Origin of the sequence: Flavobacterium foetidum (assembly GCF_004634245.1) — a bacterium.
Classification (GTDB): domain Bacteria; phylum Bacteroidota; class Bacteroidia; order Flavobacteriales; family Flavobacteriaceae; genus Flavobacterium; species Flavobacterium foetidum.
Genome location: NZ_SJTF01000001.1, coordinates 1 through 115,343, shown reverse-complemented (window position 1 = coordinate 115,343; position 115,343 = coordinate 1). Strand labels below are relative to the sequence as shown.

Annotated in this window: 91 protein-coding genes and 2 pseudogenes (1 of these 93 running past the window's edge); 41 read left to right on the top strand and 52 right to left on the bottom strand. The window is 35.0% G+C overall.

All coding sequences use genetic code 11. The annotated features are described in order from the left end of the window. Positions 1-2,396, top strand: the 3' portion of a protein-coding gene (locus E0W73_RS00460) for a T9SS type A sorting domain-containing protein (RefSeq protein WP_244248406.1). It extends 379 nt beyond the left edge of the window; 2,396 of the gene's 2,775 nt are visible here — the last part of the coding sequence; the start codon falls outside the window, past its left edge; it ends in the stop codon at positions 2,394-2,396. Between the two features lie 48 nt (positions 2,397-2,444). On the opposite strand, the gene E0W73_RS00455 is transcribed toward E0W73_RS00460, so the two are convergent. Both E0W73_RS00455 and E0W73_RS00450 read right to left on the bottom strand, forming a co-directional pair. After that, positions 2,445-2,735, bottom strand: a complete 291-nt coding sequence (locus tag E0W73_RS00455; RefSeq protein ID WP_135220121.1) for a hypothetical protein — start codon at positions 2,733-2,735, stop codon at positions 2,445-2,447. An 11-nt stretch (positions 2,736-2,746) separates the two neighbouring features. Next, on the bottom strand, positions 2,747-3,460 hold the full coding sequence (locus tag E0W73_RS00450) for a phosphodiester glycosidase family protein (RefSeq protein WP_135220120.1): 714 nt from the start codon (positions 3,458-3,460) through the stop codon (positions 2,747-2,749). A 165-nt stretch (positions 3,461-3,625) separates the two neighbouring features. Here E0W73_RS00450 and E0W73_RS21755 point away from each other — a divergent pair. The 4 genes and pseudogenes from E0W73_RS21755 to E0W73_RS00435 form a co-directional block, all read left to right on the top strand. Next, positions 3,626-3,850 (top strand): annotated as a pseudogene (locus E0W73_RS21755) (ATP-binding cassette domain-containing protein); the annotation flags it as partial. 201 nt (positions 3,851-4,051) lie between these two features. Continuing rightward, positions 4,052-4,501 (top strand): annotated as a pseudogene (locus E0W73_RS21750) (ABC transporter ATP-binding protein); the annotation flags it as partial. Between the two features lie 42 nt (positions 4,502-4,543). Next, positions 4,544-5,308 carry a TIGR02757 family protein gene (locus E0W73_RS00440; protein WP_135220118.1) on the top strand — a complete coding sequence of 255 codons (765 nt, stop codon included), beginning with the start codon at positions 4,544-4,546 and terminating at the stop codon, positions 5,306-5,308. 101 nt (positions 5,309-5,409) lie between these two features. Continuing rightward, the gene (locus E0W73_RS00435; protein ID WP_135220117.1) at positions 5,410-6,756 is read left to right on the top strand and encodes a DEAD/DEAH box helicase; all 1,347 of its coding nucleotides are present in this window, start codon (positions 5,410-5,412) and stop codon (positions 6,754-6,756) included. Between the two features lie 154 nt (positions 6,757-6,910). Here the strand turns inward: E0W73_RS00435 and E0W73_RS00430 are convergent, their stop codons facing one another. After that, on the bottom strand, positions 6,911-8,023 hold the full coding sequence (locus tag E0W73_RS00430) for a lactonase family protein (protein WP_135220116.1): 1,113 nt from the start codon (positions 8,021-8,023) through the stop codon (positions 6,911-6,913). A gap of 252 nt (positions 8,024-8,275) precedes the next feature. Here E0W73_RS00430 and E0W73_RS00425 point away from each other — a divergent pair, with 252 nt between their 5' ends. The 6 genes from E0W73_RS00425 (at position 8,276) to E0W73_RS00400 (ending at position 13,931) form a co-directional block, all read left to right on the top strand. Continuing rightward, positions 8,276-10,204: a vWA domain-containing protein gene (locus E0W73_RS00425; RefSeq protein ID WP_135220115.1), complete on the top strand. Its 1,929-nt coding sequence runs from the start codon at positions 8,276-8,278 to the stop codon at positions 10,202-10,204. A gap of 152 nt (positions 10,205-10,356) precedes the next feature. Beyond that, positions 10,357-11,607 carry a dihydroorotase gene (locus tag E0W73_RS00420; RefSeq protein ID WP_135220114.1) on the top strand — a complete coding sequence of 417 codons (1,251 nt, stop codon included), beginning with the start codon at positions 10,357-10,359 and terminating at the stop codon, positions 11,605-11,607. A gap of 5 nt (positions 11,608-11,612) precedes the next feature. Further along, entirely contained in the window at positions 11,613-11,939 is a 327-nt protein-coding gene (locus E0W73_RS00415; RefSeq protein ID WP_135220113.1) for a hypothetical protein, read from the top strand. Positions 11,940-11,997: 58 nt separating this feature from the next. Next, positions 11,998-12,642: an alpha/beta hydrolase gene (locus E0W73_RS00410; RefSeq protein WP_135220112.1), complete on the top strand. Its 645-nt coding sequence runs from the start codon at positions 11,998-12,000 to the stop codon at positions 12,640-12,642. 35 nt (positions 12,643-12,677) lie between these two features. Then, a complete protein-coding gene (locus E0W73_RS00405; RefSeq protein WP_135220111.1) occupies positions 12,678-13,268 on the top strand; it encodes a hypothetical protein in 591 nt (196 codons plus the stop codon). Between the two features lie 6 nt (positions 13,269-13,274). Then, the gene (locus E0W73_RS00400) at positions 13,275-13,931 is read left to right on the top strand and encodes an outer membrane beta-barrel protein (RefSeq protein WP_135220110.1); all 657 of its coding nucleotides are present in this window, start codon (positions 13,275-13,277) and stop codon (positions 13,929-13,931) included. A gap of 101 nt (positions 13,932-14,032) precedes the next feature. Here the strand turns inward: E0W73_RS00400 and E0W73_RS00395 are convergent, their stop codons facing one another. The 3 genes from E0W73_RS00395 to E0W73_RS00385 are packed head-to-tail and all read right to left on the bottom strand — an operon-like array spanning position 14,033 to position 15,795. Continuing rightward, entirely contained in the window at positions 14,033-14,464 is a 432-nt protein-coding gene (locus tag E0W73_RS00395) for a hypothetical protein (protein WP_244248405.1), read from the bottom strand. Positions 14,465-14,514: 50 nt separating this feature from the next. Continuing rightward, positions 14,515-15,018, bottom strand: a complete 504-nt coding sequence (locus E0W73_RS00390) for a hypothetical protein (RefSeq protein ID WP_135220109.1) — start codon at positions 15,016-15,018, stop codon at positions 14,515-14,517. Between the two features lie 12 nt (positions 15,019-15,030). Further along, a complete protein-coding gene (locus E0W73_RS00385) occupies positions 15,031-15,795 on the bottom strand; it encodes an MBL fold metallo-hydrolase (RefSeq protein ID WP_135220108.1) in 765 nt (254 codons plus the stop codon). A gap of 90 nt (positions 15,796-15,885) precedes the next feature. Here E0W73_RS00385 and E0W73_RS00380 point away from each other — a divergent pair, with 90 nt between their 5' ends. Then, complete coding sequence (locus E0W73_RS00380; protein WP_135220107.1) at positions 15,886-17,346, top strand: TonB-dependent receptor; 1,461 nt, start codon at positions 15,886-15,888, stop codon at positions 17,344-17,346. A gap of 254 nt (positions 17,347-17,600) precedes the next feature. On the opposite strand, the gene bcp is transcribed toward E0W73_RS00380, so the two are convergent. Continuing rightward, positions 17,601-18,053, bottom strand: coding sequence for a thioredoxin-dependent thiol peroxidase (gene bcp, locus E0W73_RS00375; protein ID WP_135220106.1), 453 nt, complete (start codon positions 18,051-18,053; stop codon positions 17,601-17,603). Between the two features lie 268 nt (positions 18,054-18,321). On the opposite strand from bcp, the gene E0W73_RS00370 reads away from it, so the two are divergent. Continuing rightward, a complete protein-coding gene (locus E0W73_RS00370; RefSeq protein WP_135220105.1) occupies positions 18,322-18,969 on the top strand; it encodes an endonuclease III domain-containing protein in 648 nt (215 codons plus the stop codon). Between the two features lie 74 nt (positions 18,970-19,043). Here E0W73_RS00370 and E0W73_RS00365 read toward each other — a convergent pair whose 3' ends face one another. The 9 genes from E0W73_RS00365 to E0W73_RS00330 form a co-directional block, all read right to left on the bottom strand. Continuing rightward, a complete protein-coding gene (locus E0W73_RS00365; protein WP_135220104.1) occupies positions 19,044-20,108 on the bottom strand; it encodes a tetratricopeptide repeat protein in 1,065 nt (354 codons plus the stop codon). 549 nt (positions 20,109-20,657) lie between these two features. Then, positions 20,658-20,801: a hypothetical protein gene (locus E0W73_RS21325; protein WP_162847640.1), complete on the bottom strand. Its 144-nt coding sequence runs from the start codon at positions 20,799-20,801 to the stop codon at positions 20,658-20,660. A gap of 49 nt (positions 20,802-20,850) precedes the next feature. Further along, entirely contained in the window at positions 20,851-21,435 is a 585-nt protein-coding gene (locus E0W73_RS00360) for an RNA polymerase sigma factor (RefSeq protein ID WP_135220103.1), read from the bottom strand. Between the two features lie 306 nt (positions 21,436-21,741). After that, positions 21,742-22,500: a glycoside hydrolase family 16 protein gene (locus tag E0W73_RS00355; protein WP_135220483.1), complete on the bottom strand. Its 759-nt coding sequence runs from the start codon at positions 22,498-22,500 to the stop codon at positions 21,742-21,744. A 75-nt stretch (positions 22,501-22,575) separates the two neighbouring features. Next, entirely contained in the window at positions 22,576-24,237 is a 1,662-nt protein-coding gene (locus tag E0W73_RS00350; RefSeq protein WP_135220102.1) for a family 16 glycosylhydrolase, read from the bottom strand. A 12-nt stretch (positions 24,238-24,249) separates the two neighbouring features. Next, positions 24,250-25,860 (bottom strand): hypothetical protein, encoded by a 1,611-nt coding sequence (locus E0W73_RS00345; protein WP_135220101.1) that lies wholly within the window; start codon positions 25,858-25,860, stop codon positions 24,250-24,252. A 12-nt stretch (positions 25,861-25,872) separates the two neighbouring features. After that, positions 25,873-27,372, bottom strand: coding sequence for a RagB/SusD family nutrient uptake outer membrane protein (locus tag E0W73_RS00340; RefSeq protein ID WP_135220100.1), 1,500 nt, complete (start codon positions 27,370-27,372; stop codon positions 25,873-25,875). 11 nt (positions 27,373-27,383) lie between these two features. Then, a complete protein-coding gene (locus E0W73_RS00335) occupies positions 27,384-30,446 on the bottom strand; it encodes a SusC/RagA family TonB-linked outer membrane protein (RefSeq protein WP_135220099.1) in 3,063 nt (1,020 codons plus the stop codon). 241 nt (positions 30,447-30,687) lie between these two features. Next, positions 30,688-33,417, bottom strand: coding sequence for a helix-turn-helix and ligand-binding sensor domain-containing protein (locus E0W73_RS00330; protein WP_135220098.1), 2,730 nt, complete (start codon positions 33,415-33,417; stop codon positions 30,688-30,690). Between the two features lie 500 nt (positions 33,418-33,917). On the opposite strand from E0W73_RS00330, the gene uvrA reads away from it, so the two are divergent. Continuing rightward, complete coding sequence (gene uvrA, locus E0W73_RS00325; protein ID WP_135220097.1) at positions 33,918-36,713, top strand: excinuclease ABC subunit UvrA; 2,796 nt, start codon at positions 33,918-33,920, stop codon at positions 36,711-36,713. 76 nt (positions 36,714-36,789) lie between these two features. On the opposite strand, the gene E0W73_RS00320 is transcribed toward uvrA, so the two are convergent. From E0W73_RS00320 to E0W73_RS00290, 6 genes are all read right to left on the bottom strand, one after another. Continuing rightward, on the bottom strand, positions 36,790-37,038 hold the full coding sequence (locus E0W73_RS00320) for a hypothetical protein (RefSeq protein ID WP_244248404.1): 249 nt from the start codon (positions 37,036-37,038) through the stop codon (positions 36,790-36,792). 346 nt (positions 37,039-37,384) lie between these two features. Then, on the bottom strand, positions 37,385-38,854 hold the full coding sequence (locus E0W73_RS00315; protein ID WP_135220095.1) for a lipopolysaccharide biosynthesis protein: 1,470 nt from the start codon (positions 38,852-38,854) through the stop codon (positions 37,385-37,387). 32 nt (positions 38,855-38,886) lie between these two features. After that, positions 38,887-40,173: a glycosyltransferase family 4 protein gene (locus E0W73_RS00310; RefSeq protein WP_135220094.1), complete on the bottom strand. Its 1,287-nt coding sequence runs from the start codon at positions 40,171-40,173 to the stop codon at positions 38,887-38,889. Between the two features lie 200 nt (positions 40,174-40,373). Next, the gene (locus E0W73_RS00300; protein WP_135220092.1) at positions 40,374-40,772 is read right to left on the bottom strand and encodes a hypothetical protein; all 399 of its coding nucleotides are present in this window, start codon (positions 40,770-40,772) and stop codon (positions 40,374-40,376) included. Positions 40,773-40,798: 26 nt separating this feature from the next. Further along, positions 40,799-43,240, bottom strand: a complete 2,442-nt coding sequence (locus E0W73_RS00295) for a YfhO family protein (RefSeq protein ID WP_135220091.1) — start codon at positions 43,238-43,240, stop codon at positions 40,799-40,801. 50 nt (positions 43,241-43,290) lie between these two features. Beyond that, the gene (locus E0W73_RS00290) at positions 43,291-43,578 is read right to left on the bottom strand and encodes a DUF4834 family protein (protein ID WP_135220090.1); all 288 of its coding nucleotides are present in this window, start codon (positions 43,576-43,578) and stop codon (positions 43,291-43,293) included. Between the two features lie 124 nt (positions 43,579-43,702). Between E0W73_RS00290 and E0W73_RS00285 the strand changes: the two genes are divergently transcribed. Together E0W73_RS00285 and E0W73_RS00280 are read left to right on the top strand one after the other, a co-directional pair. After that, the gene (locus E0W73_RS00285; RefSeq protein WP_135220089.1) at positions 43,703-44,680 is read left to right on the top strand and encodes a transporter; all 978 of its coding nucleotides are present in this window, start codon (positions 43,703-43,705) and stop codon (positions 44,678-44,680) included. A gap of 53 nt (positions 44,681-44,733) precedes the next feature. Further along, positions 44,734-45,852 carry a GTP cyclohydrolase gene (locus tag E0W73_RS00280; protein WP_135220088.1) on the top strand — a complete coding sequence of 373 codons (1,119 nt, stop codon included), beginning with the start codon at positions 44,734-44,736 and terminating at the stop codon, positions 45,850-45,852. A 104-nt stretch (positions 45,853-45,956) separates the two neighbouring features. Here E0W73_RS00280 and E0W73_RS00275 read toward each other — a convergent pair whose 3' ends face one another. Together E0W73_RS00275 and E0W73_RS00270 are read right to left on the bottom strand one after the other, a co-directional pair. Further along, positions 45,957-46,442, bottom strand: coding sequence for a hypothetical protein (locus tag E0W73_RS00275; protein WP_135220087.1), 486 nt, complete (start codon positions 46,440-46,442; stop codon positions 45,957-45,959). Positions 46,443-46,566: 124 nt separating this feature from the next. Beyond that, positions 46,567-47,826: an aminotransferase class I/II-fold pyridoxal phosphate-dependent enzyme gene (locus E0W73_RS00270; protein ID WP_135220086.1), complete on the bottom strand. Its 1,260-nt coding sequence runs from the start codon at positions 47,824-47,826 to the stop codon at positions 46,567-46,569. A 254-nt stretch (positions 47,827-48,080) separates the two neighbouring features. On the opposite strand from E0W73_RS00270, the gene nirK reads away from it, so the two are divergent. The 3 genes from nirK to E0W73_RS00255 are packed head-to-tail and all read left to right on the top strand — an operon-like array spanning position 48,081 to position 50,932. Beyond that, on the top strand, positions 48,081-49,526 hold the full coding sequence (gene nirK, locus E0W73_RS00265; RefSeq protein WP_135220085.1) for a copper-containing nitrite reductase: 1,446 nt from the start codon (positions 48,081-48,083) through the stop codon (positions 49,524-49,526). A 16-nt stretch (positions 49,527-49,542) separates the two neighbouring features. Continuing rightward, positions 49,543-50,319 (top strand): formylglycine-generating enzyme family protein, encoded by a 777-nt coding sequence (locus tag E0W73_RS00260; RefSeq protein WP_135220084.1) that lies wholly within the window; start codon positions 49,543-49,545, stop codon positions 50,317-50,319. A 16-nt stretch (positions 50,320-50,335) separates the two neighbouring features. Continuing rightward, positions 50,336-50,932, top strand: a complete 597-nt coding sequence (locus E0W73_RS00255; protein WP_135220083.1) for an SCO family protein — start codon at positions 50,336-50,338, stop codon at positions 50,930-50,932. Between the two features lie 314 nt (positions 50,933-51,246). On the opposite strand, the gene E0W73_RS00250 is transcribed toward E0W73_RS00255, so the two are convergent. The 5 genes from E0W73_RS00250 to E0W73_RS00230 form a co-directional block, all read right to left on the bottom strand. Continuing rightward, positions 51,247-52,470 carry a hypothetical protein gene (locus tag E0W73_RS00250; RefSeq protein WP_135220082.1) on the bottom strand — a complete coding sequence of 408 codons (1,224 nt, stop codon included), beginning with the start codon at positions 52,468-52,470 and terminating at the stop codon, positions 51,247-51,249. A 361-nt stretch (positions 52,471-52,831) separates the two neighbouring features. Then, on the bottom strand, positions 52,832-53,566 hold the full coding sequence (gene ric / locus E0W73_RS00245; protein WP_135220081.1) for an iron-sulfur cluster repair di-iron protein: 735 nt from the start codon (positions 53,564-53,566) through the stop codon (positions 52,832-52,834). Positions 53,567-53,589: 23 nt separating this feature from the next. Continuing rightward, positions 53,590-55,824, bottom strand: coding sequence for a nitric-oxide reductase large subunit (locus tag E0W73_RS00240; RefSeq protein ID WP_135220080.1), 2,235 nt, complete (start codon positions 55,822-55,824; stop codon positions 53,590-53,592). A gap of 87 nt (positions 55,825-55,911) precedes the next feature. Continuing rightward, the gene (gene azu, locus E0W73_RS00235) at positions 55,912-56,439 is read right to left on the bottom strand and encodes an azurin (protein WP_135220079.1); all 528 of its coding nucleotides are present in this window, start codon (positions 56,437-56,439) and stop codon (positions 55,912-55,914) included. A gap of 18 nt (positions 56,440-56,457) precedes the next feature. Then, positions 56,458-56,904, bottom strand: a complete 447-nt coding sequence (locus tag E0W73_RS00230; RefSeq protein ID WP_135220078.1) for an RrF2 family transcriptional regulator — start codon at positions 56,902-56,904, stop codon at positions 56,458-56,460. Positions 56,905-57,105: 201 nt separating this feature from the next. Here E0W73_RS00230 and E0W73_RS00225 point away from each other — a divergent pair, with 201 nt between their 5' ends. Next, positions 57,106-57,885 carry an NYN domain-containing protein gene (locus E0W73_RS00225; protein ID WP_135220077.1) on the top strand — a complete coding sequence of 260 codons (780 nt, stop codon included), beginning with the start codon at positions 57,106-57,108 and terminating at the stop codon, positions 57,883-57,885. A gap of 39 nt (positions 57,886-57,924) precedes the next feature. Continuing rightward, positions 57,925-59,439, top strand: a complete 1,515-nt coding sequence (locus E0W73_RS00220) for an FMN-binding glutamate synthase family protein (RefSeq protein WP_135220076.1) — start codon at positions 57,925-57,927, stop codon at positions 59,437-59,439. A 60-nt stretch (positions 59,440-59,499) separates the two neighbouring features. Here E0W73_RS00220 and E0W73_RS00215 read toward each other — a convergent pair whose 3' ends face one another. The 3 genes from E0W73_RS00215 to E0W73_RS00205 all read right to left on the bottom strand — a co-directional run bounded on the left by E0W73_RS00215 (position 59,500) and on the right by E0W73_RS00205 (position 62,179). After that, positions 59,500-59,931, bottom strand: coding sequence for a hypothetical protein (locus E0W73_RS00215; protein WP_135220075.1), 432 nt, complete (start codon positions 59,929-59,931; stop codon positions 59,500-59,502). Positions 59,932-60,187: 256 nt separating this feature from the next. After that, positions 60,188-60,595 carry a hypothetical protein gene (locus E0W73_RS00210; RefSeq protein ID WP_135220074.1) on the bottom strand — a complete coding sequence of 136 codons (408 nt, stop codon included), beginning with the start codon at positions 60,593-60,595 and terminating at the stop codon, positions 60,188-60,190. 405 nt (positions 60,596-61,000) lie between these two features. Then, positions 61,001-62,179: a glycoside hydrolase family 88 protein gene (locus E0W73_RS00205; RefSeq protein WP_135220073.1), complete on the bottom strand. Its 1,179-nt coding sequence runs from the start codon at positions 62,177-62,179 to the stop codon at positions 61,001-61,003. A gap of 121 nt (positions 62,180-62,300) precedes the next feature. Between E0W73_RS00205 and E0W73_RS00200 the strand changes: the two genes are divergently transcribed. From E0W73_RS00200 to E0W73_RS00170, 7 genes are all read left to right on the top strand, one after another. Beyond that, positions 62,301-62,675 carry a ribosomal maturation YjgA family protein gene (locus E0W73_RS00200; protein ID WP_244248403.1) on the top strand — a complete coding sequence of 125 codons (375 nt, stop codon included), beginning with the start codon at positions 62,301-62,303 and terminating at the stop codon, positions 62,673-62,675. Then, positions 62,672-63,250: a non-canonical purine NTP diphosphatase gene (locus tag E0W73_RS00195; RefSeq protein ID WP_135220071.1), complete on the top strand. Its 579-nt coding sequence runs from the start codon at positions 62,672-62,674 to the stop codon at positions 63,248-63,250. The genes E0W73_RS00200 and E0W73_RS00195 overlap by 4 nt, the downstream gene beginning before the upstream one ends. A 204-nt stretch (positions 63,251-63,454) precedes the next feature. Continuing rightward, positions 63,455-65,347 carry a DEAD/DEAH box helicase gene (locus E0W73_RS00190; protein WP_135220070.1) on the top strand — a complete coding sequence of 631 codons (1,893 nt, stop codon included), beginning with the start codon at positions 63,455-63,457 and terminating at the stop codon, positions 65,345-65,347. Positions 65,348-65,552: 205 nt separating this feature from the next. Then, positions 65,553-66,326, top strand: coding sequence for a carboxypeptidase-like regulatory domain-containing protein (locus tag E0W73_RS00185; RefSeq protein ID WP_135220069.1), 774 nt, complete (start codon positions 65,553-65,555; stop codon positions 66,324-66,326). Between the two features lie 1,146 nt (positions 66,327-67,472). Next, positions 67,473-67,718, top strand: a complete 246-nt coding sequence (locus tag E0W73_RS00180; RefSeq protein WP_135220068.1) for a type II toxin-antitoxin system ParD family antitoxin — start codon at positions 67,473-67,475, stop codon at positions 67,716-67,718. After that, complete coding sequence (locus E0W73_RS00175; protein ID WP_135220067.1) at positions 67,718-68,017, top strand: type II toxin-antitoxin system RelE/ParE family toxin; 300 nt, start codon at positions 67,718-67,720, stop codon at positions 68,015-68,017. Before E0W73_RS00180 ends, E0W73_RS00175 begins: the two co-directional genes overlap by 1 nt. 89 nt (positions 68,018-68,106) lie before the next feature. Further along, on the top strand, positions 68,107-68,250 hold the full coding sequence (locus E0W73_RS00170; protein WP_208730520.1) for a cell filamentation protein Fic: 144 nt from the start codon (positions 68,107-68,109) through the stop codon (positions 68,248-68,250). A gap of 100 nt (positions 68,251-68,350) precedes the next feature. On the opposite strand, the gene E0W73_RS00165 is transcribed toward E0W73_RS00170, so the two are convergent. Next, the gene (locus E0W73_RS00165; protein ID WP_135220066.1) at positions 68,351-69,811 is read right to left on the bottom strand and encodes an aminoacyl-histidine dipeptidase; all 1,461 of its coding nucleotides are present in this window, start codon (positions 69,809-69,811) and stop codon (positions 68,351-68,353) included. 190 nt (positions 69,812-70,001) lie between these two features. Here E0W73_RS00165 and E0W73_RS00160 point away from each other — a divergent pair, with 190 nt between their 5' ends. Beyond that, a complete protein-coding gene (locus tag E0W73_RS00160; protein WP_135220065.1) occupies positions 70,002-71,063 on the top strand; it encodes a DUF3810 domain-containing protein in 1,062 nt (353 codons plus the stop codon). 53 nt (positions 71,064-71,116) lie between these two features. On the opposite strand, the gene E0W73_RS00155 is transcribed toward E0W73_RS00160, so the two are convergent. Further along, a complete protein-coding gene (locus E0W73_RS00155) occupies positions 71,117-75,646 on the bottom strand; it encodes a TonB-dependent receptor plug domain-containing protein (protein WP_135220064.1) in 4,530 nt (1,509 codons plus the stop codon). Position 75,647: 1 nt separating this feature from the next. Next, positions 75,648-78,410: a carboxypeptidase-like regulatory domain-containing protein gene (locus E0W73_RS00150; RefSeq protein ID WP_135220063.1), complete on the bottom strand. Its 2,763-nt coding sequence runs from the start codon at positions 78,408-78,410 to the stop codon at positions 75,648-75,650. A gap of 148 nt (positions 78,411-78,558) precedes the next feature. On the opposite strand from E0W73_RS00150, the gene E0W73_RS00145 reads away from it, so the two are divergent. Continuing rightward, positions 78,559-79,053: an RNA polymerase sigma factor gene (locus E0W73_RS00145; protein ID WP_008462500.1), complete on the top strand. Its 495-nt coding sequence runs from the start codon at positions 78,559-78,561 to the stop codon at positions 79,051-79,053. A gap of 9 nt (positions 79,054-79,062) precedes the next feature. Beyond that, positions 79,063-79,695, top strand: coding sequence for a hypothetical protein (locus E0W73_RS00140; RefSeq protein ID WP_135220062.1), 633 nt, complete (start codon positions 79,063-79,065; stop codon positions 79,693-79,695). Between the two features lie 98 nt (positions 79,696-79,793). On the opposite strand, the gene E0W73_RS00135 is transcribed toward E0W73_RS00140, so the two are convergent. Then, positions 79,794-80,603 carry a lysophospholipid acyltransferase family protein gene (locus tag E0W73_RS00135; RefSeq protein ID WP_135220061.1) on the bottom strand — a complete coding sequence of 270 codons (810 nt, stop codon included), beginning with the start codon at positions 80,601-80,603 and terminating at the stop codon, positions 79,794-79,796. Positions 80,604-80,716: 113 nt separating this feature from the next. Beyond that, a complete protein-coding gene (locus tag E0W73_RS00130; RefSeq protein WP_135220060.1) occupies positions 80,717-81,382 on the bottom strand; it encodes an NUDIX hydrolase in 666 nt (221 codons plus the stop codon). A gap of 91 nt (positions 81,383-81,473) precedes the next feature. Here E0W73_RS00130 and E0W73_RS00125 point away from each other — a divergent pair, with 91 nt between their 5' ends. From E0W73_RS00125 to E0W73_RS00110, 4 genes are all read left to right on the top strand, one after another. After that, positions 81,474-81,908 carry a DUF4268 domain-containing protein gene (locus tag E0W73_RS00125; protein ID WP_135220059.1) on the top strand — a complete coding sequence of 145 codons (435 nt, stop codon included), beginning with the start codon at positions 81,474-81,476 and terminating at the stop codon, positions 81,906-81,908. 208 nt (positions 81,909-82,116) lie between these two features. Continuing rightward, on the top strand, positions 82,117-85,371 hold the full coding sequence (locus tag E0W73_RS00120; RefSeq protein ID WP_135220058.1) for a toxin-antitoxin system YwqK family antitoxin: 3,255 nt from the start codon (positions 82,117-82,119) through the stop codon (positions 85,369-85,371). Further along, positions 85,358-87,280, top strand: coding sequence for a DUF3857 domain-containing protein (locus E0W73_RS00115; RefSeq protein WP_162847639.1), 1,923 nt, complete (start codon positions 85,358-85,360; stop codon positions 87,278-87,280). Before E0W73_RS00120 ends, E0W73_RS00115 begins: the two co-directional genes overlap by 14 nt. Further along, the gene (locus E0W73_RS00110; RefSeq protein ID WP_135220056.1) at positions 87,280-89,247 is read left to right on the top strand and encodes a DUF3857 domain-containing protein; all 1,968 of its coding nucleotides are present in this window, start codon (positions 87,280-87,282) and stop codon (positions 89,245-89,247) included. Before E0W73_RS00115 ends, E0W73_RS00110 begins: the two co-directional genes overlap by 1 nt. A gap of 247 nt (positions 89,248-89,494) precedes the next feature. On the opposite strand, the gene E0W73_RS00105 is transcribed toward E0W73_RS00110, so the two are convergent. Genes E0W73_RS00105 through mnmA form a run of 4 tightly spaced genes read right to left on the bottom strand, consistent with a single transcriptional unit; the run spans position 89,495 to position 93,710 of the window. After that, a complete protein-coding gene (locus tag E0W73_RS00105; RefSeq protein ID WP_135220055.1) occupies positions 89,495-89,908 on the bottom strand; it encodes a hypothetical protein in 414 nt (137 codons plus the stop codon). A 15-nt stretch (positions 89,909-89,923) separates the two neighbouring features. After that, entirely contained in the window at positions 89,924-90,868 is a 945-nt protein-coding gene (locus E0W73_RS00100) for an NAD(P)H-dependent flavin oxidoreductase (protein ID WP_135220054.1), read from the bottom strand. 5 nt (positions 90,869-90,873) lie between these two features. Further along, positions 90,874-92,481, bottom strand: coding sequence for a S8 family serine peptidase (locus tag E0W73_RS00095; protein WP_135220053.1), 1,608 nt, complete (start codon positions 92,479-92,481; stop codon positions 90,874-90,876). Positions 92,482-92,525: 44 nt separating this feature from the next. Beyond that, positions 92,526-93,710, bottom strand: a complete 1,185-nt coding sequence (gene mnmA / locus E0W73_RS00090) for a tRNA 2-thiouridine(34) synthase MnmA (RefSeq protein WP_135220052.1) — start codon at positions 93,708-93,710, stop codon at positions 92,526-92,528. 142 nt (positions 93,711-93,852) lie between these two features. On the opposite strand from mnmA, the gene E0W73_RS00085 reads away from it, so the two are divergent. Next, positions 93,853-95,730 carry a PEP/pyruvate-binding domain-containing protein gene (locus E0W73_RS00085; protein ID WP_135220051.1) on the top strand — a complete coding sequence of 626 codons (1,878 nt, stop codon included), beginning with the start codon at positions 93,853-93,855 and terminating at the stop codon, positions 95,728-95,730. Here the strand turns inward: E0W73_RS00085 and E0W73_RS00080 are convergent. The 10 genes from E0W73_RS00080 to guaA all read right to left on the bottom strand — a co-directional run bounded on the left by E0W73_RS00080 (position 95,727) and on the right by guaA (position 110,185). Continuing rightward, the gene (locus E0W73_RS00080; protein WP_135220050.1) at positions 95,727-96,284 is read right to left on the bottom strand and encodes a DUF4956 domain-containing protein; all 558 of its coding nucleotides are present in this window, start codon (positions 96,282-96,284) and stop codon (positions 95,727-95,729) included. The two genes, E0W73_RS00085 and E0W73_RS00080, sit on opposite strands and share 4 nt — an antisense overlap. Before the next feature lie 296 nt (positions 96,285-96,580). Beyond that, positions 96,581-97,306 (bottom strand): toxin-antitoxin system YwqK family antitoxin, encoded by a 726-nt coding sequence (locus E0W73_RS00075; protein ID WP_135220049.1) that lies wholly within the window; start codon positions 97,304-97,306, stop codon positions 96,581-96,583. A gap of 90 nt (positions 97,307-97,396) precedes the next feature. Beyond that, the gene (gene yidC, locus E0W73_RS00070; protein ID WP_135220048.1) at positions 97,397-99,307 is read right to left on the bottom strand and encodes a membrane protein insertase YidC; all 1,911 of its coding nucleotides are present in this window, start codon (positions 99,305-99,307) and stop codon (positions 97,397-97,399) included. Positions 99,308-99,387: 80 nt separating this feature from the next. Next, entirely contained in the window at positions 99,388-101,001 is a 1,614-nt protein-coding gene (locus E0W73_RS00065) for a CTP synthase (protein ID WP_135220047.1), read from the bottom strand. A gap of 222 nt (positions 101,002-101,223) precedes the next feature. Then, positions 101,224-101,454: a DUF3820 family protein gene (locus E0W73_RS00060; RefSeq protein ID WP_135220046.1), complete on the bottom strand. Its 231-nt coding sequence runs from the start codon at positions 101,452-101,454 to the stop codon at positions 101,224-101,226. A 165-nt stretch (positions 101,455-101,619) separates the two neighbouring features. Next, positions 101,620-103,548 (bottom strand): glucosamine-6-phosphate deaminase, encoded by a 1,929-nt coding sequence (nagB, locus tag E0W73_RS00055; protein ID WP_135220045.1) that lies wholly within the window; start codon positions 103,546-103,548, stop codon positions 101,620-101,622. A gap of 448 nt (positions 103,549-103,996) precedes the next feature. Next, positions 103,997-104,398, bottom strand: a complete 402-nt coding sequence (locus E0W73_RS00050) for an OsmC family protein (protein WP_135220044.1) — start codon at positions 104,396-104,398, stop codon at positions 103,997-103,999. Continuing rightward, positions 104,398-106,464 carry a PBP1 and LysM peptidoglycan-binding domain-containing protein gene (locus E0W73_RS00045; RefSeq protein ID WP_135220043.1) on the bottom strand — a complete coding sequence of 689 codons (2,067 nt, stop codon included), beginning with the start codon at positions 106,462-106,464 and terminating at the stop codon, positions 104,398-104,400. Before E0W73_RS00045 ends, E0W73_RS00050 begins: the two co-directional genes overlap by 1 nt. A 92-nt stretch (positions 106,465-106,556) precedes the next feature. Beyond that, entirely contained in the window at positions 106,557-108,461 is a 1,905-nt protein-coding gene (locus E0W73_RS00040) for a LysM peptidoglycan-binding domain-containing protein (RefSeq protein ID WP_135220042.1), read from the bottom strand. A 194-nt stretch (positions 108,462-108,655) separates the two neighbouring features. After that, positions 108,656-110,185 carry a glutamine-hydrolyzing GMP synthase gene (gene guaA, locus E0W73_RS00035; protein WP_135220041.1) on the bottom strand — a complete coding sequence of 510 codons (1,530 nt, stop codon included), beginning with the start codon at positions 110,183-110,185 and terminating at the stop codon, positions 108,656-108,658. A 224-nt stretch (positions 110,186-110,409) separates the two neighbouring features. Between guaA and E0W73_RS00030 the strand changes: the two genes are divergently transcribed. After that, on the top strand, positions 110,410-110,937 hold the full coding sequence (locus E0W73_RS00030; protein ID WP_135220040.1) for a hypothetical protein: 528 nt from the start codon (positions 110,410-110,412) through the stop codon (positions 110,935-110,937). Positions 110,938-111,021: 84 nt separating this feature from the next. Here E0W73_RS00030 and E0W73_RS00025 read toward each other — a convergent pair whose 3' ends face one another. Then, positions 111,022-111,759, bottom strand: coding sequence for a hypothetical protein (locus tag E0W73_RS00025; protein WP_135220039.1), 738 nt, complete (start codon positions 111,757-111,759; stop codon positions 111,022-111,024). Positions 111,760-112,084: 325 nt separating this feature from the next. On the opposite strand from E0W73_RS00025, the gene E0W73_RS00020 reads away from it, so the two are divergent. The 4 genes from E0W73_RS00020 (at position 112,085) to E0W73_RS00005 (ending at position 115,204) form a co-directional block, all read left to right on the top strand. Next, complete coding sequence (locus E0W73_RS00020) at positions 112,085-112,999, top strand: DnaJ C-terminal domain-containing protein (protein WP_135220038.1); 915 nt, start codon at positions 112,085-112,087, stop codon at positions 112,997-112,999. Next, a complete protein-coding gene (locus E0W73_RS00015) occupies positions 112,989-113,294 on the top strand; it encodes a chaperone modulator CbpM (RefSeq protein WP_135220037.1) in 306 nt (101 codons plus the stop codon). The genes E0W73_RS00020 and E0W73_RS00015 overlap by 11 nt, the downstream gene beginning before the upstream one ends. 132 nt (positions 113,295-113,426) lie before the next feature. Then, positions 113,427-113,807 carry a RidA family protein gene (locus tag E0W73_RS00010; protein ID WP_135220036.1) on the top strand — a complete coding sequence of 127 codons (381 nt, stop codon included), beginning with the start codon at positions 113,427-113,429 and terminating at the stop codon, positions 113,805-113,807. Positions 113,808-113,959: 152 nt separating this feature from the next. Then, entirely contained in the window at positions 113,960-115,204 is a 1,245-nt protein-coding gene (locus tag E0W73_RS00005; protein ID WP_135220035.1) for a voltage-gated chloride channel family protein, read from the top strand. Positions 115,205-115,343: the final 139 nt, after the last annotated feature.

The following is a 115,343-nucleotide window of genomic DNA, read 5'->3' as shown; positions in this document are numbered from 1 at the left end:
GTCAGCATTCGTTTTTAGGATTTTTTAATAACGTAGATAGCCCTACTGCGGGAACGTATAGTCCGATTGACATTTCTGTTGACGGAACTCTGGTAATTGACAATTTAATACCAACCATCAGAGCAACCAAAACCGCCGATGCTCGATCTGCTTATTTAAAATTTCAAGCTGTTGCAGATACTGATGTCGTACTTTTGTTTGCCGCAGAAACCTCAGGCACAGAAACAATAAAGAACTTTATCCTAAATGGTTTCGAATTAAACACTCCTAATATTGCATATCAGGCAACCAATCCGAATCCTAAACACAATAACGAACATGTTGAACTCAATTCTGGCAGCAGATTATTAGAATGGACAGCGGCCTCAAATGCAGTTTCGCATAACATCTATTTCGGTACAGATCCCACAGCGGTCGGCAACGCAACCACTTCTTCAGCTGAATTTAAAGGGAACAAACCTTTGGCCAATACTTCTTATCAGTTAAACGGATTATATACGGGCGAAACCTACTATTGGCGTATTGATGAAGTTTTGAATAATGGCGAGGTCGAAAAAGGCACCTTATGGAAATTTCGTCCCGCACAACTCGCATTTCCTGATGCAGAAGGCTACGGCCGTTTTGCTCGAGGAGGACGAGGCGGAAAAGTTGTCGCTGTAACCAATTTGAACGACAGCGGGCCGGGAAGTTTTCGCGAAGCAGTCACCAATGATATCGGTCCGAGAACAATTGTTTTTAATACTTCTGGAATTATTCAATTAAATTCACGTTTGGTGCTAAGCCAGCCATATGTAACGGTTGCAGGACAAACCGCACCTGGAAAAGGAATTACGATACGTGCCGCTCCGTTTGGCGTGACAGGAAATGACGCAGTGGTGCAACATATAAGAGTGAGGCTGGGCGCCGGAGCAACTTTTGACGGTATGGGACTAACAGGTGCAGACCACAGTATTATTGATCACTGCTCCATCAGCTGGACTATTGACGAATCTTTCAGTTCCAGATCTGGTAAAAATATAACATTACAACGAACACTAATTTCGGAAGCTTTAAATGCTGCCAATCATCAAAATTATCCTGCGGGAACAGAACATGGTTACGCCGCTACGATTGGAGGCGATATCGGAAGTTTTCATCATAATCTTTTGGCACACTGCTATGGGCGTAACTGGAGCTTAGGAGGAGGATTAGACGGAAACGGCGCCTACACTGGAAGAATGGATATCACCAATAATGTAGTGTACAATTGGGGAGGCAGAACGACCGACGGCGGAACCAAAGAAGTTAACTTCGTTAATAACTATTACAAACCGGGAGCGGGTTCTAGAATATTTGTTGCGTTCAACCAGCAGAATGAGGGAGTTGGTACGGGTATGCAGCAATGCTATTTCAGCGGAAATGTAATGCCTGGCTATTTTGATGAAACCAATCAGACCATCGGAAGAAAAGCTTCTGGAAACACGGTTTCTTATCAAAACTTTGTCAATACTCCTTTTTTCCCGTCTTATGTCACAACACAAACTGCAAAAAATGCTTATAAAATGGTATTGTCAGATGTGGGATGCACGCAACCAGAATTTGATACTCACGATCAGCGAATTGTGAATGAAACCTTAAACGGAACCTATTCTGCAGTTGGAAGCGTAACCGGAAAACCTGGATTTCCTGACAACGAAGCCGATGTGGGTGGTTTTGAGGATTATCCTGTTATTGTTCGCGATGCCAATTGGGACAGCGATCAGGACGGACTACCGAATTGGTGGGAAACCATTATCGGCACTAATTTAAATTCTGCTATTGGAGATTTCTCAGACTCAAATGCTGACAACGATAATGATGGTTATACTAATCTTGATAATTACCTACAGTGGATGTCATTACCGCATTACGAATCGGCTGACGGAAACAAGATCGACATCAATATCCAGAAACTATCAAAAGGTTTTACCACTGGTGTTTCATATGCACTTTCGAATGTGATAAACGGAAATGCCGTCTTAAACTCAGATATTGTTTCGTTTACGCCTGCCGCTAACGGATTATGTTCATTTGAATTTACTGTAACAGATTCTGAGGGAGCTTCAATGAAAAGAAAAGTAAACATTGTTAGTGGCCAGTCATTGCTAAAAACAGAAGAATTTAAGGAACCTCAAAATTCTTTTAAAGTATGGCCAATGCCTAGCAACGGTTCATTTTCTGTCTTTGCCGACAACGAAGATTTTGATACTGCCGACCTTAAAATCTATGATATTTCTGGAAAAGAAATTTTGAAACAAAAAATCAAAACAAAAACCCAGGAAAATATTCAGTTACACTCAAAAGGAGTTTTCTTAATTAAAGTCATCAATCCTCAAACCAAAAAATCGGAGTATGTGAAGAAGATAATTATCCAGTAAATTTGCCCCAACAAATTTCGAAAGGCGGTGCATTTTTGAACCGCCTTTTTATTTCTTTTGAAAAAAATAAGTGTAAATCCACGTCAGTGTAAACGACGGTATAATATCTGTTATAGGAAGGATTTCTTCAATGAAGGTCAAAATACTAGCTGCCTTTCCCACTCTTCCTTTATACATTCTTGTCATTATAAAAGCAGCGATTGGAGCCCATATTATGTCTGCAAAATCCCCAAAAATAGTGATGGCAGAAGTAGCCATTCCGATTCCGTCCAAAATTAACCCTATGATTAATTTTGACATTTTATCATCATCTTCAACAATTGTTTCTTCTGTTTTCATCGTTTGATTTTTTATCGTTTTCTTGTTACTGCAAATAGCACACCAAAATTTCCATCGGTCTCTTCCCAGTTTTGAGAAGGCACATATGCTCTCGAAACAAATCCATCAAGATACAAGGCATTTTTACAGCCTAATTCTTTAAAATAACTGGCAAAATCATAAAAATTTATTTCCTTTTTAGACAAAACAAAAACTACTTTTCCATCTGGCAGAATTCCGACTCCGTTTCGAATATTCACATTCGAAGAACCTTCCTTAAATTCGGGATGAATTTTTCCGTCAATTACCAACATTGGACCCGATTGTGTCGCATATTCTACTTTTCCATCATTCGCAAAGTCTTCCGTTTTGCATATTTTAGGGACATTACTTGTCGTTAAGTAAAATACGCCATTCGGTTTCAAATAAAAATTACCCGCAGCACTAGAGGTATCCAGAGATGTCAAAGTCTTTCTCTTTTCGATGTAAAGCCCTTGCGGAGCGCTTTTTTTATTATACATTCCCGCATTCATAGCAAAATCCAAAGTCAGATTTTTGCTTTCCAGCCAAACTTTCAAATTCTGAATACTTGCAAAATTCTTTCCTTTCTCATTTTTCCAATACATTTTTAAATCCTGTTTTTTAGGATTAACTGTGTAAACCACAAAAGCATTTTTATCATATTTTGCTGCGTTGGTAAAAAGCAACAAAACAGCGATTAGAAACAGTGCGATTTTGAATTTCATCTGAAAAAAATTTCTATAAATTTAGAATAAAAATGGATTGCTAAATTACATGTTACCATCTTAAAATTTCATATTAACAAGCTTTTGCCTTATTCTTAAAATTCTGCTGCAAGCCGTTTTTAAATCCGCATAATCTTTGTTTCTTTGTAAAAACAGTTTCAAGAAATGATACAGGCAAAAAACATACATAAATTCTACGACAAGCTTGAGGTCTTAAAGGGAGTCGACTTACATATCAAAAAAGGAGAAATTGTTTCTATTGTAGGCGCTTCAGGTGCCGGAAAAACAACATTATTGCATATTTTGGGAACTTTGGACAAACCTGAAAGCAATGCGTCATCTTCATTACTTATCAATGGCGAAAATGTATTAAAATTGCAAGATGTCGAAATTGACAATTCTAAAGAGGAAAGAAATTTTAAAATCGTAAGCTGGACAGTTTCTGTTTACCTTATCGTGTTGCTTGTCTTTATCGTGTTTTTTAAAATCAAATTTCAAGAAGTAATTCGAGGAATCAGCATTTTTCCTTTGGTTTTGCCTCTTATCTTAGCTTTGGTTTACATACTGCGTTATTTTAAAAAGAAAAGCAATCAGGACAAAATTCTATCCAATTTTAGAAACCTGCATCTCGGATTCATTTTTCAGTTTCACCAGTTGCTACCCGAATTCACAGCGCTGGAAAATGTCTGCATACCTGCTTTTGCTGCCAATAAGCCAAAGGCAGAAACCGAAGCAGAAGCAAAAAGATTATTGAAATACCTGGGATTAGGACATCGAATCAATCATAAACCAAGTGAACTTTCAGGTGGAGAACAACAGCGTGTTGCCGTGGCGAGGGCTTTGATCAACAAGCCAGATGTTATTTTTGCCGACGAACCCTCTGGAAATCTTGACACTCATTCTGCAGAAAATTTGCATCAATTATTCTTTAAATTGCGAGATGAATTCGGTCAGACATTCGTAATCGTAACTCATAACGAAGAATTAGCCAATATGGCTGATAGAAAACTTGTTATGGTTGATGGCCAAATCAGTAATTAGTAGCTAGATTATACTATCTCCTGTATTTCCGATAAATAAAACATGAATCAAAAGGAACTCAAAGAATTTCTTGACGAAAAAGTCATTCAATATAATAATCAGGATTTTATAGAAAGTGATCCTGTGCAGATTCCGCATCTTTTTACTCAAAAAGAAGATATTGAAATTGCCGGTTTTTTAAGCGCGTCGATTGCTTGGGGAAATCGTAAAATGATCATTAAGAATTCGCATAAAATGATGGAATTAATGGGCAATACGCCGTATGATTTTGTCATGTCGCATTCTGATGAAGATTTGGCAAGACTGGAAACATTTGTCCACAGAACTTTCAACGGACATGATTTTGCAGGTTTTATAAAAGGCTTGCAGCACATTTACAAAAACCATAACGGACTTGAAGCTGTATTTGCTAAAAATCAAGAAAAAGACAGTTTGCAGAAAAGCATCAGTGAATTCAAAAAGATATTTTTCGAAATCGATCATTTGACCAGAACTCAAAAACACATTTCAGATCCGCTAAACAATTCCGCAGCAAAAAGAATCAACATGTACCTGCGTTGGATGGTACGTCAAGACGCAAAAGGAGTCGATTTGGGAATCTGGAAAACTATTTCGCCTGCTGTTTTATCTTGTCCGTTGGATGTACATTCTGGCAATGTAGCCCGTAAACTGGGAATTTTAGAACGAAAACAAAATGATGCAAAAGCATTAAACGAATTAGATAAAAAACTTCGTGAAATGGATGCTTCAGATCCTGTAAAATATGATTTTGCTTTGTTTGGGCTAGGGGTTTTTGAAGGGTTTTAGATTTGAAAATCAAACAATTATACAATTAATTCATGAGATGATTCGAAAATTCTGGTTATCTAACCATCATTTTAACGTACATTTGCAAAAAAATTACGCAAATGAGCACTTTCGAAAAATTCAATCTTCCAAAATCATTACAAAAAGCAGTTGACGAATTAGGATTTGTTACGCCTACTCCTATTCAAGAAAAATCTTTTTCTGTAATCATGTCTGGACGTGATATGATGGGAATTGCGCAAACGGGAACCGGTAAAACATTTGCTTATTTATTACCTCTTTTAAAGCTTTATAAATTTACACATACTAATACGCCAAAAATCGTAATTCTGGTTCCAACACGCGAATTAGTAGTTCAAGTTGTAGAAGAAGTCGAAAAACTGACCAAATACATGTCGGTTAAAACACTGGGAATTTATGGTGGTGTAAACATCAATACACAAAAAAAAGCGGTTTACGAAGGTGTGGATATTTTGGTAGGAACTCCTGGTCGTGTAATGGATTTAGCGCTTGACGCTGTGGTTCGTTTTGATGAAACTCAAAAACTAGTTATAGACGAGTTTGACGAAATGCTGAATTTAGGTTTCAGACCCCAGCTTACTTCTATTTTTGCAATGATGAAGACCAAACGTCAAAACATTTTGTTCTCTGCAACAATGACAGATGAAGTTGATGATCTTTTAAATGATTATTTTGATTTTCCTGAAGAAGTTACATTGGCTCCATCAGGAACACCGCTAGAAAAAATTACGCAGCTTACATATAACGTTCCGAATTTCAATACAAAAGTGAATCTTCTGAAACATTTATTGGAAAACGACGAAAGCATGAGCCGTATTTTGGTTTTTGTAAACAACAAAAAGATTTCAGATATGCTTTTCAATCGTATTGATGATCTTTTTGAAGGGCAATTTGGTGTTATTCACTCCAACAAATCTCAAAATTATCGTTTGAGCACGATGGCTGAATTTCAGGAAGGAAATCTTCGCGGCTTGATTACAACCGACGTAATGGCAAGAGGTTTGGATATTTCCAATATTACGCATGTAATCAACTTTGAATTTCCAGACGAACCAGAATTGTACATGCACAGAATTGGTCGTACAGGTCGTGCGGACGCAACGGGAACTGCCATCAGTTTTGTTTCTCCAAGAGAAGAGGAATACAAAATAGAAACAGAACTACTAATGGATCAGGAACTTGAAATTGCTGATTTTCCAGAAGAAGTTGAAATCTCAGACAAATTAATCGAACCTGAAAAAGACAAATTGCCAAGAAAGTTTTTAATGAAAAAACCAAAACTGGAAGGTGAAGGCGCTTTTCACGAAAAATCTAAAAAGAACCAGAAAGTCAACCTGGGTGGTCCTTCAAAAACGAAAAAGAAAACTCATGGTTCTGTAAATAGAAATATGCTGAAGACCAGAAATGAGAAGAAGAAGAAAAAATAACTTTTTTTTTAGGTTCTGAGGTTCTGAGGTTCTGAGGTTCTGAGGTTCCTTATCTCACTTAAAAAAAGTGTAAAGATTCATTTTGAATCTTTACACTTTTTTTAACTTAGAAGCTTAGTATCTTAGCACCTTAGAACCTTAGCAACTACACCAGCTATATTTTCGTAAACAAAAGCCCGACTGGAGAGCACAATTCAATCTTTTTACCGGTATCGGTTAGTTTTCCGGTAATTTTATCTCTTTTGAAAATAATTACGTCGTTTGTGTATTGATGTCCGACCACAAGAAAATTCCCGGTTGGGTCGATGGCGAAATCTCTAGGGCCTTTTCCTAAAGTGCTTACCTGTTCTACTTTTTCGAGATTTCCCGCTTTTCCGATTTTAAAAACCGAAATCATATTAACATCTCCACGATCAGAGGCGTATAAGAAGTTTCCATCAGGCGAAATTTTAATCGCGGCAGCACTGGTTGCTCCTTTAAAACCTTCTGGCAATATACTAACTTCTGAAATTTCTTTTAAGCTACCGCTTTTATCGTAGGCAAAAGTCGTAAGTGTTGCGTCTAACTCCTGAATCAAATAAACATATTTTCCGTCTTTGCTGAAAGTAAGATGTCTTGGTCCGCTTCCAGATTTTACTTGCACGCTTTCTTTTAAAGTCAAAATTTCATTTTTAGAATTCGGATTGTATTTATAAATAAAAATTTTGTCCTCTCCTAAATCATTCACCAACACAAATTTCTTATCGGGTGTAAAGAGTACCATATGAACATGGGCTTTTTCCTGACGAGCGGCATTAGGACCTTTTCCTTCATGTTGTATTAACTGCTGGACTGTAGTAATGCTGCCATTGGCTTTTTTCTTAAAAACAGCAATGCTACCTCCTGAATAATTGGCTACGATTACATTTTTATCATCATTAATAAGATGGCAAGGGTCGGCGCCAAGGGACTCATTCGTATTTAAAAAATTAAGTTTTCCCGATTTAGAATCGTAGCCAAATGCGCTTATTGCACTCTTGGTTCCGTTTTCATTGACAGCATAAATAAATTTATTATCTGCTGAAACCGACAAATAACTCGGGCTGATAATATTTTGTGTTGAATTTTTCTGTTTAAACGAACCTGAATCGGCATTAAACTCGTAAACGTAAATTCCGTTGCTTTGACAGGTATTGGTGTACGTTCCTATCAGCAAATTAAACTTCTGCTGCCCTTGGAGATTCATGCAGGCTAAAGCTGTAAAAAACAGCGTATTTAATTTCTTCATAATTTTTTGTTTTTTGAATCAGCTAAAATACACATTAAAACATTTTCATCGTTACAACTCAAAATAGAAAAGTTACATTTTAAAAATATTGGTTATTAACTTAATAGATTGTTTTTATAGAACACGGTTTGCCGCACAACTCAATACCTGTATTACTTATGTGATAAAACAATTACACATTCAATTAAAATTTGTATTTTTGACGAGCATCTTCGCGAAAAACAAAACGTAACGAAGTAAATCAAAGCCGGAATGCATTTTAAACACCCTGAGATTTTATACTTTCTGTTTTTATTGATTGTACCAATTTTGGTTCATTTATTTCAATTAAGACGTTTTAAAACTTCCTATTTTACCAATGTTCGCTTTTTAAAAGAGCTAGCCATCCAGACTAGAAAAAGTTCAAAAATTAAAAAACGACTTTTACTGGCCACACGTTTATTGTTGCTTACAGTGGTAATTATTGCTTTTGCACAGCCTTTTTTTGAAGCCAAGGACAGTAAAAATGCCTCAAACGAAATGTATATTGTATTAGACAATTCTTTCAGCATGCAGGCAAAAGGCAAAAAAGGAGAATTACTGAAACGCGCTGTTCAGGAATTACTAGAAAATACTCCTGAAAATATGCAGTTTTCACTTTTAACCAATACCGAAAACTTTTGGAATACCGATATTAAATCTGTCAAAAGCGCTCTTCAAAACCTGAAATACAGCGCTACACCTTTTGAACTTTCGTCGATTGCCGCTAAAATCAAAGCTCATAAATCGGCTCATAAAAAGGATATCGTAATTATTAGTGATGCCATCGGATTAAAAGAAAACGACATTAAAAACATTGATTTTGATGAAAGTCCGTATTTTATAGTTCCCGAAGCCGAACAAAAAAACAATATTTCTATCGACAGTGTTTATATTGTTCAGACCTTAGAAAATTTTTACGAAATCGGTATTGATTTATCGGCGTATGGCGAAGATTTCAAACCCGTTTCGACTGCTTTATACAATCAGAACAAACTAATTGCCAAGACGATTATTAATTTTGATTCGAAGAAAAAGAAAATAAACTTCACTATTCCAAAAGAAGCATTTCACGGTTATGCCGCCATTGAAGATAATGGGCTGACATACGATAACAAATTGTTTTTCAGCATTTCTAAAAACAAAAAAACAAATGTAATCAGCATTGGTGAACCTGAAAAAAGTAGCTTCTTATCAAGAATTTATACTCCTTCTGAATTTAATTACCACAATTATCCAATTGGCGCACTGGATTACAATAGCTTAGAAAAACAAAACACCATTATTTTAAACGAGCTAATTGAAATTCCGCAAGCATTGCAGACCACTTTAAAAGCATTTATTTCTAAAGGTGGGAATCTGGCGGTTATTCCTTCAGAGAAAAGTTCGATTTCAAACCTAAATACTTTTTTAGGGAATTTTGGGAAAATTCAGTTTAAAAACTTAGAAACGAATCCAAAACAGATTACAAAAATCAACTTTGATCATCCTTTGTTTTCGGGAGTTTTTGAAAATAAGATTAGCAATTTCCAATATCCCAAAACAAATTCATCATTTGCTGTCGCTAGTCCGTATCCGGCAGTTTTATCTTATGAAGACCAAAGCGCTTTTGTAACTTCTATCCAAAATCCGGTTTCGGGAATTACCCTATTTACAGCACCAATTAATACGGCGAATTCAAATTTTCAGCAGTCACCACTAATTGTGCCACTGTTTTATAAAATTGGACAAAGCAATCAGAAAACCGGAGTAAATGCCCTAACAATAGGAAACAACGTTCCTTATTTTGCCGATGTTTTATTGACAAAAGATGCTATTTTAGAAGTAAAAGGAACCGAAGATTCTTTCATTCCGATTCAGCAGATTATGAATAATAAAGTCAAACTAACCTTTAATGATTTTCCAGAAACGGCAGGAAATTATGGGATTTTTGACAAAAAAGAAGTGGTAGAAAATGTCAGCTTCAATTACAAAAGAACCGAGAGTGATTTAAGCCAAGCCAACACAAAAATAATTTCAGATTTTAAAACAGCCGATACGATTTCGACCATATTTAATACGCTGCAAACTGAGCGCACAGACAGCCAAATTTGGAAATGGTTTGTTATCTTTGCACTGTTATTTTTAGCATTAGAAATGGCGATTATAAAATTTGTAAAATGATTTTTTTTACCATTAAGACATTAAGACTAGTAAGCTTTATTTTATGAACTTACATTTTGATGTTTTAGAGAATTAAGTTTCTTTATTAACTTAATTTCTTAATCGCAGTAAATAAAAACATTTAATGTTTTAATAAAATAAATATTCAAAATATGAAAATAATCATCAAGAGCGCCAAAATTATCGACTCGAAAAGTCCGTTTCACAATCAGACTGTTGATCTTTTAATTGCAGATGGTTTAATAGAAAAAATAGGAATTTCTCTTCCAAACGACGATGCTGAAGTAGTGCGATTCGACGACCTTCATGTTTCTCAAGGTTGGTTTGATAGTAGTGTTTCTCTTGGAGAGCCAGGTTACGAAGATAGAGAAACCATAGCAAACGGACTGAATGTTGCCGCAAAAAGCGGTTTTACAGCTATTGCGTTACAACCAAATTCATTACCTATCATTGACAATCAATCTCAGGTAAATTTCGTAAAAAATAAAGCAAATGGTTTTGCTACAGAAATTTTCCCGATTGGAGCTTTAACAAAAGCTAGCGAAGGAAAAGATATGGCAGAGCTTTTTGACATGAAAAATTCTGGAGCGATTGCTTTTGGAGATTATAACAAAAGCATTGACAACGCCAATATTTTGAAAATTGCTTTGCAATATGTTCAGGATTTTGATGGATTGGTGATTGCTTATTCGCAAGACCCGAACATCAAAGGAAATGGCGTGGCAAATGAAGGAATTGTATCTACTAGATTAGGCTTAAAAGGAATTCCGAATCTCGCCGAAGAATTGCAAATCTCGAGAAACTTGTTTTTATTAGAATATACAGGCGGAAAACTTCATATTCCGACTATTTCTACCGCAAAATCAGTTGAATTGATTAGGGAAGCCAAAGCTAAAGGCTTGCACGTTACTTGCAGTGCATCGGTACATCATTTGGTTCTAACAGATGAAAAACTGGATGGTTTTGATACTCGTTTTAAAGTTACGCCTCCGTTGCGAACTGAAGTTGACAGACAGGCTCTTTTAAACGGAGTTGCTGACGGAACTATCGACACCATTACTTCAGACCATAACCCGATAGATATCGAATTCAAGAAAATGGAATTTGACACTGCCAAAAATGGAACAATTGGATTAGAAAGCGCTTTTGGAGCTCTATTGACCGTTCTACCGCTAGAAACTGTTGTTGCAAAACTAATTTCAGGAAGAACTATTTTTGGTCTTGAAAGCCATACAATCGAAGAAGGTGCAAAAGCAAATTTGACACTTTTTACACCAGAGCATAAATCAACTTTTACAAAAGAAAACATCCTTTCAAAATCTAAAAATTCAGCTTTTTTAGGAACAGAAATTAAAGGTTCTGTATATGGAATTTTCAACCAAAATCAACTTGTTACAAAATAATAAAAATGAACAATACAGTCGAAGAAGGAAAATCAATTGCAATTACCAGCTATATTCTAATCATTGGCGTATTGATTGCCATGAGCATGAACTCTGAGGATAAAAATAGTTTTGCCTCTTTTCATATTCGTCAGGCCGCAGGATTATCCCTTACTTTTATTTCGTTAGCGTTAATTGTGAGTCCATTTGACAGCTTTTATATTACTTTTCCAATGTGGATTTGTATGTCTGTACTTTGGGCTTACGGAATTTTCAGTGCCATTCAGGGCCAAACCAGGCCAATGCCATTAGTTGGCGGATTGTATCAAAAATGGCTAAAATCTGTTGGATAAACGAACTTAAACTCCAAAACTGAACACCAAAAAAAACTGAACACTGAACACTAAAAAAATGAATCTCTCTTTAGAATATAAAATAAAAGAACCAAAAGTAATTTTAGATAAAAATCCATTATTGCTTTTATTGCACGGATACGGAAGCAATGAAGCCGATTTATTCTCATTCGCTTCAGAACTTCCTGACCATTACTACATTATTTCTGCTAGAGCTCCTTACGATTTGCAATACGGAGCATATGCTTGGTACGCAATCAACTTTGACGCAGACCAGAATAAATTTTCAGACAACGAACAAGCCAAAACTTCGAGAGATTTAATTGCTTCTTTTATTGATGAATTAATTGCTAATTATCCAATTGATGCCAATAATGTTACTTTAATCGGATTCAGTCAAGGAGCTATTTTAAGCTATGCAACAGCACTTTCTTATCCTGAAAAAATTCAGCGAGTGGTGGCAATGAGCGGTTATTTCAATGAAGAAATCATCAAAGAAGGCTTTGAAAATAATGATTTTAAAAACCTAAAAATATTCGCTTCCCACGGAACTGTAGATCAAGTCATTCCGATTGAATGGGCAAGGAAAACTCCAGCAATTTTAGAAAAATTAAACATCCCTGTCACTTATAAAGAATATCCTGTAGGACATGGTGTTGCTCCGCAGAATTTCTTTGATTTTAAGAATTGGTTGAATAATTAACCTTTTAACATTTTTCCAACTTACATATCGAATTTATGAAACTATTAATTTCTTCTTTTTTACTTTTATGTACATCATTTTGTTTTTCTCAAACTTATTATGGCCAAATAGTTACCAACCAAAATGATACCTTAAGCGTCCAGATTTTAATCAAAGGAAATATGATTTTTAAAAATAATAAAATTTTATCTCTTCAAGAAAAAATCACTGTTATAAAAGATGGCACTTCAAAAGAGTACTTTCCAAAAGATTTAAAATCTTTTAAAATTAAGATGGAGAATAAAAAAGTTGTTACATACGACAATATTAATGATAGCATTTTTGGGGAAAGATGGTATTCTAATAAAGTAAAACTATATTACACTTTAATAAAAGTAGAAACTAGACAAAGTCCATATTTTGCAATAAATCGTGTTTTCGTAATAAAAAAACCAAATGCGGAAAAATTAACATATTTGATTCCAAATGGGCTAAGCAGACTTATAACCCAGAAAGAAATGTTAGAAAAATTTTCAGATTGTAAAACATTACATGATAAGATAGCTGCTGATGAAATCAAAATTACAAACGAAGAAAAGTTGATTAATTTTATTATTGACTACGAAAAAACTTGCTTTACTAATTAATTCCATATGAATAAAAAATTACTCCTACTATTTTTCTTTATAATACAATCTGCATTCTCCCAACAATTTGAATTTGGCGTAAATTTAAGTTATGGTTTTACTAATATCGCAAACTCTAGAATAAGCGAAGGTAGAGCTGTCATAGGCGATGCACTTTGGAATATAAATGAAGGAATTTCTGTTTTGTACTACTTTAGCGACCCTAAGGCATCTGCCGCAAATGGAATTCATTTTGAATTTACCAATAGTAAAAGAGGGTCAAAAAGCGAAACAACTAATGGAGAATATAGTTTTAAAGCAAAATCTCTAAATTTAAATTATAGAAGGTCTGGTACTTTAGGTAATAATTTCAGGATTTATGCAGATATGGGATTTGGTTATAATTTTATCGACAATGTCAATATTTATAAGGGAAATATCGATGAGCTGACAGCTTTTGAAAAAGTAAATCAAAATTTAACAATAAAAAATAATGAGATAACTTTTGTTTTTGCTTTGGGTGCTGATAAAGTTATTTTAAAAGATAAATTTGTTGTATTTTTTGAAGTCAACGGTGATGCTGGTATAACAAAAATTAATGAAAATTCAGGATCATACAGAACTCAATCTTTTGGACTTTCAACTGGAATAAGATATATAGTAAAAACAACGAAAACTTACTAAATATACTATTCTTACAGGAGTATTGTAAAAGAATAAGATTTAAAAATTAAACCTTTAAATCTTTTTCTTTATTTTTATTATTTTTATTTTTCAAATTACTTTTATTCTCCAGTATAAACTATCTTTCCACCTTTTTTCAGAACATAACCTTTCCAAGGAATTAATTGCCAATCACCATTAACCCAAGAATCACCTTCAGATTTTCTTTCCAGAATGATGGATTCTTTTTGAGTATCTAAGAAAAGTTCTGCTTTATCTCCGTCAAAAATCACATAGGAAACAGTAGTATATGTTTTTCCATCTTGAGCATGATTGAGTCTCGTGCTATTTTCAAAAACTCTAATACACTCTTTTCTCAAAACCGACCAAGTATATCCAGCAGAAGCTTTACAGCCGTGAGAATCAGAATCTCCTCCGACAACCATTTCTTCCTTGGGCTCTTTTGGAACACTATTTTCTTTTCTTTCCTGCGAAAATTTTTTCGCACAAGAAAATGTACTGGCAATAATCAAAAACAAAAACATCTTTTTCATAATCCTAATAGTTTTAAATTGAGCAAAAAAAAATAGGATTTAAAAAAATCCTATTTTTGATATAACCAAGTTTGATTTACTTCAAAGGTAATATTATCGTCGTTATCAACAAAGTATTTTAACAAGACTTCTCCCCAAAGTTCACCATTACTATAATCTGCAATAATCCATCTGTGGTTCAGAATTTTTACTTTATTGATGATAAATTTGTTTGGTCCAATCTGATCTTGTCCTGTATAAGGATTTCCTTTTGGATTTGAATTTAAGTCTAATAATTTTTCAGTTACGACCGGAATCAGTTTTTCATATAAAATTACTTTTCCTCCAGAAGCACTGTTGTCAAAATAGTTCTGCGCATTTTCGTTATGCTCTAAAGAGAAATAATCGGCTTCGGATAATTTTACTTTTACCAGATTGATACTGTCTCTTAACTTTTTGGTGGTTTTTTCGTATCTGTTCTGCTCAAATTTCACTTCCTGACTGTAAAACATATAAGTAAAAAGATTCATTAATACAGCCAAAATCAGAAGATAAAGCATTAGGGATTTTTTCATTTTTGTGTATAATTAAATTGTAATTTCTAAATTATCATAGGCCAAGAAAACATTTTCGGGAAGCTGTTTCTGCACTTCTTCATGAAATCCTAGTACATGGCTGATATGTGTCAAATAAGCTTTTTGAGGTTTTACTAGTTCAATAAAATCCAATGCCTCCTGAAGGTTAAAATGAGTGTCGTGCGGTTCTACGCGCAATGCATTTACAACCAACACTTTAAGATTCTTGAGCTTATCAACTTCGGTCAAATCGATGGTCTTGACATCTGTCAGATACGCAAAATCATCAATTCTGTAACCAAAAACCTGTAAATCGCCATGCATTGCATTAATTGGAACAGCAAGTTTATCACCGATCTCAAAAGGCTTGTTATTACGGACTTCTATCGTTTTAACACTTGGAGCGCCAGGATATTTATTTACGGTTTCAAATACATAGTCAAAGCGTTTTCGTAAATTATCCAAGACACGTTTGTGGCCGTAAATCGGAATTTCGCCTTGTCTGAAATTAAAAGGACGGATGTCGTCTAAACCGGCAGTATGGTCAGAATGTTCGTGAGTAAACAGAATCGCATCGAGTTTTCTGCAACCGCAAGAAAGCATCTGCTGCCTGAAATCGGGGCCGCAGTCTATTACATACGAATGCTCGCCCCAGGTAATCCAAATGGATACACGGAGTCTTTTATCCTTAGCATCAGTACTATTACAAACAGGATGGTCAATTCCAATAATCGGAATGCCTTGAGAAGTGCCGGTCCCTAAAAAATAGATCTTCAATTGGAGTTAATTTTTTTACAAAAATAGGATTATTTCTCTTTCATTAGAAGCCTAATTTGCTAACTTTGTAACAAATCTATTTAAAATAAAATGGGTACAGAAATAAAACTCAAAGGTGACAGAGTCATCGAACAGATTCCTTCTATAAAAGACAAAGCGTTACGCATTAATTTAAACGAGAATATTTACGGAACATTTGCTGAAATTGGCGCTGGACAAGAGACAGTTAGACATTTTTTCAGATCCGGAGGTTCCTCAGGAACTATTGCAAAAGCGATGTCTGCCTATGACAAAGATTTTAGTGACGCGGTTTATGGAGTAGAAAGCGATGGAAGATATGTAACCGAAGAGCGATTAAAAAAAATGCTTACCCACGAAGGCCAGATCATCGAAGAGCGTCTGAGCAGAGAAAAACACCCTACGAAACTTTTCTTCAGTTACGCCAATACGGTAGCTACAATAGATTTTGCCAAACAATTTAAAGGACACGGCTGGGTCGGAATCCGCTACCAGATTGAGCCTGACGAAGCTTATAACGAAATTATCCTTCACATCCGTTTTAAGGAAACTGATGCAAGACTGCAACAAGAAACACTTGGAATCTTAGGAGTTAACCTAATTTACGGTGCTTTTTACAAATACAACGACCCAAAACGACTACTTCGTTATCTATATGATCATTTAGATAAAGATCAATTAGAAATCGATACCATTAACTTTTCGGGACCCCGTTTTGCCGATGTTGACAATCGTTTAATGAGTCTCCAACTCGTTAAAAACGGAATGACAGATGCGGTAATGTTTAATCCAGAAGGAAAAAACATTCTTCCCGCTGCGATTCTTTATAAAAAGAACCTTTTGGCATTGAGAGGAAGTTTCCGCCCAGTAACGAAAGTAAATATGGACATGTATGAGAAATCATTAAATATGTTCCTCAAAGAAAATAAGGTTGAAAAAAACAATACACTTGTAATTTTTGAAATCACGCTTTCAAATTTACGTTCGGATGGCGAAATTGATGAACGTGACTTTATGGACAGAGCAGAATTACTTTGTTCGCTTGGACAGACCGTAATGATTTCGAATTTCCAAGAGTATTATAAAGTTGTTGAATACTTTGCCAATTATACTAAAGCCCGCATGGGATTGGCAATGGGAGTAAACAACCTGGTTGACATATTTGACGAAAAGTACTACCGCCATCTAAGCGGAGGAATTCTTGAGGCATTCGGAAAATTATTCTACAGAGACATGAAGGTTTTCTTATATCCAATGCTTGACGAAGACGGTGTATTAATGAATTCAAACAACTTAAAAGTTCATCCAAGAATGAAAGAATTATACAAATTCTTTAAGTTTAATGGAAAAGTTGTCGACATTGAAGATTATGATCCGAATATTTTAACCGTTTTCTCTCGCGAAGTTTTAAAAATGATCAATCAAGGAAAATCTGGCTGGGAACCAATGTTGCCATCGGGTGTTTCAGAACTTATAAAAGAACATCATCTTTTTGGATATCATCCGCAAAAGGAGTTAGAACAAAATGCATAGTAAAAAAAGTCCCTAAAGAAAGGGACTTTTTTTTGCTAAAAGTTCTTTGTTTCAGGTTTCTACGGAAATTAAAATTTAACCGCAAAAGAACGCCAAGACATCCGCAAGTTTCGCAAAGTTTATATTGACCAAGCTTTGCGAACTTTGCATTTTTAAGTAAAAAAACAAAATCTAGCGTGCCTTGCGGTTAAACTACACAAGGATTTCAACCTGAAACCTGAAACTTGAAACTTGAAACTTGAAACAAAAAAGCTCTATTTCAAAATCTGCGAAGCATGTTCTTTTGTTTTTACTTTCTCAATAACCTCATCAATGATTCCTTTTTCGTCGATTACGAAAGTTGTTCTATGAATCCCGTCGTATTCTTTTCCCATAAACTTTTTTGGCCCCCAGACTCCAAAAGCGTTGATTACCGATTTATCCTCATCTGCAATCAAAGGAAATGGAAATTCGTATTTATCTTTAAATTTCGATTGAGCTTTCTGGCTATCAGCACTTACGCCTAAAAGCTCATAGTTATTGGCTTTAAAACGCTCAAAATTATCACGAAGATCACAAGCTTCTGCTGTGCACCCTGGAGTACTTGCTTTTGGATAAAAGAAAACTACTAACTTTTTTCCAGCATAATCAGCTAATTCGTGTTTTTTTCCATCCTGATCGGTCCCTGAAAAATTGGGCGCCTTATCTCCCATTTTTAATGTTGTCATATTTTATTTTAGATTTAGATTACATCAAAGATAACTCATTCCCCTTAACACTTTACTCATAACTTTTAACTCTCAGCTTTTTTTGCCCCGGATTGAAGTGAAAACCCCGAAATTATGGTGGTCGTTATTTTTTGCATTTAAAAAGCGACCAACGGAAGCTCTTTTAAATGCTTAAAAATAAAACCGCCATAATGAGGAGTTGAAACGGAAAGCCGGATTAGGCACATCATAAAAATTATAGTATTTTTACAGGGTTAAATCTACGTAAATGAATAAAGAAGCTCGTGTACAATTTGTCATCGATACCTTAAAAGAACTCTACCCTACTATCCCTGTTCCGCTAGACCATAAAGATCCTTATACACTCTTAATTGCTGTTTTGCTCTCTGCTCAATGCACAGATGTTCGCGTCAATCAAATAACGCCCTTGTTGTTTGCAAAAGCTGATAATCCTTACGATATGGTTAAGATGTCGGTAGAAGAGATTAAGGAAATCATACGTCCGTGCGGCTTGTCTCCAATGAAATCAAAAGGCATTTACGGCTTGTCTGAAATTCTGATTGAAAAGCACAATGGCGAGGTACCGCAGAGTTTTGAGGCTCTCGAAGCGCTTCCTGCGGTTGGGCATAAAACAGCAAGCGTCGTGATGTCGCAGGCTTTTGGAGTTCCCGCTTTTCCTGTTGATACCCATATCCACAGGCTAATGCACAGATGGAATTTATCAAACGGAAAAAGCGTCGCACAGACTGAAAAAGATGCTAAAAGACTATTTCCAAGAGAATTATGGAACGACCTTCATCTTCAGATTATCTGGTACGGACGAGAATATTCTCCCGCAAGAGGCTGGAGCTTAGAAAAAGATGTTATTACCAGAACTGTCGGCAAAAAATCACTCATTGAATCGATGAGCAAATAGTGATTCATAAAAAAAATCCGTTTACAAAGCCTGTAAACGGATTTTTTTATGAAAAAACTTAGGGCAAAATCAAATTACATTCCCGCTTTCAGGGCATTGTATTCACTTGTCATATCAAGAGAGCGGTAAACTCCTAAGAGTGTTTTGGTAGCGTCTGCATTTTTAGGCTCAATGGCTAGGGCTTTTTTAAGATACGGAATAGTGCTTCGTGCAATATCGTCTTTGCGGGCATTCAGTTTATCGTATTTCTGCATTTCTGAAGGAGAAGTTCCTAAAGACGAAATCTCATCCATTACATCTTTTTTGAGTTGCAATTTAAGATAAGCCATGCTTATGTATGCGTCAAGATAATCTGGATTTAGCTCAAAAACATAGTTATAAAGGGCTTCTGCTTTAGAATACTCTTTTTTCTCTACATAAGAATAGGCTAGATTATTATTAACCTCTAATTTTTTTGAAGGAACCGATTCTGTTCTTGGCTTTTCATAAAGCCCTTGCTGAATTGCAGATTCTCTTGCTTTTGGCGAAATAAAGATATCTTCTTCTTTGGTCTTCTTGTTTGTGGCATAGTACAAAACTCCTTTACCTGAGTAATTAAGTTTTTTTAGAGCTTCGTAATATTTGATAGCCGAATCAAAATCTTTCGCGTTTATCGACGAAGATGCGGCATTAAAAAGATTTAACGTATCTTTTTTATCAAACAGATATACTTTATAGCTTTTTTCTGCGCTTTCTTTGAATTTACCAGCATTAAAATCGGCCATTGCGCCGTTTACCAAGCTTGATTTCATTTCTTTTAAAGCGGCATTGGCTTTTACAGTAAATTTAAATTTGCCTGATTCGTTCTCATATAAAAATACATCCTGATAACATTGTGAAGCCATTGTAAAATTGTTGGCTGCGTCTATATTTTTTACAGCCAAGTCTTTTAAAACATTTCCTTTTAAAAAGAAATAATCGGATTTATCTTCGTTGGAAGCGTTGAGGATAAGATATTCTGTTTTATTTAAAAGCGCCAAAGATTCTTGGCTTTTTCCTTTATCAAATAGTGATTGCGCCTCTTTGATTTGGTCTTTTTGGGCAAATGCACCCATATTGACCAAAAACAGGCAAGCTAGCATTTTAATATTCTCTTTCATTTTTCGGTTAAGTTTTTGGTGTTAAATGATTTTCTGGTTTGTTGAGGCCTGGCGCAGCAAAATGATTTTAACATCATCATGAGCCATTGCGATTGTGGCAAAATATTCTCTGGTCCAGATATTTTCTGCGCAAATCAGATGTGTAGTAAACTTAACAGAATGAATTCGGGTAGTTTTTCTTCATAAATTATTGGTTATTGGTTAAACACTCTATTGTTTTTAATAAATTTTATTTTTAGTAATCAACTCGAGAAATAGCAAAAAAAAGTACAGTCAAAACGCATTCTTACTGCATAAAAAACTACTTTTTAACTAAAATAAGATTAATTATCAAATAAAAATAAAAAATCAAACAAAATATTAAATTTTAACAAAAAACAACCAAAAACAAAGTAATTTCCTTATAAAATTCTAAACATTAGTTCTTATGCCTAAGATTAATTCAAAAAAAAAACTCACTGCTTGTATTTGCATACTAGCAGTGAGTCTTTCAACCAAAAACGACCATTTTGGTTTTTTTGATAAACATCCGACAATATAGTGGGCTGTTTAATTAGCTATAATCTCAAAACTTTTTTCATTAACTTTCACTACCGTAAGGGCTTGTGAATAGTTTAATAAAAAAGAAACGACTTCTTTTTTGGGTTTAAGATCTTTAGAAGCTAATGCTTTTTTTGAGTAAATTTTCGCCATACTATCAAATGTTTTATAGTAGTATAACGGACTAATTATCAAAATAGTATTAGTTGGTTAAAATAATTTGATGTTTGTCTATTATTTTTCTCAAATTCATTAGTGCGTAGCGCATTCTCCCTAATGCAGTATTGATGCTTACGCCGGTAAGTTCTGAGATTTCTTTAAAACTCATATCCTGATACATACGCATAACCACAACTTCTTTCTGATCATCAGGAAGTTCTTCAATCAGTTTTTTTAGATCAAGCTCTACCTGATCTACAATCATTTTGCTTTCAATCGTAAGCGCATCATCAGACATTACAGAAAAAATCGAAAACTCTTCTGTTTCTCTGTACATCGGCATTTTTTTAGTTTTACGAAAATGATCGACGATTAAATTGTGCGAAATACGCATAACCCATGGAAGGAATTTGCCTTCTTCGTTATAAGAATTGCTTTTTAAAGTTTTGATTACTTTAATAAAAGTGTCTTGAAAAATATCATTTGAAATATCTCTATCAGCAATCTTCGAATATATAAATCCATATATCTTAGACTCATGCCTTTTTATTAATGTTGCCAGAGCAGCTTCGTTGCCGTCAACATAATTTTTTACTAATAGAGCGTCTGGAATATGCAGATCAGCCATAATACTACTTTTTAGTTTTATTTTAAAATTGGAGTAATTTTTATAAAAAGTAGTTTTATTATATAGGCGTTTCTTTTTTTGAGTTATGTTAATATTGTGACCAAATTTAACAAATATTTATTTTAAAAAGCAAATAAAATCAATAATAATTAGCAGTAAATCATTAATTAATAAAAAATAAACTTAAAATTTACATTGAAAATCAGGTCTTTGATGTTGATTGCTAGTAGAAAAAACAGATGTAATTAACTTACGTTCAACCTAAGCCCTTACATCTGTTAGTTTCTGAATTTAAATTACAAATTTTTATTGATATACGCGAACATAATCTATGTAATATTTTTGAGGCAATACTTTATCGTCTACATCCGGACCTCCAAAATTGCCTCCAATCGCCAAATTTAGTATAATGTAAAAAGGTTTGTCAAATGGCCAAGTGTTTTCGTTTTTCGTTTCTGGATTAAATGTGTAGACCAATTGTTTATCTACAAAAAAATCAATTTTGTCTTTGTCCCATTCAATTGCATAAACATGATACCCTTCTTCGATATTTGGAAAAGGAGTTCGTTTAGTATTGATGGTATTTCCGTGGCTATCTTGGGTATGAAGGGTTGTATAGACCATATGGGGGTCACGCCCTATATATTCTAAAATATCAATTTCACCTGTTTTCGGCCATTTTACCTCATCTATGTTGGCTCCCAACATCCAGAAAGCCGGCCACAAACCATGACCTACCGGCAGTTTGGCTTTTGCCTCGATTCTGCCATACAAAAATTCCTTTTTGCCTTTTGTGGTTATTTTTGTAGAGGTATATTTTTCACCTTCCTTACGAGCTTCGATAATTAATTTCCCGTCTTTAAATTCGTGGTTGTTTTTGGTATATATCTGTCTTTCATTATTTCCCCAGCCGCATAAATCTGGGCAGCCATCTCCTAATTCGTGGTTCCAAAACGATTCATTCAATGTTTTTTTATTAAAATTTTCTTCCCAAACCAGCTTTCGTTTTTGCTGTGCAATGCCCAGACTGCTGCTCAATAGTAGTAGTAAAATTATTTTTTTCATCATGCTAAAATTGCTAAATCAAGAAGGCCAGCCTAAACTGACCTTCTATCATTAAAATTACTAATTAAATCCAACCTATTGATAAACACGTACATAATCAATCTCCATTGTAGACTGAGTAAAGGCGCTATCAATATTACCTCCCATATTACCTCCCATAGCAATATTCAGAATTAAGAAAAAGTCGCTGTTAAAAGGTAAGGATCCATCGTTTTGAAGCGAATGGATTAATGTGTCGTCGACATAAATTTTGATAGATTCTGCACTCCAGATTGTTTTATACACATGAAATTCTGTCGATACATTTGGTATCGTTTTCGAAGCAGTATTTGCATTTCCTCCCGAACGCCCTGGGTAATGAAAAGTTCCATGTACTAAGTTCTGACTGTTTCCAACATGCTCCATGATATCAATTTCACCACAAGCAGGCCACTCTTTTACAGCATAATTCTGTCCAAGCATCCAGATTGCTGGCCAAGTTCCTCCGCCAGAAGGCAATTTGGCACGAACCTCAACTTTTCCATACGTAAAAGAATATTTTCCATCTGATTTTAATCTTGCCGATGAATAATCTGCACCGCCCGAAGCTTCTTTTTTGGCTGTGATTTTCAAGAATCCTCCCTGAACTACAATATTTGAGGCCAAATTGGTATAATTCTGTTTTTCATTATTACCCCATCCGTTATTGCCTCTTCCTAAATCATAGGTCCATTTTGTGGCATCAGGAGCTCCATCAGTATTAAATTCATCAGCCCATACTAAATTGGTATAGTCAGTACTCGGATTTTGGTTTGGAGGAGTCGTACTAAAAATATGATACCACGCCAATGCCGGATTACCGCCCATAACGGCTCTTACGACCATTCTTGTCGCTGTGATTGAAAGGATTTCGTAAGAACTTTGCCCGATGTAATAGCCCATAAAGCCACCGTCAGAGAAATTCATTGTAGTTCCTCTAGTTTGTTCAGCATGTTTAGGATTTGCCATTACAACAGATTCTGAAGGGCTTAACGAAACATTTTTAATACCTCCTGGATTATAAGCCACACACATATCTTCGGACAAGCTTGTACCCGCAACACTAGCAAAATCTTTATTGAAGAAAGTTGCGCCTCCATTATCTAATTGGAATTTCAACTGATCTCCGTCTAAAGAGAAAGTCAATACATTTTCGTATAAACAGCTGCTGTTTGGCGAAGCCGCTTTTTCAAAAGCTCCTGCTTGGTAATAGTTGGCATAGAAATTTTTCTCAGCATCTCCATCGTTTTGTCCTACGCCCAAATGCCCAGGTTCTCCAGCGGCCCAATACCATTTTTTTGAAGTTCCGCCCGTTAATAACTGAACTGCCTGATCATCGCTGAAATCACTCTGAACCTCAACGTCAATTGTTGTATTGGCAGACACACCTCCTCTACCAAAAGCAATTACTGTAACCGTATAGGTATTTACTCCCGTTTTAGTAAATCGTTTGGTGATTTTTCCGTTAGGAGCGTTATCAGAACTGCCGTCTGCATACACATATTTGTATGAAATTGCATTTTCTGCCGCTGCCGTAAACTTTACTGATCCTGAGCCGTCTCCGTAAGGAGCGTCGGCTGTTTTACCCACTATTTCGGCAGTTACCTTAAGTTCTGAAGGTGCGTCTATTGATCCGAATGTATAATCATCTTTTTGACAACCCGCCATCAAGAGAATCGTAAATAGGGATGCTATTTTTATAATTAATTTTCTGCTCATGATTTCTTGTTTTTAGTTGGATTGTTTTATGTCATCAAAATAATACGTTTCGCCCAATCCAGATTTTCCAAAATCCGGAAATAAGATCACTCTGTCGTATTTAATGCTTGCATTAAAAGAAGCTGCACTTGTAAGGTCGAATGTCAAGACTTCCCAAGCATTAGCAGTCGTGGTTAGCGCTTGCACTTCCATATTGACACTTGGATTTCCGTTTCCGTCTTTAGGAGAAGTCGAAAGTTCCATTTTATACAATATTGCCGCTCCTGCTTTTGGAGACCATACTGTCACTTTAATTTTAGTTCCTTTTGATCCATCGAATGGACTATCAAGGTTTAAACTTGCTCCAGCCCAAGTCTCTGCTCCTGACTTTTTATCCAATTTAACTACTTTATTAGAGACATTAATTCCCGTTTTATTAACATTCGCAACTACCGAAGCATCAACATTTCCGAATCCGCCCCAAGCATAATTTAGTGTTGTAGATTCAAAATCAATTGGCAGTGTAATGGCCTCAGCCGGAGTTTTATAGAAATAAATATTATCGATAAACACAGTTCCGCCCGCCCAAGGTGTTCCAACAAATTTTAGTTGGAATAAATCTGCTACTGTTAATCCTTGGCTTGTAAATGCAGAAATCGGAATATCAATACTCGTCCATTGATTTGCTGTTAAGTCTCTAACAACCGGTTTTTCTCCATTTGTTTTACTGATTAATGAAGTCTCGATTTTTTGCAAATCTGGCGTCCAAACATCCATATGGAAATACTCCATTCCAGAAACGTCAATTGTTACATTGTCTGCTAAAGCAATTCCTTGGTAGCTCAACTTGATATAATTCAACATTTTGTCTCCGTTTAAGTCAAATTCTGCCCAACTGCTTCCTTGCCCTGCTTGTCCCCAATCTGGGAAATAGTTTGTTCCGGCAACATTGGTATATTTAGTTCCGTAAATCGAAATCACATCTCCTGCCTGTCTGTTTGGAGGCGTTGGAGCAGATGATGAAGGAGCAACCACAAGTTTAGCCGTAACTTCCTGAATATGTTCTGTTGTTTTTATAGCCGCACTTTTTGAAACTACACGAATGGTATAAACACCCGCTTCCTGGTAAGTATATGAAACCGATTCACCGTTGTTTGCCGATACAGGATCAGGTTTTCCGGCTTCTCCAAAATAAACATCATAAAACAAGGCAAAATCTGCTGTAGCTTTCACAGTTATTTTTTTAGAAACCGATAAGTCATTTGTAACTATAACTTCAAGATTTTCAGGAGCTCTAAAAGAAACCACCACTTCTTTTTCTACTTCAGTAGTTTTACCGTTCAATCCCATCGCGATGATTTTTGACTTGTAAACTCCTTCCTTGTAAATATGAGAAACTGAAGAGCCTACACCAAAATAATCAGAATCTGGGCTTCCGTCACCATAGCTTATTTTGTATTGTGTTGCACCTTCGCCTTTTGGCAAAAAAGTAACTTTTCCTGTATTGTCCTGCGTTACAGTTATCAGAGCAGTAATGTTTTCAGGAGCGGCGATATTGTCCAAATCAACTTCGCCCGTATCGTTTGAGCAGGCTATTAAAAGCGCAAAAACGAAAATATGTATAATAAAATGTATCTTTTTCATAATTGATGTTTTTTAGTATCCTGGGTTTTGTGCCCAATTTCCGTTAGCAAACTGAATTTCTTCAATAGGAAGCGGAAATAATTCGTTCTTATTTGCTTTAAAACCCGGAATTTTTCCAGCAGCTTTACCAGTTCTTACCAAGTCAAAGAAACGATGACCTTCTCCTAAAAGCTCCACTCTTCTTTCATTCAGAATATCTTCTGTCAAAGTTGTTGAGACTGTTGTCACATCATGATTCATATCTCCAAAAGCACGTCTTCTTACTAAATTCAGGTATTCTTTTGCTTTTGTATCGCTTATACCGCCTCTATTGTAAGCTTCTGCCGCCATTAATAAAACATCAGCATAACGAATAGCTCTGTAATTGTTTGGATTTGTTAAGTTTAAATCACCTTGAGCCGCAGAACTTCTTTTTCTTGGAAGGTATTTTCTGTTGAAAAAGCCTGTATCTTCATTTCCTTTTCCGAACGTAACACCGTTTCCGTTGTCATAAGATGCATTAGCAAGCGCCCATGCGTTAATATCCAAAATAGCTACATCTTTACGTTTATCACCTGCTTCAAAAGCCGCAGCTGCTTCGGCAGTAGGAATATTAAAACTGTATCCTGAAGAAAAAAGAGGACCAGAATAATTTCTGATTCCGTTAAAACCAACTGCTACGTTCCCTTCACTACACTGAAGACATCCAAAACCTGCTCCCTCAACATCTGTATATTGTATTTCGAAAACAGATTCTGCTCCATTTTCACCTGCTTCTTCAAACATTGCATTGTAATCTGTTACCAAGCTGTATTTTCCTGATGTAATGACAGCATCAAGAGCTGTTGCGGCTTGGGCAAATTTTCCTTGAAACAAATAAGCTTTTCCTAACAAGGCAAGAGCAGCTCCTCTAGTGACTCTTCCTTTCTGAGATGCATCTGGAGATAGATTAGCAGCCGCAAAAGTCAAATCTGCTTCTATCGATGCATAGACATCTGCAACATAAGAGCGGCCGATAATTTTTTCATCCCCGATTTTAAATCTTGCATCTCCCTTCATTGGAATACCGCCGAACCATTTTACTAACTCAAACTGATAGTAAGCTCTTAAAAAACGAGCTTCAGCGATAATCTGGTTTTTTCCAGTAAAATCTGTTTTGTCTTTAAATTCTAAAATGTAATTAGCTCTTTGCACTCCGGCAAACATCCAATTCCAAATGTCTCTCAAATTGCTGTTTACTGGTGTATGAATCATATCGTCGATTTGCTGAAAACCGATTACATCTGTCGGGCTCTCGCCTCCGCAAAGTGTATTGTCTGAAGCAATTTCGCCCAAAAGCACATTCACATACGAAGACTGAAGCAAATCGTAAGCGGCTATCAAAGCATTGTCATATTCTTCTTTTGAATTGAAATAATTTTCGGAATCAATAGAATATTCTGGTTTAGGATCCACAAACTCGTCTGAACAAGAGATGCTCAAGGTCGAGAACAGTGTTAGCGTTATAATGGTGGTAAGGAAATATTTTTTCATTTTAACTCAAATTAAAAATTAATGTTTAAACCCAGCAAATACGTTCTAGGAATCGGATAAAAACCGTAATCGATTCCCGCTCCAATTGGAGACTGAGAAACGTTGTCGCGGTTACCCGGACCAAAAGATGCTCCAGGATCAAAACCTTTATACTTCGTAAACGTGTAAAGATTGTTTACTCCTGCATAAAGTCTCAATTTTGTAATTCCTACTTTTTGAGAAACATTGGAATTAAGTGTATATCCAAGCTGGATATTCTGAATTCTGACATACGAAGCATCTTCTATAAAATAATCTGAGAAAACATTGTTGGCTGTTGCGCCCGTTGTAACTCTTGGCGTTGTTGTAGAAGTTCCCTCGCCTGTCCATCTGTCTAAAACATAATCAAGGCGATTGGCATCCGAAAGTGTTCTTTCGTAGTTACGCGCCATATCATTTCCAATAGATGCAAATGTAAATACAGCAAAATCAAGTGCTTTGTAATTTAGCTGAATATTGAATCCCATTGTGGCATCTGGAATTGGTTTTCCGATATCTGTTCTGTCGTTAGAATTGATGACACCGTCTCCATTAACATCTACATAGCGGATATCCCCAGGCGCCGCATTGGCTCCTAATGCAATCTGAGAAGGATGCGCATCGATTTCTGCCTGATTCTGGAAAATTCCATCAGTTTTGTATCCATAGAAATAGCCTATTGGTTTCCCTACTTCCATTCTAGAAGGAGCTGGCTGACCTACACCAAAAGCACCACCTTCTATAAATCCTGTTCCGTTATTAACCTCTGTAACTTCATTTTTAAGCAAAGTCACATTGTAACCCACGCTTATATTGAAAGAATCTGAAAGTTTTTCTTTGTAATCAATAGCAAATTCAAATCCTGAATTCTTAACTGTTCCTGCATTTAAAGTCGGGGCGCTTGCTCCAGGAGCTCCTGTACCGTTTATTCCAGAAACTGGAATATTCGGAATCAATAAATCTTTTCTTTTGTCTACGAAATAATCGGCAACGATAGAAACTTTATCATTTAAAAGTTTTAAATCTAATCCGACATCAAATTTCTGTGCTTCTTCCCATTTCAAATCAGGATTTGGCACTTGACCCATTGCGACACCATTGCCCAATGTTCCGTTAAAAACATAGGTTGCTTCGCCATTAAGTAAACCCAAATAACCATAATTCGGAATCTGGTCGTTTCCTAAAGTACCATAACTCGCTCTGAATTTTAAGAAATTAATGAATTTAGGCTCTCCAAAAAAGCTTTCGTCAGAAACTACCCATCCGGCAGTAAAGGAAGGAAAATAACCCACTTTATTACCCGGACCGAATCTGGTAGAAGCGTCACGTCTTAACATGGCAGAAAGCAAATAACGGCCTTTGTAATCGTATTGAAGTCTTCCAAAATAAGAAAGTCTTCTTTGATCATACACATAAGAACTGTTGGTAAGTGTTTCTGAAATTCCTTTTGTTAACGAAATGTCGGCATTCTCCCAAGTATTATTCGGCACATCAAATCCAGTTGCCGAAAGTCCGTTACCCCATTGTTTGTAAATAGTGGTTCCAATAGTTCCCGTAATATTGTGGCTTTCAGCAATTTTTGCATTATAAGTCCCGAAAAGGTCAAATGAATAATCATTATCATTTACTGCTTTTTGTGTTACGGAACTTCTTTGAACATCAAATACTTTTCCGCCGTAACTGATTTGTTTTGAAAAATCTTTAGACTCGCTATTTGCGGTATTAAATCCAATAGAAGCTGACAAAGTAAATCCTTTAAAGATTTTATAATCTAAGCCAAAATTTCCATTCAGCTTTTTATAATTGTAGTCGTTGTAAGTATTCGCAATCTGCGCTAACGGATTGATAATCTCAGTTCCCAATCCAGTTGTGCTTGGCACCAAAGTGTAATTTCCATCTTCATCGTACGGCTTTAAAGTAGCTGGAACGTTTAACGCATTAAAAAGAACCGATCCTAAACCATTTTCATTTAAAGTATTTCTGGTAAAATAGGTGTAAATAACATTGGTTTTTAATTTGAATTTATCGCTCAAATCTGCTCCAAGAGCAATTCTGGCAGTATTTCTTAAAAAACCAGATTTGTCTCCTCCAACAATTCCTTCTTGATCTAAGTGAGAACCACTTATGGAATAGGTAATTTTTTCAGAACCTCCAGATATGGTAAGATCGTTATTAATAATCGGCGCCATTTGAAAAACTTCATCCTGCCAATTCGTTCCGTTTCCTAAACCATTCACATTTGGATAAGGCAATGCTCTTCCTCCATTTGCATAACTCTCATTCAATAAAAGTGCGTATTCTGTAGCTTTCAGAGTCGGAAGTTTACGTGAAGTTTCCTGAAAACCTGCATAGCTATTAAAAGAAACTCTGGTTTTTGAATTCTTTTTTCCCATTTTGGTAGTAACCAGAATAATACCGTTTGCTCCGATGGTTCCATAAATAGCGGCTTGCGCATCTTTAAGAACAGTAATGCTTTCTATATCATTAGGATTCAAAATCCCCAAATCTCCCACATAGCCATCAATAATAACGGTTGGTCTGTTTTCTCCATTTGTGGCAACACCACGAATACGGATGTCAAGTGGCGCACCCGGCGCACCAGATTGTGTAGTAACGTTAACACCGGAAATAGTTCCTTGAAGCGCCTGCTCAATTCTAGCTGGCTTTAAAACATCGATGGTTTTGCTGTCTAAAACTGCAACTGCTCCGGTTACCTCTCTTTTTTTCTGAGTTCCGTAACCAATAACCACTACTTCTTCAAGAGATTTTGCGTCCTCGCTTAGCTTAACAGTTATTCTGTTTCCAGAAACTGTTGCTTCTTGCGTTCGAAAACCAATGTAACTGAATACAAGGACTGTTCCGTTTGAAACATCCGTTAGTTTAAAAGATCCGTCAAAGTCAGTGGTTGTGCTTTTCGACGAAGTTTTAACTTTTACGTTTACCCCCGGTAACGCTAGACCTGAGGCGTCTAATACTGTTCCGCTCACATCAAGATTCTGCGCAAAGGCAAAAGATGTAAACAGCAACAGTACTGTTAGTAATAATCTAGATTTCATAATTAGTTAGTTTTTATTGAAGTCTAAAATTATTTTTTCTATTTAAGAATACTGCAAAATTAACCTCAACAAAAAACATACATCATAAAAAATAATCACTAAAATTTCATATATCACAAAAACAAGCCTTTAAAAACAAGAAAAGCCAAATGTTAATTTTATTAACGTTTTGAGTTAAAACATCGTTAAAAACAAAAATGTTGTGGTAATGTATAGGTGCATTCAGTCGATTTGCGGCAAACTATACAGTTAGAATATATTCGGTAAGACCATTTTCGTGCTTTAAATCCATCTTTTTTCTGAGGCGGTATCTTTTTATCTCAACACTTCTTACTGAAATGTTAAATAAAGGCGCAATCTCTTTTGAGGAAAGGTTTAAGCGCAGATAAGCACATAAGCGTAAATCGTTTGGTGTTAAGAGCGGATGTAATTGTTTTATTCGTTTCAGGAAATCTTTGTCGGCACTGTCAAAAGCTTCCTTAAAAATCTTCCAAGAATCTTCTTCACTGATATTATCGTTAATCGTCCTAATAACCGATTTGATATCTTTATTATCATCTTGAGAAGTTTTCTTCAAATCTTCTTTAATAATAGCCAGAAGTTCATTTTTGCTATTCAAGCTCATTGTCGAAACAGCCAATTCACGATTCTTATTATCGACATCCTGGGATAGTTGTTCATTTCGAAGCATCATCAGCTGACGTTCGTTTTCTAGTTCCTGAATTTCCAATAGCAAATTGTTTTCTTCGATCAATTTGGCTTCTTGTCTTCTATAAAAATTCTGATAAGCTCTATTTATAAAATAACCTGCCGTAATCATTAATAAAAAATAAATCAGCCACGCCAAATTCGTGAAATACCAAGGTTTTAAGACTACAAAAGAATAAACTGCCGTATTCTGCAGAATTGTGTTTGCATACCTCGCTCTTACCTTGAAAGTATATTTGCCTGGCGAAAGATTTTTAAAATTTATGGTCGCTTTGTTGCTCCATTCACTCCATTCGTTTTGGTAGCCTTCGAGCAGATATTGGTATTCAGAATTGATATATTTATTGTACTCTGGCACTGTATAGCTTAAAGTAATGTTATTTTGAGTAGATTTAAAACTGCCTTCGCTTTTAAGATCGACATTGTGCATACTTTCATTTTGCTTGTTTACAGCGATATCGGTAATCAAAACGCTATAATTCTTAAAACTTAAGTCGTCAATGTTTAAGGTATAATAACCATCTGTTGTACCTATTAGATAAGTAGATTTTGAAATCTGGGTAATATTTTCATAACCCAGCATCGAATTGGTGAGCGAAGACGGAATCGGAATGATATTCTGCTTCAGCTCACTGCTTAATTTGCTTGCAGAGAAATAATGGATATAGTTTTTAGAAAAAAGCCAGATTTTATTTGAATTGTCTACAATTAATTTGCCCGAAGTATATTCATCTTTTTCGAAAATAGAACTCAGTGTTTTGTCTTTTTCAAATTGTTTCGTCTGCTTGTTAAGCTTAAAAATCCCTCCTTTAAAAGCATAATAAATCGAATTATTGAATTTGGTCAAACTTGCATTATTTCCTTTTCGAGGTTCCTTATAGGTAAAATAACCATTGGTCTTTGTTAGTTCATGATTTGCTTTAAGCCTAAAAATACCTTTGTATTCATGACTTACATAAATACTCAGATCATCATCTATTTCAAAAAAACGTGAAGAATAGTCAAAGCCTTTGATCTTGTTTCGAAATACCCAATTTCCGTCTCTTTTTTCTAAAACCGAAAGACCATAATAATTCCCCTGTAAAAGCAGGTTTTTTGAATTTGGAACCGGCTCCAATTTCCATGTTCCTGAACCCGAAAATATATTTTTTGCCGTACTTCCATTTACGATAAAAGTCCCCGAATCATGTCCGCAGAAAACCATATTATCGTAAACAAATAAAGACCAAACCTGTCCTTTGGTACCGGTGATAAATTTAAAATCTTCATTGCTTTGCGTTTTTTTGCAAAATAACCCCTGATTGCTTCCAATATAAAGCATATCATTAAAAACAACAGAAGCATACACAGTTCCCAAGGCTCCCGTATCGTCGGTAAAACTGTGTACAGGAGATTGCACATTGATGCAATTTATTCCGTTATCCAAACCTGCCCATAAGTTTTGATCTTTATCTTCAAAAAGAGATAAAACAGTATTATTGCTCAAGCCTTTGCTTTGCGAAATATGATATTTGACTTTCCCTTTGTCCGATAATATGTAGACTCCGTTTGAAACCGTTCCTAAAGCAAAACTTCCGTCTTTTAGAATCTGACTACTATATACAAAACTCGATTTTAGGGCTTGGTCTGCATCTGTAGCAAAACGGCTTAAAGTATTTCCAATCAAAGTGTACATTCCGTCGAGCTGCGTCTGAATCAGTAAGCCTTCTGCAATCGGAAAAACATTTACAATCGTAAATTTCTTAAGTATCGGATGATTGGAAATCAATTTTGCCTTACCGCTTTCAATTTCAAAAAGACCTTCTTTGATGGTTTGAAAATAAATGGCATTTTTTGCGGCAAAAGATTTTATAACGCCATTTTTAGGAGCGACTATCTTGAATTTTCCCGTTTTGGTATCATAAATATAAATCCGGTTCAGGGACTGAAAAAGAACCCATTGATCATAGTGCAGAATATTCCAAAACTGCTCATCGTCAAGAATCTTATCTTTGATTTTGTCGCTGAGCGAAGTATATTTTAATTTTCCGGCCGCATTTCGCATCCAGTAGCCAAAATTCATATAACATCCAGTGTAAACTTTTGTTCCGATTACCTTCACAGAGCGAATTATCGTTTCATTTGGAGCTGGATATAATTGCCAATTAGTGCCGTTGTATTCTAAAAGTCCCTCATCATTGGCAAAATAAAGATAATTATGATCATCCTGCGAAATCATCCAATTCTGATTTCCCGCTCCGTAAGCGGCAGATGTATATTTCATAATAGGCGGAAACTCCTGTGAAAACAGCAGTAGTGAGAAAAAATAAAAAACGAAGGAAAATTTAGTTTTCAAAAATGGTCGTTGAATTAATTTAGTACTAAAACAGTCCTAAAATAATTCATTTTATAAAGAAAAAACAATTTTTTAATAAAAAATATGCCGATTCACAAATTGAAAAAGCTAGAAATCTCAATTGCGATTAATACAGCCAAAGGTTTAAATTAACCCGTTGGGTGTAATAAAAAATAAAAGCATTTTAACACATAGAAGCATAGTTTTTTGTGCCGAAAAAAGAAAATGGAACAAACAAGTTTCCACACATAGCCAAACTATGTGCATTTAGACTAGTGAAACGTCTTTTTTAAGTTTAGTTAAACTATGTTTCTATGTGTTGAAAATAATTTCACCCAACGAGTTTAAATTAGTTAAAATTTGGAACATTCTCCTTAACAAAACTCAATTCAAAATTGATTACTTTTGTAAAAATTGACTTTTTTTTTATGCAAATTGACCTTTCTACAATAGATCCTAAATCAAATATAATTATTAAAGGAGCACAAGTACATAATCTAAAAAATGTAGATGTTGTGATTCCGCGTAACAAACTGGTGGTTATTACAGGTCTTTCGGGATCAGGAAAATCCAGTTTGGCTTTTGACACTTTGTATGCCGAAGGACAGCGTCGTTATGTAGAAAGCTTGTCTTCCTATGCTCGTCAGTTTTTAGGACGTTTAGACAAACCAAAAGTTGAATACATAAAAGGAATAGCGCCCGCAATTGCCATTGAGCAGAAAGTAAATACCACAAATGCTCGTTCTACGGTCGGAACTTCAACAGAAATTTACGATTACATCAAACTTTTATATGCCAGAATCGGAAGGACATATTCGCCAATTTCGGGTCAAGAGGTTAAAAAAAACACAGTTACAGATGTAGTTTCAGATGTAAAAACATTGCCTATAGACAGCAAATGGCTTTTGCTTTCTCCAATTCACCTAGAAGAAGGAAGACAGCTTGAAGATAAATTAAAAATACTTTTGCAGCAGGGATTTGCTCGTGTTCTGATTGACAATGAAATGATTCGTTTAGACGAATTTACGCCGCAAGATATTCATCAGCTTGACAACAAAGACATTTTGTTGGTAATTGACAGAATTGTGGTCAAAGAAGAAGAGGAATTTTACAACCGTCTTTCTGATGCTGTGCAAACCGCATTTTTTGAAGGAAAAGGAGTTTGTTTCCTGCAGGAATTAAATGGCGAAAAAAGGTTTTCTTATTCTAACAATTTTGAACTTGACGGAATAACATTTCTTGAACCCAATGTTCACTTGTTCAGTTTCAACAATCCTTACGGCGCTTGTCCTGTTTGTGAAGGCTACGGAAACATTATAGGCATAGATGCAGATTTAGTAGTTCCGAATACTGCATTATCTGTTTTTGAAAGCGCGATTTATCCGTGGCGAGGCGACAGCATGAGCTGGTACAAAGATGAATTGGTCAAACATGCCTATAAATTTGATTTCCCAATCCATAAACCTTATTTCCAGCTTACTGAAGAACAAAAAGACTTGATTTGGACAGGAAATAAGTATTTTCAAGGCTTGAATGATTTTTTTAAGGAATTAGAAGAGAAAAATTACAAAATACAAAACCGCGTTATGCTTTCGCGTTACCGCGGCAAAACAAAATGCCATGCGTGCAAAGGCAAACGACTTCGAGAAGAAGCATCTTACGTGAAAATAAATGGTAAAACGGTCTCTGATTTGGTCGATTTGCCGATCAAGCATTTGGTGACTTTTTTCAAAAATATCGAATTAAATGTTTACGAACAGCAAATTGCCAAACGTTTAATGGTTGAAATCAATAACCGTTTGTCTTTTCTAACAGAAGTTGGTTTGGATTACCTAACATTAAATCGTAATTCGGCTACACTTTCTGGGGGAGAATCGCAACGCATCAACCTAGCCACTTCTTTGGGAAGCAGCTTGGTTGGATCTATGTATATTTTAGACGAGCCGAGCATCGGGCTTCACCCTAAAGATTCTGAAAGGTTGATTAAAGTGTTGCTTTCACTTCGCGACTTGGGCAATACCGTTATAGTAGTAGAGCACGATGAAGACATAATGAAAGCTGCCGATATGATTATCGATATCGGTCCCGAGGCAGGAACTTTTGGCGGAAAACTGGTAGCTCAGGGAACTTATGACGAAATTTTAAAATCGGATTCACTTACTTCGCAGTATTTGAATGGAAATTTAGAAATTTCAGTTCCTAAGAAAAGACGAAAATTCAAAAATCATATCGATATTATTGGCGCAAGAGAAAACAACCTTAAAAATGTCGATGTTACTTTTCCATTAGATGTATTAACTGTCGTAACTGGAGTTTCTGGAAGCGGTAAAAGTACGCTGATCAAAAAAATCCTTTTCCCGGCTATGCAGAAAAAGCTTGAAAGTGCTGCAGAAAAAGCGGGTCAGTTTACCGAGCTTAAAGGTTCGTTTTCGCAGATCAAGCATATAGAATACGTAGATCAGAATCCGATTGGCAGAAGTTCGCGTTCTAATCCTGTGACCTATATAAAAGCCTACGACGATATTCGTGATTTATATGCCAAAGAAAAATTATCAAAAATAAGAGGCTATCAAGCCAAACATTTTTCTTTTAATGTTGATGGAGGCAGATGCGAAACTTGTAAAGGAGAAGGCTCTATAAATGTCGAAATGGTCTTTATGGCAGACGTTTCGCTTCCTTGCGAAACTTGCGGAGGCAAACGTTTCAAAAAAGAGATTTTAGAAGTAACTTTTGACAACCAAAACATCAATGACGTCCTTACGATGACTATTGATGACGCCATAGCTTTTTTCGAAAAGAACAAACAAACAAAGATTACACAGAAATTACAGCCTCTTCAGGATGTTGGCTTAGGTTATGTACAACTGGGGCAATCTTCTTCTACCCTTTCGGGTGGAGAGGCGCAGCGTATTAAACTCGCTTCTTTTCTTGTAAAAGGTGCCACAAAAGACAAGGCACTGTTTGTTTTTGATGAACCTACAACTGGACTTCATTTCCATGATATCAAAAAGCTTTTAGCTTCTTTTGACGCCTTGATCGAAAAAGGCCATTCCATCATTGTCATCGAACACAATCTCGATTTAATCAAATGTGCCGACTGGATTATCGACTTAGGACCAGAAGGCGGTGAAAATGGAGGTCATTTACTTGCAGAAGGAACACCAGAAGATGTAGCCAAATCAAAAGAATCTGTGACAGGAATTTATTTGAAAGATAAGTTATGAGTAATCTCTAACTAAAAGCAAATAAAAAGGCCGTAATTCATAAAATTACGGCCTTTTTTCCAAAGTGCTATTTCTATCAAGCTACAAGACATCTTTCTTCAAAAGGAATGCCTTCTTCATCAATAGCTACTAAAACCTTTTTTTGTTTTGAAGCCTCAAAAGTTAAATACAGCCAGGCAAATGACCATAATCCGAGAGTCAAACAAAAAATCATGAAATTTAAACTGTGGTTGACCACTTTTCCGCCTTTAGAAAGTACGGCAAAAAGCAGTTCATCATTTCGTTCTTCGAGCGTAAATCCATTACGAACCTTGTTAGATATCATCTTAGAAAATATCTGCATACTTTGTTCCTGGTTAAGTTGATTGCTTTTCATAATAATTATTCTCCTAAATTAATCTAGTTCCTTACGTATTGATTAAAACGTAATTTCATGCAAAATTATTTGATTAAAAAAAATACAAAATACCTTCGCTTAGGCATTTTCTTAGCATATATTTAGGCGATTAATCTAAACACTGCTAAATTTTCAGACTAAAGTTAATTTTAATATAATTAATTACAAAATATTTACCTGTTAAATTTTAAAATTTAATCACTCATAACCAATTACTTAACCATAATCAATTATAAAATGTTGTAAGAAACAGTACTTTAACCAAGAGAATCGGCTATATTTTGATTTTCATCTTTTTTAGCAGCGAATCAATTACATTATTGATATCTGATGAAATTTTAAATCGGTAATTCAGATACACATAAGTTATGGTAACTAAAACTGATTTTAAGGCAATGCTTATTAATTGGAAAAAAGGAAATTCCCAAAAATAGAACAATAAAAACAGCACAAAAGTGAGCACTAATGAATGAATAGTCTGCTTTGAAAACGGATATAAATCGAGTTTTTTAACAACAAACAGCAGTTTTGCCAAACTGTATAAGGTAATAGATAAAAGTGTGGCAAATGCTGAACCAAAAATTCCCCAATAAGGTATGAAAATCATATTTAAAACTACAGTCAAAACAACCAGCATAAGACCTAAATACAATACCATACGGTAATATTTTGTATTAAAGATAATAGCATTATTATTTCCTAAAATCAAATCAAAATATTTAGAAAGCCCAATCATAAATACAACTGGAATTCCTCCGCTATATTCTTTTGGAACCAATTCGTACAACTGATCGATGTTTACAAAGATACAAAGCATTACAAATCCGCCCACAATTTGCAGATTGATAGACGTTTTTTTGTACAACTGATTCAATTCATTATGTTTGTTTTCGTGCATCAGTTTAGCAGTAATAGGATATACAATTTGATGCATCGCACGGCTAGGAACCGATATCACTAAGGCAATATAAGTCGCAACAGAATAGAAGGCAATATTGTCAATAATCATATATTGATTCAAAATCATTTTATCTCCGTCTAAAAGTAAATTAGCAACACTTCCCGACAAAATTATATAAAAGGAATATACCAATACATCTTTTGTATTTTCAGGTTTTGTAAACTGAAACACAGGCTTCTTAATGTTAAATGCATAAAACATCGTAACTAAAAATGCTAATAAATACAATCCCGCAGTTGCGTATACAAATCCTTCAACGCTAAGAATGTTATAGTAAACCGCTATCAGTAAAAATAAAGAGAACAATCGTAAACCTATTTCCTTAATAAAATTACCAAAAACCGAATGCATATGAACGCGAGCCCAGGCATAAAAAATTTCAAAATAAGCCATCGTTAAACCTATAAAAGGGATTAGCCAAACATAACTTTTAACAATCGCATTCTTTTTTGATAAAAAGAACAAAATCTCATCATAGAAACAAAGCCCTATTAACAGCAGGGGAATTATTAATAGAATCGGAAATAAAACTGTAAAAGATAAAAACCGAGATTTTTCATCTTCTGTTTTATATTGAGAATAGAATTTTACTAGTGTATTTTGCATTCCGATAGCAAACAACGGCATGATGACATTTGCACTGGAAGTAATGTAGTTCGTTAAACCATAAAAAGTGGATCCAAGAAAAATCGGATATAAATAAAGTGTATTAATGGCTCCGATACCAAAACCAATATATGTAATTACAGTATTTTTAAAAGACTGATTTAAGACAATACCCATTTCTTGAGTTTAGATGTATAATTTTAAATTGATTATTTCTTAATCAGCTGTGCTAACTGTTTGGTCAGGTTTTTTCGCGAATATTGCTGTAAACCAACTCCATGTGCTTGCAGTTTACCTTCCAGATACTGATTAAAAAAGCCCAAAATTACGCTTTTTAATTTCCCTTTTTCAGAATAATCAAAAAATACTCCGGTGTTGGTCTCCGTAACAATGTCTGCAAAATCGGAACCGTTCGGGCCTATGGCAATGATAGGACGGTTTGAGACCATATATTCAAATAATTTCCCCGGAATAATACTTTTAGTGTCCTCAGAATTTATTTCGATTAAAAGCAATACCTGCGATTTTCTTTGATGAGCCACAGCCTCTTTATGAGAGACATATCCTAAAAGATTCAGATAATCATTTAATTCAAATTCTTTTATCGAATCTAGAACTTCCTGACTTACGGCACCAATTAATTTAATTTCTAAATGAGACTTGAAATCGGGAGTTTCATTTAGGATTTCAGTCAAAACTTCCCATAAAATATGCGGATTTCGATCTGATAAAAAGGAACCGATATGCGCTAAGGTAAATTTACTGTCTAAAATCTGTTTTTCAACACTTTCTACATCATAACCGTTTGTAATTACTGTAATAGGTTTGTTTGTAATCGTCTCAAATTCAGTTTTTGTCGTTTTGCTGGTAACGATAATTTCGTCGGCAGCGTTCAAAACTGTATACTCTAATTTTTTGTGTTTTTTCTCGGCATAAGAAGATAAACGAAGTGCTTTATGATAACCGATTGTTGTCCATGGATCGCGAAAATCGGCAAACCATTTTACACCTAATTTTTGCTGCAGTTCCAAACCGATTAAGTGAAGACTGTGCGGCGGCCCTGAAGTAACAATCGTATCAATGTTATTTTCTTTGATATATTTTTGAAGATAAGCAACAGATGGCTTTACCCAAAAAACACGTGCATCTGGAATAAAAAGATTTCCTCGAACCCACAGAAAAGCCTTATCCAGAAATGTCTGTTTTTTCTTTTGCGGAAAAATTCCTGAACTGATTTTCTTGGTTTTATTTTTCGAAAAAACCGATGCTAGTTGGTACGGTTCCCAAATTTTATTTTTTAGAACAATTACTTTATCTGAAATTTCGCTTACCAATCCCTCGTCGACAATGGGATAAGTTGGGTTTTCTGGAACATAAACAATGGGTTGAACATCAAATTCTGGCAGGTATTTTACAAATTTCAGCCAACGCTGTACTCCCGGTCCACCCGCGGGCGGAAAATAATAGGTAATTATTAAAAGTTTTTTTTGTTCCAAGAAAAATAAGGTTTAGTATTTAAGGATATAATAACAAATAAAAATATTTTGATTGATTTTTAATCGAGATTTCATTTATTTTTTTCAACGTATAAGAAACTTCAATAAGTATCATTAATCGTTCTAGTCTTTCTAAATGTGAAAGCGACTTCATTTCAGCAATACGTTCTTTTTCACTTATCTCAAATTCAACATCTACATTATTCATTCAATGAGTTATCAATTTTAAATTCTAATTTATTGCTTGTGAGTTTGAAAATCCTAATTTTTCTTTTCATTTCACCACCCCAAAATTTATTCTTAAGTATGTAAACCGAATCTGAAATTTTTTCCCATGTTCCCTCTACAACTTCATATTCAATCGGAGGGGTTCCACACCAACCACTTTGCTGAATTTTTAGTTTTCCTCCCTCTAAAAGCTGAAAGGACAATTTAGATTTGTCAAATTTTCTTTTTGTTCTATAAAATGAAATATTTCTTTCTCCTTTTTCAAAAGTCCATATTTTGTTTAATAAAATATTTTCAGGAAAATTAAAACTCCACAAAGGAATACAGAACACAAATACAAAAACAATTATTTTTCTATTCGAAAATTTCATTTAATAATTTCTGATTAATATTTTTTTTAGGACTTAATCTTTGAAGCGTTTTTTCTATTCTCAAAATAAACTCCACCAACCAAAAGAACTAACATTCCAATCGAACTAATCAAGGTAATAGTTCCTCCTGTTTTAATAACCTTAGGCTCAAATTTAAATTCAATTGTATGTTTTCCGCCTGGAATTTCCATTGCTCTCAAAACGTAATCTACAGGAAAATGATCTTTTAATTCTCCATCGATGTAAGCGTTCCATCCATTCTTATAATAGATTTCAGAAAAAACAGCTAACGCATCTTTTGTAGTATTAGATTTGTATTTGATATAGTTTGGCTTGTAAACTTCTACTGCAATTGTACCTGTCGTATCCCACTGTTTTTTCATTCTGGCATTTCTAAATTTGCCTTCGTGCTCACGAACATTAAAAACAGCTGTTTTTTTAGTATCCAAACTATTCAATGCTTTCATTACATCATCTGGTTTATTTACCAGTTTTACAGAACTCACAAACCAAGCATTTCCGTTTGCATCCGGATTTATGATAGGCGTAGGAGTTCCTGTACTATCTGTCTGAATCACATACTTAACATTTAACATATTAAGCACTTCAAAATTATTTTTAGCAATTTGATAATCAAAAAGTTGCTGCATTCTTCTTGGTTTTGCAGCATGGTAACCACCAATCGAATTATGAAAATAAGAAGCACGCGCGCTAGACATATTGCCATTTAGCTCAAAAACCCTGTAAATCGATTTATCTTCGAGAATTTTTGAGTCGGCTCCGCTTTCTTGAAACGGTGCCGCGATTTGAGCTGGACTAACAAAATCTTTGGCAGATACATATTTTTTATCTACAAAAAACAAATCAAAAATCATGAGCAAACCAACAATGATAAGAGTAGTTGTTTGTGCAAATGTCTTTTTTATAAAAAACCACAAAACCACAAAAGTTACCACAATCAAAAATCCTGAACGCAATAAATCTGCGTAATACATTGTTACGCGGTCTTCTTTCAGAACATCAACAAAGTCAGGACCGTAGCTTTCTAAAAAGTAATTGTCGTTAACTCCTGTAAAATGGAAAAATCCTTTAGCAATCACCAAAATCACAATAACTCCCATTCCAAAAACTCCTGTCTGCACAAGCGCTTTCTGTTGCAATTTAGGCTCGTCTTTTGCTTTAAAAAACGACTGAATACCCATAACTGCCAAAACAGGGAAACATAATTCAAGGATAACCTGAATTGAGGAAACCGCTCTGAATTTATCGTACATTGGAACATAGTCGATAAAAAAGTCGGTTAATAAAGAGAAATTTTTTCCCCACGAAAGAACAAGCGAAAATAAAGCTCCAGCGAGAAAAACATATTTTATTTTTCTATCATCAATAAACAAAGCCAGAACGGCTAAAAAGAATACCACCACACCAATATATGCTGGCGCTGCAACAATAGGCTGATCTCCCCAATAAGTTGGCATTGCCGATACGAAATTTTCAGCATCTGAAGACGGAACTTGATGTGCAATCATAAATTGGTACATACTGCTGTCTGTGCCTACATTTTCGTGATTAGAACCTCCAAAAAGCCTTGGAGCAATCAGATTGAAGCTTTCGGCAATTCCGTAACTGTATTCAGTGATGTACTCTCGACTTAAAGCATTTTCGTTCTCTTTCTTGCTTCCATCAGGATTATAGGTTAATTCGCTGTTGCTGCGTGTACTAAATTTTGCATATTCGCTTGTTGCTAACAAATTTCCTGCATTAGATCCAATAGCAAAAATCCCAGCAGCAAGTAAAACTCCCGTTGCAATTAAAAGAGGCTTGTATTGTTTTTCCTTAATGAAAGTAAAGGCGAAATACCCAGAAAGTATCAATAAGAAAATCAATAAGTAATAAGTCATCTGGAAGTGGTTTGCATTAATTTCTAATGCCACTGCAAACATGGTGAGCAACCCTCCCCAGACGTATTTTTTTTGAAAGACGAGTATAAATCCGGCAATTACCAAAGGCATATAAGCAATAGCGTGAGCTTTTGCGTTATGTCCAACTCCTAAAATAATGATTAAATAAGTTGAAAAACCAAAAGCAATTGCTCCAATAAAAGCTTTTAGAGGGTCTGTTTTTAAAACCAATAACAAACCGTAAAAACCTAGGAAATATAAAAATAAGTAATCTGCAGGACGAGGAAGAAAACGCAGTACATCATCTATTTTTCCAACAAAATCATATGGATAATTTGCACCAAGCTGATAGGTTGGCATACCACCAAAAGCAGAGTTTGTCCAATAAGGCTCTTCATGTTCTACAGCTCTAAAGTCATTCTGCTCCTTTGCCATGCCGGTGTATTGAGCGATATCTGACTGGAAAATTTGTTTTCCTTGCAGAACTGGATAAAAATAAATTAACGAAACTAGAATAAAGCCCATGACAACAAGGGCATGCGGATAGAACTTATTAAGTATTTTCAATTTTTGGCTGGTTTGGGTTAAATGATGAATCCTAAAATCAGGATGCAAATCTAATCTATTTCTTCGTAATCAACATAATCCCCCACTTTTTTGGTCTCGCGTGGATTTTTGGCATTTGCTGTATTAATGATGATTTCGTCATTGTTGTTATTACGGGTGCTTTGCCACATATTATCTTGTCTGTACTGTTGTTGCTGTCTCTGAAAACTTTCGTTTGCATTTTCTACCGCCTTTTTAACCAACACTGGCAAAAAGATTCTCGCTAAAAATTTGAAAATATAATAAAAGGCAATCAAGCCAATTATCCATCTTAAACCTGTAAATGATGCTTCTTGCATAATTATATAATTTTTGTCAAAATTAATAAATCCGTTGTTTAAAAATAAAATATCAATCTTAAATAAATAATAAAATATGTACATTTGAAATGCGTTATTAGATTTTAATCCCAAAAAAATATTTATGTTAAAAATTAAAAACTTACTTGCCCCGGTACTTTTTTTTATTCCACAACTTTTTTTTGCGCAATATACCGATGTGATCAACTCTAATCGTCCTGGCGAAACGATGTCGGCTTTTGGAGTTGGAAAAAATGTGATTCAGGCCGAATTTGGAGTTTACGGCATTAAGGAAAAACATGATTTGCTAGATTATGACGCCAGCGGTCTCGGTACCGATTTAACAATTCGTTACGGTGCATTCTTTGAAAAACTAGAGTTTATACTGGATCTGCAGTATCAAAGGGAAAAATTTGACACACCCTATACAAGCTACGAAAAAAACAATTTCAGACAGACCGTTTTAGGAGCAAAATACCTTATTTACGACCCCTTCAGAAATTACAAAAGAGCCAAAAACATTTACAGCTGGAAAGCCAATTATACTTTTGACTGGCATTCCTTGATTCCAGCAGTATCTATATTTGCAGGAGCAAACTTCACAGCAGCAGACAATCCGTATTATTTTTCAAACGAAGGAGCTATATCGCCAAAGGTTGTGTTAGTTACCCAAAACCTTTTTGGAGGCGGAAAATGGGTTTTTGTAACCAATATTATTGCAGATTACATTACAACAGACTACCCAAGTTACGGATATGTATTAACTTTGACCCATGGATTTAACGACAGATGGTCGGGCTTTATTGAAAATCAAGGATATAAAAGCGATTTTTACAGTGACGCTATTGTTCGAGGCGGTGCGGCTTACCTGCTTAGTCCAAACATGCAGATTGATGCCTCTATAAGCACCAATTTCAAAAACACTCCGTCTGTTTTATATGGAGGAGTTGGCGTTTCCTGGCGTTACGACGGCTGGTATAAGGAAAAACAAAGCCAAGTAAAAGCTGAAGAAAAAGCCAAAAAGAACAAAGATAACGAAATGGAGCGACGCGAAACGGACTATCAGGAACAAGAAAGAAAACGAAAATCTAAATACGAATAATATTAACCCCATTTCTTCCAAGAAATTAGAAGACATCTTACACTTCAATCTTAATGATTACAATTAAAGAAGCCAAAAGCAAAAAAGAATTAACCGAATATATTAAATTCCCTTTTTCACTATATAAGGATAATCCGTATTGGGTACCTCCAATAATTGCTGACGAATTAGAGTCTTTTGATAAAACCAAAAACCCTGCATTTGACAATGCTGAGGCTTATTTTTACTTAGCGTACCGCGACAATAAAATCGTAGGGCGCATTACGGCTATTATTAATTGGTCTGAAGTTAATAATCAGCACAAAAGAAAGGTTCGTTTTGGCTGGTTTGATGTAATCGATGATATCGAAGTAACAAAAGCATTGCTCGAAAAGGTTTTTGAACTGGGAAGAAAACACAATCTAGAGCATGCAGAAGGCCCAATGGGATTCTCAAATCTAGATAAAGTCGGAGTATTAACCGAAGGTTATGACCAAGTCGGCACTATGATTACGTGGTACAATCATCCGTATTACGTTACGCATCTTGAGCAATTAGGCTTTGTAGTCGAAAAGCAATATATCGAAAGCATCTTTCCTTTCTCGAATGTAAAACCAGAATTTTTCCAGAAAGCACAGGCATTAATCAAAAAGCGTTATGGCTTAAGAGCGCTTACTTTTACCAAAACAAAAGACATTATGCCTCATGTGGATAAAATGTTTGATTTGTTTAATGAATCTTATGCCAAACTCGCTTCTTTTGTAGCAATTTCTGATATACAAAAAGAATACTTCAAAAAGAAATACATCAGTTTTATAAACCCGGAGTATATTAAGTTTGTGGTTGATGAAAATGATAAATTAATCGCTTTCAGCATCGTAATGCCAAGTTTTACCGAAGCTTTACAGAAAATCAAAGGAAAATTGTTTCCGTTTGGATTTCTTCATTTGCTTAAAGCAAAAAAACACAGCAAGGATGTTGTTTTTTACTTAATCGGAATTCAGCCTGAGTATCAGAATAAGGGTGTCACAGCAATTATATTTGATGAATATTATAAGACTTTCTCAGAAAAAGGAATTCGAAACTGCATCAGAACTCCCGAGTTGTTAGAAAACAATGCGATTCACTTGCTTTGGAAAAACTTTGACCCTATTATTCACTGCCAAAGAAAAACTTATCTGAAGAATCTTTAATGCTATAGTATTCGGCCAGCATTTTTTTAGTGCTTAGTCTCATTACATAAAAAAAAATCCATTCGCCCCCAAACGAATGGATTTTTTATAAAGGCAAAATTGAATTATTCTACCTTGCAATCTACTTTTGTTAAAGTATTTTTCTGATCAAATTTTAATTTTGATTTATCTTTAAAAGTCACTTTATCATTAGAAGCAATTACATCTCCAGATCCTTCAATAAGCATGCCATCTTTTTGCAGAAAAGCTACTTCTCTTACCGACGAAACACCCTCAGAGGAAAATGTATAATCTCCAATTAGCGTATCACCTTTCATATTTCCAATAAGGGTTCCTTCATTTTTATCTTTCCCTGTTAAATCATAACGCAGTTTCCCGTTTACTTCTTGATGTGAATTTACATTAAAACTCAGTTCGATAACATTTCCATTAGCTCTCCAAGCATAACACTGATCTCCTGCAGGCTCCAAAATCTCTGCCTCTTTTGGCGGATTTGGTGTAATTTGAATCGGCTCTGTCGTGGTTGTTTCCTTTTTACATGATGTAAAAATCGACAAAGCAATTACTGTTAGGGTTAGTACTTTTTTCATATTTTTTTCATTTTATTTTGTTGATTATGAAATAAAGTTACTTCAAATAAAAAAAATCCATTCGTAAAAAGAATGGATTTTTTTTACATAATTCCCACTTTTGGAAATTTATTTTGATTAGGAATTACGAAACATCAACTGTAGTTTTTTCTGCAATTTCTTTGTAAGTTCCGTTTACTAATTTTTCTCTGATAGCCTCAAAAGCAGCTAGAGTTTCTTCGATATCTGCCAAGGTATGTGAAGCCGTTGGAATCATTCTCAATAAAATAATTCCTTTTGGAATAACCGGGTATACCACAATAGAAAGGAAGATTCCGTAATTTTCTCTTAAATCGTTCACCATTACCATTGCCTCAGGAATACTTCCTTCTAAGTAAACTGGCGTAATGCATGTATTGGTATCTCCGATATTGAATCCTTTTTCTTTTAATCCGTTTTGCAGTGCATTTACGTTTTCCCAAAGCTTGTCTTTGATCTCTGAAGAATTACGCAAAAGCTCCAAACGTTTTAATGAGCCAATTGTCTGAATCATAGGCAACGCTTTTGCAAACATCTGAGAACGCAAATTATATTTTAAATAATCGATTACTGATTTATCTGCAGCTACGAAAGCACCGATATTGGCCATTGATTTTGCAAAAGTAGAAAAGTAAACATCAATATCATCTTGAACCCCCTGTTCTTCTCCTGCTCCCGCTCCTGTTTTACCAAGAGTTCCAAAACCGTGAGCATCATCAACTAATAATCTGAAGTTGTACTTTTTCTTTAAGGCTGCGATTTCTTTAAGTTTACCTTGTTGACCTCGCATTCCGAATACTCCTTCGGTAATGAATAAGATTCCGCCTCCAGTTTCCTCAGCCATTTTTGTAGCTCTCTGAAGGTTTTTCTCCATACTTTCAAGATCATTATGTTTGTAGGTAAAACGTTTACCCATATGCAAACGAACACCATCAATGATACAAGCATGCGAATCTACGTCGTAAACAATAATATCGTTTTTAGTAACCAAAGCATCAATAATAGATACCATTCCTTGATAACCGAAATTCAATAAATAAGCAGACTCTTTCATTACAAAAGATGCCAGTTCGTTTTCTAACTGCTCATGATACGTAGTGTGACCAGACATCATACGCGCACCCATTGGGTAAGCCGCCCCAAATTGAGCTGCCGCATCAGTATCTGCTTTACGAACTTCTGGATGATTTGCCAACCCTAAATAGTCATTTAAACTCCAGTTTAAGATGTTTTTTCCGTGAAACTGCATTCTAGGACCTAATTCTCCTTCCAGTTTTGGAAAAACATAATACCCCTCTGCCTGCGAAGCCCATTTCCCTAAAGGTCCTTTATTTTCTTGAATTCTTTCGAATAAATCTTTTACCATAATATAGTTGTAGTAATAATTTTAATGTAAACAGCGTGCAAAAATAATCATTATTATTCTAAAATTCAGACCCTCATTTATTTTTATTAAAAAATATTCAGGCATGTATTGCCAGCTCTGTAAATTGAGTTTTTCTTAGCCTTAAAATTAAATTTAAAAGAATAATAAAAATCGAATCATGACTTTTATCATAATAAAAGACAAATTAGTCTTTTATTTTTGAATCAAAATAAACTAAATAAAACCAATGGATTATGAACAAGAAAAACATTATTCCGACAAAAATGCTTTTTTTTATAGCTGTGCTTTTTATGACACTTTTTTTAGCAAGCTGCAAAAAAGATGAAGCTGTAAATTATACAGATATTACAACTGATGGCGAAATGAACGCAGAACTTACTGCACCACCTTTTGTACCTAAGCCAGTTGGCGACCGAAAAGCCATGAAGCTCAAACTCAATATGGAAATTAAAGAACAGGAAGGCACCATGACTGATGGCGTAAAATATACGTACTGGACATTTGGCGGTTCTGTTCCAGGTAGTTTCATCAGAACTCGAGTGGGTGACGAAGTAGAATTTCATCTCAAAAATCATCCCGATAATAAACTGCCACACAATATCGATTTGCACGCTGTAACAGGACCAGGCGGAGGAGCGACTTCTTCTCTTGTGGCACCGGGACATGAAAAAGTATTCAGTTTTAAAGTAATCAATCCCGGGTTATATGTGTACCACTGCGCTACTGCTCCTGTCGGAATGCATATTGCCAACGGTATGTACGGATTGATTTTGGTGGAACCAGAAGGCGGGCTTCCGCCTGTAGACAAGGAATATTATGTAATGCAAGGCGATTTTTACACTCAAGGTGAATACGGCGCAAAAGGTCTTCAGCCGTTTGACATGAACAAAGCGGTTAAGGAAACTCCTGATTATGTAGTATTTAATGGAAAAGTAGGCTCTTTGACCAACGGAAACGAACTGACTGCTAAGGTCGGAGAAACAGTACGCTTATTTGTGGGTAACGGAGGACCTAATTTGGTTTCTTCTTTCCACGTAATTGGTGAAATATTCGACAATGTACATGTTGAAGGCGGCAGTACAATCAATAAAAATGTTCAGACCACTTTGATTCCGGCAGGAGGAGCAGCAATTGTAGATTTTAAAGTTGAAACTCCTGGAACTTTTATTCTGGTTGATCACTCAATTTTTAGAGCATTTAATAAAGGTGCGTTAGGAATGCTGAAAGTGGAAGGCAATGAAAATAAAAACATTTATTCTGGAACAATCCAAGAAGGCATTTATCTGCCAGAGGGAGGAACAATCCAGAAAATGCCAGGAAATTCGACAGCAAAAGCCACTGTGCCCAAAAGAACACTTAATGAAAAGATTAAAATTGGTAAAGAAATTTTCGGAACCACTTGTTTTGCTTGCCATCAATCTGAAGGACAAGGAATTCCGAGTACCTTCCCTCCTTTGGCAAAATCAGATTACTTAAATGCCGATTCTAAACGTGCCATCAAAACTATTTTACACGGCTTAACCGGAGAGATTACAGTAAACGGCAAAAAATACAACAACGTTATGCCTGCTCAGAATTTATCTGATGACGAAATTGCAAACGTTTTAACTTATATATACAGCAGCTGGGGCAATAACAAAACAGAAATTACGCCTGAAATGGTCAAAGCTTTACGATAACAGCAATTTTTTCAGTATGAAAAAAAACATTTTCATCTTTACTTTTTTCCTTGTGTCTGCTGGAATACTGCAGGCGCAGGAAGCTGGAATGGTTCACGTAAAAGAGGGTTCGTTTGTCCCTCTTTACGGGGCCTCCTCCAAAAGACCTGTTTTTGTGCCTTCTTTTTATTTGGATATTTACCCCGTTACAAATAGTGATTTTCTAAAATTCGTTAAAAAAAATCCGGAGTACAGCAAATCTAGAATCAAAAGGATTTTTGCAGAAAAGAGTTATTTGTCATACTGGAAAAGCGATTATGATTTGGGAACTGCCCATCCGAAATCGCCTGTTACCAGCGTGTCTTGGTTTGCCGCTAAAAAATATTGCGAATGCCAAGGAAAACGTTTAGCAACAATGGATGAATGGGAATATGCTGCGATGGCAGATGAAAAAAGAACAGATGCCCGAACCAAAAAAGAATTTAACGAATATATTTTGTCTTGGTATGAAAAATCCAAAACCTACGAAAACCCAATCGGACAGACTTTTAAAAATTACTGGGGGATTTATGATATGCACGGCCTGATTTGGGAATGGACAGCAGACTTCAACAGTATTTTTCTGTCGGGAGAATCCAGAAAAGATAAAAGTACTGATAAAAACTTATTCTGCGGAAGCGCTTCAGTAAACGCAACCGATTTAATGGATTATGCGGCTTTTATGCGCTACGCTTTTAGAGGCAGTCTCAAAGCGCAGTATTCTACACGAAATCTTGGTTTTAGATGCGCAAGCTCGACAAAACCTAAAATCTAATTTAAACGAATTAACAATGAAAAAAATACTGATCGTTTTTTCTCTTTTATTCTCGCTATACAGTTGCAAGAACAACGATAAGAAAGAAATCAAACCAGAAAGCAAAAAAGAAATCAGCGATTTATCAATTTACAATCTGCCTTCTAAATGGACAACACAAGATGGAAAAAATATTGAATTAAAAGATTTTAAAGGCAATGTTTTAGTGATGGTAATGATTTACACCAGCTGCAAAGCGGCTTGCCCAAGATTAGTAGCCGATATGCGCGATATTGAATCTAAACTTGATAAAAACACCAAACGAAACGTAAAACTGATTTTGGTGAGTATCGACCCTAAAACCGACACGCCCGAAAGGCTCAAAACTTTTGCAATTGAAAATCATATGAATCAGGAACCGTGGACTTTCCTGCGTTCTACAGAAGAAAATACTCGTGAATTTGCCGCAGTTTTAGCCGTTAATTATAAAAAGATTTCGCCAATAGATTTTTCGCATTCAAATATTATAAGTGTTTTTAATGAGGAAGGAGAATTGGTGTTTCAACAGGAAGGTTTAGGTGTTAATAATGAAAAAACGATAGAAACAATAAATCAGGAAGCAGGAAAAATTTAGTTTTAATTTTTTTATTAGTTGAAAACAAGAGCAGATTTATGATAAAATCGGCTCTTGTTTTATTTATATAAGAAGCCAAGTTAAGCTTCGGAGAAGCGAAATATTTATAGAAAAATCTAAGGCATCTACATAGAAAGCTCCAGCGGAGCGAAATATTTATCAGGTTAACAAATTATAATCCTAATATGATTGTATAAATATATCGCTCCGCTGGAGCTTTTTATCTTCGTCAAACGTTTTCTATAAATATTCCGCTTCTCCGAAGCTTTACAATATCTTCATCCCTCTGCTATAAATATGCCGTTCGCGGAGACTTACTTACTATCACAATATGATTTTCGTTTAATTATTGAACTCATTATCAAAACCAATCCCAAGACCAAAAGAATACTAAATATCAAAATACTCTGAAAATATCCTGGAACACTTCCTTCTGCAAAAAAGAAAAACCATCCTTGTACAAATAACAAAACTTCCGTGAGGATATATCCTAAAATAAAACACTTCACTCCTATTTTTAGTGTTGAAGAATGAGCAGAAATCATTTTGTTCTGAAGCAGAATTCCAAACAAAAATCCGGTTATGATTCCTAAGGTGGTCAAGTGAATAAAACCAATTACAAAATTCCGTATTTGATGAGAAACCTCAGCAAGATCTGGAAAAAAAGTAAGTAATTGGATTGCGACCTTCAGCAATAAAGAACACAAAGCCAAACCGTAGACTTTTTTGGTGGTTTTGTCTAAAGTGCTTTTGAAATAATGAATTTGCGACTGGAGCATTTGATAAAAATAAATAAAAGCTCCTAACTGAATTAAAACGCCCAATGCATTGCTATAGCTTAGAATACTATTCTGTACGAACCACCGTACGGGAAAACAAACCGTTAAGAGCGTGGAAATAATCATCAAAAGATAAAATTTCTTAAACTTTAATGCGTCTATCTTATCATGGAATTGTTTTATAAACAAGGCTAAAATGGCCAATATAAACCAGCCATTGAATTGAAAATGCAGAAAAAACTGAATGGCAATCTGGTAAAAAGCGCTTTGTTTGCCTAACGTACTCACAGCTGGCCCGAGACACCAAACACCTAACGTCGATAAAATCAGAAACAGAATCGAAACCAATAAAAGCCTTTGCGATGATGCGTCATCTCTTGAACTGTCTCTCCAAACCAAACGACAAAAGACGTAACTCAGTAAAATATGCAGGGTTGAAAAGATAATCGAAAACAAAGCATATCCCTGAATCGGAAAAGCAATCATCATTCCGATTACCGAAAACTCCGTCAGCCAAAACAACCGATTATAGATAGGTTTCTGTCTTTTTCCTTCTGGAATAAAAAAATGAACGATCAAAACATACACAATCATATACACCCAACCTAACATGGCTACGTGCGAATGCGCATGAAGCATGAAGCTGTAGTTTAGAAAATCTAACGGAAAGAGATACATAAACCGCATCACTAATCCAAAAACGCAGGCAATCAGAAAGTTAAAAAAACAGCAGAGTATCCAGGCTTTTTGAGAATTCATATTGTGCAATTTTAAACATATAAAATTAGATAAAACCATATAAGTAATATAAGTTCATTTCAGCAAAACGTATAATTTCTTTTATACTTATATGGTTTAAAAACTTAACTATATGTTTTTTACTTTTTGAGCAAAACTTATCATTTCTTACATTACTTATATGGTTTTAAAACGTAAATATGTTTTTACTTTTTGAGGCAAAACGTATAATTTCTTATATCACTTATATGGTTTAAAACTCAACTATATGTTTTTACTTTTTGAGCAAAACTTATCATTTCTTATATCACTTATATGGTTTAAAACTTAACTATATGTTTTTTACTTTTTGAGCAAAACTCATTGTTAAAACAATAAAGATTTATTGTTCTACTTCAACAAATTCCTTTTCGAGTAGAACAGCTTTTGGAAACAAGATATTATTCTCTAAATGAATGTGTTTGTGCAAATCTGCTTCAAACTCTCTGAGCATTGCAAAAGTGACCCTGTACGTAGTGCACGCATCTGCTGGTGGTGTGTAATTATTGGTCAACTCGGCAATTTCTCTAAAGCGTTCCCCTTCATTATCATGCTCGTGCATCATCATTGCAATGGGGTTAGAAACAGTTCCGAAAGAAGGCTGGTGCAAGATTCCATCAGTTTCTTTGGTTTTTGTCATTCTTTTCACAAAAGGAAACAAAACCAATTCTTCTTTCTTCATGTGTTGCGCCAATTCTCCGGCACAACCTGTAAACAATTCATTAATCCTAAACAATTCAGGATGATTGGCTCCGTGAACTTTGCAGAGTTTATCTAGAAAAGCCAGCAATGTCTGTGTTTTTTCTTCTACATATCTGTGATGAGTTTTCTCTATATAATCTGCCAGCAAATCTAGAGGCCATGAATTAAAATCGATGCTTCCATTGTTTTCAGATTGTACCACCTGAAGCACATTTTCCAGTAAAACATCCGCATCAATATGCTGTTTTTCACAAACTTCGTTTACAGTGCGATTTCCTTTGCAGCAAAAGTCAATTTTATATTTAGAAAAAACAGCGGCTGTCCTAAAATCTTCTGCCACAAATGATCCTATTGTTTTGTTTTTTAAGTTTTCCATGATAATCAATATTAAATTTGTTTTTATTTTTTGTTTTTTAATGTCAGTTCAAATACAAACCAAGCCATTGTAATAAATCCGATTCCGAAGATTGAATCTCCAATTGCACGAAGCCATTTTAAAGTGACCATGGCAGGCTGCTGCATTAATTCTGATGAACGCGCATACCACATTCCGTGATTGATGCTTTCAATTGCTTGCCAAACTCCGATTGGAAGCAGACTTAAAATCGCCATCAGAAATAAACCAATATTTAAAGACCAGAAAGTGATTTTAAGCAGTCTGGTATTCCAGCTTACATTACGGTATAAACTTCTCAGCACAAAAAGCACCAAGCCAATTCCGAGCATTCCGTAAACTCCAAACAAAGCAGTATGTCCGTGTAAAGGCGTTGTATTTAAACCTTGCACATAATACAATGCAATTGGCGGATTAATAATGAATCCGAAGATTCCAGCACCGAGGAAATTCCAAAAAGCCACAGCAATCATAAAGTAAATCGGCCATTTGTAATCGGCAATCCATTGCGTTGCTTTTGAGATTTTATAGTTTTGATAGGCTTCAAATCCTATTAAAGTCAGCGGCACCACCTCTAAAGCGCTAAATGTTGCTCCCAAAGCCATAATAGCTGTTGGCGTTCCTGAGAAATACAAGTGATGAAAGGTCCCTAAAATACCTCCAAACATGAAAATAATGGTAGCAAAAAGCACATTTAAAGTCGCTGTTTTCGTTTTTAATAGCCCTAAACGAACGAATAAGAACGCAATGACAACGGTTGCAAACACTTCAAAGAATCCTTCAACCCAAAGGTGAACTACCCACCATCTCCAATATTCTGCAATTGCTAAATTGGTTTGTCTTCCCCACATCAGTCCGGCTCCGTAGAACATTGCAATTGCAGAACAAGAGACTAGGAACAAAATAATGAGGTTTTTCTCTTCGGTTTTTTTCTTTAAAACCGGAAGCAGCGGGCGAACCATTAACGCCAACCATAAAAACAGTCCTACGAGAAGGAAAATCTGCCAGAAACGACCTAAATCGACGTACTCATAACCTTGATGCCCGAACCAAAAGTTTTGAACCAGATTTAGTTTCTGCATTACGCCAAACCATTGCCCAAGCATTGAACCTAAGACAATAGTCAATAAAGCAATAAATAAGAAATTGATGCCAAAACATTGAAATTTAGGATCTTTTCCAGAAACAGCCGGAGCAATATACAATCCTGTCGCCAGCCAAGCGGTTGCAATCCAGAAAATCGCTAATTGTGTGTGCCATGTACGCGTTACAGCATACGGAAGTATTTTATCAATCGGAAATCCGTATAAACCATTTCCTTCTACTCCGTAATGCGCAGTTATGATTCCGAAGACCATTTGCAGAACCATCAGCAAGCTCACGATCCAAAAATATTTGGTCACCAATCCCATTGATTTTGTTTTGCCTTGCTTGATAAGCGGATCTTCTTTCGGCAACGGAAACTCTTCGTCCTCGCCAGATTTAGCGTGATAAAACACCAAGATTCCAACACTTAAAATCAATAGAATAATACTTACTCCCGACCATGCCAAAAGTTCTGTAGTTGCGGTATTCCCAACCAATTCATCTGATGGCCAATTGTGTGTATAGGAAATGTCTGCATCAGGACGATTGGTTACCGTTGCCCAAGTTGCCCAGAAGAAAAAAGCATTCATTTTATGCATTCTTTCCACATCTGTAATCGAGTTTTTCGGAATGGCGTATTCTTCTCTCAATTTATCAAATTGAGGATCATCTGTAAAAAGACCACTGTAGTATTCGCTCAAATTTTCTATTGCGGTAACTCGGTTTTCAGAAATCGTCAAAATGCCTGTATCTGCATTGTAACGATTGGCTCGAAGGTCTTTCTGCAAACGAATTTTTAGCGCCGATTGCTTTTCGTCATCAAGTTCTTCATATCTTTTATTAAAATCCTTCTTAGCGTAAATATCCAGTATAAAAAGCGCCTCTCTGTGCAGCCAGTCTGCTGTCCAATCGGGAGCCACATAAGCGCCATGTCCCCAGATAGAACCTACTTCTTGACCACCAATGCTTTGCCAGATATTCTGTCCGTCTTTTATCTCATCTTCTGAAAAAATAACTTTCCCCGAATCCGAAACAATTTCTTTGGGTACAGGCGGTGCCTGCTGGTAAATTTCATACCCATAATAACCAAGAACCGCAAAAGAGACAATCATCACTAATGCAAAGACTATCCATAATTTTTTTTCTCTTTTCATCTTTACTTATTATTCAATAAAAGACAATTTTATCTTTTATTAGTTTTTAAAAAAACTCCAATCCTGAGATTAGAGTTTTTGCTATTTTTACTCCACAATCAAAACACCTTTCATCATGGCAACGTGGCCTGGGAAAGAACATACAAACGGATAAGATCCTTTTTTATCAATTGTAAATTCGATAGTATCTTCTTCGCCTCCACCTAATAATTTAGTGTGAGCAATAATTGAGGCTTTTTCAGATTCCGGAATATAATCAGTTGCTTTGGCATCATTTGCTTTTAAAGCGAAGGCTGTTTGGTCTGTTCCTTCTTGCAAGATTACTAAATTATGCCCCATTGCTTCTTTCGGAATTTTTCCAACATGTTTCAATGTCAGTTTAATCGGTTTTCCGGCAACTGCTTTTAGCTCATTGGTGTTGAACTGCATTTGGTCGTTTCCTTCAATAACTAAAACATTTTCTGCTGTTGATGTAACTGGTGCCGCCTCTCCTTCTGTAGACGTTTCTGTTGTATCTGCTGGCTCTCCAACTTGTCCAGATTCTTTTTTTCCACATGAAGTAATTGTTAGAAATCCCATTAGGATCAATGCAGCAATTTTGGTTTGTGTATTCATTTTTGATATGTATTTAATTTAATTTGTATTCAATGTTTTAAGAAAAAAATCTCCTGATTTTACGCCAAGAGCCAACTGCTCTAAAGTTGTTTTGGAAAGCATTTCTAAAAGCAGACCGCGTATTTTTTTAAATTCGAAGTGAACAGGACAAGGATGTTCTTCTGAGCATTCTTTTAACCCAATGCCGCAACCTCTATAAATCTTGTCGCCATCGATTGCATCTACTATCTGAATCAGTTTTATAGTTTTTAATGCTTCTGCAGAAACTTCAAAACCTCCTCCTACTCCTTTTGCAGAATGAATGATTCCGTTCTTGGTCAGGATTTGCATAATTTTGGCCGTAAAAGGTTCGGGCGAATCGATTTCTTTCGCCACATCTTTTATGCCGACCCGAATTCCTTTAGAGGATTTCGTCGCAATAAAAATAGAGGCTCTAATTCCATATTCACACGCTTTAGAAAACATACACCAGTTGATTAATTTGATACAAATGTATTTCTTTTTTCTATAAAAGACAAATTTATCTTTAATTAAATTTTACAACCATTCTACTTATTTATAATGAAAATAATTAATGCATCCTTAATCACTTATTCATCATTCAATTCTTATAAAAACCAATTTTAATTCTAACTTTGAGATTACCTAATTTTTAATAGCTACAAAATGCCGTTGACCAACTCTAGAGATTTAAAACTGGCCGTTCTGATAGATGCCGATAATGTACCTTACAGCAATGTAAAGGGAATGATGGAGGAAATTGCTAAACTCGGAACGCCTACCACAAAACGAATTTATGCCGATTGGACAAAACCTAACGCCAACGGCTGGAAAGGAGTTCTGCTTGAACATGCCATTACACCTATACAACAATACAGTTATACCGTTGGAAAAAATTCGTCAGATTCTGCCTTAATTATTGACGCTATGGATTTGCTTTATTCGGGAAAACTCGATGGATTCTGCATTGTATCCAGCGACAGCGATTTTACCCGCTTGGCTGTTCGACTGAGAGAATCGGGAATGAAAGTAATTGGCATTGGTGAAAAGAAGACACCAAACTCTTTTATAGCTGCCTGCGACCGATTTATTTACCTTGAGGTGCTGGATGGCGCAATTCAGAAGAAAAAACCGAAAGTTACTGCTGCAGATACTAAGAAACCTGTCGAGAAACCAGCTGAAAAAGCACTTCACAAAGTAGACAAACAAACAATCGAGCTTATCGAAGCAACAATTGAAGATATTGAAGATGATGATGGCTGGGCATTCTTAGGCGATGTCGGAAACCTTATTGTAAAGAAAAAACCTGAATTTGACCCCCGAAATTACGGCTATTCTAAACTTACGCCAATGCTAAAATCATTGACCGATATTCTCGAAATAGATGAAAGAGAGTCAGACAAAAAAGGAATCAAGCACGTTTATGTGCGTTTACGATTCAACTAAATTATCGCATTTATTACCTATCAAATTTGTTCTAAAAACATGAGAAAAAAATTCTTTATTTACGGATTCTTATTGTTTCTAATTGTTCTTACAATTTATTATTACACCAATCGGGGCTTTCTATTGGTAATTATCCTGCCAATATTATTGGTTGTAGGGTTGTATAATGCTTCACAAAAAAAACATGCTATATTAAGAAACTTCCCAGTTTTGGGCTATTTCAGATATTTATTTGAAATGATTGCACCAGAAATTCAGCAATATTTTATTGAAAGATCTACCGACGGAAAACCATTTTCTAGAAATCAGCGTTCTTTGGTTTATCAACGAGCCAAAAATATTGACTCAAGCACTCCTTTCGGAACACAACTAAACTTAAATACCGAGAATTACGAAGGAATAAAACATTCTATATTTCCGGCAAAAGTAAATGAGGAGCTGCCACGTGTCATTGTTGGCGGAAAAGACTGCAAACAACCTTATTCTGCTTCCTTATTTAATGTTTCTGCAATGAGTTTCGGTTCCTTGAGCGAGCACGCCGTTCGCGCCATCAATATTGGTGCAAAAAAAGGAAATTTCTACCAAAATACGGGAGAAGGAGGCTTAACCGATTTTCATCTTGAAGGAGGCGGCGATATTACTTGGCAGATTGGTACTGGCTATTTTGGCTGCCGTGATGCCGAAGGAAATTTCAGCCCAGAGAAGTTTTCCGAAAAAGCAAATCTTCCAAACGTAAAAATGATTGAAATCAAGCTGTCTCAAGGTGCAAAACCAGGTCACGGAGGTGTGCTTCCGGCCGCAAAAAATACCGAACAGATTGCAAAAATAAGAGGTGTTGTGCCTCATACCATGATTCTTTCCCCTCCTGGTCATCATGCTTTTTCTGATGCAAAGGGACTCATTCATTTCATTAAGCAATTACGTGACTTGTCCAACGGAAAGCCAATCGGATTTAAATTGTGCATTGGAAATACTGCCGAGTTTGAAGCAATCTGCCAAGAAATGATCAATGAAGACACTTATCCTGATTTTATTACCGTTGACGGTGCCGAAGGCGGAACCGGCGCGGCTCCTCTTGAATTTGCCGATGGTGTCGGAATGCCTTTTGAACCTGCCTTAATTTTTGTCAACAAGACTTTGGTTAGACTAGGAATAAGAGATAAAATGCGAATCATTGGAAGCGGTAAAATTATCTCTGGTTATTCTATTTTACATGCTGTAGCGCTTGGAGCCGATATGTGCAACAGCGCAAGAGGATTTATGTTCTCCTTAGGATGTATTCAAGCATTGCGCTGTCATAATAATGAATGCCCAACTGGAGTTGCCACCCAAAACAAGATGCTTATGAAAGGTCTTGTCGTAACAGACAAATCGGACCGCGTGTATCATTTCCATAAAAATACGCTTCATGCCGCAAACGAACTTTTGGCCGCTGCAGGTAAAAGCAGTTTTGCAGATGTCGATATCAATATATTTATGCGTGGAGACGAATTTGCCAATTTGTCTGATAGTTATTTCCCAGATAATCTGAAAAACGTCACTCAGTTTTCTTAAAAAAAAAGCCTCTTTAGATTTTAAAAAGAGGCTTTTTTTTAAGTGTAATTTTATACCATATTAAAGTTTTGCAGTTTCTTTATTTTCTTCCTTAGCTCCTTCTAAAACAGCTAATTCTTGTTTGTCTACTAATTGCTTGGCAAGAATGACATTATTGTAGGCCAAAAAATAAACATCAAAACTTACTCCTTCATCGATTAATTCTGCTGAAATCTGATTGTTTTTTATCATTTCTTTCAGCAAATCAGGAAAAGATTCCTTATAAGCTTGTTTGTTGGCATCGTTTTCTTCGAGATTTGTCTCAATTCTGATTTCGATTTTGTTGTCGTTTAAAAAAGCTTTGGCTGCCGTACTTGTGATTCCGTGACCTTTTATCGAAGACGAATTGTTGTAATTGCTAACATGCTCCTGAATTTTCTGTTTGGTATTTTTGCAGCTCACCAAGAATAATGCAAAAGCAAATGCAAATGCGATTTGGGTAATTTTTTTCATAAATTTTTGGTTTTTAGGTTACTTTTTAACTCAAACATAATAAACTTATAAGATAAAAACAATAATAATTCACAAAAAACACGATATAAATATTTGAATTTAAAACAATTAGAGGCACAAAAACTTAAAAAATGTAAGAATCATAACGTATGTTTTGTAGCAAAAAAATGTTCCGAAAAGCAAAAAGCCTCACTAATGCAAATCAGTGAGACTTTTTTAAATGTAAGAATATTTTTTCTGTCTGTTTTACAGCCAATTATTCTTTTAAATGTTCTGAAACAGTTTCTTTGGTGACAATTTCTTTTATAAAAACAGTATTATCGGCAGCCAAATAATATAAATCAAACCGAACGCCTTCATTTACCAATTCCTTGAAGGCTGGATTTTTAAGATTCAGTTCTTTCATCACATCTGGAAAAACTTTTTCGGCTTCTTTTTTATTTGCCTCATTTTGTTCCAAATCGGTTTCAAAACGAAGTTCAATTTTATTATCCTTTAGATATCCTCTTGCAGTTGTCAGCGTAACATGTGGCGCTTTAAAACCTGAAGCGCCAGCATTATAAGCCGGAACAAATTCTTGAAGTTTCTGTTTGGTGTTTTTGCAGCTTGTCATCAATACTATAATTGAAACTGCAAAAAAGATTTTGATAAGTTTTCTGCTCATTTCTTACTGTTTTATAATTGAAAATGTTTTCTAAAATTACTTCTTTTTTTTTATATCTGAATTAAAAAATCATATCGAAAATTCAACAAAATTAAGAAAGACCTAAAGACGAAACATATTTCTAGACTACCATCGCTACAGCTATTTTGCTTCTAAAAAGCTTATAAAGAAGAGTTGCGTTTTTGCAGCACTTTCTTTTTACAACTAACCCGTTGGGTGTAATTAAAAAATAAAAGCATTTTAACACATAGAAGCATAGTTTCTTGTGCCGAAAAAAGAAAATGGAACAAACAAGTTTCCACACATAGCTAAACTATGGGCATTTAGACTAGTGAAACGCCTTTTTTAAGTTTAGTTAAACTATGTTTCTATGTGTTGAAAATAATTTCACCCAACGAGTTACAACTATTTTATTTTGTGAAGCCTTAAAAGCGCTTCAAGATAATAGTAATCGGCATAATTTATTGAGCAGTCTATTTCGCTTCCGGCAGGTTTATGTCCGGTTGAATGGAGTAAAAATGCAGAATTAACATCACGGCTCTGGTAGTTCTCTGAAAGAGAGACAATCATTTTTTTCGATTTTTGCAGATACTCACTTTTACGTTTTTTGTCTTTCGTATAAGAACTTAATTCTAAAAGTGCCGAAGAAACTATCGCGGCAGCCGATGCGTCTCTTGGTTCATTCGGAATATTGGGAGCATTGAAATCCCAATACGGAACCAAATCTTCTGTCGTCAATCTATCTAGATAAACTCTTGTCAATTTATGAGCAAAATCTAAAAACTTAGGATCTTTTGTTTCTCGATAAACCATTGTAAATCCGTAAATAGCCCAAGCCTGCCCGCGCGCCCACATGCTTTCATCGCTGTAGCCTTGAGCCGTCTGTCCCTTTATTTTTTTTCCAGTTTCAAAATCGTAAATCAGAACATGATAAGAAGTATAGTCCGGTCTAAAATGATTCTTCATCGTTGTTTCGGCATGTTTTACTGCAATATCGTAAAGTTTTTTACTGCCTCCATTTTTAGAAGCCCAAAAAAGCAGTTCCAGATTCATCATATTATCAATAATAGTGTTATGACCGCCAAATTTATTATGAGGCCAAGACTGTATTGTGCCCACTTTCGGATTAAAAAGCGTTGCCAAAGTATCGGCTGTTTTAAGAATAACCTCTTTGTACTGTTTGTTTTTTGTCAAACGATATCCGTTTCCGAAGCTGTTAAAAACCTGAAAGCCCAAATCGTGATCTGCAGCTTTTGTGACAGACAAGGGCGTCAAGAAACGAGTAAATTTATCGGCTTCTTTTTCCCATTTCTTATCTTTTGTCGCTTCAAATAAATACCATAACTCTCCAGGCCAGAAACCGCTAGTCCAGTCCTTGTAATTTACGAATTTCCATTGCAAACTTCCGTTGGGAATTGTTCTAGGAGAAGTGCCGTCGTTTGGAATAACTTCTAATGTTTTTGAGGCCTGAGTTGCACAATAATCAATTTGCTTTTGAACATTAAACGTTTTTTCTTTTTGCGAATGGCCTTTATTTGTCGCCAAAAGCAAAGCAACAAATGGAATAAAAAATCTTGCAATCATGTGGTTATTTTTTTGTTTAGATAGTTGTTAAGATGATAAATTTATGAAATAAAGTAAACCTATCTGATTCTTTGTATTTTTACACTACCAAAAATGCATTAATTTTCTAATTCAACTCATCTTGAAGAAATCCAGAATCCAATATTTCATTTTTTTTGTACTGACTATTTTTACTGGCGTTCTCTCAAGAAAAATTTCATTCGTGCCATTATGGATTGGAGATTTCCTTTATGCCATCATGATTTATTTATTTGTTCGGATTATATTTCCAGCAAAAAATGTTTTGTCTGTAATACTACTTTCGCTTTTAATCTGTTATAGTATTGAGTTTTTGCAACTTTATCAGGACGCATGGATTATCGAATTAAGGCAGACACTTTTTGGACGTTACGTTTTAGGCCAAGGCTTTTTATGGTGTGATATACTGGCTTACACATTTGGAATCTTATGCATTTCCCTTATCGAAAAAATCACCTTAAAATATAAAAGAAAATGAAACTCGTTTTTGCATCAAACAATAAAAATAAAATAGCCGAAATTCAAAGTATGCTTCCCGCAAGTATTCAGATATTAAGTCTCGAAGAAATAGGCTGTCATGAAGATATTCCCGAAACGGCAGAAACTATTGAAGGAAATGCAATCCTGAAAGCCGATTATGTAACTCAGAAATATGGCTATGACTGTTTTGCAGACGACACCGGACTAGAAGTAACGGCACTAAATGGAGAACCGGGTGTTTACTCCGCAAGATATGCAGGCGAACAGAAAAATGCCGATGATAATATGGACAAGCTTCTACAAGCATTGCAAAATGAAGAAAATCGCAGCGCCCAGTTCAAGACCGTTATTGCTTTAAACCTAGATGGAAAAAATTTTTTATTTACCGGAATTGCGAAGGGAAAAATCATAACCGAAAAAAAAGGAACAAATGGTTTTGGATACGACCCCGTTTTTCAGCCAGAAAATTTCGCCGAAACCTTTGCACAACTGCCTTTAGAAACAAAAAATAAAATTGGTCATCGCGGAAAAGCTGTCAAGCAACTAATTGATTTTCTGAATAGCACAAAATAATTGTTTAAAATACAACAATTTAGGGATGATTTTTTAGATTTTGCGACGTTTTTTTTGTTTAATTTATGACGATTGTGCAAAAAATGATTTTAATAAAAACGTAACTTTTTGATAATCAAATCACAACAAATATATAATTATTAAATAAGCATTAGTTTATCTGAATAATTAACAGTAATTTTGCACCCTATTTTAAAAATACATATGAACAAATTTGAACAATTAGGATTGAATGAATCGTTACTGAAGGCGATTTTAGATCTAGGATTTGAAAATCCGTCAGAGGTACAGGAAAAGGCGATTCCCCTATTATTGGAAAAAGACACGGATATGGTTGCGTTGGCTCAGACAGGGACAGGGAAAACGGCAGCTTTCGGTTTTCCGTTAATCCAAAAAATTGATGCTGACAACAGAAATACACAGGCATTAGTTTTATCGCCAACACGCGAGTTATGTTTACAGATTACTAACGAACTTAAAAACTACTCAAAATACGAAAAAGGTATTAATGTGGTAGCAGTTTACGGAGGAGCTAGTATAACAGAACAAGCAAGAGAAGTAAAAAGAGGAGCACAAATTATTGTGGCAACTCCAGGAAGAATGCAAGACATGATTAACAGAGGTTTGGTAAACATTAAAAACATAGATTACTGTGTTCTTGATGAGGCCGACGAAATGTTAAACATGGGATTTTATGATGATATCGTATCAATCTTATCAGATACTCCAGACGAAAAAAGCACTTGGTTGTTTTCTGCAACTATGCCGCAAGAGGTTGCTAGAATTGCAAAACAATTCATGAGCGCCCCATTAGAAATTACTGTAGGAACAAAAAATTCTGGTTCTTCTACGGTTTCTCACGAATTTTATCTAGTAAATGCTCGTGACCGTTACGAAGCTCTAAAACGTTTAGCAGATGCTAACCCAGATATTTTCTCTGTGGTTTTCTGTCGAACCAAAAGAGACACACAAGCTATTGCTGAGAAATTAATCGAAGATGGGTACAGCGCGGCTGCATTGCATGGAGATTTATCTCAGGCGCAGCGCGACGGTGTAATGAAATCTTTCCGCGGACGACAAATCCAAATGCTTGTGGCTACAGACGTAGCTGCACGTGGTATTGATGTTGATAACGTAACTCACGTTGTAAACTACCAATTGCCTGATGAAATCGAGACTTACAACCACCGTTCTGGTCGTACTGGTAGAGCTGGAAAACTAGGGACTTCTATCGTAATCGTTACAAAAAGCGAATTGCGTAAAATTTCCTCTATCGAGAGAATCATCAAACAAAAATTCCAAGAAAAATCTATTCCATCAGGAATTGAAATCTGCGAAATTCAGCTATTGCATTTAGCTAACAAGATTAAAGACACTGAGGTTGATCACGAAATTGACAACTATTTACCAGCGATCAATAATGTTCTGGAAGATTTATCTAAAGAAGAATTGATTAAGAAAATGGTTTCAGTAGAATTTAACCGTTTTATTACTTATTACAAAAAGAACAGAGATATCTCTACTCAATCTGCTGGCGACAGACGTGAAAGAGGCGATTCTGAAGGAAGAGAATTCAACAATAACGGCGCTGTTCGTTACTTTGTAAACATCGGTTCAAGAGACAACTTCGACTGGATGTCATTAAAAGATTACCTAAAAGAAACTTTAGACCTAGGACGCGACGACGTTTTCAAAGTTGATGTAAAAGAAGGCTTCTCATTCTTCAACACAGATCCGCAACATACAGACAAAGTAATGGATATTTTAAACAACGTTCAATTAGAAGGACGTCGTATTAATGTTGAAATTTCTAAAAATGACGGCGGAGGAAGACGCGACCACAACAACCGTGGCGGAAGACGTGATTCTTCTAGAAGAGACGGAAACTTTGCTCCTAGACGCGAAGGCGGTTTTAGAAGCGACAGAAATTCTGGTTCTAAAGAAGGAGGTTTTAGAGGAGACAGAAACTCGTCTTCTAGAAGAGAAGGCGGTTTTAGAAACTCATCTTCGAGAAACGAAGGAGGTTCTGAAAGAAGCTCAAGACGTTCTGAAAACTTCGGAGATAGCCCAAGACCAAGAAGATCTAGAAGAGATTAACAATCTTAATTTCTTAAAGTACAAAATCCCAAAATCCAAACATACTTGGAAATTGGGATTTTTTTATACAATGCATTAAATTTCTTAAAGGAGCTTTGCAATTCAAACAATACGAGTTGGCCATTGTTAATTTTCTTATAATTAAATTCCAAGACTACGAGATATTTAATCCCGATTTACTACTTTTAGAGCTTTAAATCAGGATATGAAATATTTCGCAGTTTTCTTTTTTATACTTCTAGCAAACATGGGCTTTTCGCAAGAAACGCAGCCAAGTGTTCCTCAAAGAGTTTCGGGTTATATTATTAACGACAACAGTAAACAGCCTCTTTCTGGTGTAAACATCATTAACACCAATAAAGTGCGTGGTGCTAAATCTGATGAAAAAGGATACTTTGAAATAGATGTTCAGGTCAATGACACGCTTCATTTCTCTATTTTAGGCTTTCAATCGCTGAGAATCAGGGTAACCAATGACTGGATAAAAAACAAAGTGACCAGAATTCAGCTTACCGAAAAAGCAATTGCGCTTGAAGAAGTCGTAATCGCGCCATTTAGCTTAACCGGTTATCTGGAAATTGATTCTAAACTGATTCCGACAAAAGAAAACTACCGATACAGCATTTCTGGACTTACACAAGGATATGAAGCCGGAGAATATGCTCCAAATGCTTTTGGAAAAGTCCTCGGCTCTATTTTCAACCCCGCCGATATGCTTTATAATTTCTTTGGAAAAAATGGAAAAGAGCTCAAGAAATTAAAAGAGATGAAAAAAGACGATACGGTTCGTACGCTTTTAGAATCAAAATACGATCGCGAAACCGTGGCAGTCTTGTTAGGAATAACAAAAGATGAAATTCCTGAAATCATGCATCGCTGCAATTATTCTGATGCTTTTATTCAATCAGCAAACGACCTTCAGATCATGGATGCCATCAGCGCTTGTTACGAACAATACAAGGTCTTGAAACGAAATTAAAGCATCCAAATTCTTTATTAATAGAAACTAAATTAATAATCCCTGATTACTAAAAGTGGTCAGGGATTTTGAATTTTATATAATGTTTAAAAAAACTGACTTAGTTTATAATGTTTTTACCAAAAGTATTCAACTAATAAAAAGTCATTTTGATTATTTTGTAATAAAAATATTATTTTATATTTGTTCCAAAATGCGCTACACAATAGCGACTACTTTGTAGCGACTATATATACAAAAGGGTGGTAATTTTACAGCTAAAAGGCTAAAATTTAATTAATAAAACATGAAAATTGTAACTTAAAATAGTTCTTTTTAATTGTATATATTGTAACAATTTTTGTTTTTTTATTTGGAGGTTCTGTTTATGATGAAATAATTAAACATTCAAACACATATGGTGAAAATTTTAATAATGCATAATCCCAGTCTGCGTGTAGCGCGAAAATGTCACCAGCAATATTAACAGAAAAGAACTTTAAAATTATGATTTCGGAAATTCTAGACATATTAGCTAATCTTAGCTTATTGCCCAATAAAGAGAATAAAACGGGAAATTCTGAAAAAAATATTTTGCTTTTTATTTGTTATTGTATTTCCGAAATTTGTCTCATTTTTTCAATTCCAGAATTTAACGAAATCAGGTCAAATGAAAATTCATACTTAATTCTAAGTTTAATAATTGTTGTTTCTTTATTGTTAGCTTTAATTGGAGTTAAATTGACAAGAAAACTAAATCTATATGAGCAACAAACTTTTCCAAAATTCTTAACTTTATTAGTTTCTCTATTTCTTTTTTTTACGCTTTCAATATGTTTAATATTCAATAAATTCTTTTAGAAGAAAATGAATTTAACGACAAAGTAGAAACGGAAAATTGAAACTAAATTAAGAAATAAGTACAAAAAAAACTGCTGGTAAAAGTCACTACAACGGATTTGGGCAATTGGCTTAATGCAAACATGGTTTTATATTTGGTATGATTTACTTCGTCCGTTCGCTGTCGCTCGGGTGGCAAAACGAAGAATAGGCTTAATTTAATCCCAAACTGTGTGTAATGCGAGAACGTTTGCAGTAACTTTTACGCAAAAAACGAGAAAAACTTGAATCTAATACCAACTATTGGTATCTTTGATATAAAAAATTATGGCACGAAATACATCAATATTATTAGGCGAATATTTTGAAAATTTTATCAATGAACAGATTGCCACAGGAAAGTATAGTTCTGTTAGCGAAGTAGTTAGAACTGCTTTAAGGATATTTGAACAAGAAGAATTAAAAACAAAATCTCTAATCAATGAATTAAAAATTGGAGAAAAAAGTGCTAAAGTGAGAAATTTTGACCGCAATAAAAATCTTGAAATGCTTAAAGCTAATTTTCAAAAATAATGACAGAGTACATAATTAGTGAAAAGGCATTGGAAGATATTAACAACATTTGGGTTTATACTGCGGAAAATTGGTCTGTTGCGCAAGCAGATAGATATTACAACTTAATTCTTGACGAAATTGAATACATAGCACAGAATTTTGAAATGGCTCGAGACTTCGGAAAAATTAGAAAATCTTATAAATATTCAAAAGTAAAATCACATTTAATTTTCTTCAAAAAAGACAAAAAAAATGAAATTGAGATTGTGAGAGTTTTACATGAAAGAATGGATATCCAAAATAGATTAACTGAATAAATAAAAAAAGCTACTGCTAACAGCTACTACAACGGATTTCGGCAATAGGCATAGGGCAATTCGTTGACAAAATTTTTTATTTACAATCAATGGACAGAAGTCCGATTAATGACTTAGAATTAAGAACTTTATTACAAGAGAATCTAACAGATGATGTTAACAATACGGAAATTATCTTTAAAGGAATTAAACAGTCCTATTATTATGAAGGCTACGAAAAAGATGCAGCATAAAATTTAAAAAATGCCTTTTGTTACCAGGAAATCAGATATTCAGCCACAATCTTAGTTTTCAGTCTCAAAAGAAACTGAAAACCATGACTGACAACTGGGACTATTTCGATGGTATATTCGAAAGAATTTCCAATAAAAATTTCCAGAATTTCTGAGAAGAAACAATACTCGCTCTTTCATCTGGAGAATGTGCGCCGTGAATTGTTGGTCCAAAAGAAATCATATCCATTTCAGGATAATTGGTTCCTAAAATGCCGCATTCTAAGCCAGCATGACAAGCTACCACTTTTGGTTTTTCGTTGTTTTGTTTTTCATATATTCCAACCAAAGTATCCAAAATCTCAGAATTTACATTTGGCGTCCATCCTGGGTACGAACCAGAAAGTTCCACTTCGCAACCCACAAGTTCAAAAGTAGAACGCAGCGCATTTGCCAAATCAAATTTTGAAGATTCTACCGAAGAACGAGTCAAACATCCTACTGAAATTTCGCCGTCTTTTATAATTACTCTAGCAATATTGTTTGACGTTTCAACCAAATCGGCCATATCGGCACTCATTCTATAAACACCATTATGAGCAGCATAAATGGCTCTGATGATTCCTTCCTGAACACCTAAATCCATCACACTTTCAGGAAGATCGCTTTTTACGATTTCGATAACTAGATTTGGCTCTGTAGTTTTAAATTCGGCTTTGATATCGTTGATTATTTCCTGCATATCAAAAAGATACGCTTCGTCAAACATTTCAGAAATAATGACTTTTGCAACACTTTCTCTCGGAATTGCATTTCGCAAACTTCCTCCATTTATTTCGGCAATTTGCAGTCCAAAATTTTCAAAACCGTCAAAAAGTAGACGATTCATGATTTTATTTGCATTTCCTAAACCTTTATGAATATCCATTCCTGAATGCCCTCCGTTCAAACCTTTTACAGTAATAGTATATCCAACAGAGCCTTCTGGAACCTCTTCGGCATTGTAGCTTCGAGTTGCAGTTACATCTATCCCACCTGCGCATCCAATATCGATTTCATCATCTTCTTCTGTATCCAGATTCAATAAAATCTGACCTTGTAGAATGCCTCCTTTAAGGTTTAATGCCCCCGTCATTCCTGTTTCTTCGTCGATTGTAAACAAGGCTTCTATTGCTGGATGCGGAATATCTTTGCTTTCCAAGATTGCCATAATTGCGGCCACCCCTAACCCGTTATCGGCACCAAGCGTTGTTCCGCGAGCACGAACCCAGTCGCCATCGACATACATATCAATTCCCTGTGTATCGAAGTCAAAAACCGTATCTGCATTTTTTTGGTGCACCATGTCCAAATGTCCTTGCATTACAATAGGCTTACGGTTTTCCATTCCTGGAGTAGCTGGTTTTCTGATGATTACATTTCTGATTTCATCTTCAAAAGTTTCTAAACCTAAACTGTTTCCGAAGTTTTTCATAAACTCAATTACACGCTCTTCTTTTTTTGAAGGACGCGGAACAGCATTCAAATCTGCAAATTTATTCCAAAGTGCTTTTGGCTCCAGATTTCTTATTTCTTGACTCATTATATTTTTGTTTGACGTTTAACAATTAAGAGCTTCAAAGTTACAAAGTTTAAACACTTTTTTGCGACGAATTTCACAAATTAGCGCAAATTATAATGGTTCCAAAGTTCTATCTAATTAATCAATTAGTGAAAATTCGTGCAATTTGTGGCTAACTTCTTTTTATATTTACTTATCCAAAAAAATTACTGTGAAATCAAAATACATTTTACCCTTATTTCTTTTAGTACAAATCATTTTTTATAAAATACTTCCGTTTTTTCCAGATTTTGTCGAAGGCTTTTACAGCAATAATTTGTTTGTGAGAATTTCTCATTTTTCTAGAACTGTATTGGGCAAAATTCCGTTTTCGGTTGGCGACTGCATTTACGCTATTTTAATCTTATCCATAATCAGCTGGTTTTGGAGCATAAGAAAAACTTGGAAAACAGATTGGAAAAATCATTTGTTAAAAATCTTAGGCAAAATTTCTGTTTTTTATTTTTTCTTTCATCTGTTATGGGCTTTCAACTACTATCGCATACCTCTTTATCAAAAAATGGAAATTAAAAGAGAATATACTGATGCCGACCTATTAGCTTTTACGAAAAGACTTATTACAAGGACCAACGAAATTCAGTTTAAAATCACAAAAGACAAAAGCCAAAAAATCAGTTTGCCGTATTCTCAGAAAGAAGTTTTTAAGTTGAATTTAAACGGGTACAATAATTTAGCTAAAAAGCATTCTTATTTTTCATATGAAACCTTAAACGTTAAAAAATCATTGTTCAGTGTGCCATTGACTTATATGGGTTTTGGAGGTTATTTAAATCCGTTTACCAATGAAGCTCAGGTAAACGGCTTATTGCCTATGTACTCGTTTCCGCTTACTACTTCTCATGAAATGGCGCATCAGATTGGTTTTGCAAGTGAGAACGAATGCAATTTTATAGGCGTTTTGGCTTGTGTACAAAACGATAATTTATATTTTCAGTATTCTGGATATAGTTTTGCCTTGCGTTATTGTCTGGGCATCTGGAAATTTAAAAATGAGAAAGTCTTCGAGGTTTTAAAAAAACAAGTAAATCCAGGAATTCTCAAAAATTATCAGGAAAGTCAGGATTTCTGGAATAAATACGACACTTTTATTGATAAAGGTTTTCATTTTCTGTACGACAATTTCTTAAAATCGAATAATCAAAAAGACGGAATGGAAAGCTACAGCAAGTTTATAGACTTGATGATCAATTATTATCGAGAAAAAGAATTTTGATTATTCAAAAAAGAAATGCCTGACAGATTGCAGAAATCCATCAGGCAGTTTTTTTACGGAATCACCTCTACTTCTATTCCGGAATCCCAATTTTTGCGCTCTCTTTCATAATACAAATAAGCAGAAGAAGCAATTCCTTTGTATTTACCAGGAACAATGGCTTTAAAATCTATGTTTATTTTTCGCTTTTCGTTTGCATTGAGTTTTCTGAAATACAACACCAATTCATTGCCAAAAATCTCATAATAATCTGCGGCATTTTTTTCAACCAATTCTTTAAGTTGCCAAGGTTCCGGAGTCAAACCTCCTGGAATCCCGATTCTCACAATCGGATTTGAAACCTCGTTATTTTCTGTATTTTCTACCTCGATTTCAACACGAGCTGTTTCACTCATTTTGATTTTATCAGACCTTGTTTTTGTTTTTAAAATCAAACTGCATTTTTTTGAATTATCTGGCGTAAAAGTCTGATACTGCACAGCAAACAAATAAGGAACACTTTCTGAGGCTGATTGAAACGAAAAATTGTTTTTTCCCGGGCTAACTTTGAGATTCTTTAGCATTACATTCCCATTTAGGTCTTTCTGCGTTAAATCGATCAGTTCGTTGTTCAGATACAGTGTTGCTTTTTCATCAACTTTAGTATTTACATTGATTTTGGTAAATTCAGCGATTAGTTTCAGAGTCAGTGCCGTTGCCTGTGTAGAGCCAAATCCGTAGCTGCTTTTATTGGTCTGCAGATAATCTAGAATTTCTGAAAATTCTTTGGTAATCTCTTTTTCTTTTAAAATTGCAAGTCCGTATAGTGCGGCTATTTCAATATTCATCGATTTTCCGCGGCTGTAGACTACAGATTGTTCTGCTTCTAAATCTATTATGCCTTTCTTGCTGACTTCTACTTTTATCAAAGCCATCAATTTTTTATACTGATCGATTTTTTTAAGATTAAAAGAAGCAAGAGCTGTCAAAGTTAAACGGTACAAATCATTACTTTTTAAGGCTTCTCGCAAAGCGGCCTGATATTGTTTTTCTAAATCAATACCACCAATTTCAGATAACACATAAACGATATACGCGTTATTGACTTCATATTTTACTCCAGAAAAACCATATTTCGCATGATTCATTTTAAATCCTCCTTTTTCATCTTTTCTTGAATTCATCCACTCTAAAGTGCGATTTATCATTTCCTGATCTACATTAACAAACTCTTTCATCTCATAAAACTGCATTAAGCCATAGGCTGTAAGAGCTTCATTTCCGGGATTTCCACCATACCATTCAAAACCTCCGCCTCTGGACTCGTAATTCTTTAGTTTTTTATAACCGTTCTCCAAAAACTTCATTGCTTTTGCCTTAAACTCTGGCGAAACATTTTTGAGCTTTGACAACTGCATGACCATAATATTTGGATAATTGGAAGATGAAACCTGCTCAAAACAGCCATAAGGCTCACGAATCATGCTTTCTAGACCATCAAAAATGAAAGAAAACGGATTATAGAATAATTTAAAGCTTCCCTCAATACTAGTTACTAAAGGATCGGTAACCAAAAAATCTACAGTTTGGGATTTTGAACCTGAGATGTCAATATTCTTTGGAAAACCTTTAGGATAGACATCTATAACCTTTTTTATTTTGGCTCGATAATTTTCTCCGCTAATTGTAATTTCTAAAGGCTGATTTTTTCCAATTTTATCAGTAGAAAGCGGTATAAAAACCGTTCTTGATTCATTTTCCTTCAGCTCAATCGAATTTTGAAAATCGATTTTCTCATCGTTAAATAAAGCGCTGTTCTCTAATTTTACATTTTCATCAGAATTGTTTTTAAGCCAAAGCGGTATCATTACGATGTCTTCTTGCGAAACGTAAACAGGCACTTTTACATCGGTCTGAATGATGTCTTTTACTACATAAACAGCTTCTGCTTTACCAAGATCCCCTTTATAGGAAGTTCCCTCAGCCAAAATTTTAAAGGAAGTATTTTCATCAGAATTGTAAAACTCAAAAGTTGCTTTACCGTTGTTATTGGTCTGAATTACAGCGTTCCAATAAAGACAGCTTCTAAAATCGGTTTTTTCCTCGGCAATTACAGTTTTGTAGTTAGGAACATAAAAATCGTCTGCTTCATTTAGTTTTCTTCCATTCGTTTTATTGATATACTGAAATACATAACGGTAATTTTTACCTAACAGAATTTTTCTTAAATAGTAATTGTTTTTTGTGGTAACTACAATCACGCCATTTACAGCTGCAGAACCATAAATAGAAGTCGCATTTGCATCTTTTAAGATAGTTATCGATTGTATCATATCGGTGGGCAAACTTCCAAAAACAGAAGCATTTTCATTGTCTGCATACGGAATTCCGTCAATAACGACTAAAGGTTGTCCTCCAGACCTGCTGCCGTAAATAGAACTCAAACCTCTAATCACGATTTTATCCGTTCCTGCGACCTGTCCCGATGATGGTGAAATCTGAATTCCGGCCGCCCTGCCACTAAGGCTGTTTGAAATTTCCTGTCCAGACACACGAACAATTGCTCCCGTAAGCGAACTCCTTTTTACAGAGCCGTAACCCGCAACGACCAGAACATCTTGAAGCGAATTATTATCAGAATCCAAAGAGACGGAGTTCCCTTTTATATTGCCTTTTTCTTTTTTGCTCTCTTTTTGTTCAATGTACGGATATTCAATATTTGGCGAAGAAAAATTTGAAAGCGTATCTCGCATCACTGCAAACTCTTCTTGGTTGGTGATGGAATTTTTGATACTATAGTTTCGGTTGTTTTTTCCTTCTGCCGCCAGCATGGCTAAACTTAAAAAATTGACTTTTCTAAATTCAAAGTAACCGCTTGAATTGCTTTTGGTCTCATATACTTTTTCTTGATCTGTAAAAAGAAGCACTTTTACGGAAACCGGTTTCCCTTTATGATTTAAGACAAAACCTTGAATCGAATTGATTTTTTCTGGTCGTATTTTTTGGGCCAATCCAAAGAGATTTTGAAGATTATCCTGATTGTATTTTCTCCAGCCATGTGTATTCAAAAGCAAATCTATCGCCTTTTCTCTGTCTTCTTGTTTCTTATTTTCATCAAAATAATATCTTGGCTCATGTATAGTGCCTTTCAATTCAGCCCCCAATAACAGCCACGATAAAATATTATCTTGTTTGTCATCTATATAAGTGATAAGCTTCGCATCTACCACAGACACAGAAAGACTAGATGCTATCGGATTATTATTTTTATCTTTTGTAAAAATAGAAACCTGTACTTTTTCTCTTGGCAGATAATTTTGTTTGTCTGTTTTAATTTCAATCTTAAGTCCATCCTGATAATTTAAAAAAACAAGTCTTTCTGCCACAATTTTATCTGCAACCAACAGCGAAAAAGACTGAATTCCGACTGGAAGGTCTTTTGTTTTAATTTCAACAGAATTCCAACCCTGTTTTAAACTCACCTTATTCGTTTTATGAATTTTAGCTGTATTGCGAACCAAAACTTTTGCATCTGTTGCAAACGGAGCATAGACATTCAGCGAAACGCTTTCGGTTTGCTTTTTTGCATTAATGGCGAAAACATTTTTTTGAGCCTCTGGCAAAGCTATTTTTTCCTTTGACAGAAAAGGCGAGGTTACGACAGCAAAATATTTTTTATCTGGAGCAGTTTTTAGAAATGCATTTCCCATTCCGTCGTGGTCGCTCTTAAAATCTGCTATTCTGTTTCCGTCTTCATCTTCAATAAATCCAGCGACATCCATAGGAAGCCCAAATTCATTCTTAGCAATATAAAACAAGGAAGAAGTTTCGTTTTCTACCAAATAACCACTTTCCGGCAAAAATTGCAGGTCGATAAAATTCAGATTAATCGGAATAGAACGTGTTACCGATTCTTTAAAATTATCATAATCCAGCATGACATTCAGAATTCCGTCGTTTGATTTTAAATCTTCTGGAAGCTTAAAACGGATTACTGCTTTTCCTAAATCGTCTGTTTTTCCGCCTACTGCCGAGTCGATTTTTTTTCCTTCAAGAAAAACATCATATTTAAAATTATAATTTTTAATGGGCTGGCTTTCGAGATTTTTAAGTTCAAAATCGGCTTCACAGATTTCTCCGCTGCCGTAAGCTTTTTTCTTAAAATCTAAAGTCATCAAGATTCTCGGTGCAACTACTTTCTGAACAAAAAATGTTTTCTGAAAAACTGCATCAGACAAATTTGCCTGCATTTTCGTATAAGCAATTATTTTGTAAAGTCCCGAAGCTTTATCTTCTGGAATAAAATACGATCCAGAAACAGCTCCATTTTCTATAGCATACATCTGGCTTGCTATTTTTTTATCGCTACTATCCACTATATCTACATACACATATTCACTTAACGAGCTCGGGCTGTTATCGCTTTCCGTCACAAAAGCTCTAAAATAAACAATGTCTCCGGGTACATACAACACATTGTTAAGCTGCAAATAAACTTTTTCTGTGATTGATTTTTTATAAACCGCATTCCAATCTGATTCAGCATTTTGAGAGAATAAAACTTGAAAAGCCAGTAAAAACAGAAAGTATATTTTTTTCATCATCTTAAAATTTAAATGTTAAAGAAGAACCAAAGCTTCGCATCATTGGAGCGTTAAAATAATCCAGTCCGTTGGTTTCTATTGAATTAAACATAGCATTTAGACCAAAGGCCGTTTTGCTTTTGGCTACAACAAAAACATTGTTTACAAAAAATGAAATTATAAACTCCGATTTTTTGTCTGTGCGATTGTAACCGCTTTTATAGGATAACTTTAACGAATTGAGTCTGAAATAAGTCGCATCTTCAATAGCATCTTCGTCTACTCCTCCTATACCGTATCGGGTCCATAGGTTTTGATTAACGGGCTGATTGACATCATAAAACGAAACTGCCTTGGTATTTACAGCTCCCGATTGTGTGATGCCTTCAAAAATGTAATTGGTGGTGTTTCGTTGTTCGCCTGTCAGTTCCGATTTTCCGTAATAATTTAAAGTCTGCTGGGTTCCATTCCAAACTTTGCCGCCTTCGCTCCAGTCAAAGCCGAGATATAGCGAAAAATGTCTGTATTGGAACGTATTGGAAAAGCCAACCACAAAATCAGGATTTGGATTTCCTAAAATTTTAGGTTCTAGATTCTTTACAGGAAAACCCTCCGCATCAATAATAATATTTTGATTAGCGTCTCTCCCATAACTGTTTCCGACAATTACTCCCAGAGGCTGTCCGACGATATAATTTTTATTTACATCAGCAAAACCCGCAAAAGAAATCCTGCTCTGGTTATTATGAATTGCCGTTACCTCGTTTCTGTAATAAGTGAAATTAAGATTAAAATTGTATCTGAAATTCCTATTATAATACGACAGATTTTCTATAATGAATTCTACTCCTCTTTGTTTATAATCTACATTTGGAGACCAGCTGACAGCATTTGCAGCATAAAGAGGCACATAAAGATTTTCGACTTTTTTGAAATTGTAGTTCAAATACAAATTCCAGCTGCTGCTGATTCGGTAATTCAGGTCAAAATTGATGCTGTTTTCATTTATTGTAAGGGCATCTTTCTGCGTAATGAGTTCAAGATTATTCTGAAGCTGATTAAACTGATCCAAACGATATTGCAGCGAGTTAAAATTAAGATTGTTGTTTTGCAGCGACGGCTCTGTTTTGGTATAACGATTGGTGATGGTAAACGTAAAATCTTCGTTAAAAAGTCTTCTTAATTCTGCCGAAACAAAGTAACTGGGCATAAACCCATTTTTTACGGTCGAAGAATAATTCAAATCTGTGCTGGCTCTCACAATCATTTCGTTATTATAAAAAGGCGCATTTTCGATAAGAAATGAGCCATTTACATTAAAAAAAGCCTCAAATCTATGTTGCGAAATATCGAAATGAGTTTGTGCCAGAGCATTTTTTGGAAAATTCTCTAGCGAATTATATCCGCTGAAAAAATTTCTTTCTAAATCTCTGTTTTGATACCGTAAATCAAGTTTAGATTCGATATATTTTGAATAAGCAAACTCGTATTTAAAAACATCTGAAACCAAGAAGTTTCTAAATTTTTCTATTCTCTGATTGAAATTGGGCTCAGTAATTACAGCAGTATAAAACGGCTGTCCGTTTTCATTTTCAACATTCGAAGACTGAAAACCGGTATTGGCAATATTAGAAACTCTGCCTTTATTGAATTTATGATTGAAATTGAAAGAAATAGTTCGACTTTTATTCTTATCGAGATTATACTGCGTAAGATAGTACGGATTATTTTCAAAATCCGAATAACTGCGCTGTACCCCATTGCTTAGAACTGATAGTTTATTATCAAAATGTATTGGCGTCACGGCATTTGAAAAAACAACCTTGTTTATCCCAAAATTTGCGTTTGAGAAATTGTTTTCAAAATCATTGTAAGTCAACAAAGTTTCAATTTTACTGTTGTTAGAAACTGTTCTAAAATACTTTAAAGAAGTTGTGCTTTCATTGTTTCTCGTATTTGGAATCGTAATGTTTCCTGTTTTGTATGAAAAGTTTAACTTCAGATAATTTCCTTTTCTGTTTTCAATCTGTCCCGTAAAAGCGATTTTGTTATCTTGAGAATTTCTAAAAAAACGATTTGGATTATAAAGCTGTAATGGAGCTGAGCTTAAAGAAGATCTGTTCTCTATGTTTCCCTGAGGATAATATGCTGAACTATTTGAAGAATACTGCAAGGAATTGACATTTGGTCCCCAACTGAAAATCTCATTAGTTTCAGGCGATTGATAAGCCAAATCTCCGTTTATGCTGCGCCCTTGTGCATATAATGACTGATATTTTGGAAGACGCATAGGAACAGAAACCGAATATTCATGATAAATTTCAAATGATAATCTATCGTAATCGTATTTATCCTTCAGCTCATAAAGTCCATCATTCTTTCTGTTGATTCGGGAGATGTTTTCATTTTGAAAATAAGAATTGAGATTAAAATTAAAATGCCCAGATGGTTTAGAAACTTTGGCCGAATCGGCAGTTTTTTCAAGTTTTTTGATATAATCGTTGCTTATTAGCTCTTTTACAGCCAGCTCGTCTTCCTGAAAAGTCTGATTGCTGATTTTGATGATTTTCGTTTTCATGCCCACAAAAGAAATCTGGAGCTGCTCTCCTTTTCTCACTTCGATGGAATAATTTCCGTCAAAATCTGATGTCGTACAGCGTTGCGTATTCAGTACACAGATAGTTGCACCTGGAATCGGAAAACCATTTTCGTTCACATTACCCTTATAAATAGATTGAGAAAAACCAATCGCAGATGTAAAAAGAAATAGTAGTAGCTTTTTCATAAACTGTGTTTTTATTTATAGAGGAACTTTACGGACAAAAGGTTGGGAAGAAAAAGAAAAAAAATCAGAAAACGGATAAAGTCAAAAAAATATTTTTTTTTTATTTTTGATATGTAACAAAACCCATATTACAGATACTAATCCCTATATGAGCGAAAATCTAGAACAGTCATTTGTTGCGCAATTACAGGCTAATCAGAATATAATCCACAAAATTTGTAGGTTGTATACTGCCGGCGAAGATGCTCACAAAGATTTGTTTCAGGAAATTACCATTCAGTTATGGAAAGCTTATCCAAAATTTAGGGGCGATAGCAAATTTTCGACTTGGACATACCGCGTCGCCTTAAATACCGCAATTACACTATACCGAAAAACCAAAAGGACCATTTCTACCGTAGATTATGAAAATCACCAGCATTTTGTAAAAGATGTAGATTACAATTACGAAGAAGAGGAACAGATTAAACTAATGTACAAAGCTGTTTATCAACTAAATGACATCGAAAAAGCTTTGGTTTTTATGTACTTGGAAGACAAGGATTATCAGGAAATTGCAGAGACTCTGGGAATTAGCGAAGTGAATGCAAGGGTAAAAATGAACAGAATTAAAGGGAAACTTAAAAAAATACTAAATCCCTAAAAAATATTTATGAAAGAACTGGATTTATTAAAAAAAGACTGGAAAAAGAACTCGGATTCTTTTGAGCAAATTTCTGAGAAGGAAATCTACAAAATGATTCATAAAAAATCATCTTCTATTGTAAAATGGATTTTGATCATCAGCATTTTGGAGATTTCATTGTCGACTTTTTCTAATCTTTTCATCAATACTGATGAAGTTTTACAAAAAGCGAATCACCCTGAAATTGTTACAATTCTTGAATTTTTAACGTACTTTAATTATATAGTCGCATTTGTTTTTGTAGTCTTGTTTTATAAAAACTACAAAACAATTTCGACCACAATTGCCACCAAATCTCTCATGAGTTCTATTTTAAGAACCAGAAAAACAGTACAATATTATGTTTGGTATAATCTCGGAATGATTGTGATTACTTCTATCTTAAGTTTCTTTATCGTTTTTCTATACAACCCTGATATGGAGTTTTTAAGAGAACGATTAGCCGCCAATGGCACGGCAATGTTTCTTACTTTCGGAATTCTTATTTTGGTAATTGCTGGGTTCTTCGGTTTGTTCTGGTGTTTCTACAGATTGATTTACGGAACACTTTTGAGAAGGTTGTATGCTAATTATAAAGAACTTAAGAAAATTGATTTTTAAGTTGCAAAGTTTCAGAGGTACAAAGTTTCAAAGTTTTCTCATCAAACCTGAAACTTGAAACTTGAAACCTAAAACCTGAAACAAAATAATAAAAAACCTTAATAATCCCACTTTCTCATTTGGTTAAGTTCTTCCTGCGCTTTGATTTCTTCTGCGGGAATTACTTTTAAGAATGAAGGATGCTGCTCGATTGCGTATTCTACTTTTTCTACAATCTGCTCAATAGTATCATTTTCATAATCGATATCAAGAGGCTCTTTGATAATAAAAGACTGTAGGATGTTTTTCTTTTTCATTCGAAGTCCCTTTTTATCAAAAGAACGACGGAAACCGTCAATAACAATCGGAATTACGATTGGTCTATGCTGCTTGATAATATGCGCTGTTCCTTTGCGGACAGGCTTAAAAGATTTTGTAGTTCCTTGCGGAAAAGTGATTACCCAGCCATCTGCCAGGGCGATTTTGATATTTTCTGTGTCGTTTGGATTTATCTCGCGTTTTTCGGTTACATCGACACCTTTTGCACGCCAGGTACGCTCTACCGTAATGGCTCCTACATAAGCTAAAATTCGAGGCAACAATCCAGCTTGCATTGTCTCTTTTGCCGCAACGTAATAAATGTTCATCTTAGGTTGCCAAAGATAACCGATATTCTTAATAGTATCCTGACGTCCTGATAAACTTGCGTTAAACACGTGAAACATTGCTACAACATCAGCAAAATAAGTCTGATGGTTGGATATAAACAAGACATTGGTATCCGGCAACGTTTTAATGATCTCAGAACCTTCGATCTGCAATTCGTTAAAACCCCTGTATCTTCTATGGGTCATGGCTCCCAGAATTCTGATCAACCATTTCTTGATGAATAATATATGTCCAAAAGGATTTCGTTTAAACAATCCCATAACTATTTTGTCTTATTTTTTGTTAGGTTCGCAAACATACAAAAATTATTCTTTAAGGAATCTTTCTTAACATTTTCCTCCAATTTACTGCTATTCAAAAGAATATCAAATTGTTAATTTTTCAAGTTTTGCTTATTTTCCGCGAAAGCGAGTTGCAGAACATCACGCAGTTCGCTTAAAATCATTGCCGTTGCGCCCCACACTATATGATTCTGGATACTAAAAGCCGGAACTAAAACACCAGAAGCATAAGAGGTTGACAATTCGGTTTCTATCATAATTTCATCATCCAGAAAAACATTCAGAGGCAGTTCTATAATATTGGCCACTTCGCGCAAATCGGGAAAAAAAGTAAGTTCGTTTTCTGCAATTCCTAAAAAAGGATGCACCAAAAAATTACTTGGCGGAATATACATCGGCGTAAAAGGCTTTACAATTTGTATAAGTTCGGGAGCAACTCCAATTTCTTCATGAGTTTCGCGCAGTGCCGTCGCTTCAAAATTAAAATCGTCTTCCTCATATTTACCGCCCGGAAAAGCAATCTGCGCAGAATGTATTCCTTTATAAGTATTTCTAACAATAAGTACTAGATTTGTTTCTCCGTTTTTAGGATAAAAAAGCATCATTACAGCCGCCTTTCTCGCATTCAGGTCTTCAACAACAAGATTTCTCAAGGATTCAATACGTTCCTTTGGCGCCATTTTAAGATGAGACTCAACGGCCGGCAATGCTGTCTCAATTATATTAGGAACATACTTTAAAAAGGCTTGAAAATTCATAATCAAAGTTTATTTTTGTACTTTCAAATAAAATATAAATATACTTTAGAAATCGCGGTGTCGCAAATTTTCTAAAATTAAAACCATAAAAATGTACAGCAGAGAAGAATCGCAAAGAATAAAAAGAGAATTTTGGGTATCATTTGCCGAAAAATATCCACGCAAATGGGTTCTTTATGATACCAAAATAAAAGATTTTTCTTTTAAGTTTTTTGTAGACAATAAAAAAGCTCAGGTTTTGATTGATATTGAACACAGAAGCGAAGAAAAAAGAATGGCCTATTTTGAAAAACTCGAATCGCTGCGAAATATTCTTGAGGAAGAATATATAAAAGACTTAGTTTTTGAGAAAAATTTTACACTCGAAAGCGGCAAGACAATCAGTCGAATTTGGGTCGAAAAATTAGGTGTTGGCTTTAGCAACAGGAATAACTGGGATGCTATTTTTGATTTCTTTTTTGAAAAAATGAATGCTCTTGAGATATTTTATTTAGAATATGACGAATTCATAAAAGACATTGAATAAACTGGTTAAAATTTACCTCAACTACGCAGTTATTTGATTAGCAATTAATTACATAAAAACCACAACAATAATAATACAATAAAACCTACAGAATAATGATAATTTTGCAAGGTATCTTATAATATACAAAAAAATTAATAAAGAAATACCTATAGCAGGCATAGATTTCGTATAAATTTCTATATTTGAAAAAACCTAAATCTGTGCAATGAAAAAAATTTTACTTGTGTTTTTTTTAGTTTCATTTTCAAAAAACTACTCACAAACTGATTATGCTTTCGTTTACAATAACGATTCAATCATCAAAAAAGGTATTACGCTTCACAACAATAAAAAATACGACGAAGCGATTAAAGAATACCAAAAAATCAGCACAATAGATCCCAAATATCTAACTGCACAGTACGAAATAGCCTTGTCGCTGAGCGCACAAGAAAAAAAAGCCGAACTTAAAAAGTTTCTCGAAGATTTATACAACAAAGGCAAAATGGCCGAAAATCCAGAGCTTTATCAGGTGTACGGAATTTTCTTAAGCAACGAAAAAGAATATGAGGCTTCAGAGAAAATCTTTACAGAAGGCAACAAATATTTAAGTAATTCTTCTTCTTTCCAATATAATCTGGCTTTGCTTTACGTTCGTAAAGGCGAAACCCAAAAAGCTGTAAACATTCTAAAAAATATTGTTACAAACAATCCAAATCACGCTTCATCTCATTATTTGTTGGGTATTTGTGCATTCGAAAACGGTAAAATCACAGAAGGTACTCTTGCCTTAATGAGCTATTTAGTGCTTGCTCCTACGGGACAATACGCCAATCAGGCAATTGTGCAGCTAAATGCTAATTACGGTCAGGAGTATATCGCAGAAAATAAACTGGTTTTCTCTAAATCGGGAGACAACTTTGAAGAAATAGAAACCATTCTTAGAAACCAGTTACCGCTTAAAAAAGTCTACAAAATCAAATCGACCATCGACGATAAAATCACACGCCAAATGCAGGCGGTGGCAGAATATGCGGTAGAACACAAAATGGGAGATGGTTTTTTTGAGACTACTTATATTCCGTGGGTAAAACAAATGGTTGAAAAAAACCAGCTTGAAGCTTTTTCGTATTACAGCCTTCTTTCTATGGAAGAACAGTTATCGAAAGAATTAAACAAACAAAAAAAGAAAATCCTCTCTTTTGTTAGCGATTACCTGCAGGCCGATTTCTGGTCAGAATTTGGAAAAAGAAAACTTGACCTGTTTGGCCAGACAGAAGAAGTAATTGTTTCTATAGACAACGAAAGACCTTATATAATTGGAAAACAAGTAAATAAATTATTTGAAGGAAGATGCAAATATCTAAATTCGTTTGGAAATTTAGCTGGCGACCTGAACTTTAAGAATGGCAAACTTGATGGACAACAGAAATACTTTGATGACAAAGGAAGGCTAACTGAGGAAAAATTCTTTACAGACGGAAAACTAAACGGCACAAGAACAACTTACTATGAAAATGGAAATATTTCTATAGTTGAGAATTACAAGAACGACATCTTGGACGGGATTAGCACTTCTTACTATCCAAACGGCGGTAAAAACTGCGAAGCCAATTTTACAAATGGAGAAAAAAACGGAACGCTGATCTGCTTGTTCGAAAATGGAAACAAAAAAAGAGAAGCACAATTTACTGCCAATAAACTCAATGGAAAATATACAGTTTACAATGAGGCAGGAGACATTACAGAGACCTATAACTGCGTACACGATAATATTGACGGCCCATACACCGAATACTATGACGGAAAAACACTAAAAGCAGAAGCGGTTTACAAAAACGGAAACATAGACGGCTCTTACAAATCGTATTATCCGAATAAATCCTTAAAAAAGGAAAACACTTATGTTGGCGGTAAAATCAAGACTTCAATTGAATATGCAGAAAATGGCAAAAAAATATACGAGACCTTGTATAATGAGAAAGAAGAGATAGAAACCTATTATTGTTTTGACGTTAATGGAAATAAGTATTTTGAAGAAAAATACAAATCTGGTGAATTAAAATCTGGAATTCAGTTTACGTCTGCAGCTCCGAAAGGAACTGACGTAAATTTGTCTAAAAAAGGTTTTGAAGTAAAAAACTACGATGGGTCTCTCAAAATTTCTGGAGCTTTCGAAAAAGGCAAAAAAACAGGAGAATGGAACTATTTATATCCTTCGGGAACTACAAGACTTAAAGAACTCTATAAAAATGGCCTAGCAAACGGAATTTCTAAAAACTACGAGGAAAACGGAAATCTTTCCAGCATTTATAATCTGACTGATGGCGATCTGAACGGACTTTACGAAGTGTATTCAGATAACAAGATAAGCCAGATTTATCATTACGATAAAGGGCAGCAAAATGGTCCGTTTACTACTTTTTACTCTGACGGAAAAATCAGTACAGAGGGTGTTATAGTAGATAATGAAGTAAACAACAACAAAATTACGTATACACAAAATGGAAAAATTTCGCGTATCGATTATTACATTGCTGGCTACTCAACCTCTGCTAAAACTTATAACACTGAAGAAAAATTAGAAAACGAAATCGATTATAAAAACAAAAACGGACAATTTCCAATTTCTTTCAACAAAGGAGCTTATACGAAAAACTACAGCTATAAAAATGGTGTTTTAGACGGTAAAATCATAACATTTGACAAGTTTAAAACTAAAATATCAGAAACTGAATATTTCAATGGATTGCTTCATAATTCACACAAAAAATACGGCCCAACAGGAGCCATCCTTACAGAAAACAATTATTACACTGGTAAATTAAACGGATTGAACAAATACTACGATTACGTAGGGAACTTAAAATTGAGTTTAGAATATACATTTGGCGTAGAAAACGGAAAAACTATTCGCTATTACAACAACAATACGAAACTTTCTGAGACCAACTATGTGAATGATGTAAAAGACGGAAGTACAACTTTCTATAATCAGAAAGGTGAACCAGTACTGATTGTAGGATATGAAAATGGTGTCGCTAAATTCTACATCAAGAAAAACAAAACTGGAGAATTGACAGAGAAGGTTATGATTGAAAACCAGACGGCACAGATTTCTTCTTTATATCCTAACGGAAAAACTGCAATCCAATTTAAAGTGGAAAAAGGAAACATGGAAGGTAAATTTATAATCTATAACCTTGAAGGTAAGCCCGATTTTGAAAGCTCATATGCCGCCAATGTTCTTCACGGCGATCGTATTGAATATTACCCAAGTGGAAAAATTTATAAAAAAGAACATTTTAACCATAACGAATACGACGGTAAACAGGAATATTTCAAAGAAAATGGACAATTATGGGCGAGCATTTCGTTTAAGAATGATGAGCTCCATGGCGATTCACTGATTTACAATGCAGGAAAACTTATAGAAACTAGAAAATATGATTCAGATGAATTGGTTGATGTCATCAGGTAAACAAACACTTTTATTGCTTTTTTTTGTTTTAAGTTCAATTTCAGTTTCGGCACAAAAATCATTTCAGGATATAAAAAACTTATATCCTGATTATAATGAAATCATACTTGATAATTCAGAATCGTACGATATCACTATTGAGAATAATGCCTTAAAAGTTATTCAGGATAATCATTATGAAGCGATGATCCTGACGCCAAACGGTATTATCAACAATAAAGAATCGTTTTCTTACTCTGACCTTATCCGTCTTAAAAGTTATGATGCATACACATTGCTGAATGAAAACGGAAAAGACAAAAAACTAAAAGTTACACAATCGCTAGAGAAACAATCGCAGCAAAGTTCTATCTTTTACAACGACGTAAAAGAACGTCAGCTAATTTTTCCGAGCATGGAGCCGGGAGCTGTAAAAGTGTACAATTACCAGACACAATTTATAGATCCGCACCTGCTTCATAAATTTATATTTGGCAGTCATATGCCAATACAAAATGCGGCCCTTGAAGTAAAAACAGACAAAAATGTAGTGATCGATTACAAGATTTTTAACGATCCGAACAATACGATAGCTTTTTCTAAAACAGAAAAAAAAGGAAAATGGGTTTACAGATGGGCCGTGACCGAAAGCAAGCCAATAAAATATGAAGCCGGTGCTCCAGGATATTTGTACCAAGTGCCTCACATTGATTTTTACATTAAGGAGTATAAAGCCAATAACAAAACGGTTCCGGTTTTAGGAGATGTTGCCGAACTTTTTAATTATTACAAGCAATTCGTAAAAGATTTAAATAAAACCGAAGATGCAGAGTTAAAAGCACTTGCCCTAGAACTCACAAAAGATAAAACTACAGAAGAAGAAAAGGTAAAAAGCATTTTTTACTGGGTAAAACAAAATATCAAATATATTGCTTTTGAGAATGGTTATGAAGGATTTATACCTCGCGAAGCTAGTTTGGTTTTTCATAGAAAATTCGGAGACTGTAAAGACATGGCAAGCATTATTACCTGTATGTCGCAATATGCTGGTATAAAAAACGTAACCCTTGCCTGGATTGGCACGCGCAGTATTCCGTATACGTACAAGGATCTTGCGACACCTGCTGTTGACAATCATATGATTGCTATATTAAAAAAAGACAACGATTATGTGTTTCTCGATGGCACAGATAAAGAAACACGTTACGGAATTCCAACTGCTTTTATTCAAGGAAAAGAAGTGTTATTCAGCGAAAACGACCAATACAAAATTTATCCAGTGCCGATTGTTCCTGCCTCTGAAAACAAGGTCAAAGAAAATGTGAATCTAAGCATTTCGGGAACCAAGCTATTAGGGTCTGCAAAAATGGAAAGAACGGGCTACAACCGCAGCCACATCTTGATGCAGATTGGCGACGCATCAAACAAAGCGCGTCAGGAAATGATTAAGTCATTGGTTTTGAAAGGGAATAACAAATTTAACCTTGTTGATTTTAAAGAAGCCAACATCACCGATAAAGAACTTCCGTATGTGGTAGATTATAATTTTGAACTCGACAGCTACATTGTAAATGTGGACAAAGAAATTTATGTCAATTTGTTTTTGGATAAATTTTTCGAAAAGGCTACTTTGGAAAAAGACAGAATTGCCCAATTTGAATATGAATATTTAACTGAGTTTTCGACGCAATATAATTTAAAGATTCCCGAGAAATATTCTATAAAATATCTTCCAAAGAATTTTGAGCTTAATAATGATTATATGAATGCCAAATTTTCGTATGAGCTCAAAAACAATATTTTGTCTTTAAACGTAGATTTATCTCAGAAAAAATTATTGCTCAACAAGCCTGATTTTGAGCCTTGGAATGAAACAATCAAAAAATTAAAGACCAACTATAACGAAACTATAATCTTACAAGAAAAATAATGAAAAAACAATTATTCAAAACGCTCTTAACCTTTGTCATCTTGCTCTGCACTTCGGTGTCTTTTGCGCAGGACTACAGTTTCAAAAATTATGAATGGTCTTCTGAAACCAAAGTAGATGTTCCGAAGAATTACGAAAACGAGAAAGAAGTTATCTTAAATCGAACCGTAAAAATTGAATTGGTTGTAGATAAAAACACCTCTGGACAGTATCGTTTAATTCACGAAAAAAAATACATCAATTCTGATGATGCAATTGAGCGAAACAATAAAATTTATATTCCGTTCGGAGATCAGGCGAACATCTTAGTTACTAGAGCTCGCGTTATCCTGAAAAACGGAAAAGTAATTACGCTTGACAAAAAAGATATCAAAGAAGAAGTAGATCAGGAAAAAGGAGTTAAATACAACTTTTTTGCTGTAAATGGTCTTGAAAAAGGTGCTGTAATCGAAAAATTATATGTTTTTGAAGAACTTCCGAATTTAAAAGGAAATACCATCAAAATGCAAGACGAATATCCTATTGTGGAGTACAATTTTGCCTTGATTGCTCCAGAGCATCTTATTTTTAAAACCAAATCTTATAATGGTTTGAGCGAGCCGGTTTTAGACGACAAAACATTGGAGCATAAAAAAGTGTTGTCTATTGTAGAAAAAGACATTCCTGCCCTAAAAGATGACGAAGCTTACTCAAACTGGGATGTTAAGCTAAAACTTTTCCGATATAAACTAGATGCCAATTTAATTACTGGCGCCAAAAATCTAAACAATTTTAAGGAATACGCCACTAACACATACGAGCTGGTTAATCCAATATTAGACAAAAAACAAGAAAAAGCTCTGGCTTCTTTCTGCGGCAGTATTCCGCAATCTAAAGATGTTCAGGAACAGATTTGGAACATCGAAAACAAGATCAAAAAAACAATTATTTACGATCAATACATTGATTCTAAAGCTTCTTTAAGCGAAGTAATTTCGTCTAAACAAGCCAATAGCCCAGATATTGTTAAACTGTATATTGCTGTTTTCAAATATTTTAAAATAGAACACAATCTTGTATTTACCTCAAGTCGCTATAAAATTCCTTTTGATAAAGATTTTGAAAGCCACGAAAATTTAAGTGAGTTTTTGTTTTATTTTCCAGCCATTAAAAAATATATTACGCCCACAGAAATCGAATACCGTTTACCGCTTTTCCCTAATTTCTTAGGTAATAATAACGGCCTTTTCATCAAAGAAAAAGTTTTTGCAGGAGTTTCAATGGGTATCGGAGAAATCAATTTTATCGAGATTCCGGGAACCGAAATCACGCACGATTATATGGATATCACAGTTGATTTTACCAAAGATATCGAAAATCCGCTAGTGAGCAGCAAAATGACTTATGGAGGGTATTCTGGAATGAATTTCCAGCCATTAAAAGATTTTGTTTCGGCCGAACAGTACAAAACCATGCTGAAATCAATCTCTGAAAATTACACGCTTCAAAACGAGTATAAGACACTTTCTACAGAAAATGATGGTACTGAGTTTATCGGCAAAAAACCATATATAATGAATCTGACTTTTGATGGAAAAGAAATGATTCAGAAAGCCGGAAACAATTATTTATTTTCTGTAGGCCAGACTATCGGTCGTCAAATGGAATTTTATCAGGAAAACAAACGTATGCTTCCGATCGAAATTGATTATCCGCATTACTACACTAGAAAAATCAAAATTTTGCTTCCTGAAGGTGCAACAATCAAAAATTTAGACAAGTTTGTAATGGACTTCAAAACAGACCTAAACGGTAAAACCGAAGCAGCTTTTACGAGCAACTACAAGCAGAACAAAAACGAAGTGGTAATTGAAAATACAGAATTTTACAATATCATCAATTATCCATTATCGAGTTTTGACCAATATAAGGCAGTAATTAATGCAGCTGCCGATTTTAATAAAATTGTGGTAATTGTGACACAATAAAAATTTATTAATTCCTATCAATAAAATAAAATTCCAATAATAAAATTCAAATTCCAAATCTTTGATAGGTTTGGAATTTGTTTTTTATGAAAATAGGGACTGATAAATTTAAACTAAAAAATTCCAAATTCCAAAAAGCTAGACTGCACCCAAAAAGTTTGGAATTTGGAATTTTATTATTGGAATTTGGTTTTTGGAATTTGGAATTTTATTATTGGAATTTTATTATTGGAATTTGCTTTAGTTTTTAAACCATAAAAATATTATACACAATAATATGATCGCTGTAATTAATATAAAGCTGTTTTCGATAATCCTGTTTTTTTCGGGTAATTATCGATAATTTACAGTCTCTTCCATCATTATCTTTACAGATAAAAGAATAGACGATATCTGTATCATTTTCTTCTCTTTCGATATAATCTAGAATATTAAAAAGCTGTAGTTCCTGAGAGTAAACCACTATTCTATGTTTGTCTGTATCTAAAACAACAGAAAGGTTCACGAGATCTAAGTTAGACCATTCACCCCACTTTCCTCTTTCATTTTTTTCTAAAACGCTAAAACCTGAAGCTTTAAAACGATAGGATTGCGAATGAGCTTTTTGATGTCCGAAATTCAGACAAAACAATATAAATAGTATGCGGATAAAATAAATCATATTTCGTTAAAGCGATTAAAATTCAAATGAAGTCTTTTCTTTCTGAGCAGTTTCAAAGTCAGACATCATTTCTTGAATAATTTTGTCTACGGGCAGAATTTCGTGAATCAATCCTGAAATCTGGCCTATTTCTAATTCTCCCTCCTCCAAGTCACCTTCAAACATTCCTTTTTTGGCTCTAGCCCTGCCTAAAAGCTGTACAAGATCTTCCTTAGAAGGACATTTTTCATACAAAGCTTGCACATCATCAAAAAACTTATTTTTGACCAATCTTACGGGAGCTAACTCTTTCAATGTCAATTGCGTGCCTCCTTCTTTAGTATTAACTATCAGCTCTTTAAAATTATTGTGCGCCGATGATTCTACAGAAGCAGCAAAACGGCTTCCCAACTGCACTCCATCAGCTCCTAAAATCATTGCGGCTAGCATTCCTCTTCCTGTGGCAATACCTCCTGCGGCGATAAGCGGTATTTTTATTTTTTCTTTAACCATTGGAATCAGCGTCAGTGTTGTCGTTTCTTCGCGTCCGTTGTGTCCTCCTGCTTCAAAACCTTCAGCTACTACCGCATCAACACCCGCTTGCTGCGCTTTAAGCGCAAAAATACTGCTGCTGACAACATGCACAACCGTTATTCCTTTTTCTTTTAAAAATGAAGTCCAGGTTTTTGGATTTCCTGCTGAAGTAAAAACTATTGTAACGCCCTCTTCTACCACGATGTTCATGATTTCTTCAATATTAGGATACAACATCGGAATATTGACACCAAAAGGTTTATTGGTAGCTTTTTTGCATTTTTGAATATGTTCTCTTAAAACTTCAGGATACATCGATCCGGCTCCTATTAAGCCCAATCCTCCCGCATTACTTACTGCAGAAGCGAGCTTATAACCGCTGTTCCAAATCATTCCTCCTTGAATAATTGGATATTTTATATTGAAAAGCTGTGTGATTTTATTCATCAAAATTATTGTTTGATTATTTTGCCGCTTTTGTGCAGATTGTCGGAATCAAAAGTATAAAAATAGAGTCCGCTTTGAAGAGATTGCAAAGAGATGTCTGGTTCTATTGCAGTAATCTGTTTCTCAAGCATCTTCTGTCCTAAAACAGAATAAATAGCAACCATTGCTGTACTATTTTCATTTAGAAAAGAAAAAGAAACATTGGTTTTTACCGGATTCGGATACACAGAAAATGCTGTTTCTGCAATAAAAGAATCGACGTTCAATGCGGTTCCGAAATTTGGGATTCCGTATCCGTAATTGTTATTCGGCGTAGTGTATTTGTCAGAAGAAGACAAAATCATCTGTCTAATTTCTTTATTGGTTTTATTTGGATAAGCTTGCCATAAACAAGCCGCCATTCCTGCCATAATCGGACATGAAAACGAAGTTCCGTTTGCTCTGCCAATAGTTCCATTTTCATCAGAAACGACTGCTGCTACGCCTTGCGCCATAACATCTGGTTTTATTCTGCCGTCGTAGCTAGGTCCGATTGAACTTGAACTGGCTCTTACTTTAGACGCATTAACAGCACCGATTGCCAACACCGAAACAGCATCTGCAGGCGAGCCTATGTGTTTTTCGACTTGCGTTCCTTCATTTCCTGCTGAGGCCAAAACCAATATTCCTTTACTAAAAGCGATTTCGGCACCGCGAGAAATAAAAGTCGTGATTCCGTTCATATCGCTATAGGCATGATCATAATTTGGATTATCTCTTTGCAGAAAATATCCTAATGAGGTAGTAATAATATCAGCACCTAAGGCATCTGCTTTTTCTGCGGCTTCAACCCAAAGCGTTTCTTCTAACGGAACCTCCTCAGCATCAATTTCTGTGATAAAAAGATAATAGGACGCATTTGGAGCCGTTCCTACTAATGCGTTTTCTTTGTAACCGCCCATTGTAGAAAGAACTAAGGTTCCGTGATCATCTCCTGCATAGAAATTTGCGTTTCTCGTGGTATAATCATAACCTCCTAAAATTCGGTTATTATTTCTCAGGTTTTCAAATGGCTGCGCTGTATTTACGCCTGGAAAGCCAGCATCTAAAACCGCAATAATTTTGCCGTCTCCAGTATAATTCTGCTGATGCAGCACTTGACCATTCAGCATCTGAATCTGATTTGCAGAATTTCCATAAGAATAATCAATCGTTGTTTTTAACTTGTCATGAGCCTGATTAGTAGCCATTTCTAAAACTCTCTTTCCCGTAGTATTTAAAGTTTTATTGGCAAACTCAATTCTAGAAACAAAAGCTAACGATTTTAAAGCATTAATATTGGTCTGAGTTCCTTGAACATGAAGTGCATTCAGCCATTTTGATTGTGCTTTTACGATAATTCCTGTGCTTGAAGCAATCTGATTTACATACGAAGTTTCCAGAGGGGCATCCGTAAAATCTAAGGCTATATTTTGATTCGTTCTGCGATCTAAAGCTTTTTGCGTAAGCTCGCTTAGCGGATTGTCGTAAAAAGCTTGCGCATTAGGCTTTCCGTTAAAATAAACCCACGCATCTTCTTGTGAAAATACTGCAAACGAAAGAAGTAATAAAAGAAAAGTAAGGTTACATCTCATTAATTTATACCTTTTAAGGATTTAGTCCCAAATAAAGTATAAAGCTAAGAAATTACTCCCGAACCAACTAATTCATTTTTTAGATACCAAGCAACAAATTGTCCTTCTGTAATAGCCGACTGAGGTTCTTCAAACTCAACATACATTCCGTTTTCAAACTGGTGTAAAACCGCTTTCTGCAAAGGCTGGCGGTAACGAATTCTGGCCATTACTTCCATCCTTTCTCCTGGTTTCAATGTCAAATCTTCACGAATCCAGTGCACCTCAGATTTTTCTACAAACAAAGCTTTTTTAAACAATCCAGGATGATTGCTGCTCAAGCCGGTATAAATGGTATTGGTCTCCACATCTGTTGCTATTACAAATAATGGATCTGTTGTACCTCCTACATTTAACCCTTTTCGCTGTCCAACAGTAAAATAATGTGCTCCCTGATGTTTACCGACTACTTTTCCCATTGTTGGAGCGTAATTCAGTTTTTGAGCTGCTGCTTTTAATTCCTCTTCTAATGAAAGTCCGTCGGATTCTCTATCAAAAATCGGATCGTTTTTATCAATCTGAACAATCTGGCCGTCTTTGGGCTGCAATTTTTGCTGCAGAAATTCAGGCAAACGTACTTTACCGATAAAACATAATCCTTGCGAATCTTTCTTCTCGGCAGTTACCAATTCCATTTCTGCCGCTATTTCACGCACTTCTGGTTTGGTCAAAGCGCCAATTGGAAACAATGCTTTTGAAAGCTGTTCCTGAGACAATTGACATAAAAAATATGATTGATCTTTGTTGACGTCATTTCCTGCAAGCAACTGATAAACGGTTTTTCCGTCAACTTCAATTTCGCTTTTCTGGCAATAATGTCCTGTTGCAACGTAATCTGCACCCAGACTCAATGCGATTTTCATAAAAACATCAAATTTGATTTCGCGGTTACAAAGCACATCAGGATTAGGAGTTCTTCCTTTTTCATATTCGTTGAACATGTAATCAACGATTCTTTCTTTGTATTCTTCGCTCAAATCAACGGTCTGAAACGGTATGCCAAGCTTTTCGGCTACCAATAAAGCATCATTGCTGTCTTCCAGCCATGGGCATTCATTAGAAATTGTAACCGAATCATCGTGCCAGTTTTTCATAAAAAGACCTATCACTTCGTAACCTTGCTGCTGTAATAAATAAGCTGCAACACTAGAATCTACTCCGCCAGAAAGTCCAACTACTACTCGTTTCATTTTGAAATTATTAATTTTTACAAGGGTGCAAAGGTAAACCAAATTATAGAAAATCACATTACTGTTTTGATTAGTTTAAGTAATGCCTCAGTAAATAAAACTTATTTCTTTTTTGAGTACATTTAATCATCACAAATCAGATATGAAAAAGTACATTTCGATACTATTGTTTTTGTTTGCATTAAGTGCTTTAAATGCGCAGCGTTTTTCGGCCTCATTAGACAGTTACCAAGCCTATAAAGCCTTTAGAGGAAAACCTTTGTCGGATAAATTTTCGAATATTGAATCTGTAAAATTGGTTTATGATTTGAGAACCCGAAAAATGTACTATTTCAACAGCAAACTCTTTGCGCTTCACTTTGATTTTGCAGTTAATTACCTAAATTACCCCGATGATTTAGAAGCTTTTAACAACAAAAACTACAGCAACACCTCTAAAAACCGTGATTTTTTACTCGGGAATTTGAACCATATTAAGGGAACAGATAAATGGATTTTTGAACTCGCCGCTTCCGATCATATGCCGATTGAACTCATTGAGCGTTTTTATAATTTGGTAATCCAATCAACATTTATTGGGAAAGATCTTAAATTCTATCTGAACAATCCCGAAAAGATGGAATGGTTTCAACAGGATAAATTTAAAATTCCCTGCGTAAAATCTGATTATATTTTTGATGAATTGAAATATCAGGAAGTCGTTTCGGGAACGAATGTCGGAATTTTGAAGAAATACAAAATCAAAGACTTAGAAACAACAAAACCAAATCCTGATGAAATTGTTGTTTTGGACGGAACTCCAGATATTCTGCCCAACGTAAGAGGAATTATCGTAAATGAACTGCAGACTCCCTTAAGCCATTTGGTGCTTCTTGGCAAGAATAGAAAAATTCCGATTATGGCTTATACCGATGTCGAAAAAGATAAAAACATCAAACAGCTTCTTTCTAAAAAAGTAGAATTAAAAATTGCAGTTGATACTTTCTACATCAAAGAAACAACAAAAAAAATTAGCATAAAATCGGCTGGCAAGAAGAAAAAACTACTAATAGATAATAGTGTAACGGAATTGATTAATTTATCTCAAATTCCTAAAAATGGCGTAAACTACATTGGTTCTAAAGCACAGAATATGGCATACTTGATTGCGGTCGCAAAAGAAATTCCGTTTAAAGTTCCAGAAAATGCACATGCCATTCCGTTTTTCTTTTACACACAGCATATTCAGAAAACATCAATTTCTCCATTAATTGCCGAACTTTTAGCTTTTCCAAAAAAAGATTCTACAGCTTGGATCAATAGCCAACTGAAAAAGATTAGAGAGGCCATTAAAAAAGAACCTATCAATCCTGAATTGATTTCCAAATTAAATCTTGCTTTTAAAGATGCTAAATTCAAGAACTTCAGGTTTCGTTCTTCGACCAATGCCGAAGATTTAAACGATTTTAACGGTGCAGGATTATACGATTCTAAGACTGGGATTGTAGGAGATTCTATTAAAACTTTTGAAAAAGCAATCAAACAAGTTTGGGCTAGTGTGTGGAATGAAGCTTCGTACAACGAAAGAGAACTTTTTGGCATCGATCAGCAACATATTGCCATGGGCGTTTTGGTTCATCGCTCTTTTCCTGATGAATTGGCTAATGGCGTTGTTATTACCAAAAATATTTTTAGAGCAAACTTCCCCGGAATAACTGTAAATATTCAAAAAGGAGAAAACTCTGTTGTAAAACCAGAAAAAGGTGAAATCTGCGAGCAATTTGTGGCCTATCATTTTGAGGACAGAAAAGACGACCAGGATTTTGAAATTGATTATACTTCTAACTCCAATTTAAACGACAACGAGCCTTTATTGAGCAGAAAAGAAATGAGTAACTTATTTAATGTCAGCAAAAAAATTGAAGAAAAAATGCATCGTTACTGGCGAAAAAATCAAAATCAACCAGTAGATATTGAGTTTAAAATTGTAAGCGAAAAAAGAGATTTATATATCAAACAGGTTCGTCCGTTTAACGATTAATAGAAAACCAATAAATCTATTTCGTTAGTTGCCGTATTGATTAGCACAATTCTAAAATCAAATTCTTCTATCTTAATTTTTTCTTGAATTGATTTACGAATGTATACAGAATTTAAGGCAAAGTTATCGTCTAGCGGAATTTTTACATCAACAGAATTCAGGTATTTTGAGGCTTTTTTATTGACAATAATCGAGGCAATGATATAAAAACCGATTATTATGGTTTGAAAGAAAAGCAACAGCTCAATCTTTTCAAACGGATACATAATATCTAAAATAGATAATGTTATTGTCGCAAAAAGAAAAATTATGGCATTTACGGTAAAAGATTGCGTTCGAAAACGAAGTATCGAAAAAATAGCAAACAACCCAAACCCTATTCCTACTCCTATTTCGATTTTCGTAAACAAATAACAGAGCGAAAAAGTACAAAGGCCAACAATAACCATCAATGGATTTATAGTTTCGTTATCTTTTCTGTTGGAGAAAAAATACAAAACCAGAATTGAAAAAAACAAAAGCAAAAATCGTCCTAAAAGTTCGTTTATATCCATTGGTCAGAATAAATTGGCTACTCAAATGTAAAAAAATATTCCTTTTCCTATTTTTATTTTTTTATGACTACACGCTAGATGAACTAATAATTACTAAAACGTATTAATGACACGGATAAAACATATTTACTTCGTAAAAACGCAGATTCAAACGGATTTTATCTCTAAATTTTATACAGATTAATACAAAATCCGTTTTGATCCGTGTCTTCGCGTTAGCGAATCTGTATCATCCGCGTGCTATTTTCAAAATTAAGCAAGAGTAGTGCATAGTCATAATAAAGTTTGGCCTAACATTATTTTTTAGGTGCAGGTCCTTTCTCAGAAGCTTTATTGGTATTTTTAGGATCACTCATATTGACCTCTTTTGTCAATTTGCCTTTTTGGTAAAACTGCCAGATTCCGGCTTTTTTTCCCTTAACAAACTTTCCTTTAGAAGCGATTGTTCCGTCAGAATCATAAAAGACCGCATCGCCGTCGTATTCATTGTTCTTATACACCGCTTGCTCAAGTAATGTTCCGTCTTGTCCTATTTTTTTATACGGCCCCTCTTTCATGCCTTTTACAAAATTCATTTCTTCGGCAACTTTTGCATTCGGATAATAAATAATTTTCGCTCCGTGCAAAACTCCGTTCTTATAATTTTCAACGCTCATCAAAACTTTCGAAGCTTTATGGTAATATTTCCATTCTCCTTCTCTTGCTTTTCCGATTTCTTTGCCTTCGCTCACTATGTTTTTATTCTGATCGTAAAAAATAGTGTACGAACTTCCGTCATTTGCACTAAAATCACGTGTAGCAATTACATCTCCTTTTTTGGTATCGTCAAAAAATTTAAAAATACCTGTTTCTTTTCCGTGGCTGAAAGTTCCTTCGTAGCGCGGACGTTTAGATTCGGCATAAGTTCCTTTCCAAAGTCCGTCCTTTTTCCCTTCAGCATCGACTTTGTTCAAAGCAGTCTGAGCATTCAAAAATAACGTTTGAATAAAGATCAATCCCAGTATGATTTTTTTAGATATCATAAAATTATGTTTTTAAGCTTAACGAAAATCTGAATCGTAAATTATAATGGTATAAAAAAATCCCGATAAATCGAGATTTTTTTATGAAGATTATTTTTTTCTGTTCTGAGCTTTTTTAGCCGCTTCCTGCTGCTCCATAACTTCCTGAAGACGTTGTTGGAATTTACTTGGCTTTTTAGGCTCTCTTTGTTTGTTTTCTTGAATCTGAGCGTGAATTTTCTCGCTGTCAACAATGTAATTTTTGATTACAAACATAATTCCGATTGTAATTAAGTTCGAAATAAAGTTATACAAACTTAATCCAGCACCATAATTATTAAAGAAAAGCAACATCATTAATGGTGAAACATAAATCATGATTTTCATCATTTTTGCCATATCCGGCATACCTTCCTGTTGTGGCGCTGCCATTTGCTGATCTCCAGATGTCATTTTCATGTAGAAGAAAATCGCAATTGCCGCCAAAATCGGAAACAAACTGATATGGTCTCCATAAACAGGAATACTGAACGGCAACTTCACTACAGAGTCAAAAGATGATAAATCGTCTGCCCAAAGGAATCCTTTTTGTCTTAACTCAAAAGCCGCAGGGAAAAACTGGAACGATGCATACATAAACGGAAGTTGAATCAATGCCGGGATACATCCTGCCATCGGGTTTACTCCCGCTTTATTGTACAATTTCATTGTCTCCTGTTGTTTCTTCATTGGGTCTTTTTTGTATTTCTCTCCCAACTCTGCAATATCAGGTCTTAAAACTTTCATTTTAGCCTGAGACAGGAACGATTTATAGGTAATCGGCGACATAGCCAATTTGATGATAATTGTAAAGATGATGATTGCGATTCCTAATGAAAGTCCGATTGTAGAACTTAAAAATGCAAATAACGGAACGAAAATCAGCTTGTTGATCCATCCAAAAATTCCCCATCCTAATGGAATGATTTTTTGGAAATTTTTATCGTATGTTTTTAAGACTTTATAATCTGCAGGACCAAAGTACCATTGCATTTTATAATCAATTTCGCCATTACTAAATGCTAAAGGAACATTCGCTTTAAATTGCTTAGTAAAAACAGTATCGATTTTTTCGTCGTTAACTAGATTAACCGACTCTATTTTTGCATTTTCAAATGGCTTTTCTGTTCGCAAAATAGAAGTAAAAAAGTGCTGTTTATAAGCTAAAAAGCTCACTTTGTCAACGCTTTCTTCTTCATGTTTACCTAAACCTGCATAATTGATTTTACCATCTTCATGCTCATAATAGATTTCGGCGTATCGATTTTCATACGAAACACTTTTTTCGTTTCTGTAAGTTTTCAAATCCCACTGCAAATCAATTGGTTTAGCACCATTCAGAACCTTATTCAACCCTTGAGAACGAATGTCAAAACCAACTAAGTAATCGTTTGGCTTAAGGATGTATTTATACTCTAAAAATTCGTTGGCACCCGCTTTCAGACGCATAGACAAAACCTGATCTGCACCAATTTTTTCTAAAGTTGGCTCAAAATACAAATCTTTAGAATTTAATGTTCTGTTGTCTGTTGTAAGAAGCTGTAGATTTAAGTTTGAATTATTGTTTTTGATTAATTCAACTAATTGACCTGAACCTTTTCTTAATCTTTCGAATTCTTTTAAAGTTGCTTCAACAATATAACCACCTTTATTAGCGATTTTCAATCTTAATTTCTCATTTTCGATTGTAGTAAAAGCTTCTTTTGCAGAAGGAAGTGTTGCAGAATAAGCAAATCCGCCTAAAGTTTTTTGCAATTGTGCTAGCTGAAGTGTATCTCCAGGTGTTGCAGCAACTGGCAACGATGCTGTTTTGGCTTTATCTGCTTTAGCTTGTGCTTCTTGTTTAGCTACTAATTCTTTCTTGGCTTTTTCAGCAGCAATTTCTTTTTCAGAAGGTTGATTTTGATACATGATCCAAAGCAAAATTCCGAATATCAATACAAAACCAATGATTGAATTAAGGTCTAATTTTTTTTCTTCCATTATTAATTTAAAAAAGTTATTCGTTAGAAGTTATTAGTAGGTCTTTAGCTTAAAAGTTACAACCTCTTAGAATATTATTATTATTTTTTGTGTGTATTTACAGCAGCAGCTACAAAGTTTACAAATATCGGGTGCGGATTGGCAACCGTACTTTTGTATTCAGGATGATACTGTACTCCAATAAAGAACGGGTGATTGTCTAATTCTACAATTTCTACCAATCCTGTATCAGGGTTAACTCCAGAAGCTTTTAAACCAGCTTTCTGTAATTCATCTGCATATTTATTGTTGTACTCGTAACGGTGGCGGTGACGCTCAGAAATAGTTTTTTCTCCGTAAATCTTGTATGCCAAAGTATCAGGCTTAATATCACATTTCCAAGCACCTAAACGCATAGTTCCTCCTTTATCGGTTACGTTTTTCTGCTCTTCCATTAAGCTTACAACCGGATGAGATGTTTTCTCATTCATTTCTGTTGAATTTGCCTCCGCATAACCTAAAATATTTCTAGAATATTCGATAACAGACATCTGCATTCCTAGACAAATTCCGAAAAACGGAATGTTGTTTTCACGTACAAAACGAACTGCTTCGATTTTTCCTTCAATACCTCTTTCTCCAAAACCTGGAGCCACTAAAACTCCGTCTAAAGAACCTAATTTCTCTTCCACATTATCAGCATTAATATGCTCTGAGTGAATTGAAATTACGTTTACTTTTGTTTCATTTGCAGCACCTGCGTGAATGAACGCTTCTAAAATAGATTTGTAGCAATCCTGCATTTCTACATATTTACCCACCAAACCAATATTTACTGTCTGCTTCGGACTTTTTAATCTTTTTAAGAAAGTATTCCAGTTTTTAAGGTCTGGAGATGCTTTTTTAGGCAAATCTAGTTTCTTTAAAGCCACAACATCTAATCCTTCTTCAAGCATTAAATTCGGAACTTCATATATTGTAGAAGCATCAATTGACTGAATAACTGCTTCTTTTTTCACATTACAGAATAACGCTAATTTCTGGCGTAATTCCTGAGACAATTCGTGCTCTGTTCTACAAACCAAAATATCTGCTTTAATACCGCTCTCCATTAAAGTTTTAACAGAGTGCTGTGTTGGTTTTGTTTTCAACTCACCAGCAGCAGCCAAATAAGGAACTAAAGTCAAATGAATCACGATTCCGTTATTTTCTCCTAACTCCCAAACCAACTGACGAACAGATTCTATATAAGGTAAAGATTCGATATCACCAACCGTTCCACCAATTTCAGTAATAACAATATCATAATCGCCAGATTTACCCAGCAACTGCATTCTGTCTTTGATTTCGTTTGTAATATGAGGAACAACCTGAACTGTTTTTCCTAAAAACTCCCCTCTTCTTTCTTTTTCAATAACCGAAAGATAAACTCTTCCTGTAGTAACGTTATTAGCCTGAGAAGTAGGAACGTTCAAGAAACGCTCGTAGTGTCCTAAATCTAAGTCTGTCTCTGCTCCATCATCTGTCACATAACATTCTCCGTGCTCATAAGGATTCAAAGTTCCCGGATCTACGTTAATGTATGGATCAAATTTCTGAATAGTTGTGCGGTATCCTCTTCCTTGTAACAATTTTGCCAAAGACGCCGCGATAATCCCTTTTCCTAATGAAGAGGTCACACCTCCTGTAACAAAAATATATTTTGTTTGATTCATTCTGTTGTTGTTTGTAAGTAGTTGTGTAAAAAACTTGGCAAAAGTACAAATTTAATTAGACAATTTGCTAATTAGAAAATTAGAAAATGTCTCAATTAGAAAATTTAAGAAATAGATAAGTGATAATTAAAAAACAATGAATTAAATTAACTTTTAAGCAATATTTTAATATTATCTTTCTAAACATTATCTAATTATCTAATTTTCCCATTATCTAATTATTTAAGGTTTCGGATATTGTTTCTTGATATTCCGAATCAATTCTTCCAAACCATTTAATTTCAATTCATAAATCAATTGCAATTGCTGCCCTAATTCTCCTTTTGGAAAACCTTTATTATGATACCAAACCACATAATACTCTGGAAGATCTATTAAATATTTTCCTTCGTATTTCCCGAAAGGCATTTTGGTGTGCGCTAATTTTATGAGTTGTTTTTTGTCTTGTTCCATTTTTAAAAGAAAAAAGAAGCAAGAACAAAGAATATAGAATTCTCTTTCTTGCTTCTTTTGCAAAGCTATTATTAATTTGCCACAGATTAAAATGATTCACACAGATTATTAAATCAAAAGAATAAAAAAACTCAGAATCTTAGAATCTTAGCAACTTAGAGCCTTTTAATAATGCCATCTCACAAAAGCTTCCATTGCTGCATAGGTTGCCAAACCTAATTGTTGGTACAAGTCAGCTGTTTCGCGGTTTCTGTCTTCGGCTCTCTGCCAGAACTCTCTTGCATCTGTTCCCTGAAAAACAACTCCGTCTTTTTGAGATTGGTGTTTGAAGATTCCGTGACGTTTTGCCAGAACTTGGTCCGGACTCATTGGAACTGCCATTTCAACTTCGTCAATTCCCCATTCCTGCCAAGCTCCACGGTACAACCAAAGCCAGCAGTCGTTCATGAATTCTTTTGGTTTTAAAACTCTTACGGCTTCAAAAATAGCATCTAGACAAACTTTATGCGTTCCGTGTGGATCTGCTAAATCTCCAGCTGCATAAATCTGATGTGGTTTAATTTTCTCAATCAAATCAACTGTTAGCTGGATATCTTCTGCTCCGATTGGTTTTTTCTCGATTGTTCCGGTTTCATAGAAAGGCAATTCCATAAAATGAATCTGAGAATCAGGAAGTCCGACAAAATAACTTGTTGCTCTCGCCTCTCCTTTTCTGATTAAACCCTTAATGTAACGAACTTCTGGAATATCAATTTCGCTGTTCTTCTTGTTTTCTAGGAAAGCTTCTGCCTTTTTGTAAATGTTATCAGCCTCTTCGCTTTTGATTCCGAATTTCTCGTTATAATCAATTACGAATCTTGCAAAACGCAGTGCCTCGTCGTCTGCAACTGCGATATTTCCAGATGTCTGGTAAGCAACATGCACTTCATGACCTTGCTCTTGAAGACGCATAAAAGTTCCTCCCATACTAATAATATCATCGTCTGGGTGTGGACTGAAAATCAATACGCGTTTTTTAGCCGGTTCTGCTCTTTCTGGACGGTTTGAATCGTCTGCATTTGGTTTTCCGCCTGGCCAACCCGTAATTGTATTTTGTAATTTATTGAAAATCTTAATATTGATATCATAAGCCGGACCTGAATCTGCCAACAAATCGCTCATACCATTTTCGATATAATCTGCATCTGTAAGCATCAAAATTGGTTTTTTAAGATCCAATGCCAATCCTAAAACTGCCTTACGAGTCAATTTATCTGTCCAAATGATTTTTTCTACCAACCAAGGCTTGTTGATTCTTGTTAATTTTGAAGAAGCTTCTTTATCTAAAATAAAAACCGCATCATCATGTTCTTGCAAAAACGAAGCAGGAACTCGATTTGTAACTTCGTCCTCCACAGATTTTTTCACAATATTTGCTTTTCCTTCTCCCCAAGCCAATAAGATTACTCTTTTTGCTTCCATGATTTTTTTAACACCAAGTGTAATTGCTGTTCTTGGCGTATTATTTAAACCGAAGAAATCTTTACTGGCAGCAACTCTTGTAATATGATCTAAAGCCACCAAACGAGTTTTTGAGTTTTGAAGCGAACCCGATTCGTTAAAACCGATATGTCCGTTACCTCCAATTCCAAGAATCTGAAGATCAATTCCGCCCAAAGCTTCAATTTTAGCTTCGTAATCTGCACAATAATCAGCAATTTGCTCTTTAGTCAAAAGTCCGTCTGGAACGTGAGCGTTTTCAGGCAGAATATCGACATGATCAAACAAAAGTTCTTTCATAAAACGAACATAACTGTTTATTGAATTCGGTTCCATTGGATAATATTCATCCAAATTGAAACTGATTACATTTTTGAAACTCAAACCTTCTTCCTTGTGCAGGCGTACTAATTCAGCATATAATCCTTTTGGAGAAGAACCAGTTGCCAAACCTAAAATACAAGGCTTGCCTTCTTTTTGTTTTTCTTTGATCAGGTTTGCTATTTCCTGCGCAACTGCTTTTGAAGCATCTGTTGAATTCTCAAAAACAACTGTATTGATGTTTTCGAATCGTTTTTCGAATCCTGTTGCTTTGTCAATTTTACTTTTTAACATGATATAGTATTTTATTTTTTTTAATTCTATTGGTTTTGCATTTTTTTTGCAATTTTCAGACCTCTTATAGGCATTTGGACCAATAAGAGCCGTTTTCATATTTGCGAATCATTATTATGACGAATATTTCATCACAACCAAATAACAATCAACAACATATAAATATACAACTTTTATCAATAACGAACGTATTGTATTGATTCGAATATGAACTTAAAAAAGCGCATGCGTATTTTATGCAAATGTCTGCATTTTTTTTGCAATACAAAAATTATCTATTAATTTTCGTCAATCATTAAATTCGGTATGAAAACTTTGTTAGTTTTTTGTAATTCAAAAACAAACATCAATATTTTTTAAAAAGTCTATATTTTCGCGAAAAAACTTTTATGACAAACAAAAAGGCGTCTAAAAAAATTAGACGCCTTTTAAATGTATTTCAAAAAAATTATTTCCAGTTAAAAGTAATTCGCTTTTCTATCTCAGAACTCAAACTTAAAAACACCGGACACGTCATCGCTGCGCGTTCCAGTATAGTTTTGTTCTTTTGATCGGCAACACCTTGCATTTCAAAAACAATTTCGATTGCCCCAATTCTTCTTGGTTCAGCATTCATGATTTTGGTTACTTCGGCTGTAGAACCAGTAAAATCTACTTCCAAATCGCGGGCTTTAATTCCCATTATCGTCATCATACAACTTGCCAACGCATTGGCAACCGTATCTGTTGGAGAAAAAGCCTCTCCTTTTCCGTTATTATCAAGTGGTGCATCAGAAATGATTTCGCTTCCCGATTGCACGTGGATTGATTTTGTTCTTAAATCGCCTAAATAGGTTACTTTTGATGTCATTAATTTGCTTCTTTTAAAGTTAAATCAGTATCGTAATATAAGATGTAAACACCTTTATTGGCGTGTCCGCCGTCTTCTTTTCTGTAATATTGAAATTTGTTGTCTACCTGCTGCGTTGTCATAAGATCTGCCGTTTCAGGAAATGTTTTTCCTTGAACCAAACGCATCATCGTATCAAAAGTGACATCAAATCCTCTTGTTGCATAAGTATTAGGATTTACTTTATTTTTAAGACGGTATTCTTTTTCAAAAACAAGAACCGACTCTTCATCGCTTTCACGTGTCACAGAAGGGAACATTAATTTCAATTTTATCAGGTTCTCAAAATTAATTTCATCTGTATCAAGCGTACTGTTTGGCTCTAAAATCACCAACTGCACCTGACATGTTTTTTGAGAATCAAGCAAAGCCTTAATTGTTGCCTTAACCATTGCTGTATTTGCCGTTTCCATTACGACATAATTCATTCTGTTTGGCATTAAAAGGCTTTTCAAACTTGCCGCATCCAATGCTCCAGTTTCGGTTAGAGAAGCAAAAACAACTCCTTTTTGATTTTGTTTGATATAATTGATTACAGATTCTTTTTTCTTGTCGACAACCGCCACTATATTTCCGTTTTTGGCTCTCATATAATCAAAAACTGAATTTCTGACCACATCGATAGACGGAATTGTCTGATACAAATTATCTATCGGGTTTGCAATGTCTTTTGACAGAGGCGAAATCACAGGAACGTTGTACATACGAAGCGTATTTGCAGTCGCTTCTGCATTGCTTTGATAAAACGGTCCGATTACAGCATCTGCATTCTGCAATTTACTTATTAATCCCGAAACATTCGAAGTTGTTTTGGTTTCCTGCGAATCGTAAATCGAAACATCTATTGGAAGCTTAAGCGCTCTTGCCGAATCAATTGCCATCATAGCTCCTGAATAAAAATCAAGAGTCATATTCAAGAATTTATCCGTTTTAAGCCTTGAAGCTGTTCCGGCCGTGTCACTTTGAATTTTAGCCAGATTGAAAGGAAGCAACAAAACTACTTTTTTGCGTTCTGTAATACCTCTTTTCTTTGTTAATGCTACAACCTCAGCGTTGTTTTCCTCAGATTTAACTTTGTCCAAAATTTTGATTCCACCGCCATTTCCGCTTGGTTGCGTTTCAGTTTTTTCTGCCGGTTTCTCAACAGGCTGTTGTGCTACAATTGGTTGTGGAGCCACATATCCCGCAGGAACTTTTAAAACCATTCCTTCCTTCAAACCCTCAGATAAAGAAGGATTAAGCGCTTGCAGTTCGTCTTGTGACAAATGAAAAGTTCTTGACAAACTATACAATGTTTCTTTTGGCTTTACCTGATATTCCATGTACGAAACCGTTTTTTTAGAACCTTCTGTCCCTTTTTTGGTTTCTGCAGGTTTTACTGAAATGGCCGAAGTAGCTTCTGTTTTTGGAGCAGTTCCAGAAATTGTCAAACGATATCCGACAGGAAGGCTAGCAACAATTTCAGGATTGCGTTTTTCTAAATCTTCGATTGTCGTATTGTATTGTTTTGCAATAGAATACTTTGTTTCTTTTGGCTGTACATCATGATATACATATTTCTCATAACCTTTTTCTTTTGTCGGTTTTGCCACTGTTTTAGGAGCAGAACCTTTAGCTGGAATTACGAGTTTCTGACCAATCTGAACGCCTGTTTTTTCTAAAAACGGATTTGCCGCTTTTAGAGCTTCGTCCGAAATTCCATATTTTTTCTCAATACTGTAGAAAGTCTCTTTTGGCTGTACTTCGTGAATAATTTCCTTACCAGAAGCCGTTGCAGTTTTGGCTTCAGAAACCTCTTTTTTAACCTCTCCTGATTTGGTCGGAATCAGCAAAACCGAATTCGGAACCAAACCTGTTCTGGCATCTGGATTCAGCTGGTAAATATCATAAGGCGTCACCTTAAATTTCTGCGCAATCTGATTAATGGTTTCTCCTGCCGAAACTTTATATTTCACCACTTTTTCCTGAGAAAAAGCAGTTGCATTAATAAAAAGGACAAAAGACAATAATGTTAAATAATATTTCATAGTATGGCTTAAAATAATTTAATTTCTAATTCAAAAACTAATTACAAATTTTCCTGAAAGCAAAATTCGCGCCGTTTGTTGTTTTTTTTTAATTACCTCAGGTCAATTTCAACCTTGGCGATAGTGATTTCTTTATATAACTCATCTTCTTCTTTTTTCTTGCATTTGTAAAGCACTTCTTCCATGTTTTCGAACTTGTCGCTGTAAACATAATACGAAAGACTATTGATATTAAAGAAAAAACTAGCGTGAAAATCGCCCGCATCAATAAGTTTCATAATCAACCTGTCGCGTTCAACTGCGTCTGTAAATATACCTAAAACTAAGTAATAGCCGTTTGAAACTTCTTTAAGATTATCATAAACTTCAACATTTACTGTTTTATCTTTACGTAACGGATTGTCTTTCAGCTCCTGCCTCATTTCTTCAAGAGAAAGTATTTTGGCATTTTCTGCCGAATTTGTTTTCATTTGTTTTTTTAGGACTTCGTCTTGATATTTTTTCAATTTAACTAAAGCTAGCTTATCATCAAATTTGCGAGCTTCCATACTATAATACGAAGCTTTGCTGATATGTCTTTTCACTTCGATTTTTTTCTGAATATCAAGCGAATCTATTTTGGCTATCAAAAGCTGATTTTGGGCATCGCCTTTTTCTTGCTCTGTCCGATAACGTTTTATTTCTTCTAATGACAAACGCTTTTGCAAGGGTTCTGCATTGTTTTTTTTCTCGCTTTCGCGGATTTTCTTCTTGTATTCCTGATTTTCTTCAACCGCAATTTTCTCTACCTTATTCATCAAACCAGCATAGGCTTTCCGATTTTCAGCCAGTTCTCTTTTTAATTGAGAGGATAATTCGTTCGTTTTATTAATGCCATCAAATGATTGCTTTTCCAAACGTTTTGATTCCTCGATATTTAAAACTTCCATTTTCTTCAATTCTTTCAAATCATTATTCATGGAAGCCACGAGCGAATCTAATTTTGCCATCAAAATATCCTGAACATTTTTATTGGCTTCTAAAACCAAACGCAGTTTCTCTACCGAGTTTTCCTTAGAACCATTCATATCGTTCAGATTCACTTTCAAATCATTGATTTTAATAATCTTCTGATTCATTTCTTTCTGAACAATCAGCCTGTCTTTCAAATCCTCGATTTCGACAGTTTTGGCTTTTGTTTTTTCAACCACGACTTGCTTTTCAGCCAAAGCCAACATTAATTCCTCGCTTTCGTTTGCGGGTTTGATTTGTTTGGTGTTGATCGCTAGCTTATTTCCAACAATTAATCCGTTTACGATTTCTGGATTTTGAGATTCAAGTTGTTCTATCGAAATTCCGTATTTTTTTGCAATCGCATATTTGGTTTCTTTTGACTCTACGACATGAAAAATAGTTTCCTGATTGATAACTCGGACTCTTCCATCGAGCGTTTTTCTTTTATTCGGAATTAAAATCGTTTGTCCGATCTGCAATCCGTTTTGCAATAATTCCTTATTAAGATTTTCTAAATCTTGAACCGACACATTATATTGCCTCGCAATACCGAAAAGCGACTCTTTTGCCAATACCTGATGTGCTACTTTTGAAGAAACAGCTTTTTCTGGCTGAACATAATCTGGATTTTGAGGAATAATTAATTCTTGGCCTATTTGAAGTCCGCTAGCGAGAATTTCTTGATTTGCATTTTGAATCGCCTCAACCGAAACATGATAGTGCTTAGACAAACCAAACAATGTTTCTTTGGCTTCAACAATATGAATTAGTTGATTCTGAGTTTTTTCCAAATGCATCGGAATCCTTAAAACCTGATTATCCTTGATGCCGTTTTGAGATTCTGGATTAAGCTTGTAAATCTCATCAACAGAAACCTTGTATTTCTGAGCTATAAAATAAGCGGTTTCTCCTTTTTGAATTTTGTGTTCGATAATTGATTCTTGCGCAACTATTTTGCCAAAAGACAAAACAAAGACAAGAGAAATCGTCAAAAGCTCTCTCATAAATAGTAGGTTGTAAAAAAATTAAGGCATTACAAATGTAACTTAATTTTAAAAAAAGTACTATTATTACTTAGATGTTTGTTACAACTTAGAACATTCAATACTCTAATTCCAAGAAATTACCCCACTGTACGATATATGTAAACAAAAAAAATGCCCGTAAAATACGGACATTTTTACTATAATAATCTAGATTATTCCCACTCAATTGTTGCTGGTGGTTTTGAACTAATATCGTAAACCACACGATTGACTCCTTTTACTTTATTAATGATGTCGTTTGATACTTTCATCAAGAAATCGTACGGTAAATGAACCCAGTCAGCTGTCATACCATCTGTTGATTCTACAGCTCTCAGCGCTACCACTTTTTCGTAAGTACGCTCATCTCCCATAACACCCACAGAGTTTACAGGAAGCAAAATTGCTCCTGCCTGCCAAACTTTATCGTATAGTCCCCAAGATTTTAATCCTTCGATAAATACAGAATCTACATCTTGCAAAATTCTAACTTTCTCTGGAGTAATGTCTCCTAAAATTCTGATTGATAATCCTGGTCCAGGGAAAGGGTGTCTTCCTAATAGTTCAGGATCTATTCCTAATGTAGCACCAACTCTACGAACTTCGTCTTTAAACAGCATTCTAAGTGGTTCTACAATTTTTAATTTCATATAATCTGGCAATCCGCCAACGTTGTGATGCGATTTAATAGTTGCAGATGGTCCTTTTACCGATACAGATTCGATAACATCTGGGTAAATAGTTCCTTGAGCCAACCATTTTACGTCTTCTAATAAATGTGATTCATCATCAAAAACCTCGATAAATACGCGACCAATTGTTTTACGTTTTGTCTCAGGATCACTGATTCCAGCTAATTCGCCAAGGAAACGATCGCCGGCATCTACACCTTTTACGTTTAATCCCATTCCTTTGTATTGGTTCAATACATTTTCGAATTCGTTTTTACGTAAAAGTCCGTTGTTAACAAAGATGCAATATAGATTTTGTCCGATTGCTTTGTTTAATAAAACTGCCGCTACAGTAGAATCTACTCCTCCAGATAAACCAAGGACAACTTTATCGTTTCCTAGTTTTTCTTTTAATTCTGCTACCATTTCGTCAACAAAAGCATTTGGAGTAAAGTTTTGAGGAACTTCGGCAATTTTCACTAAGAAATTTTCCAGCATTTTTTTTCCGTCAGTAGAATGGTAAACTTCTGGATGGTACTGAATTGCATAAGTAGTTTCGCCTTCAATTTTGTAAGCTGCGTATTCTACATCATGCGTGCTTGCTAATTTTACCGCATTTGTCGGAAGTGCTTTGATGCTATCGCTATGGCTCATCCAAACTTGGCTGTTTTCTGAAACTCCGTCAAAAAAAGTTTCACCTTCTTTAATATAAGACAAGTTTGCTCTTCCGTATTCTCTTGTGTTTGAAGCAGCAACCTCTCCACCGCTAAAGTGCGCTAAATATTGCGCTCCGTAACAAACGGCAAGCAAAGGCATTTTACCTCTAATTTGCGATAAATCAGTATGTGGCGCATCTTCTCCTCTTACAGAGAAAGGGCTTCCTCCTAAAATTACGGCTTTATAACTTGATAAATCACTTGGAATGTGATTGTAAGGAAAAATTTCGCAGAATATATTTAATTCGCGAACTCTACGCGCAATAAGCTGAGTATATTGCGACCCGAAATCTAAAATAAGTACGTTGTGTTGCATGCGCAAAAATACTTTTTATATTCGAAATTGAAAAATCGCAGCAGTGAAAAAAAAATATTTTTTTTCACTGAAGGTCCTAAGGTACTAAGTTGCTAAGATTCTGAGCTTTTTTACTGTAAAAACGGATAACTTAGCAGCTTAGTAGCTTAGCTCCTTAGAAACTTTAAAAAAAATCCAAAAACCAAATTATTTCGTATCTAAGAAAAACCCAATCAAATTAAACTATGAAATCAAAATTTATTGCGCTTACACTTTTATTGTCTTTTGCTTTTACCTCTTGCGATACTGTCGATGATTTGCTGAGTTTTACCATCTCAAACAATGCTTCGATAAAAATAAAAAGTACTTCGCCGATTAATCTTCCTTCAGAAATTATTACTCCAGAAGTTACGACCAATTCGTCTTCAGAATTTGAAAACAACAAAACAAAGGCTAGTCTTGTAAAAGATGTAAAGATCAGATCCTTAAAATTGTCTATCTCTGATCCTTCAGACAAAACATTTACATTCTTGAAGACGATACATATTTATATTTCGACTACAGATTCAAACGAAATAGAATTAGCGTATCAGGAAAATATCAACTCTTCTTCAAATGAAATTGATTTGGTATGCACAGATAAAAAACTGGACGAATACATTAAAGCCGATAGCTATAAAATAAGAACACAGGTTACTTTAAAAGAAACGCTGACCAAAGATGTTACGGTAAAAGCAAATATGAAGTTTAGAGTTACTGCTGATCCGTTTTAATCTTCTTTTTGAGTGACAAAGTTACAAAGGTTCAAAGTAGCAAAGCATAAAACTGTGTTTCTTTGAACCTTTGTCGTTTAAAAATTATTTTTTTGATTTTGTAAGCGGTTTTTGTTGTTTTACTATAATAAACTTCGCTTTAAATCCTGTATCTAAATTGTTCCAATAATCAGATAAAATACGATTCCCCTCCGCATCTATAATTTCAAATCCACCAGTATTTCCACCAAGTGTTCCAATATTAAGCGCTTCTAACTCAAATGTGTTAAAGCCTTCATTAAAAGTAATTTTAAAACTTTGATATTCAGCCTTCAAAATCATTCTTTCCACAACAACATTCTGATTAAAAACGGCCTTAATTAAATCACCATCAATTGCACCGGCATCACGACATTTTACAATAAAATATGCAGAACTAGTATAAATATCCCCAAATTCAATATTTTTTCTAGTCAACGGTCCTCTTTCTTCCGATAATCCAGCTTCTTTTAAATCTCTTTTCAAATCCTTTTCCATTTTATCAACGTAACGGTCGCCTGGATTGGCAAAGTCGTTTTCTGTAGACATGCTGAATTTGCTTTTCTCTTCGCCAATCTGAAATTTAGAAGGAGTTGTTATGGTTTTGTTTTCAAAAACATTGGGTGTTTTTATGCTCGGAATGTCCAAACTTTCAGTCTCTGGATTTTTAGTTTCTGGAATTGGTGTTTTCTTGGGTTTTACACCAAATTTTGGGGCAGGAATCGGTTTGTACTTCCCTCCAACCTCCTGTGCTGAAACTGAAATTGCTGTAAGTAATAATATGAAAAATAAAATATGCTTCATTAAATAAGAATTATAGGGTCTGCTTTTATAAATTAATTTTATAAGATCAAAAAGTCTCAGCATCACAAAAATACTATAATTTCGTTAGGCGTCGCAACTTTAGGAGTTTTATAACATTAAATTATGCTAATTTTTGGAATCAAAAAACCTGCCAAAATATAGTTTTTCTGCGAAAAATGAATTTCAAATTAAAAATTCCAAATACCAATACTGCCGTTTAAAATCTCTTATTTTTTTGCTGTTAAATACAAGTACGAATTTTGATAATTAGCAACTTATTCTTAAATTCAAGACTTTATTTTACCATTTATAAAATCTCATCAAAATGGATTATATCGATTATTACAAAGTACTAGATGTTACTAAATCTGCTACCGAAGCAGAAATCAAAAAGGCATATCGAAAACTAGCTCGAAAATATCATCCCGATTTAAATCCGAATGACAAAGAAGCCGAAAAAAAATTCAAAGAGATAAATGAAGCTAACGAAGTTTTAAGCAATCCTGAAAATCGTAAAAAATACGATAAATATGGAAAAGACTGGAAACATGCTGATGAATTCGAAAAAGCAGGATATAATCCAAATCAGCAACAGCAATATTCTAGACAGCAAAGCGGACAGGATTTCTCTGGTTTTGAAGGTGATTTTTCTGGAAGCGATTTTTCGGATTTTTTCAATTCCATGTATGGCGGAGGAAGAAGCCGATCACAGTCAAAATACAGAGGTCAGGATTTTAATGCCGAATTAGAACTAGATTTAAAAGCCGCTTACACTACACACAAACAAAATTTGACGGTAAATGGCAAAAATATCCGAATTACGATTCCAGCAGGTGTCGAAAACGGACAAATCATTAAAATTCCGAATCATGGAGGACCTGGTGTAAACGGCGGACCAAATGGGGATTTGTACATCACATTTATAATTTCTAATAATTCTGACTTTAAACGTGAAGGAAATAATTTGTATACCGATGCTCCGATTGATTTATACACAGCTATTCTGGGCGGAGAAACGCATATCAATACTTTTGACGGAAAAGTAAAAATCAAAGTGCCAGCCGAAACACAACCCGGAACAAAAGTAAAACTGAAAGGAAAAGGATTTCCAGTTTATAAAAAAGAAAATCAGTTTGGGGATCTATACATTACTTATACCATAAAACTTCCCACAAGATTGTCTGACAAGGAAAAAGAATTATTTGAGGAACTGGCAAAACTAAGAAATCATGAAAAGTAAAAATCTAATCCAAATAAAACAGTTTTGTGTATATCATGAAATTGAAAACACATTTATTACTGAGCTCAACAATTACGGTCTGATTCAGATTATTGTAGATGAAAATGAAGAATATCTGGAGCCTGAACAACTCCCGACAGTAGAAAAAATGATCCGAATGCATTACGATCTGAACATAAATTTTGAAGGATTAGACGCGATTGCTCATTTGCTGGGCAAAATTGAGGCATTACAGCAAAATCTGAATACAGTTCAGAATAAGCTTCGCCTTTACGAAGAGAACCAAAGGGAATAATATCACAAAAAAGCTTGATTTTCGATTTGATTTCAAGCTTTTTTCTATTTCTTTCAAAAGCATTATCCTTAAATTGCCGCTAAATTAATTAACTGGAATTGGTCTGTGAGGCTAATTCACAAAAACTAAAAAATGAAAAGAGAAAATATCTTAACTGGTTCTCCGTGGGAAGACAAAATGGGATACTGCCGTGCTGTACGTATCGGAAATATTATTGAAGTTTCGGGAACTGTAGCCATTGTTGACGGAGAAAAAGTAAAAGCAGATGATGCGTATGCCCAAACTTACAATATTATTGAACGTGTAGAAAAAGTCTTATCAGATTTGAATGTCGGGATAAAAGACGTCATCAGAACCCGAATATTCACAACAGATATTTCTACGTTTGAAGAAGTTGCCAAAGCGCATGCTGCCTTTTTTAAAGATGTAAAACCTACAACAGGATTCTACGAAATCAGTAAATTAGTTGCACCAGAATATTTGGTAGAAATCGAATTTACTGCTGTAGTATAATATTTTTTTCTGCCACAAATTTCACGAATTTCCGCTAATTATTGCTTCTTTTGGCATTCCTGATAACTATCGATATAATGAATTTAAAATGATTTCTTTCTTTTAATTCGTGAAAATTTGTGAAATTCGTGGCAAACTTTTAGAATTCATTAATGACTTTCCAAATCACCAAACAATTCCTGCTTTGTCTACCAAAATGGATTCTTATCTGTGCTTTAATCGGTATATTTTCAGGTTCTGCCTCTGCTTTCTTTTTAGTTTCTCTAGAATGGGTTACGCAATTTAGGATGCAGCACGATTGGATTATCTGGCTTTTGCCTTTCGGCGGATTGTTGGTTGGATTAACTTATTATTACTGGGGAGAATCGGTTGCAAAAGGAAACAATCTTTTACTTGAAGAATACGAAACACCCAAGAAAGTCATTCCGTTAAAAATGGCCCCTTTAGTGCTTCTAGGAACCTTGCTTACCCATTTATTTGGAGGATCAGCAGGACGTGAAGGAACTGCAGTGCAAATGGGAGGCGCAATTGCTGATCAATTCACAAAAATCTTCAAACTCAACAATTCTGAACGCCGAATTTTAATCATTCTCGGAATCAGTGCGGGTTTTGCTTCTGTTTTTGGTACTCCTTTGGCTGGAGCGATCTTTGCTTTGGAGGTTTTGTATTTCAGTAAGATTAATTTAAAAAGCATTTTCCTTTCTTTTCTAGTTGCTTATGCTGCTTATTTTACTGTAGAATTTTGGCAAGTAAAGCATACTCTTTACAATATCCCAATTGTTCCGGACATCAGTTTAAACAACATTATTTTCACGATAATTGTTGGAATTTTATCCGGATTTGCCGCTTTGCTATTTTCAAGAAGTACTCATTTTTGGAGTTCTGTTTTTGCTAAAAATATTAATTATCCGCCACTGCGGCCAGTAATTGGGGGCGTTGTACTGGCTATCGCAATCGCTGCTTTCGGTTTTACAGAATTCTCCGGATTAGGAGTTCCCGTAATTGTCGATTCTTTTTCAAATCCCAGCCAATGGTATGATTTTCTGTTTAAAATTCTTTTCACCGGATTTACCTTAGGAGCCGGCTTTAAAGGTGGAGAAGTAACTCCGCTGTTCTTTGTTGGAGCCACGTTGGGAAGCGCGTTATCTATTGTGATTCCGATGCCGATTGCACTTTTGGCTGGAATCGGATTTGTTGCTGTTTTCTCGGGTGCGACCCACACTCCTATCGCCTGCACTATTATGGGAATAGAATTATTCGGACTTGCTCCGGGATTATTTATTGCGATTGGCTGTACAATTGCTTATTTTTCTTCTGGCTCTGTTGGCATTTATAAATCGCAGATTGTAAAAGGTGCAAAATATAAGTTATACCAAAGGTTAAATTCTAATTTTTGAAATTCCAAATTCCAATCCAAATATGCATCGTTCCTACGGAACTTAAAAAAATGACCCTAATTATTTCCAACGGATTAAAATCCGTTGCTACAAAATGCCTCGTTCCTATGGAACTTTAATTGAAACCCAAAAAAACATC

Excerpts from the sequence above, each read along its gene's own strand:
- E0W73_RS00455 (WP_135220121.1), bottom strand. The coding sequence starts at position 2,735 with ATGAAAACAGAAGAAACAATTGTTGAAGATGATGATAAAATGTCAAAA.
- E0W73_RS00450 (WP_135220120.1), bottom strand. The coding sequence starts at position 3,460 with ATGAAATTCAAAATCGCACTGTTTCTAATCGCTGTTTTGTTGCTTTTT.
- E0W73_RS00440 (WP_135220118.1), top strand. The coding sequence starts at position 4,544 with ATGAATCAAAAGGAACTCAAAGAATTTCTTGACGAAAAAGTCATTCAA.
- E0W73_RS00435 (WP_135220117.1), top strand. The coding sequence starts at position 5,410 with ATGAGCACTTTCGAAAAATTCAATCTTCCAAAATCATTACAAAAAGCA.
- E0W73_RS00430 (WP_135220116.1), bottom strand. The coding sequence starts at position 8,023 with ATGAAGAAATTAAATACGCTGTTTTTTACAGCTTTAGCCTGCATGAAT.
- E0W73_RS00425 (WP_135220115.1), top strand. The coding sequence starts at position 8,276 with ATGCATTTTAAACACCCTGAGATTTTATACTTTCTGTTTTTATTGATT.
- E0W73_RS00420 (WP_135220114.1), top strand. The coding sequence starts at position 10,357 with ATGAAAATAATCATCAAGAGCGCCAAAATTATCGACTCGAAAAGTCCG.
- E0W73_RS00415 (WP_135220113.1), top strand. The coding sequence starts at position 11,613 with ATGAACAATACAGTCGAAGAAGGAAAATCAATTGCAATTACCAGCTAT.
- E0W73_RS00410 (WP_135220112.1), top strand. The coding sequence starts at position 11,998 with ATGAATCTCTCTTTAGAATATAAAATAAAAGAACCAAAAGTAATTTTA.
- E0W73_RS00405 (WP_135220111.1), top strand. The coding sequence starts at position 12,678 with ATGAAACTATTAATTTCTTCTTTTTTACTTTTATGTACATCATTTTGT.
- E0W73_RS00400 (WP_135220110.1), top strand. The coding sequence starts at position 13,275 with ATGAATAAAAAATTACTCCTACTATTTTTCTTTATAATACAATCTGCA.
- E0W73_RS00395 (WP_244248405.1), bottom strand. The coding sequence starts at position 14,464 with ATGAAAAAGATGTTTTTGTTTTTGATTATTGCCAGTACATTTTCTTGT.
- E0W73_RS00390 (WP_135220109.1), bottom strand. The coding sequence starts at position 15,018 with ATGAAAAAATCCCTAATGCTTTATCTTCTGATTTTGGCTGTATTAATG.
- E0W73_RS00380 (WP_135220107.1), top strand. The coding sequence starts at position 15,886 with ATGGGTACAGAAATAAAACTCAAAGGTGACAGAGTCATCGAACAGATT.
- bcp (WP_135220106.1), bottom strand. The coding sequence starts at position 18,053 with ATGACAACATTAAAAATGGGAGATAAGGCGCCCAATTTTTCAGGGACC.
- E0W73_RS00370 (WP_135220105.1), top strand. The coding sequence starts at position 18,322 with ATGAATAAAGAAGCTCGTGTACAATTTGTCATCGATACCTTAAAAGAA.
- E0W73_RS00365 (WP_135220104.1), bottom strand. The coding sequence starts at position 20,108 with ATGAAAGAGAATATTAAAATGCTAGCTTGCCTGTTTTTGGTCAATATG.
- E0W73_RS21325 (WP_162847640.1), bottom strand. The coding sequence starts at position 20,801 with ATGGCGAAAATTTACTCAAAAAAAGCATTAGCTTCTAAAGATCTTAAA.
- E0W73_RS00360 (WP_135220103.1), bottom strand. The coding sequence starts at position 21,435 with ATGGCTGATCTGCATATTCCAGACGCTCTATTAGTAAAAAATTATGTT.
- E0W73_RS00355 (WP_135220483.1), bottom strand. The coding sequence starts at position 22,500 with ATGAAAAAAATAATTTTACTACTACTATTGAGCAGCAGTCTGGGCATT.
- E0W73_RS00350 (WP_135220102.1), bottom strand. The coding sequence starts at position 24,237 with ATGAGCAGAAAATTAATTATAAAAATAGCATCCCTATTTACGATTCTC.
- E0W73_RS00345 (WP_135220101.1), bottom strand. The coding sequence starts at position 25,860 with ATGAAAAAGATACATTTTATTATACATATTTTCGTTTTTGCGCTTTTA.
- E0W73_RS00340 (WP_135220100.1), bottom strand. The coding sequence starts at position 27,372 with ATGAAAAAATATTTCCTTACCACCATTATAACGCTAACACTGTTCTCG.
- E0W73_RS00335 (WP_135220099.1), bottom strand. The coding sequence starts at position 30,446 with ATGAAATCTAGATTATTACTAACAGTACTGTTGCTGTTTACATCTTTT.
- E0W73_RS00330 (WP_135220098.1), bottom strand. The coding sequence starts at position 33,417 with ATGAAATATACATCTGCCGCTTACGGAGCGGGAAATCAGAATTGGATG.
- uvrA (WP_135220097.1), top strand. The coding sequence starts at position 33,918 with ATGCAAATTGACCTTTCTACAATAGATCCTAAATCAAATATAATTATT.
- E0W73_RS00320 (WP_244248404.1), bottom strand. The coding sequence starts at position 37,038 with ATGATATCTAACAAGGTTCGTAATGGATTTACGCTCGAAGAACGAAAT.
- E0W73_RS00315 (WP_135220095.1), bottom strand. The coding sequence starts at position 38,854 with ATGGGTATTGTCTTAAATCAGTCTTTTAAAAATACTGTAATTACATAT.
- E0W73_RS00300 (WP_135220092.1), bottom strand. The coding sequence starts at position 40,772 with ATGAAATTTTCGAATAGAAAAATAATTGTTTTTGTATTTGTGTTCTGT.
- E0W73_RS00290 (WP_135220090.1), bottom strand. The coding sequence starts at position 43,578 with ATGCAAGAAGCATCATTTACAGGTTTAAGATGGATAATTGGCTTGATT.
- E0W73_RS00285 (WP_135220089.1), top strand. The coding sequence starts at position 43,703 with ATGTTAAAAATTAAAAACTTACTTGCCCCGGTACTTTTTTTTATTCCA.
- E0W73_RS00280 (WP_135220088.1), top strand. The coding sequence starts at position 44,734 with ATGATTACAATTAAAGAAGCCAAAAGCAAAAAAGAATTAACCGAATAT.
- E0W73_RS00275 (WP_135220087.1), bottom strand. The coding sequence starts at position 46,442 with ATGAAAAAAGTACTAACCCTAACAGTAATTGCTTTGTCGATTTTTACA.
- E0W73_RS00270 (WP_135220086.1), bottom strand. The coding sequence starts at position 47,826 with ATGGTAAAAGATTTATTCGAAAGAATTCAAGAAAATAAAGGACCTTTA.
- nirK (WP_135220085.1), top strand. The coding sequence starts at position 48,081 with ATGAACAAGAAAAACATTATTCCGACAAAAATGCTTTTTTTTATAGCT.
- E0W73_RS00260 (WP_135220084.1), top strand. The coding sequence starts at position 49,543 with ATGAAAAAAAACATTTTCATCTTTACTTTTTTCCTTGTGTCTGCTGGA.
- E0W73_RS00255 (WP_135220083.1), top strand. The coding sequence starts at position 50,336 with ATGAAAAAAATACTGATCGTTTTTTCTCTTTTATTCTCGCTATACAGT.
- E0W73_RS00250 (WP_135220082.1), bottom strand. The coding sequence starts at position 52,470 with ATGAATTCTCAAAAAGCCTGGATACTCTGCTGTTTTTTTAACTTTCTG.
- ric (WP_135220081.1), bottom strand. The coding sequence starts at position 53,566 with ATGGAAAACTTAAAAAACAAAACAATAGGATCATTTGTGGCAGAAGAT.
- E0W73_RS00240 (WP_135220080.1), bottom strand. The coding sequence starts at position 55,824 with ATGAAAAGAGAAAAAAAATTATGGATAGTCTTTGCATTAGTGATGATT.
- azu (WP_135220079.1), bottom strand. The coding sequence starts at position 56,439 with ATGAATACACAAACCAAAATTGCTGCATTGATCCTAATGGGATTTCTA.
- E0W73_RS00230 (WP_135220078.1), bottom strand. The coding sequence starts at position 56,904 with ATGTTTTCTAAAGCGTGTGAATATGGAATTAGAGCCTCTATTTTTATT.
- E0W73_RS00225 (WP_135220077.1), top strand. The coding sequence starts at position 57,106 with ATGCCGTTGACCAACTCTAGAGATTTAAAACTGGCCGTTCTGATAGAT.
- E0W73_RS00220 (WP_135220076.1), top strand. The coding sequence starts at position 57,925 with ATGAGAAAAAAATTCTTTATTTACGGATTCTTATTGTTTCTAATTGTT.
- E0W73_RS00215 (WP_135220075.1), bottom strand. The coding sequence starts at position 59,931 with ATGAAAAAAATTACCCAAATCGCATTTGCATTTGCTTTTGCATTATTC.
- E0W73_RS00210 (WP_135220074.1), bottom strand. The coding sequence starts at position 60,595 with ATGAGCAGAAAACTTATCAAAATCTTTTTTGCAGTTTCAATTATAGTA.
- E0W73_RS00205 (WP_135220073.1), bottom strand. The coding sequence starts at position 62,179 with ATGATTGCAAGATTTTTTATTCCATTTGTTGCTTTGCTTTTGGCGACA.
- E0W73_RS00195 (WP_135220071.1), top strand. The coding sequence starts at position 62,672 with ATGAAACTCGTTTTTGCATCAAACAATAAAAATAAAATAGCCGAAATT.
- E0W73_RS00190 (WP_135220070.1), top strand. The coding sequence starts at position 63,455 with ATGAACAAATTTGAACAATTAGGATTGAATGAATCGTTACTGAAGGCG.
- E0W73_RS00185 (WP_135220069.1), top strand. The coding sequence starts at position 65,553 with ATGAAATATTTCGCAGTTTTCTTTTTTATACTTCTAGCAAACATGGGC.
- E0W73_RS00180 (WP_135220068.1), top strand. The coding sequence starts at position 67,473 with ATGGCACGAAATACATCAATATTATTAGGCGAATATTTTGAAAATTTT.
- E0W73_RS00175 (WP_135220067.1), top strand. The coding sequence starts at position 67,718 with ATGACAGAGTACATAATTAGTGAAAAGGCATTGGAAGATATTAACAAC.
- E0W73_RS00170 (WP_208730520.1), top strand. The coding sequence starts at position 68,107 with ATGGACAGAAGTCCGATTAATGACTTAGAATTAAGAACTTTATTACAA.
- E0W73_RS00165 (WP_135220066.1), bottom strand. The coding sequence starts at position 69,811 with ATGAGTCAAGAAATAAGAAATCTGGAGCCAAAAGCACTTTGGAATAAA.
- E0W73_RS00155 (WP_135220064.1), bottom strand. The coding sequence starts at position 75,646 with ATGATGAAAAAAATATACTTTCTGTTTTTACTGGCTTTTCAAGTTTTA.
- E0W73_RS00150 (WP_135220063.1), bottom strand. The coding sequence starts at position 78,410 with ATGAAAAAGCTACTACTATTTCTTTTTACATCTGCGATTGGTTTTTCT.
- E0W73_RS00145 (WP_008462500.1), top strand. The coding sequence starts at position 78,559 with ATGAGCGAAAATCTAGAACAGTCATTTGTTGCGCAATTACAGGCTAAT.
- E0W73_RS00140 (WP_135220062.1), top strand. The coding sequence starts at position 79,063 with ATGAAAGAACTGGATTTATTAAAAAAAGACTGGAAAAAGAACTCGGAT.
- E0W73_RS00135 (WP_135220061.1), bottom strand. The coding sequence starts at position 80,603 with ATGGGATTGTTTAAACGAAATCCTTTTGGACATATATTATTCATCAAG.
- E0W73_RS00130 (WP_135220060.1), bottom strand. The coding sequence starts at position 81,382 with ATGAATTTTCAAGCCTTTTTAAAGTATGTTCCTAATATAATTGAGACA.
- E0W73_RS00125 (WP_135220059.1), top strand. The coding sequence starts at position 81,474 with ATGTACAGCAGAGAAGAATCGCAAAGAATAAAAAGAGAATTTTGGGTA.
- E0W73_RS00120 (WP_135220058.1), top strand. The coding sequence starts at position 82,117 with ATGAAAAAAATTTTACTTGTGTTTTTTTTAGTTTCATTTTCAAAAAAC.
- E0W73_RS00115 (WP_162847639.1), top strand. The coding sequence starts at position 85,358 with ATGTCATCAGGTAAACAAACACTTTTATTGCTTTTTTTTGTTTTAAGT.
- E0W73_RS00110 (WP_135220056.1), top strand. The coding sequence starts at position 87,280 with ATGAAAAAACAATTATTCAAAACGCTCTTAACCTTTGTCATCTTGCTC.
- E0W73_RS00105 (WP_135220055.1), bottom strand. The coding sequence starts at position 89,908 with ATGATTTATTTTATCCGCATACTATTTATATTGTTTTGTCTGAATTTC.
- E0W73_RS00100 (WP_135220054.1), bottom strand. The coding sequence starts at position 90,868 with ATGAATAAAATCACACAGCTTTTCAATATAAAATATCCAATTATTCAA.
- E0W73_RS00095 (WP_135220053.1), bottom strand. The coding sequence starts at position 92,481 with ATGAGATGTAACCTTACTTTTCTTTTATTACTTCTTTCGTTTGCAGTA.
- mnmA (WP_135220052.1), bottom strand. The coding sequence starts at position 93,710 with ATGAAACGAGTAGTAGTTGGACTTTCTGGCGGAGTAGATTCTAGTGTT.
- E0W73_RS00085 (WP_135220051.1), top strand. The coding sequence starts at position 93,853 with ATGAAAAAGTACATTTCGATACTATTGTTTTTGTTTGCATTAAGTGCT.
- E0W73_RS00080 (WP_135220050.1), bottom strand. The coding sequence starts at position 96,284 with ATGGATATAAACGAACTTTTAGGACGATTTTTGCTTTTGTTTTTTTCA.
- E0W73_RS00075 (WP_135220049.1), bottom strand. The coding sequence starts at position 97,306 with ATGATATCTAAAAAAATCATACTGGGATTGATCTTTATTCAAACGTTA.
- yidC (WP_135220048.1), bottom strand. The coding sequence starts at position 99,307 with ATGGAAGAAAAAAAATTAGACCTTAATTCAATCATTGGTTTTGTATTG.
- E0W73_RS00065 (WP_135220047.1), bottom strand. The coding sequence starts at position 101,001 with ATGAATCAAACAAAATATATTTTTGTTACAGGAGGTGTGACCTCTTCA.
- E0W73_RS00060 (WP_135220046.1), bottom strand. The coding sequence starts at position 101,454 with ATGGAACAAGACAAAAAACAACTCATAAAATTAGCGCACACCAAAATG.
- nagB (WP_135220045.1), bottom strand. The coding sequence starts at position 103,548 with ATGTTAAAAAGTAAAATTGACAAAGCAACAGGATTCGAAAAACGATTC.
- E0W73_RS00050 (WP_135220044.1), bottom strand. The coding sequence starts at position 104,398 with ATGACATCAAAAGTAACCTATTTAGGCGATTTAAGAACAAAATCAATC.
- E0W73_RS00045 (WP_135220043.1), bottom strand. The coding sequence starts at position 106,464 with ATGAAATATTATTTAACATTATTGTCTTTTGTCCTTTTTATTAATGCA.
- E0W73_RS00040 (WP_135220042.1), bottom strand. The coding sequence starts at position 108,461 with ATGAGAGAGCTTTTGACGATTTCTCTTGTCTTTGTTTTGTCTTTTGGC.
- guaA (WP_135220041.1), bottom strand. The coding sequence starts at position 110,185 with ATGCAACACAACGTACTTATTTTAGATTTCGGGTCGCAATATACTCAG.
- E0W73_RS00030 (WP_135220040.1), top strand. The coding sequence starts at position 110,410 with ATGAAATCAAAATTTATTGCGCTTACACTTTTATTGTCTTTTGCTTTT.
- E0W73_RS00025 (WP_135220039.1), bottom strand. The coding sequence starts at position 111,759 with ATGAAGCATATTTTATTTTTCATATTATTACTTACAGCAATTTCAGTT.
- E0W73_RS00020 (WP_135220038.1), top strand. The coding sequence starts at position 112,085 with ATGGATTATATCGATTATTACAAAGTACTAGATGTTACTAAATCTGCT.
- E0W73_RS00015 (WP_135220037.1), top strand. The coding sequence starts at position 112,989 with ATGAAAAGTAAAAATCTAATCCAAATAAAACAGTTTTGTGTATATCAT.
- E0W73_RS00010 (WP_135220036.1), top strand. The coding sequence starts at position 113,427 with ATGAAAAGAGAAAATATCTTAACTGGTTCTCCGTGGGAAGACAAAATG.
- E0W73_RS00005 (WP_135220035.1), top strand. The coding sequence starts at position 113,960 with ATGACTTTCCAAATCACCAAACAATTCCTGCTTTGTCTACCAAAATGG.